95 protein-coding genes (2 of these 95 cut by a window edge) are annotated in these 115,343 nt (G+C 70.9%); 49 read left to right on the plus strand and 46 right to left on the minus strand.

What is annotated here, in order from left to right; translation table 11 throughout:
* On the minus strand, positions 1-442 hold the 5' portion of the coding sequence (locus ACIOC1_RS07730; RefSeq protein ID WP_391049284.1) for a hypothetical protein. It extends 905 nt beyond the left edge of the window; the window shows 442 of its 1,347 coding nt (coding positions 1-442); its start codon is at positions 440-442; its stop codon lies off the left edge, out of view.
* 443 nt (positions 443-885) lie between these two features.
* Between ACIOC1_RS07730 and ACIOC1_RS07735 the strand changes: the two genes are divergently transcribed.
* The 10 genes from ACIOC1_RS07735 to ACIOC1_RS07780 all read left to right on the plus strand — a co-directional run bounded on the left by ACIOC1_RS07735 (position 886) and on the right by ACIOC1_RS07780 (position 10,253).
* Positions 886-1,920 carry an ABC transporter permease gene (locus tag ACIOC1_RS07735; protein ID WP_355348251.1) on the plus strand — a complete coding sequence of 345 codons (1,035 nt, stop codon included), beginning with the start codon at positions 886-888 and terminating at the stop codon, positions 1,918-1,920.
* Positions 1,921-2,024: 104 nt separating this feature from the next.
* Positions 2,025-3,821 carry an ABC transporter substrate-binding protein gene (locus tag ACIOC1_RS07740; RefSeq protein ID WP_355348254.1) on the plus strand — a complete coding sequence of 599 codons (1,797 nt, stop codon included), beginning with the start codon at positions 2,025-2,027 and terminating at the stop codon, positions 3,819-3,821.
* A 99-nt stretch (positions 3,822-3,920) separates the two neighbouring features.
* Positions 3,921-4,898, plus strand: a complete 978-nt coding sequence (locus ACIOC1_RS07745; RefSeq protein WP_355348256.1) for an ABC transporter permease — start codon at positions 3,921-3,923, stop codon at positions 4,896-4,898.
* Between the two features lie 10 nt (positions 4,899-4,908).
* Positions 4,909-5,970 carry an oligopeptide/dipeptide ABC transporter ATP-binding protein gene (locus ACIOC1_RS07750; RefSeq protein WP_391049281.1) on the plus strand — a complete coding sequence of 354 codons (1,062 nt, stop codon included), beginning with the start codon at positions 4,909-4,911 and terminating at the stop codon, positions 5,968-5,970.
* 27 nt (positions 5,971-5,997) lie between these two features.
* Positions 5,998-7,131, plus strand: a complete 1,134-nt coding sequence (locus tag ACIOC1_RS07755; protein WP_355348258.1) for a dipeptide ABC transporter ATP-binding protein — start codon at positions 5,998-6,000, stop codon at positions 7,129-7,131.
* 217 nt (positions 7,132-7,348) lie between these two features.
* On the plus strand, positions 7,349-7,555 hold the full coding sequence (locus tag ACIOC1_RS07760; RefSeq protein ID WP_401313048.1) for a hypothetical protein: 207 nt from the start codon (positions 7,349-7,351) through the stop codon (positions 7,553-7,555).
* Positions 7,539-8,063 carry a DUF6879 family protein gene (locus tag ACIOC1_RS07765; protein WP_401852570.1) on the plus strand — a complete coding sequence of 175 codons (525 nt, stop codon included), beginning with the start codon at positions 7,539-7,541 and terminating at the stop codon, positions 8,061-8,063. Before ACIOC1_RS07760 ends, ACIOC1_RS07765 begins: the two co-directional genes overlap by 17 nt.
* Positions 8,047-8,889, plus strand: coding sequence for a helix-turn-helix domain-containing protein (locus ACIOC1_RS07770; protein WP_401313042.1), 843 nt, complete (start codon positions 8,047-8,049; stop codon positions 8,887-8,889). The genes ACIOC1_RS07765 and ACIOC1_RS07770 overlap by 17 nt, the downstream gene beginning before the upstream one ends.
* A gap of 70 nt (positions 8,890-8,959) precedes the next feature.
* On the plus strand, positions 8,960-9,415 hold the full coding sequence (locus ACIOC1_RS07775; RefSeq protein ID WP_401852572.1) for an NUDIX domain-containing protein: 456 nt from the start codon (positions 8,960-8,962) through the stop codon (positions 9,413-9,415).
* A gap of 178 nt (positions 9,416-9,593) precedes the next feature.
* Positions 9,594-10,253 carry a hypothetical protein gene (locus ACIOC1_RS07780; RefSeq protein ID WP_401852574.1) on the plus strand — a complete coding sequence of 220 codons (660 nt, stop codon included), beginning with the start codon at positions 9,594-9,596 and terminating at the stop codon, positions 10,251-10,253.
* Here the strand turns inward: ACIOC1_RS07780 and ACIOC1_RS07785 are convergent.
* Positions 10,226-10,708, minus strand: coding sequence for a peptidoglycan-binding protein (locus ACIOC1_RS07785; protein WP_401852577.1), 483 nt, complete (start codon positions 10,706-10,708; stop codon positions 10,226-10,228). The genes ACIOC1_RS07780 and ACIOC1_RS07785 overlap by 28 nt on opposite strands.
* A gap of 231 nt (positions 10,709-10,939) precedes the next feature.
* On the opposite strand from ACIOC1_RS07785, the gene ACIOC1_RS07790 reads away from it, so the two are divergent.
* From ACIOC1_RS07790 to ACIOC1_RS07820, 7 genes are all read left to right on the plus strand, one after another.
* On the plus strand, positions 10,940-12,586 hold the full coding sequence (locus tag ACIOC1_RS07790) for an ABC transporter substrate-binding protein (RefSeq protein ID WP_355348269.1): 1,647 nt from the start codon (positions 10,940-10,942) through the stop codon (positions 12,584-12,586).
* 100 nt (positions 12,587-12,686) lie between these two features.
* Positions 12,687-13,610: an ABC transporter permease gene (locus tag ACIOC1_RS07795; RefSeq protein ID WP_355348266.1), complete on the plus strand. Its 924-nt coding sequence runs from the start codon at positions 12,687-12,689 to the stop codon at positions 13,608-13,610.
* Complete coding sequence (locus tag ACIOC1_RS07800; RefSeq protein ID WP_355348263.1) at positions 13,603-14,586, plus strand: ABC transporter permease; 984 nt, start codon at positions 13,603-13,605, stop codon at positions 14,584-14,586. The genes ACIOC1_RS07795 and ACIOC1_RS07800 overlap by 8 nt, the downstream gene beginning before the upstream one ends.
* Positions 14,587-14,597: 11 nt before the next feature.
* Entirely contained in the window at positions 14,598-15,623 is a 1,026-nt protein-coding gene (locus tag ACIOC1_RS07805; RefSeq protein WP_355348260.1) for an ABC transporter ATP-binding protein, read from the plus strand.
* A gap of 10 nt (positions 15,624-15,633) precedes the next feature.
* Positions 15,634-16,686 carry an ABC transporter ATP-binding protein gene (locus ACIOC1_RS07810; RefSeq protein WP_401852792.1) on the plus strand — a complete coding sequence of 351 codons (1,053 nt, stop codon included), beginning with the start codon at positions 15,634-15,636 and terminating at the stop codon, positions 16,684-16,686.
* Between the two features lie 90 nt (positions 16,687-16,776).
* On the plus strand, positions 16,777-17,160 hold the full coding sequence (locus ACIOC1_RS07815; protein ID WP_391049273.1) for a VOC family protein: 384 nt from the start codon (positions 16,777-16,779) through the stop codon (positions 17,158-17,160).
* A gap of 28 nt (positions 17,161-17,188) precedes the next feature.
* On the plus strand, positions 17,189-17,986 hold the full coding sequence (locus ACIOC1_RS07820; protein ID WP_401852582.1) for a DUF5984 family protein: 798 nt from the start codon (positions 17,189-17,191) through the stop codon (positions 17,984-17,986).
* Between the two features lie 70 nt (positions 17,987-18,056).
* On the opposite strand, the gene ACIOC1_RS07825 is transcribed toward ACIOC1_RS07820, so the two are convergent.
* From ACIOC1_RS07825 to ACIOC1_RS07855, 7 genes are all read right to left on the minus strand, one after another.
* Positions 18,057-19,133, minus strand: a complete 1,077-nt coding sequence (locus tag ACIOC1_RS07825; RefSeq protein WP_355348275.1) for a dipeptide ABC transporter ATP-binding protein — start codon at positions 19,131-19,133, stop codon at positions 18,057-18,059.
* Positions 19,096-20,124 carry an ABC transporter ATP-binding protein gene (locus tag ACIOC1_RS07830; RefSeq protein ID WP_401852584.1) on the minus strand — a complete coding sequence of 343 codons (1,029 nt, stop codon included), beginning with the start codon at positions 20,122-20,124 and terminating at the stop codon, positions 19,096-19,098. Before ACIOC1_RS07830 ends, ACIOC1_RS07825 begins: the two co-directional genes overlap by 38 nt.
* An 11-nt stretch (positions 20,125-20,135) precedes the next feature.
* Positions 20,136-21,098 (minus strand): ABC transporter permease, encoded by a 963-nt coding sequence (locus tag ACIOC1_RS07835; RefSeq protein WP_355348360.1) that lies wholly within the window; start codon positions 21,096-21,098, stop codon positions 20,136-20,138.
* Position 21,099: 1 nt separating this feature from the next.
* A complete protein-coding gene (locus ACIOC1_RS07840; RefSeq protein ID WP_188285682.1) occupies positions 21,100-22,023 on the minus strand; it encodes an ABC transporter permease in 924 nt (307 codons plus the stop codon).
* A gap of 140 nt (positions 22,024-22,163) precedes the next feature.
* Positions 22,164-23,807 (minus strand): ABC transporter substrate-binding protein, encoded by a 1,644-nt coding sequence (locus ACIOC1_RS07845; RefSeq protein WP_391049267.1) that lies wholly within the window; start codon positions 23,805-23,807, stop codon positions 22,164-22,166.
* Between the two features lie 440 nt (positions 23,808-24,247).
* Positions 24,248-26,113, minus strand: a complete 1,866-nt coding sequence (gene typA / locus ACIOC1_RS07850) for a translational GTPase TypA (RefSeq protein ID WP_391161664.1) — start codon at positions 26,111-26,113, stop codon at positions 24,248-24,250.
* A gap of 186 nt (positions 26,114-26,299) precedes the next feature.
* Complete coding sequence (locus ACIOC1_RS07855; RefSeq protein WP_391161665.1) at positions 26,300-28,057, minus strand: ABC transporter substrate-binding protein; 1,758 nt, start codon at positions 28,055-28,057, stop codon at positions 26,300-26,302.
* A gap of 353 nt (positions 28,058-28,410) precedes the next feature.
* Between ACIOC1_RS07855 and ACIOC1_RS07860 the strand changes: the two genes are divergently transcribed.
* The 6 genes from ACIOC1_RS07860 (at position 28,411) to ACIOC1_RS07885 (ending at position 35,456) form a co-directional block, all read left to right on the plus strand.
* Complete coding sequence (locus ACIOC1_RS07860) at positions 28,411-28,698, plus strand: hypothetical protein (RefSeq protein WP_355348291.1); 288 nt, start codon at positions 28,411-28,413, stop codon at positions 28,696-28,698.
* A 94-nt stretch (positions 28,699-28,792) separates the two neighbouring features.
* A complete protein-coding gene (locus tag ACIOC1_RS07865) occupies positions 28,793-29,617 on the plus strand; it encodes a hypothetical protein (protein ID WP_355348294.1) in 825 nt (274 codons plus the stop codon).
* 1 nt (position 29,618) lies between these two features.
* Positions 29,619-31,604 (plus strand): fumarate reductase/succinate dehydrogenase flavoprotein subunit, encoded by a 1,986-nt coding sequence (locus ACIOC1_RS07870; RefSeq protein ID WP_391161666.1) that lies wholly within the window; start codon positions 29,619-29,621, stop codon positions 31,602-31,604.
* A complete protein-coding gene (locus tag ACIOC1_RS07875) occupies positions 31,601-32,368 on the plus strand; it encodes a succinate dehydrogenase/fumarate reductase iron-sulfur subunit (RefSeq protein WP_355348299.1) in 768 nt (255 codons plus the stop codon). The genes ACIOC1_RS07870 and ACIOC1_RS07875 overlap by 4 nt, the downstream gene beginning before the upstream one ends.
* A gap of 194 nt (positions 32,369-32,562) precedes the next feature.
* Positions 32,563-34,629 carry a TPM domain-containing protein gene (locus tag ACIOC1_RS07880; protein ID WP_401852588.1) on the plus strand — a complete coding sequence of 689 codons (2,067 nt, stop codon included), beginning with the start codon at positions 32,563-32,565 and terminating at the stop codon, positions 34,627-34,629.
* Positions 34,630-34,739: 110 nt separating this feature from the next.
* A complete protein-coding gene (locus tag ACIOC1_RS07885; RefSeq protein ID WP_391049258.1) occupies positions 34,740-35,456 on the plus strand; it encodes a PspA/IM30 family protein in 717 nt (238 codons plus the stop codon).
* Between the two features lie 37 nt (positions 35,457-35,493).
* Here the strand turns inward: ACIOC1_RS07885 and ACIOC1_RS07890 are convergent, their stop codons facing one another.
* From ACIOC1_RS07890 to ACIOC1_RS07925, 8 genes are all read right to left on the minus strand, one after another.
* Positions 35,494-38,037, minus strand: a complete 2,544-nt coding sequence (locus ACIOC1_RS07890) for a SpoIIE family protein phosphatase (protein ID WP_391161743.1) — start codon at positions 38,035-38,037, stop codon at positions 35,494-35,496.
* A 212-nt stretch (positions 38,038-38,249) separates the two neighbouring features.
* Entirely contained in the window at positions 38,250-40,778 is a 2,529-nt protein-coding gene (locus tag ACIOC1_RS07895; protein ID WP_401852592.1) for a SpoIIE family protein phosphatase, read from the minus strand.
* A 757-nt stretch (positions 40,779-41,535) separates the two neighbouring features.
* Positions 41,536-42,366, minus strand: a complete 831-nt coding sequence (locus ACIOC1_RS07900) for an alpha/beta fold hydrolase (RefSeq protein ID WP_401852595.1) — start codon at positions 42,364-42,366, stop codon at positions 41,536-41,538.
* A gap of 23 nt (positions 42,367-42,389) precedes the next feature.
* A complete protein-coding gene (locus ACIOC1_RS07905) occupies positions 42,390-42,782 on the minus strand; it encodes a (deoxy)nucleoside triphosphate pyrophosphohydrolase (protein WP_355348313.1) in 393 nt (130 codons plus the stop codon).
* A 93-nt stretch (positions 42,783-42,875) separates the two neighbouring features.
* Complete coding sequence (locus tag ACIOC1_RS07910; protein ID WP_355348316.1) at positions 42,876-43,070, minus strand: SPOR domain-containing protein; 195 nt, start codon at positions 43,068-43,070, stop codon at positions 42,876-42,878.
* Positions 43,071-43,074: 4 nt separating this feature from the next.
* Entirely contained in the window at positions 43,075-43,548 is a 474-nt protein-coding gene (locus ACIOC1_RS07915) for an RpiB/LacA/LacB family sugar-phosphate isomerase (protein WP_401852597.1), read from the minus strand.
* Positions 43,549-43,760: 212 nt separating this feature from the next.
* The gene (locus tag ACIOC1_RS07920) at positions 43,761-44,513 is read right to left on the minus strand and encodes a GntR family transcriptional regulator (protein WP_355348321.1); all 753 of its coding nucleotides are present in this window, start codon (positions 44,511-44,513) and stop codon (positions 43,761-43,763) included.
* A 77-nt stretch (positions 44,514-44,590) separates the two neighbouring features.
* A complete protein-coding gene (locus ACIOC1_RS07925) occupies positions 44,591-45,676 on the minus strand; it encodes a DUF4190 domain-containing protein (RefSeq protein WP_401852599.1) in 1,086 nt (361 codons plus the stop codon).
* A gap of 92 nt (positions 45,677-45,768) precedes the next feature.
* Between ACIOC1_RS07925 and ACIOC1_RS07930 the strand changes: the two genes are divergently transcribed.
* A complete protein-coding gene (locus ACIOC1_RS07930) occupies positions 45,769-47,139 on the plus strand; it encodes a glycoside hydrolase family 18 protein (protein ID WP_401852601.1) in 1,371 nt (456 codons plus the stop codon).
* Between the two features lie 148 nt (positions 47,140-47,287).
* Here ACIOC1_RS07930 and ACIOC1_RS07935 read toward each other — a convergent pair whose 3' ends face one another.
* Positions 47,288-48,241, minus strand: coding sequence for a GntR family transcriptional regulator (locus ACIOC1_RS07935; RefSeq protein ID WP_391049246.1), 954 nt, complete (start codon positions 48,239-48,241; stop codon positions 47,288-47,290).
* Positions 48,242-48,708: 467 nt separating this feature from the next.
* Here ACIOC1_RS07935 and ACIOC1_RS07940 point away from each other — a divergent pair, with 467 nt between their 5' ends.
* Positions 48,709-50,790, plus strand: coding sequence for a hypothetical protein (locus tag ACIOC1_RS07940; protein WP_401852603.1), 2,082 nt, complete (start codon positions 48,709-48,711; stop codon positions 50,788-50,790).
* A gap of 88 nt (positions 50,791-50,878) precedes the next feature.
* Complete coding sequence (locus ACIOC1_RS07945) at positions 50,879-51,769, plus strand: RICIN domain-containing protein (protein ID WP_401852606.1); 891 nt, start codon at positions 50,879-50,881, stop codon at positions 51,767-51,769.
* Positions 51,770-51,824: 55 nt separating this feature from the next.
* On the opposite strand, the gene ACIOC1_RS07950 is transcribed toward ACIOC1_RS07945, so the two are convergent.
* Both ACIOC1_RS07950 and ACIOC1_RS07955 read right to left on the minus strand, forming a co-directional pair.
* Positions 51,825-53,243, minus strand: a complete 1,419-nt coding sequence (locus tag ACIOC1_RS07950) for a hypothetical protein (protein WP_401852608.1) — start codon at positions 53,241-53,243, stop codon at positions 51,825-51,827.
* A gap of 92 nt (positions 53,244-53,335) precedes the next feature.
* Positions 53,336-56,257, minus strand: coding sequence for a hypothetical protein (locus ACIOC1_RS07955; RefSeq protein ID WP_401852610.1), 2,922 nt, complete (start codon positions 56,255-56,257; stop codon positions 53,336-53,338).
* Between the two features lie 727 nt (positions 56,258-56,984).
* Here ACIOC1_RS07955 and ACIOC1_RS07960 point away from each other — a divergent pair.
* Positions 56,985-57,728 carry a hypothetical protein gene (locus tag ACIOC1_RS07960; RefSeq protein WP_401852612.1) on the plus strand — a complete coding sequence of 248 codons (744 nt, stop codon included), beginning with the start codon at positions 56,985-56,987 and terminating at the stop codon, positions 57,726-57,728.
* 195 nt (positions 57,729-57,923) lie between these two features.
* On the opposite strand, the gene ACIOC1_RS07965 is transcribed toward ACIOC1_RS07960, so the two are convergent.
* The 6 genes from ACIOC1_RS07965 to ychF all read right to left on the minus strand — a co-directional run bounded on the left by ACIOC1_RS07965 (position 57,924) and on the right by ychF (position 69,291).
* Positions 57,924-58,250: a hypothetical protein gene (locus tag ACIOC1_RS07965; protein WP_401852615.1), complete on the minus strand. Its 327-nt coding sequence runs from the start codon at positions 58,248-58,250 to the stop codon at positions 57,924-57,926.
* 40 nt (positions 58,251-58,290) lie between these two features.
* Positions 58,291-59,349, minus strand: coding sequence for a hypothetical protein (locus ACIOC1_RS07970; protein ID WP_401852617.1), 1,059 nt, complete (start codon positions 59,347-59,349; stop codon positions 58,291-58,293).
* The gene (locus ACIOC1_RS07975; RefSeq protein ID WP_401852619.1) at positions 59,346-60,635 is read right to left on the minus strand and encodes a CHAT domain-containing protein; all 1,290 of its coding nucleotides are present in this window, start codon (positions 60,633-60,635) and stop codon (positions 59,346-59,348) included. Before ACIOC1_RS07975 ends, ACIOC1_RS07970 begins: the two co-directional genes overlap by 4 nt.
* Positions 60,636-60,676: 41 nt before the next feature.
* Complete coding sequence (locus tag ACIOC1_RS07980) at positions 60,677-66,103, minus strand: tetratricopeptide repeat protein (protein ID WP_401852622.1); 5,427 nt, start codon at positions 66,101-66,103, stop codon at positions 60,677-60,679.
* Between the two features lie 438 nt (positions 66,104-66,541).
* The gene (locus ACIOC1_RS07985) at positions 66,542-67,636 is read right to left on the minus strand and encodes a hypothetical protein (protein WP_401852625.1); all 1,095 of its coding nucleotides are present in this window, start codon (positions 67,634-67,636) and stop codon (positions 66,542-66,544) included.
* A gap of 566 nt (positions 67,637-68,202) precedes the next feature.
* The gene (gene ychF, locus ACIOC1_RS07990) at positions 68,203-69,291 is read right to left on the minus strand and encodes a redox-regulated ATPase YchF (RefSeq protein ID WP_355347978.1); all 1,089 of its coding nucleotides are present in this window, start codon (positions 69,289-69,291) and stop codon (positions 68,203-68,205) included.
* Positions 69,292-69,520: 229 nt separating this feature from the next.
* Between ychF and ACIOC1_RS07995 the strand changes: the two genes are divergently transcribed.
* Positions 69,521-70,084 carry a DUF6542 domain-containing protein gene (locus ACIOC1_RS07995; protein ID WP_401852628.1) on the plus strand — a complete coding sequence of 188 codons (564 nt, stop codon included), beginning with the start codon at positions 69,521-69,523 and terminating at the stop codon, positions 70,082-70,084.
* Here the strand turns inward: ACIOC1_RS07995 and ppgK are convergent.
* Both ppgK and ACIOC1_RS08005 read right to left on the minus strand, forming a co-directional pair.
* Complete coding sequence (ppgK, locus tag ACIOC1_RS08000; RefSeq protein WP_355347972.1) at positions 70,005-70,742, minus strand: polyphosphate--glucose phosphotransferase; 738 nt, start codon at positions 70,740-70,742, stop codon at positions 70,005-70,007. The two genes, ACIOC1_RS07995 and ppgK, sit on opposite strands and share 80 nt — an antisense overlap.
* Before the next feature lie 30 nt (positions 70,743-70,772).
* The gene (locus tag ACIOC1_RS08005) at positions 70,773-71,771 is read right to left on the minus strand and encodes a 4-hydroxy-3-methylbut-2-enyl diphosphate reductase (RefSeq protein WP_355347969.1); all 999 of its coding nucleotides are present in this window, start codon (positions 71,769-71,771) and stop codon (positions 70,773-70,775) included.
* Positions 71,772-71,859: 88 nt separating this feature from the next.
* Here ACIOC1_RS08005 and xseA point away from each other — a divergent pair, with 88 nt between their 5' ends.
* The 3 genes from xseA (at position 71,860) to ACIOC1_RS08020 (ending at position 74,180) form a co-directional block, all read left to right on the plus strand.
* The gene (gene xseA / locus ACIOC1_RS08010; protein WP_355347966.1) at positions 71,860-73,068 is read left to right on the plus strand and encodes an exodeoxyribonuclease VII large subunit; all 1,209 of its coding nucleotides are present in this window, start codon (positions 71,860-71,862) and stop codon (positions 73,066-73,068) included.
* 118 nt (positions 73,069-73,186) lie between these two features.
* Positions 73,187-73,468 carry an exodeoxyribonuclease VII small subunit gene (locus ACIOC1_RS08015; protein WP_401852633.1) on the plus strand — a complete coding sequence of 94 codons (282 nt, stop codon included), beginning with the start codon at positions 73,187-73,189 and terminating at the stop codon, positions 73,466-73,468.
* 118 nt (positions 73,469-73,586) lie between these two features.
* Positions 73,587-74,180, plus strand: a complete 594-nt coding sequence (locus tag ACIOC1_RS08020; RefSeq protein WP_391049214.1) for a malonic semialdehyde reductase — start codon at positions 73,587-73,589, stop codon at positions 74,178-74,180.
* A gap of 75 nt (positions 74,181-74,255) precedes the next feature.
* Here the strand turns inward: ACIOC1_RS08020 and ACIOC1_RS08025 are convergent, their stop codons facing one another.
* Positions 74,256-74,813, minus strand: a complete 558-nt coding sequence (locus ACIOC1_RS08025) for a DUF4245 domain-containing protein (RefSeq protein ID WP_401312960.1) — start codon at positions 74,811-74,813, stop codon at positions 74,256-74,258.
* Positions 74,814-74,977: 164 nt separating this feature from the next.
* Here ACIOC1_RS08025 and glpX point away from each other — a divergent pair, with 164 nt between their 5' ends.
* Entirely contained in the window at positions 74,978-76,009 is a 1,032-nt protein-coding gene (glpX, locus tag ACIOC1_RS08030) for a class II fructose-bisphosphatase (protein ID WP_355347954.1), read from the plus strand.
* Positions 76,010-76,147: 138 nt separating this feature from the next.
* Here the strand turns inward: glpX and ACIOC1_RS08035 are convergent, their stop codons facing one another.
* Both ACIOC1_RS08035 and ACIOC1_RS08040 read right to left on the minus strand, forming a co-directional pair.
* Positions 76,148-76,501 (minus strand): WhiB family transcriptional regulator, encoded by a 354-nt coding sequence (locus ACIOC1_RS08035; protein WP_188281299.1) that lies wholly within the window; start codon positions 76,499-76,501, stop codon positions 76,148-76,150.
* A gap of 333 nt (positions 76,502-76,834) precedes the next feature.
* Entirely contained in the window at positions 76,835-77,530 is a 696-nt protein-coding gene (locus ACIOC1_RS08040; RefSeq protein ID WP_401852637.1) for a DUF1707 domain-containing protein, read from the minus strand.
* Between the two features lie 132 nt (positions 77,531-77,662).
* Here ACIOC1_RS08040 and ACIOC1_RS08045 point away from each other — a divergent pair, with 132 nt between their 5' ends.
* From ACIOC1_RS08045 to ACIOC1_RS08115, 15 genes are all read left to right on the plus strand, one after another.
* Entirely contained in the window at positions 77,663-79,318 is a 1,656-nt protein-coding gene (locus ACIOC1_RS08045) for a FumA C-terminus/TtdB family hydratase beta subunit (protein WP_391049208.1), read from the plus strand.
* Between the two features lie 1,178 nt (positions 79,319-80,496).
* On the plus strand, positions 80,497-81,603 hold the full coding sequence (locus ACIOC1_RS08050; RefSeq protein ID WP_401852640.1) for a DUF1996 domain-containing protein: 1,107 nt from the start codon (positions 80,497-80,499) through the stop codon (positions 81,601-81,603).
* A 96-nt stretch (positions 81,604-81,699) separates the two neighbouring features.
* Entirely contained in the window at positions 81,700-83,595 is a 1,896-nt protein-coding gene (locus ACIOC1_RS08055) for an adenylyl cyclase (RefSeq protein ID WP_401852643.1), read from the plus strand.
* Positions 83,596-83,612: 17 nt separating this feature from the next.
* Positions 83,613-85,370, plus strand: a complete 1,758-nt coding sequence (locus ACIOC1_RS08060; protein WP_391049204.1) for a discoidin domain-containing protein — start codon at positions 83,613-83,615, stop codon at positions 85,368-85,370.
* 19 nt (positions 85,371-85,389) lie between these two features.
* On the plus strand, positions 85,390-85,881 hold the full coding sequence (locus ACIOC1_RS08065; RefSeq protein WP_355347938.1) for a DoxX family protein: 492 nt from the start codon (positions 85,390-85,392) through the stop codon (positions 85,879-85,881).
* Between the two features lie 133 nt (positions 85,882-86,014).
* Positions 86,015-87,400 carry a class II fumarate hydratase gene (locus ACIOC1_RS08070; RefSeq protein ID WP_401721751.1) on the plus strand — a complete coding sequence of 462 codons (1,386 nt, stop codon included), beginning with the start codon at positions 86,015-86,017 and terminating at the stop codon, positions 87,398-87,400.
* 23 nt (positions 87,401-87,423) lie between these two features.
* Complete coding sequence (locus tag ACIOC1_RS08075; protein WP_355347933.1) at positions 87,424-88,098, plus strand: DUF402 domain-containing protein; 675 nt, start codon at positions 87,424-87,426, stop codon at positions 88,096-88,098.
* A 284-nt stretch (positions 88,099-88,382) separates the two neighbouring features.
* Positions 88,383-89,057 (plus strand): class I SAM-dependent methyltransferase, encoded by a 675-nt coding sequence (locus ACIOC1_RS08080; RefSeq protein ID WP_355348005.1) that lies wholly within the window; start codon positions 88,383-88,385, stop codon positions 89,055-89,057.
* Between the two features lie 56 nt (positions 89,058-89,113).
* Positions 89,114-91,408 (plus strand): SpoIIE family protein phosphatase, encoded by a 2,295-nt coding sequence (locus ACIOC1_RS08085; protein ID WP_401721745.1) that lies wholly within the window; start codon positions 89,114-89,116, stop codon positions 91,406-91,408.
* A 460-nt stretch (positions 91,409-91,868) separates the two neighbouring features.
* Positions 91,869-93,317 carry a catalase gene (locus ACIOC1_RS08090; RefSeq protein ID WP_401852647.1) on the plus strand — a complete coding sequence of 483 codons (1,449 nt, stop codon included), beginning with the start codon at positions 91,869-91,871 and terminating at the stop codon, positions 93,315-93,317.
* A gap of 179 nt (positions 93,318-93,496) precedes the next feature.
* Positions 93,497-94,441, plus strand: coding sequence for an SPFH domain-containing protein (locus ACIOC1_RS08095; protein ID WP_355347925.1), 945 nt, complete (start codon positions 93,497-93,499; stop codon positions 94,439-94,441).
* The gene (locus ACIOC1_RS08100) at positions 94,438-94,704 is read left to right on the plus strand and encodes a hypothetical protein (RefSeq protein ID WP_355347922.1); all 267 of its coding nucleotides are present in this window, start codon (positions 94,438-94,440) and stop codon (positions 94,702-94,704) included. Before ACIOC1_RS08095 ends, ACIOC1_RS08100 begins: the two co-directional genes overlap by 4 nt.
* Positions 94,705-94,809: 105 nt before the next feature.
* Entirely contained in the window at positions 94,810-95,334 is a 525-nt protein-coding gene (locus ACIOC1_RS08105) for a PadR family transcriptional regulator (protein ID WP_355347919.1), read from the plus strand.
* Positions 95,331-96,032, plus strand: a complete 702-nt coding sequence (locus ACIOC1_RS08110; RefSeq protein ID WP_391049189.1) for an ATP-binding cassette domain-containing protein — start codon at positions 95,331-95,333, stop codon at positions 96,030-96,032. The genes ACIOC1_RS08105 and ACIOC1_RS08110 overlap by 4 nt, the downstream gene beginning before the upstream one ends.
* On the plus strand, positions 96,029-98,443 hold the full coding sequence (locus ACIOC1_RS08115) for an FtsX-like permease family protein (protein ID WP_401852651.1): 2,415 nt from the start codon (positions 96,029-96,031) through the stop codon (positions 98,441-98,443). The genes ACIOC1_RS08110 and ACIOC1_RS08115 overlap by 4 nt, the downstream gene beginning before the upstream one ends.
* A gap of 94 nt (positions 98,444-98,537) precedes the next feature.
* Here the strand turns inward: ACIOC1_RS08115 and ACIOC1_RS08120 are convergent, their stop codons facing one another.
* The 4 genes from ACIOC1_RS08120 to ACIOC1_RS08135 form a co-directional block, all read right to left on the minus strand.
* Positions 98,538-100,190 carry an AI-2E family transporter gene (locus ACIOC1_RS08120; protein WP_401852653.1) on the minus strand — a complete coding sequence of 551 codons (1,653 nt, stop codon included), beginning with the start codon at positions 100,188-100,190 and terminating at the stop codon, positions 98,538-98,540.
* Positions 100,191-100,382: 192 nt separating this feature from the next.
* Positions 100,383-101,087 carry a transglycosylase SLT domain-containing protein gene (locus ACIOC1_RS08125; RefSeq protein WP_355347907.1) on the minus strand — a complete coding sequence of 235 codons (705 nt, stop codon included), beginning with the start codon at positions 101,085-101,087 and terminating at the stop codon, positions 100,383-100,385.
* A 438-nt stretch (positions 101,088-101,525) separates the two neighbouring features.
* On the minus strand, positions 101,526-102,845 hold the full coding sequence (locus tag ACIOC1_RS08130; protein ID WP_355347904.1) for a PhoH family protein: 1,320 nt from the start codon (positions 102,843-102,845) through the stop codon (positions 101,526-101,528).
* Between the two features lie 312 nt (positions 102,846-103,157).
* Positions 103,158-103,919 carry an isoprenyl transferase gene (locus tag ACIOC1_RS08135; RefSeq protein ID WP_355347900.1) on the minus strand — a complete coding sequence of 254 codons (762 nt, stop codon included), beginning with the start codon at positions 103,917-103,919 and terminating at the stop codon, positions 103,158-103,160.
* Between the two features lie 112 nt (positions 103,920-104,031).
* Between ACIOC1_RS08135 and mgrA the strand changes: the two genes are divergently transcribed.
* Positions 104,032-105,075, plus strand: a complete 1,044-nt coding sequence (mgrA, locus tag ACIOC1_RS08140) for an L-glyceraldehyde 3-phosphate reductase (RefSeq protein ID WP_355347898.1) — start codon at positions 104,032-104,034, stop codon at positions 105,073-105,075.
* A 348-nt stretch (positions 105,076-105,423) separates the two neighbouring features.
* Here mgrA and ACIOC1_RS08145 read toward each other — a convergent pair whose 3' ends face one another.
* The gene (locus ACIOC1_RS08145; RefSeq protein ID WP_401852657.1) at positions 105,424-106,161 is read right to left on the minus strand and encodes a prepilin peptidase; all 738 of its coding nucleotides are present in this window, start codon (positions 106,159-106,161) and stop codon (positions 105,424-105,426) included.
* Positions 106,162-106,249: 88 nt separating this feature from the next.
* On the opposite strand from ACIOC1_RS08145, the gene ACIOC1_RS08150 reads away from it, so the two are divergent.
* Complete coding sequence (locus tag ACIOC1_RS08150; RefSeq protein ID WP_401852660.1) at positions 106,250-106,621, plus strand: DUF192 domain-containing protein; 372 nt, start codon at positions 106,250-106,252, stop codon at positions 106,619-106,621.
* On the opposite strand, the gene ACIOC1_RS08155 is transcribed toward ACIOC1_RS08150, so the two are convergent.
* From ACIOC1_RS08155 to ACIOC1_RS08200, 10 genes are all read right to left on the minus strand, one after another.
* Entirely contained in the window at positions 106,618-107,133 is a 516-nt protein-coding gene (locus ACIOC1_RS08155) for a hypothetical protein (protein WP_391049173.1), read from the minus strand. The two genes, ACIOC1_RS08150 and ACIOC1_RS08155, sit on opposite strands and share 4 nt — an antisense overlap.
* 544 nt (positions 107,134-107,677) lie before the next feature.
* Positions 107,678-108,298, minus strand: a complete 621-nt coding sequence (locus ACIOC1_RS08160; RefSeq protein ID WP_355347883.1) for an OmpA family protein — start codon at positions 108,296-108,298, stop codon at positions 107,678-107,680.
* An 80-nt stretch (positions 108,299-108,378) separates the two neighbouring features.
* Positions 108,379-108,966 (minus strand): hypothetical protein, encoded by a 588-nt coding sequence (locus ACIOC1_RS08165; RefSeq protein ID WP_401852662.1) that lies wholly within the window; start codon positions 108,964-108,966, stop codon positions 108,379-108,381.
* A 31-nt stretch (positions 108,967-108,997) separates the two neighbouring features.
* On the minus strand, positions 108,998-109,561 hold the full coding sequence (locus ACIOC1_RS08170; RefSeq protein ID WP_401852797.1) for a pilus assembly protein TadG-related protein: 564 nt from the start codon (positions 109,559-109,561) through the stop codon (positions 108,998-109,000).
* A 29-nt stretch (positions 109,562-109,590) separates the two neighbouring features.
* The gene (locus ACIOC1_RS08175; protein ID WP_401312917.1) at positions 109,591-109,851 is read right to left on the minus strand and encodes a hypothetical protein; all 261 of its coding nucleotides are present in this window, start codon (positions 109,849-109,851) and stop codon (positions 109,591-109,593) included.
* A 436-nt stretch (positions 109,852-110,287) separates the two neighbouring features.
* Positions 110,288-111,190, minus strand: coding sequence for a DUF5936 domain-containing protein (locus ACIOC1_RS08180; protein WP_355347874.1), 903 nt, complete (start codon positions 111,188-111,190; stop codon positions 110,288-110,290).
* Positions 111,191-111,245: 55 nt separating this feature from the next.
* Positions 111,246-112,202 (minus strand): type II secretion system F family protein, encoded by a 957-nt coding sequence (locus ACIOC1_RS08185; RefSeq protein WP_401852798.1) that lies wholly within the window; start codon positions 112,200-112,202, stop codon positions 111,246-111,248.
* Positions 112,203-112,261: 59 nt separating this feature from the next.
* Entirely contained in the window at positions 112,262-113,596 is a 1,335-nt protein-coding gene (locus ACIOC1_RS08190) for a CpaF family protein (protein WP_355347872.1), read from the minus strand.
* Positions 113,593-113,943 (minus strand): TadE/TadG family type IV pilus assembly protein, encoded by a 351-nt coding sequence (locus ACIOC1_RS08195; RefSeq protein ID WP_355347869.1) that lies wholly within the window; start codon positions 113,941-113,943, stop codon positions 113,593-113,595. Before ACIOC1_RS08195 ends, ACIOC1_RS08190 begins: the two co-directional genes overlap by 4 nt.
* 137 nt (positions 113,944-114,080) lie before the next feature.
* On the minus strand, positions 114,081-115,343 hold the 3' portion of the coding sequence (locus ACIOC1_RS08200; protein ID WP_401852666.1) for a CpaE family protein. 306 nt of this gene lie beyond the right edge of the window; 1,263 of the gene's 1,569 nt are visible here — the last part of the coding sequence; its start codon lies beyond the right edge, outside the window; it ends in the stop codon at positions 114,081-114,083.

Raw genomic sequence — 115,343 nt, forward strand, 5'->3', positions numbered from 1 at the left:
AGGCGACCGCGGTGGCCAGCGCCCGGGTGTGCATCTGCGCCCCGGCGGTCCAGTCGGACTGGAAGATCCACAGACCGGGCAACCGATATCCGAACGCGAAGACCCCGGCGGTCACGAAGGCCCACCCGGCGGCGGGCCGCGCGGACCACACCAGGGCGCCGAGCAGGACCACGAGCAGTACGCCGTCCAGCGCCGCGGTGGCCAGCAAAGCGTGCTGGTAGACGGCGTGGTCGAGGCCGAGCCAGGCCCAGAGCGTGTCGTGGAATCCGACGTGCTTGATGTCGCGGACCGTCCAGGCGATCTCCACCGCGACGAGAACCGCGCAGATCAGCGCCCCGGCGATCCGCGCTCCCGGCGCGAGTGTCCGCGGTCCGACCGGACCTGGCGGCGTGAAGCCGGACCCCTGCCCGTACGGCGACTGCTGCTGCATACCCTGCTGCATGGCCTTCTCCCCCATGGCCCAGTGTTCCCTCAGATATACCCGTGCCACTTGGGGTAGGAACAGTCGGTTCGCGAACCAGGAGGAGACTGCGGGGAGTTGACGAGCGGCCGGCCGGGGTCGCTCGCGACGCCCGGCCGGCCTACGGCACCCGCACGGCCGTACGTTGTTCAGACTGCTACGTCCGTATATCGGAGTTGCGACGGCTAAGTTGCACGCATGTTAACGCGCTTCGCCTGGATATATCCGAAATGCCCGATGTTTTGGATCACTGTCAAGCACGTACGGAGGACGATCTGCAAAATCTTCGCTCAAGATGCCAAACAACAAGCTTTCTTCCCTCCTTCCCCCCTTGACTGAAGGTTGATTCCATTGCGAAAGTCCGCTCAACCCGCGACGCACAACCCCGTCGCGTCGACCAGACTCCTGCTGCGGGGGCAATCGCGATGACGAGTTCCACATCGACCACGGTCACCGAGCCGATCGGTGACCCCGGCGACCCCGGGAAGGAGGGGGCAGCGGCCACGAAGGTGGACCCCGAGTTGGTCGGGCGGTCACCGGGCCAGCTCATGTGGCGGCGGTTCAGGCGCGACCGAACCGGTGTCATATCGGCCTATGTGGTCCTGTTCTTCTTCGCGATAGCGATCTTCGCTCCCTTGATCGCCAAGCTGTACGGCAAGAACCCGTACACTCTCTACGGGCAGAACAGTCCGGACCTGCTCAACGAGTTCGGCTACCCGGTCGCGCCCAACGGCGGTATCAGCAGCCACTTCTGGTTCGGCATCGAACCCACGCTGGGCCGCGACGTCTTCACCCAGCTCCTCTACGGCATCCGCACCTCGCTGGCGATCAGCATCGCGGTGACGATCATCGTCACCATCACCGCGATCATCCTCGGTGTGGTCGCCGGATACATGGGCGGCAAGACGGACTACTTCATCGGCCGGATCAGCGACCTGCTGATGGCGTTCCCCGCCCAGCTCTTCTTCGTCGCTTTCATGCCCGTGGTCACCGCGCTTCTGGTGTCGCCGTCCGACGCGACCCCCACCTACATCCGCGTGATCGCGCTGATCGTGGTGCAGTGGTTCCTCGGCTGGATGGGTCTGGCCCGCTTGCTGCGCGGCCAGGTGCTCACGCTTCGGGAGCGTGAGTTCATCGAGGCCGCCCGGGTCACCGGCGCCTCGCCCTGGCGCATCGTCCGCCGGGAACTGCTGCCCAACCTGGTCACCCCGATCCTGGTGCAGAGCACGCTCATGCTGCCCGGGTTCGTGACCGCCGAGGCGGGCCTGTCCTTCCTCGGTGTCGGCCTCGTGGAGCCGACCCCCGACTGGGGACGGATGTTCGCCAGAGCCGGTGAGATCTACCAGAACGACCTCACCTACATGTTCTTCCCGGGTATCGCCATGGTGATCTTCATCGTCGCGTTCAACCTGCTCGGGGACTCGGTCCGGGACGCGTTCGATCCGAAGACCGCACGCTGAGGAAGCACAGCAACAGGGGGTGGCTGCCGCCCCTCTCACCAGGAGAGCCAGGCAGCTAACAGGTAACAACGAACAGGGGTGCATTCACCGCTATGAACCTTTCCATGCGTAGAACCCGGGCTGCGTTGGTGGCGGTCGCCGCCGGTGCGCTGGTTCTCACCGCTTGCAGCAGCGGCGGCGGGGGCGGCAAGGGCGAGAACAACGACGCCAAGCAGAAGCAGGACAAGAGCAAGACCCAGCTTCAGTCGCAGATCACCTTCGGTGACGCCGCGGCCTCCACCGGACCGGCGGAGCCCATCGCGGGCGCCGAGCAGGGCGGCACACTGCACGCCCTGGAGCGCGACAGCTACACGCACCTCGACCCGGGCCAGATCTACGTCAGCAACGAGGGCCAGCTCGCCACCCTGATCCACCGTGGTCTGACCACGTACAAGCTGGACAGCAAGGGCAACTACACCGTCGTCGGCGACCTCGCCACGGACAGCGGTGTGGAGTCCGACGGCGGCAAGACCTGGACCTTCAAGCTGAAGGACGGGATCAAGTTCCAGGACGGCACGCCGATCACGGCCACGGACATCCGCTGGACCGTTGAGCGGCTGTTCGCCCCGTTCGTCACCAACGGCCCGCAGTACCTGCAGCAGTGGCTGGCCAACACCAGCGGCTCGGACTTCCGCAAGCTGCTCCCGGAGGGCCCGTACAAGGGCAAGCACCTGCCGGACAGCCTGCTGTCGACGCCGGACGACAAGACCATCGTCTTCCACTTCCCGAACCCGGAGCCCGACGCTCCGTACCTGTTCGCGATGCCGGGCTACTCGGTGGTGGACCACGCGAAGGACACCAAGGAGAAGTACGACAAGGCGCCCGTCGCGTCCGGTCCGTACATGATCAAGACCTTCGACACCGGCAAGTCCATGACCCTGGTGAAGAACCCCGCCTGGGACCCGAAGACGGACGCGGCGCGTCACCAGTACGTCGACACGTACGACATCACGTTCAACCACCAGGCCGAGGACTCCACCAAGCGCCTGATGTCGGACTCCGGTGACAACCAGACCTCGCTGAGCTTCGCGAACGCGGTCGACCCGGACGACACCCCGACCGTGGTGGGCACCCCGTCGATCTACAAGCGCACGGTGGCCGGTTACCAGCCGTTCGTGGGTGAGATCAACTTCAACATGAACAAGATCAAGGACGTCAACATCCGCAAGGCGTTGGCGCTCGCGATCCCGACCAAGCCCGTGTGGCAGGCGCTCGGTGCCTCCTACGGCGCCGAGTACGCGGGCGGCTTCATCAGCCCGACCCTCGCCGGTTACCAGAAGGCCGACCCGCTGGGCAAGGTCGCCAAGCCCGACGGTGACCCGGTGGCGGCCAAGAAGCTGCTCACGGACGCCGGCAAGGTCGGCATGAAGATCACCTACGCGTACATCAACACCACCGCCGGCCAGCAGTACTCCCTGGCGATCGCCAACACGCTGACCCAGGCGGGCTTCAACGTCCAGCGCAAGGAACTGCCGTCGGACACGTACTACGACCTGATCGGCAAGGTCGACAACCCGTACGACATCTACGCCTCCGCGTGGGGTGCCGACTGGCCGTCGACCCTGACGGTGATCCCCCCGGTCTTCGACGGCCGGACGATCGCCGACCAGGCGCCGAACTACTCGCACGTGAACGACCCGCACATCAACTCCGAGATCGACCGCATCAAGAAGATCACGGACCCGAAGGAAGCGGCTGACGCCTGGTTCCAGCTCAACACCTACATCACCACCAAGGTGATCCCCGGTGTTCCGACTGTGTACTACAAGCAGCTCCAGATCTTCGGTTCGAAGGTGGGCGGCGTTGTCTACAACAACGTCACCTCGGGCATCGACCTGACGAAGCTGTACGTCAAGAAGTAAGCACCCTCGCGGCCTTCGGTGGGGCCGGGCAGCCGCCCGGCCCCACCTGGGGTGCGATCACCCGCCCACCGCCGCCGTCCTCTGAGAGCTGCGACCGCCATGCTTCGATTCCTCGTCCGCCGGACGCTCGGCGCTCTGGTCATTCTTTTGTTCATCAGCGCCTTCACGTTCTTCCTCTTCTTCGCCATTCCGCACGACCCCGCGCTCCTTTCCTGCGGCAAGAACTGCACGCCGCAGAACATCGCGCTGATCCACCACAACCTGGGTCTCGACCACCCGGTGCCGGTCCAGTACTGGAACTACATGGTGCGGATATTCACCGGCCACAGGTTCAGTGCCGGCAACTGCCCCGCGCCCTGCCTCGGTTACTCGTTCGCCACGAGTGAGCCGGTCTGGCCGACCCTGATGAACCGCCTGCCCACGACCATCTCGCTCGCCGCGGGCGGCACCGTGGTCTTCCTGCTCGTCGGTCTCGGCTCCGGCATGCTGGCCGCCTGGAAGCGCGGCACGTTCATCGACAAGATCTTCAGCTCCGCGTCGCTGGTTCTCAGCTCGATGCAGATCTACTTCCTCGGCCCGATCGTGCTGGCCCTGCTGGTCTACAACAACCAGATCCTGGATCAGCCCAAGTACGTGCCGTTCACGCAGAATCCGCTCTCCTGGTTCAACGGACTGCTCATCCCATGGTGTGTGCTGTCGGTGATCTTCACCGCCAACTACACGCGTATGTCGCGCTCGACGATGATCGAGCAGCTACAGGAAGAACATGTACGGACCGCGCGTGCCAAGGGCATGTCGTCGGCGTACGTCTTCTTCCGGTACGCCTGGCGTGGCTCGCTGATCCCCATCGTCACGATCCTCGGTATCGACCTCGGCTCGCTGTTCGGCGGCGCGATGATCACCGAGTACACCTTCCAGCTCGCCGGGCTCGGCCGACTGGCGATCGACTCCGTGATGAAGACGGACCTGCCCATGCTCATGGGCGTGATGCTCTTCAGCGCCACCTTGATCGTCCTGTTCAACATCATCGTGGACGCCGCCTACGCGTTCATCGACCCGCGCGTGCGACTGTCCTAGGAGAACGTCAGTGACCACCATGACCAAGCCCGAGGAGGGCACGCACAAGGGCGGGTCGGACTCGTTCTTGTCCGTACGCGACCTGTACGTCCACTTCTCCACCGAGGACGGCACCGTCAAGGCCGTCGACGGTCTCTCCTTCGACCTGGAGCGCGGCCAGACGCTCGGCATCGTCGGTGAGTCCGGCTCCGGCAAGTCGGTGACGAACCTGTCGATCCTCGGGCTGCACAATCCGGCGACCACCGAGATCGCCGGGGAGATCATCCTGGACGGCCAGGAGCTGACCGGTGCGAGCAACCGCACGCTGGAGCGGCTGCGCGGCAACAAGATGGCGATGATCTTCCAGGACCCGCTGACCGCCCTGTCGCCGTACTACACGGTCGGCCGGCAGATCGCGGAGCCGTACCGGAAGCACCTGGGCGCCAGCAAGCGCGAGGGCCGGGACCGGGCGATCGAGATGCTGGAGAAGGTCGGCATCCCGCAGCCCAAGCAGCGCGTGGACGACTACCCGCACCAGTTCTCCGGCGGTATGCGGCAGCGCGCGATGATCGCGATGTCGCTGGTGTGCAACCCCGATCTGCTGATCGCCGACGAGCCGACCACCGCGCTCGACGTGACCGTGCAGGCCCAGATCCTGGACCTGCTCAAGGACCTCCAGCAGGAGTTCGGGTCCGCGATCATCCTGATCACCCACGACCTCGGTGTGGTCTCCAAGGTCGCCGACGACCTGCTCGTGATGTACGCCGGGCGCGCCGTGGAGCGCGGTTCGGTGCGGGAGATCGTCAAGGAGCCGCAGCACCCGTACACCTGGGGTCTGCTCAGCTCGATGCCGCGCCTCAGCGGCAATGTCGACGACCCGCTGACGCCGATTCCGGGCGCTCCGCCGAGCCTGCTCAGGCCGCCGACCGGCTGCCCGTTCCACCCGCGCTGCGAGTTCCCCGCGCTGGTCGGCGGCGACACCTGCGTCACGTCGCGGCCCGACCTGCCGGCTGGTCGCGGTTCCGCGTGCCATCTGACCGCGGAACAGCGGCAGTCCGTATTCATCGAGAAGATTCAGCCCCGGCTGGGCTGACCGGTCACCAGGGGCAGGCATACCACCATGAGCAACGACACCAGCGCTACCGTGACCGAAACGGTCCCGGAACAGCGCGACAAAAGGCCCGTCGGCGAGAAGCTGCTGGAGGTCAAGGACCTCACCAAGCACTTCCCGATCTACGGCGGCTTTCCGTTCAGGCGCCAAGTGGGCGCCGTCAGGGCCGTGGACGGGGTGGACCTGGAGGTCCACGCCGGCGAGAGCTTCGGCCTGGTGGGCGAGTCGGGCTGCGGCAAGTCGACGACCGGCCGGCTGATCACCCGGCTGCTGGAGCCGACCGGGGGCAGCGTGCTGTACCGGGGCCAGGAGATCGCGCACTCCTCGCGCAAGGAACTGGCGCCGATCAGGTCCGAGATCCAGATGATCTTCCAGGACCCCTACTCGTCGCTGAACCCGCGCCAGACGGTCGGCACCATCATCGGCGGCCCGATGGAGATCAACGGGATCAACCCGCCCGGCGGGCGCGAGAAGCACGTGCGCGAGCTGCTGGAGACCGTCGGTCTCAACCCGGAGCACTACAACCGCTTCCCGCACGAGTTCTCCGGCGGTCAGCGGCAGCGCATCGGCGTGGCACGGGCGCTGGCCCTCAAGCCGAAGCTGATCGTGGCGGACGAGCCGGTGTCGGCGCTCGACGTGTCGATCCAGGCCCAGGTCGTCAACCTCCTGCAGAAGGTGCAGGAGGAGATGGGCATCGCGTTCCTGTTCATCGCGCACGACCTGGCGATCGTGCGGCACTTCTCGCAGCGCGTCGCGGTGATGTACCTGGGCAAGGTCGTGGAGGTCGGCGACCGCGACTCGATCTACCTGCGCCCGCGCCACCCGTACACCCACGCGCTGCTGTCCGCGGTGCCCGAGGTGGACGTGGACCACGCGGACGACCGCGAGCGGATTCGGCTGGCCGGTGACGTGCCGTCGCCGATCAACCCGCCGTCCGGCTGCCGCTTCCGCACCCGGTGCTGGAAGGCGCAGGACAAGTGCGCGACGGACGAACCGCCGCTGATCCAGATCGACGGGAACACGGACGGGCACCTGACGGCCTGTCACTTCCCCGAAGAGCCGACGATCGCGGCGCGGGACGAGGACATCGTCCTCGACCCCGCGCTGGCCGCGATCGAGGAGGCGGCTGACAAGACCCTTTGACCCGGGCTCAGTTCAGCCTCCGCTCGGAAACGGTCCGTACCCGGACACCCCAGCACCACCCGGGTACGGACCGTCTCGCGTTGCCGGCACCCGTCACACGCTCCCGGTTTATGCAACATCGCGCATAGCAGCCTTCGCGCGTGGACGCCTCCTCGTCCGTCCCCGTAACGTCATGGGATGTCGGCCCCGACAAGGCCCATCGACAAAGGGGATCAGTATGGCGCGCGATGCCTTACAGCGGCTCACCGGCAACGGGAACGGCAACTGCAACAACGACGACTGTCCGAACGTGTACCGGACCGCTGACGGTTCCATCGTCGTTCAGGGCGACGTGTCCGACGCCTTCCAGCCTGCTGCCGGGGAGGGGCTGGTCGAGATCCCTGAGACCGTTCTGAGGGAGGCCGTACGTGCTCTTGGATGGTGACGCTTGGAAGGACCTGATGCGGGGCATCCGACGCGAGGCCTGGCGGCTGGAAACGCTGTCCGTCTACCGGTCGCCCGGCGAGGACGGAGATATTCGGGACTTCCTCGCCGGACAGCGTATTGACCCCGATACGTACTCCTCCGCCTATATGGACGGGGTGCGCGAACTCGTCGCGGAGGGCAAGCGCAAGGGGCGTGTGCATATCGTCGCGCGGCCGTTGACCGACTATCTCCGGTTTGAGTTCATGTACTACGACGTGCATGCGCGGGCCGGGGACGACATCCGAATCCTCGATGTGACGGATCGCCCCAACCCGCTGCACGGGGTGTCCGACTTCTGGATTCTGGACGGGGCCACCGTCGTGCTCATGAACTACGCACAGGACGGAACGCAGATCAGTCGCGAACTGTACGAGGGCGACCCGGCCTCGTTCGTCGAGTACCAGCGCGTCGCGGTCGCGGAGTCGGTGCCGTTCAGGGAGTACGTCGACGGTGGCCATCGACCCTGACCAGCTGGACCGGTCGGGCCGCGAACTAGCGGCCAAGCTCAGAGAGTTGCGTGTGCGAGCCGGACTCTCAGGAGTCCGGCTCGCCGCGCGCTGCAACATGTCTCAGTCGAAGGTCAGCAGGATTGAAGGAAACAAGTCTCGCCCCTCGTTGCTGGACGTGGAACAGATCCTCCGTGCCCTGGGAGCCAGCGCTGCTGTAGCGGCCGAAGTGATGGCGCTCGCGCGGATCGCGCAGACCGAGTGGCATGACAGCAGGACTCTGCGCCGCAAGGGTTTGGACAAGAAGCAGGTGCAACTAGCGGGACTGGAAACGTCGTCTGCTACATTCCGCTACTTCCTGCTGTCCATGATTACCGGCCTGTTGGCAACACCCGCGTACGTGCGAGCAAGTCTCAGAGATGCGCCGTCGGAACAGCGGTCAAAGGCTGTGGCTCTCAAGCTGGAGCGGCAGCGCGTACTGTTCGACCAGTCGAAGAATTTCACTTTCCTCATGTGTGAGCCCGCCGTGCTGTATCCGCTGATTCCTCGTGATGAGCTGGCCATGCAGATCGACCACCTTGTTTCCCTCAGCAGACAGCCGAACATCCGAATCGGCGTCATCCCTATGGGGACCTACCTGGGCCCCGGGGCGCTCAACACTTTTACCGTTTACGATGAATCGGTGGCTACAGCCGAATTGGACCTCGGAGCGATAGTTTTCCGAGACGCACGCGATGTTCAAGATCTCATCAGCAGATTCACGAGGTACGAAGAGAAGGCTCTGTTCGACGGGGACGCGCGCGGACGGCTGGCGGAGTGGGCTGAATCCTGCCGCAGTGATCTTTAGTCATTGACGCGCATAAAGAGACAGTCCTGCCAGTCCATGCGGAATACTCTGTCCTCCAGGAAGGGTGCACATGAAGCAGATCATCGCTCGAATGTGGAAGCTCATTCGCGGCCCTCTGCAATGGCGCGTTCTGTGGTTCGCGCACGCCAAATTCATGGTCGGCGTGACAGGCGTGGTGCGCAATGAGGCGGGGGAAGTCCTGCTCCTCAAGCACCGCATGTGGCCCGCTGATCGACCGTGGGGGCTGCCTACCGGCTACGCGATCAAGAGCGAAGAATTCCAGAAGACCGTCGTCCGAGAGGTCAGGGAAGAAACCGGTCTCGAGGTCGTCCCAGGCCGACTGGTCCAGGTAACCAGCGGCTACAAGCTCCGCGTGGAGATCGCCTATGAGGCACTTCACGTGGGCGGAGTTGTCAAGCTCGACAGCTTCGAGATTCTGGAGGCGAAATGGTTCAGCCCGGACGCACTCCCGGAAGGGATGCAGGAGTCCCACGTCCACCTCGTCAAGGCCGGCTCGGCGCCTTGACGAAACTCGCTCCGAACGAGTCCGTCACCGGCGAAGAGGCCATGGCCGTTCTGGTAGCCATGCGCGCCGACGCTTCCCCGCTGACGAGCGGGCACCCCGCCCACGTGTTCCGCACGCGCGCGCCAGGGCTTTCGGCGGATTTCACCACCCCGACCAGGGGTATCGGCACCTCCAGATGATGGCCGTCATCACCATGTACGGTCCCATGGAATGCCGGGACACCGAACGCTCCCCGCTGGCTCTGCTCGACCTTCTGCGCGCGTACACGCATGACTGCCTTCACTACGGATCTCGTCGCCGGTACGTGGAGGTAGCGGGCAGGCCCGTCCGGACTCAGTACGGCATCAACTACCGCCGAGCGACCGGACAGCCCTACTCGGTGGTCGACCGGCACGGAAGCCGCAACACACGGAACCTCGGAATCGTCATGGAAGGCGCCTGCGACAAGGAGGCGCGTTCCATCACCCGACAGACAGCAGAGCGGTTCGGTGTGGCGGAGCCCTTCGACATCCTCGACGCACTCGTGTTCCGCGACGTGACGGGAACGCTGTCCGAGGAAGACACCGGGCGCGCGGTCGAGGTGCACGCGAGTGAGGAACAGACTCGATACGCGGCAGCCCTCAGCGATTACGACAGGACTGTCACCCGCCGATACGTCCGCTTCCTCGCGGAGTTCGGCCTCGGAGAAGGAGACGAGCTTCACGCTCGTCTCCTTGCGGCCATCGTCACCGGCGATGTGACAGAGCTGATGACGTGGCTCGACGAGCGCCACGGTCCCGGAACCTTCACGGGCCTGTTCAGCGCTCCCGGCTACTTCGAACCCGACCCGTCGGCGTAGGGGGTCTCGATCCCGTCGTGCATGAGCCACCGTATTCGGCGCCTCCCAGGACGAGGAGGCGCCGGGTCCGCAGGCGAGACGGTGCCGCTCATCGAACCGTCGGACGCCTTGAGGGCGTTGAGGGAGGCGAAGGTCTGCGGACCCGCGACGCCGTCGACGCCGAGGCCGTACGCGGCCTGGTAGCGGCGCAGGGCCGCGTACGTACCGGGGCCGAAGGAGCCGTCCACCCCGACGTCGGTGTGGGAGGCGGAGTCGGCGGCCCAGCCCGCGATACCGATCTGGAGTTCGGTGACCGCGGCGCCGCTCGACCCCTGCTGGAGTGAGGCGGGCCAGCCGTACGCGGCGGCGGCCGGGGCGGGGCCGGCGCCCGCCAGCGCGCCGGTGCCGTAGCGCAGCAGCGTGCGGCGGTCGAGCGGGCGGGACGGGGCGGCGCGGGTGGGGCGCGCATCGCTCACGGGAGAGCTCCTTCGTGGGGCACGGACCGGACGGGCGAGCGGGCGCGGCCGCCTCCATTTTTGACGCGGACAGGTCACTTCATGCGGGCCGTGACACGGCTTTCTGGCAGGGCGTAGCGCCATGGCCAACGCATTGGACATGCCGACACGGAGTAGTAGAAGTGCGACTTTGGCTCTATTGCGGTGTCATGGGTGACTAAGTGTCATTTGTGATCCATGAGGAGGCACGCGATGCGCGGAGCCACGCGCTTGAAGTGGGCCGTCTGTGCGACGGCCGTCGCCCTGGCAGCCGCCGCCTGCGGCAGCAGCAGCAACAACAGCGGTGGGGGCGGCGGCGGCAGCGGCTCCGGCGTCGTGCGCGCTTCCTGGGGCGACCCGCAGAACCCGCTGGAGCCCGCCAACACCAATGAGGTGCAGGGCGGCAAGGTGCTCGACATGGTCTTCCGCGGCCTGAAGAAGTACGACCCGAAGACCGGCAAGGCGACCGACATGATCGCCGACTCGATCACCACCACCGACTCGCAGACCTTCGACATCAAGATCAAGTCGGACTGGACCTTCAGCAACGGCGAGAAGGTCACCTCCGACTCCTTCATCAACGCCTGGAACTACGGCGCGCTGCTGAAGAACGCCCAGATCAACGCGTACTTCTTCCAGTACATCGACGGGTACGACAAGGTCCACCCGGACACCGCGGGCGCCAAGTCCTCCGCGACCACGCTCTCCGGTCTGACCAAGGTCAGCGACACCGAGTTCAAGGTGAAGCTCAACCAGAAGTTCTCCACCTTCCCCGACACCCTCGGGTACTCGGCGTACTACCCGCTGCCGAAGGCGTTCTTCGACGACCACGCCGCCTGGCTGAAGAAGCCGATCGGCGACGGCCCGTACACCATCCAGTCGTACAGCAAGGGCTCGCAGATGAGCCTGCGCAAGTGGGACGGCTACAAGGGCCCGGACCCGGCCCAGAACGGCGGCGTCGACCTGCGGGTCTACACCGACAACAACACCGCCTACACCGACCTCCAGGCGGGCAACCTGGACCTGGTCGACGACATCCCCGCCTCGCAGCTCAAGAACGTCAAGAGCGACCTCGGCGACCGGTACATCAACCAGCCCGCCGGCATCATCCAGACCCTCGCCTTCCCGCTGTACAACTCGCGGTGGTCGTCCGCGAACTCCGCGAAGGTCCGGCAGGGCCTGTCGATGGCGATCAACCGCCAGCAGATCACCCAGCAGATCTTCCAGAACACCCGCACCCCGGCCACCGACTGGACCTCCCCGGTGCTGGGCGCGTCCGGCGGCTACAAGGCGGGCCTGTGCGGCGCCGAGTGCACGTACGACGCGGCCAAGGCCAAGCAGCTCATCCAGGAGGGCGGCGGCCTGCCGGGCGGCAGCATCACCATCGGCTACAACGCGGACACCGGCTCCCACAAGGAGTGGGTCGACGCGGTCTGCAACAGCATCAACAACGTGCTGGGCAACAACAAGGCGTGCGTCGGCAGCCCCACCGGCACCTTCGCCGACTTCCGCAACAAGATCGTCAACAAGCAGATGGACAACCCGTTCCGGTCCGGCTGGCAGATGGACTACCCGCTGATCCAGAACTTCCTCCAGCCGCTGTACTACACCAACGCGTCGTCCAACGACTCGCACTACAGCAACGCCAACTTCGACAAGCTGGTCAACCAGGCCAACGCCGAGACCGACACCGCCAAGGCCGTCGGCCTCTTCCAGGACGCCGAGCGCCAGCTCGTCAAGGACATGCCCGCGATCCCGCTGTGGTACCAGAACGGCAGCGCCGGGTACTCCGACAAGATCACCAACGTCGAGCTGAACCCGTTCAGCGTCCCGGTCTACAACGAGATCAAGGTCAAGTGACGTCCGCCGGAGGCCGCACCGGTAACCCGGTGCGGCCTCCGGCCGCTCCGCTTCCCGCCCCTCCCCGTCACTGCTCGGAAGGCCCTTCGGAAGGCACCGCATGGGACGCTATGTGATCCGGCGGCTGCTCCAGATGATCCCGGTGTTCATCGGCAGCACATTCCTGATCTTCCTCATGGTCTACGCGCTCGGCGACCCCGTCGCCGCGCTCTTCGGCGACCGCGCACCGGACCCCGCCACCGCTGCCCAGATCCGCTCGGACCTGCACCTGAACGACCCGCTGTGGAAGCAGTACCTGCTCTACATGGGGAACATCTTCCGCGGCGACTTCGGCACCGCCTTCAACGGGCAGTCCGTCACCTCCCTGATGGGCAGCGCCTTCCCGGTCACCATCCGGCTCACCATCGTCGCCATCATCTTCGAGATCATCATCGGCATCCTGCTCGGCGTGATCACCGGCATGCGGCGCGGCAAGCCGATCGACACCGGGGTGCTGCTGATGACCCTGGTCGTCATCTCGGTGCCCACGTTCGTGACCGGCTACGTGCTCCAGTACCTGTTCGGCGTGAAGCTCGGCTGGGTCAGCCCCTCGGTCTCGCCCAGCGCGCCGTTCAACGAACTGATCCTGCCGGGCCTGGTCCTCGCCCTGGTCTCGCTCGCGTACGTCACCCGGCTGACCCGTACCTCGATCGCCGAGAACACCCGCGCCGACTATCTGCGCACCGCCGTCGCCAAGGGCCTGCCACGCCGCAAGGTGATCTTCCGGCACCTGCTGCGCAACTCGCTGATCCCGGTGGTCACCTTCATCGGCACCGACATCGGCGGCCTGATGGGCGGCGCGATCGTCACCGAGCGCATCTTCAACATCCACGGCGTCGGCTTCCAGCTCTACCAGGGCATCCTGCGCAACAACTCGCCGACGGTGGTCGGCTTCGTCACGATCCTGGTGCTGGTCTTCCTGCTGGCGAATCTGCTAGTCGACCTGCTGTACGCGGTCCTGGACCCGAGGATTCGTTATGCCTGAACAGAGCAACCCGCTCGACCCCGGCCAGTCCGTCTCGGCCGCGGGCGGTGGCGGCGGCTTCGACCTGGCGGCGGAGGAGGCCGGGTCACTGGAGAAGGGGCCGGGGCCCGACGGCGGCGACCCCGCGGAGAAGCCGCGCAGCCTGTGGTCGGACGCCTGGCGCGACCTGCGGCGCAACCCCATCTTCATCATCGCCGCGCTGATCATCCTCTTCCTGGTGATCATCTCGATCTGGCCCGGACTGATCGCCACCCAGGACCCGCTGAAGGCCGACCTGTCCAAGGCCCAGCAGGGCGCGAGCCCCGGCCACCCCTTCGGCTACGACCAGCAGGGCCGCGACGTCTACACGCGCGTGGTCTACGGCGCCCGCGCCTCGGTCACCGTCGGCGTCTGCGCGACCCTGGGCGTGGTCCTCCTCGGCAGCGTCCTCGGCGGCCTCGCCGGGTTCTTCGGCGGCTGGTGGGACGCGGTCCTCTCCCGGATCAGCGACATCTTCTTCGGCATCCCGGTCATCCTCGGCGGCCTGGTCTTCCTGTCCGTGGTCACCAACAGCACCGTCTGGCCGGTCATCGGCTTCATGGTGCTGCTCGGCTGGCCGCAGATCGCCCGTATCGCCCGCGGCTCGGTGATCACCTCGCGGGAGAACGACTACGTGCAGGCCGCGCGGGCGCTGGGCGCGGGCAACTCCCGCATCCTGCTGCGGCACATCACGCCCAACGCCGTCGCGCCGGTCATCGTCGTCGGCACCATCGCGCTGGGTACGTACATCGCGCTGGAGGCGACCTTGTCCTACCTCGGCGTGGGCCTCAAACCGCCCACCGTCTCCTGGGGCATCGACATCTCCGACGCGTCCTCGCAGATCCGCAACGCGCCGCACATGCTGCTGTGGCCCGCGGGCGCGCTGAGCATCACCGTGCTGGCCTTCATCATGCTCGGCGACGCGGTGCGCGACGCCCTCGACCCCAAGCTGCGCTGAGGAGCCCGTACATGAGCACCGAGTACCTGGCCGCAGAACACACCAGCGCCCCGCCCAGCGGCAATCTGCTGGACGTCCACGATCTGCACGTCGAATTCCGTACCAGGGACGGGGTCGCCAAGGCGGTCAACGGCGTCACGTACTCGGTGGCCGAGGGCGAGACGCTGGCCGTGCTCGGCGAGTCCGGCTCCGGCAAGTCCGTGACCGCGCAGGCCATCATGGGCATCCTCGACTCGCCGCCCGGCTTCATCACCAAGGGCGAGATCGTCTTCCAGGGCAAGAACCTGCTGACGATGGTCGGCGAGGAGCGGCGCAAGGTCCGCGGCGCGAAGATGGCGATGGTCTTCCAGGACGCGCTGTCGTCCCTCAACCCCGTGCTCACCGTGGGGGAACAGCTCGGCGAGATGTTCACCACCCACCAGGGCATGTCGAAGAAGGACTCGCGGATCAAGGCCGTCGAGCTGATGGAACGGGTCCGCATCCCCGCCGCCGCCGAACGCGTCAAGCAGTACCCGCACCAGTTCTCCGGCGGTATGCGGCAGCGCGTGATGATCGCCATGGCGATGGCCCTGGAACCCGCGCTGATCATCGCCGACGAGCCGACGACCGCGCTCGACGTGACGGTGCAGGCGCAGGTGATGGATCTGCTGGCCGAACTCCAGCGGGAGTTCAACATGGGCCTGATCCTCATCACCCACGACCTGGGCGTCGTCGCGGACGTGGCCGACAAGATCGCCGTGATGTACGCGGGCCGGATCGTGGAGACCTCGCCGGTCCACGAGATCTACAAGCGGCCCGCGCACCCGTACACCAAGGGCTTGTTGCAGTCGATTCCGCGGCTGGACCAGAAGGGCCAGGAGCTGTACGCGATCAAGGGGCTGCCGCCCAACCTGCTGCACATTCCGCCCGGTTGCGCCTTCAACCCGCGCTGCCCGATGGCCCAGGACATCTGCCGCACCGATGTGCCCCCGCTGGCGAAGGTGAGCCCCGACCGGGCGAGCGCCTGCCACTTCTGGAAGGAGACGCTCGGTGAGTGAACAGCCCGTCATGCACAAGGACCCGGTCAAGGCGGCGCACGAGCCGATCCTCGAAGTACGCGACCTGGTCAAGCACTTCCCGCTGACCCAGGGCATCCTGTTCAAGAAGCAGATCGGCGCGGTCAAGGCCGTCGACGGTGTCTCCTTCGACCTCTTCCCCGGCGAGACGCTGGGCATCGTCGGCGAGTCCGGCTGCGGCAAGTCGACCGTCGCCCGGCTGCTGATGAACCTCGAAGTGCCCACGGCCGGACGCATCCTGTACAAGGGCGACGACATCACCAAGCTGTCGGGGCGGGCCCTGAAGGCCGTCCGGCGCAACATCCAGATGGTGTTCCAGGACCCGTACACCTCGCTCAACCCGCGTATGACGGTCGGCGACATCATCGGTGAGCCGTACGAGATCCACCCCGAGGTCGCGCCCAAGGGCGACCGGCGCAAGCGCGTACAGGACCTGCTCGACGTGGTCGGCCTCAACCCCGAGTACATCAACCGGTATCCGCACCAGTTCTCCGGCGGCCAGCGGCAACGCATCGGCATCGCACGGGGGTTGGCGCTGCGCCCCGAGATCATCGTGGCCGACGAGCCGGTCTCCGCGCTCGACGTGTCGGTGCAGGCCCAGGTGATCAACCTGATGGGCAATCTCCAGAAGGAGTTCAACCTCTCCTACATGTTCATCGCGCACGACCTGTCGATCGTCCGGCACATCTCCGACCGGGTCGGCGTGATGTACCTCGGCAAGATCGTCGAGATCGGCGGCGACGAGGCGATCTACGAGCACCCCACGCACCCGTACACCCAGGCCCTGCTCTCCGCCGTCCCGGTCCCGGACCCGGCCGCCCGCGAGCACCGCGAGCGGATCATCCTCTCCGGCGACGTGCCCTCCCCGGCCAACCCGCCCTCCGGCTGCCGCTTCCGCACCCGCTGCTGGAAGGCCCAGGAGCGCTGCACCCTGGAGGAGCCGCTGCTGGCGATCCCCCCGGCCTTCCGCGGCACGGCGGGCCCGGCCGAACACGACTCGGCGTGCCACTTCGCGGAGGAGAAGCAGGTCGTCCCGAACGACTGAACACCGGCCGACCACGCGTACGACGCCTCCTCGTCAGGGGAGGCGCCGAATGCGGTGGCGCCGGGCGCCGGGATCGGGAAGGCTCGGGCCATGGTCTCGGTAGTGCAGAACGTGGCGATCGACTGTGCGGACGCCTACAGCCTGGCTCTCTTCTGGAGCGGCGTCACCGGCCGTCCGCTGGATCCGGAGGACCGGCCGGGCGACCCGGAGGTCCAGGTGCTCCTCGCGGACGGCCCCCTGCTCCACTTCAACCAGGTGCCCGAGCCCAAGACGGTCAAGAACCGCGTCCACCTGTGCCTGCGGCCCGACACCACCCGCGACGAGGAGGTCGACCGCCTCCTCGCCCTCGGCGCCACCCTCCTCACCGACCGCCGCAACCCCGACGGCACCGGCTGGGCCGTCCTCACCGACCCCGAGGGCAACGAATTCTGCGTCCTGCGCAGCCAAGCCGACCGCGAGGCCGCCCACGCCTGAACGCCGCTTCCGCTGGGACACTGGAGCGGTGATCCACACCGACCGGGCGATCCGGTTCCGTTTCGAGCTGACGCCCCTGACGTCGGTCACGCCGTGGGGCCGCGAGCGGCCCGTCCTGCACTGGTTCGGGCTGACCGAGGGCTGGTACTGCGTCGACCTCGACGGCCATGAGGTGCTGCGCTACTCCGATTCCACGGTCCGGGCACTGCGGGACGACGGTGACGGCAGGCGAACGCACCCGTATGTGGACTACTACGTCGTCCGCCTGTGGGAGGACATGATCGCGCTCGTGTCGGCGGCGCTGGAGCCCGTGCCACCGGACCTGGTGGACGTCGCGGCCGACACCTCGCCCGCCTGGACATGGCGCGAAACGCCGGAGGCCGAGGCCGCGTTGGCCTGGCACAGCGCGGGCTATCTGTACACCGACTACCTGCGGATCGCCCCGCACGTCCGCTGCTGGCGCACGGTCGTCGGTGAGGAGGACACGGTGACGGTCGTCTGGGAGCATCAGGCCGACCCGGAGGGCGTGATCGAATTCGTCGGCCCGCGGTCGGGACGGGTGGCCATACCGACGAGCGAGTTCCTCGCGGCGGTCACCGAACTCGACCGGGCGCTGTTGTCCGCGATGGACCAGCGCATCAATGAACTGGAGGAGTCCGGCCCGGTGCCCGGCGTCGAAGCGGACATCGAGCAGCTGCGGCGTGAACACCGGGACCGGGCAACCTGGTTGCGGCGCGCACGGGACCGCGAGCCGGGTACGGACTGGAGCGCCGTACGGACCGGGGTGCGCACCCTCCAGGCCCCCGACACAGCCGCCCACGCCTGACGGCCACGCCTGACGCGCGCGAGAGGGGCGCCCCCCGGGGTGGGGGGCGCCCCTGTGGGGTGGGGGATCGTCAGGCGGCGCCGACGACGTCCTTTTCTTCGGCGAAGTGGCACGCCGACTCGTGGGTGGCCGGGGTGGAGCCGCCCTGGAAGCGGGCGGGGATCGCCAGCAGCGGGGTCTCCTCGGCGCAGCGGGACTCGGCCTTCCAGCAGCGGGTGCGGAAGCGGCAGCCTGAGGGCGGGTTGGCCGGGGAGGGCACGTCGCCGGAGAGGATGATCCGCTCGCGGTGCTCACGCGCGGCCGGGTCCGGGACCGGGACGGCGGAGAGCAGGGCCTGGGTGTACGGGTGGGTCGGGTGCTCGTAGATCTCGGTGTCGGTGCCGATCTCCGCCATCCGCCCGAGGTACATCACGCCGACCCGGTCGGAGATGTGCCGGACGATCGACAGGTCGTGCGCGATGAAGAGGTAGGAGAGGGTGAACTCGTCCTGGAGCTTCTCCATCAGGTTGATGACCTGGGCCTGCACCGAGACGTCGAGCGCGGAGACCGGCTCGTCGCAGATGATGATCTCCGGGTTGAGCGCCAACCCCCGTGCGATGCCGATGCGTTGCCGCTGGCCGCCGGAGAACTGGTGCGGATACCGGTTGATGTACTCGGGGTTGAGGCCGACCACGTCCAGCAGGTCCTCGACACGCTTGCGGCGCGACCCCTTGGGAGCCACCTCGGGGTGGATGTCGAAGGGCTCACCGATGATGTCGCCGACCGTCATACGGGGGTTGAGCGAGGTGTACGGGTCCTGGAACACCATCTGGATGTTGCGCCGGACGGCCTTCAGGGCCCGCCCGGTCAGCTTGGTGATGTCCTCGCCCTTGTAGAACACCTCGCCCGCGGTGGCCTGTTCGAGGTTCATCAGCAGCTTGGCGACCGTGGACTTGCCGCAGCCGGACTCGCCGACGATGCCCAGCGTCTCGCCCCGGTAGAGGTCGAAGGAGATGCCGTCGACCGCCTTGACCGCGCCGACCTGCTTCTTGAACAGGATGCCCTGCGTCAGCGGGAAGTGCTTCACCAGGTTCCGCACCTGGAGGATGGGTTCACCCCGGTTCGAGAGGTCACTCACCGAGCGTCTCCTTCCAGAAGTGGCAGGCACTGCCGCGCCCGTCGCCGATCGTGTGCAGCACGGGCACCTCGGTCCGGCAGATGTCCTGCGCCATCGGGCAGCGCGGGTTGAAGGCGCAGCCCGACGGGATACGCAGCAGGTTGGGCGGCAGCCCCTTGATCGCGTACAGCTCCTGGCCCTTCTGGTCCAGCCGGGGAATCGACTGGAGCAGGCCCTTGGTGTACGGGTGCGCCGGGTTCTTGTAGATCTCGTGGACCGGCGAGCTCTCGACGATCCGGCCCGCGTACATCACCGCGATCTTGTCGGCCACGTCGGCGACCACACCCAGGTCGTGGGTGATCAGGATCAGGCCCATGTTGAACTCCCGCTGGAGTTCGGCCAATAGATCCATCACCTGCGCCTGGACGGTGACGTCGAGCGCGGTCGTCGGCTCGTCCGCGATGATCAGGTCGGGTTCGAGGGCGAGCGCCATCGCGATCATGATGCGCTGCCGCATACCGCCGGAGAACTGGTGCGGGTAGTCGTTCACCCGGTCCTTCGCCGCCGGGATGCGCACCCGGTCCATCAGCTCGACCGCCTTGGCCTTGGCGGCCTTGCGGGACAGGCCCTGGTGCACCCGGAACATCTCGCCGAGCTGGTAGCCCACCGACAGCACCGGGTTGAGGGACGACAGCGCGTCCTGGAAGATCATCGCGATCTTCCGGCCGCGCAGCTTGCGCCGCTCCTCGCCGGACATCGTGAGCATGTCGCGGCCCTGGAACAGGATCTCGCCCTGCGGGATACGGCCGGGCGGCATGTCGAGGATGCCCATGATCGCCTGCGCGGTCACGGACTTGCCCGAGCCGGACTCGCCGAGCACGGCCAGCGTCTCCCCGGCGTTCACCGAGTAGTTGACGCCGTTCACGGCCTTGGCGACACCGTCGCGGGTGTGGAACTCGACGTGCAGGTCCCGTACTTCGAGCAGCGGAGCCGTCGGCACGCCGGGCGCCGGGGCGCTCGCGGTCTCATCGATGACAGTCAACGCCGTACCTCCTAGCGCAGCTTGGGGTCGAGGGCGTCGCGCACCGCGTCGCCGAGCATGATGAACGCCAGCACCGTCACGCTGAGCGCGCCCGCGGGCCACAGCAGCATGTGCGGCGCGTTGCGGATCTGGGTGGACGCCTGGGAGATGTCGATGCCCCAGGAGACGGCCGGCGGCTTGAGGCCCACGCCGAGGAACGACAGCGTCGCCTCCAGCGAGATGTACGTGCCCAGCGCGATCGTCGCGACCACGATGATCGGGGCGAGCGCGTTGGGCGCGATGTGCCGCAGCAGCATCCGCGCGTTGCCCGCGCCGAGTGCCCGCGCCGCCTGCACGTAGTCCTGCTGCTTGGCCGTGATGACCGAGCCGCGCGCGATACGCGCGATCTGCGGCCAGCCCAGCAGGATCATGAAGAGCGAAACGGTGGTGACGCTGCCGCCCTTGACCACGGACAGGAAGACGATGCCGCCGAGCAGGATCGGGATGCCGAAGAAGATGTCGCTGATCCGGGAGAGGATCGAGTCCCACCAGCCGCCGAAGTAACCGGCCAGGCCGCCGAGGAGCGAGCCCAGCACGGTGACGCCGAGGGTCGCGAAGATGCCGACCGACACCGAGGCGCGCGCGCCGTAGACGGTGCGGGTGTAGACGTCGCAGCCCTGCTGGTCGAAGCCGAAGGGGTGCCCGGAGGTCGCCCCGTTCTGCGACTTGGCGAGGTCGCAGGAGAGCGGGCTGCCCCCGGCGATCAGGCTGGGCCAGATCGAGATGACGACCAGGAAGAGGATCAGCAGCCCGGACACGTAGAACATCGGCTTGCGGCTGAGGTCGTGCCAGGCGTCGTTCCACAGGCTGCGCGGCTTCTCGCGCTCCGCGTCACGCGACGGCTTCGACGGCTCCCCCGGGCCGCGCGGTCCGTCCACGGGCAGCCCGGCGGGCGCTGTGGATATCGCGTTCGCGGCGCTCCGGGCGTCGGACATCTCAGACATAGCGAATCCTCGGGTCCAGGACCGCGTAAAGCAGGTCGACGAGCAGGTTGGCGGCCAGGAAGACGATCACCAGGATCGTCACGAAGCCGACGACGGTCGGCGGATTCTGCCGCAGGATGCCCTGGTAGAGCTGGTAGCCGACGCCGTGGATGTTGTAGATCCGCTCGGTGACGATGGCGCCGCCCATGAGCGCGCCGAGGTCGGTGCCGAGGAAGGTCACCACGGGTATCAGCGAGTTGCGCAGCAGGTGGACAGTGACCACCCGGCGCTTGGGCAGGCCCTTGGCCACGGCCGTGCGCAGGTAGTCCGCGCGGGAGTTCTCCGCGACGGAGGTACGGGTCAGCCGGGCCACATAGGCGAGCGAGACACCGGCCAGGACGAGTCCCGGCAGGATCAGGTCACCGATCGGGGCGCCCTCGGCGACCGCCGGATTGGCCAGGCCCCACTTCACGCCCACGAAGTACTGGAGCAGGAAGGCGGTCACGAAGGTCGGGATGGACACGACGAGCAGCGTGAACGCGAGCACGCCCGAGTCCGCGAACCGTCCGCGCCGCAGCCCGGCCAGCAGGCCGAGCCCGATGCCGACGACCGCCTCGATCGCGAAGGCGACCATGGTCAGCCGGATGGTGACCGGGAAGGCCGTGCCCATCAGCTCGGTGACCGGCTGCCCGGTGGCGGCGGTACCGAAGTTGCCGCTGAGGATCTGCCACATGTAGTGCCCGTACTGCGCGGGCAGCGAGTGGTCCAGATACAGGTCGTGCCTGATCTGGTTCGCCGTGGCGGGGTCGGGCGCCCGGTCGCCGAACATGGCGGCCACCGGGTCGCCGAGCGCGTAGACCATGACGAAGATCAAAAAGGTGGTTCCGATGAAGACCGGAACCATCTGGAGCAGTCGTCGAATGACGTAGCGCCCCATCTGTCCTCCAGGGATCGGGGCAGACGTGAGCCGGGGCTTGTGACCCCGGCCGACCTCCGCACCGCGAGCGGTTGCTGTCAGTTCCCCCCGAACGCGCGCCCGCCACGGGGTGCCATGGCGGGCGCGCTTACCGCATCAGGTCAGTTGTTGACCGTGATGTCGGTGAAGACGGGGACACTGAAGGCGTTCTCCGTCACGTTGGACACCCGGGACGACCAGCCGGCGCCACCGTTCTGGTACCAGAGCGGGATGACGGGCATGTCCTTCATCAGGATCTTCTCGGCGTCCTGGTAGAACCCGATCGCCTTGGCGGTGTCCGGCTCCGAGTTCGCCTGCTTGATCAGCGAGTCGAACTGCGGGTTGCTGTAGTGCGAGTCGTTCGAGCTGGCGCCCGTCACGTACAGGGGCGTCAGGAAGTTGTCGATCAGCGGGTAGTCCATCTGCCAGCCGGAGCGGAACGGCTGGGTCATCTCACCCTTGGTGATCTGGTTGCGGAAGTCCGCGAACGTGCCGGTGGGGGCGCCGACGCACGCCTTGTTGTTGCCCACCACGTTGTTGATGCTGTTGCAGACCGCGTCGACCCACTGCTTGTGCGAGCCGGTGTCGGCGTTGTACCCGATGGTCATGTGACCGCCGGGAATGCCGCCGCCCTCCTGGATGAGCTGCTTCGCCTTGACCGGGTCGTACGTGACCGACTCGCCGCCGACGGAGTCGCTGTAACCGCCGGCCGCGCCCAGCACCGGGGAGGTGAGGTCGGTGGCCGGGGTGCGGGTGCCCTGGAAGATCTTCTCGGTGATGGTCTTCCGGTCGATCGCCATGGACAGGCCCTGGCGGACCTTCTCCATGCCGGGGGCGCTCCACGCCTTCTGGTTCAGCGGGAAGGAGACCGTCTGGATGATGCCGGCCGGCTGGTTGAGGTAGCGGCCGCCGAGGTCCGACTTCACGTGGCTGAGCTGCTCGGCCGGAACGTCGTCCAGGACGTCCAGGTTGCCCGCCTGGAGGTCGGCGTAGGCGGTGTTGCTGTCGGTGTAGACCTTCAGCAGCACGCCCTTGTTCTTCGGCTTGCTCGGGCCCGTGTAGTTCGGGTTCGGGACCAGCTTCATGCTGGAGCCCTTGCTGTACGAGTCGATCATGTACGGGCCGTCGCCGACCGGCTTGTTCAGGTAGCCGGCGTGGTCGGTGAAGAACGACTTCGGCAGCGGCGCGAACGCCTTGTAGCCGAGGCGGTCGGGCCACGTGGAGAACTTCTGGGTGAGCTTGACGGTGAAGGTGGTGTCGTCCACGACCTTCAGACCCGACATGGTCTTCGCGGTCGGGGCGGCGCCCTCCTTGTCGGGGTGCACCGCGGCGTAGCCGTCGATGTCCGCGAAGAAGTACGCGTTGAGCTGCTTGTTCGTCAGCAGCGCGCCGTAGTTCCAGGCGTCGACGAACGAGTTGGCGGTCACCGGGGTGCCGTCGGAGAACTTCAGGCCCTGCTTGATCTTGATGGTGAAGTTCTGCTGGTCGGTCGTGGTGATCGAGTCAGCGGCCTCAAGGTTGGCCTTCCCCGTCTTGGGGTCGTACTCCTTGAGGTTCATGAAGATCATGTCCAGGACCTTGCCGCCCTGGACCTCGTTGGTGTTCGCCGGCTCCAGGGGGTTCTGGGGGTCTCCCCACCACGCCCTGACGATGCCGTCGTTGGAACCGCCGGCCTTGTTGTCCGAATCACCGGAACCGCAGGCGGTTGCCGCGAGGGCGACGACTGCCGCGCCTATGACCCACTTGGCGCTCTTGGCACCGCGCATGGGTTTGCCTCCTCAGGAGTCACTGTCGATACGTGAAAGGAAGGCCGGTCGCCGCTGACACTCCTGACACCCCTGACAGGAGAAGGGCCTGGCCTTCCGTGCTCGTGAGTCGGCGCTCCCCATCAGCGCGTGACCCATTGACCCGAGCTCAACTTCGTCCACTATCGGGCACGTTTGAGGTCGCTCGGAACAGGGTCTGGTTTCGCTTCGGTCACGATGGGCAGAGGATCCTGCTCAAAATTCGGACAATCTGGAACGTACACAGACAGGTTCGAAACGGACAGTGTGATCTTTCTTACGCCGCTGAGCGGAGATGAACGTCCGGATAACGGACAGTGCGAAAAGCCCAAAAGGGGCGCGGAGAGCGCGTGACCGGTCCCCGCCGTCCGGCGGCGGAGTCTGGTCGCGCGGCTCCCCGCGCCCCTACGGGCGCTGCGCGGTCAGCGCTTGGCCCGAGCGGCCGAGCGTCCCCGCTCCTTCTGGTCCAGGACGACCTTGCGGATGCGGACCGTCTCCGGGGTCACCTCGATGCACTCGTCCTCGCGGCAGAACTCCAGCGACTGCTCCAGCGAGAGCTTGCGCGGCGGCACCACGTTCTCGGTGTTGTCTGCGGACGCGGCGCGCATGTTGGTGAGCTTCTTCTCCTTGGTGATGTTCACGTCCATGTCGTCGGACCGCGAGTTCTCACCGATGATCATGCCCTCGTAGACCTCCGTGGTCGCCTCGACGAAGATCACGCCGCGCTCCTGGAGGTTGATCATGGCGAACGGCGTCACGACACCGGCGCGGTCGGCCACCAGGGAGCCGTTGTTACGGGTCCGCAGGTCGCCGAACCACGGCTCGTGGCCCTCGAAGATGCTGTGCGCGATGCCGGTGCCGCGGGTGTCGGTGAGGAATTCCGTACGGAAGCCGATCAGGCCGCGGGCCGGGACGACGAACTCCATGCGGACCCAGCCGGAGCCGTGGTTCGTCATGGTCTCCATGCGGCCCTTGCGGGTCGCCATGAGCTGGGTGATCGCGCCCAGGTACTCCTCGGGGCAGTCCACCGTCATCCGCTCGACCGGCTCGTGGACCTTGCCGTCGATCACCTTGGTGACCACCTGCGGCTTGCCGACGGTCAGCTCGAAGCCCTCGCGGCGCATCTGCTCGACCAGGATGGCCAGCGCCAGCTCGCCGCGGCCCTGGACCTCCCAGGCGTCGGGGCGCTCGGTGGGCAGCACGCGGAGCGAGACGTTGCCGATCAGCTCCCGGTCGAGGCGGTCCTTGACCTGGCGGGCGGTGACCTTGTGGCCCTTGCCGCCCTTGCCGACCAGCGGCGAGGTGTTCGTACCGATGGTCATCGAGATCGCGGGCTCGTCGACCGTGATGAGCGGCAGCGCGACCGGGTTCTCCAGGTCGGCCAGCGTCTCGCCGATGGTGATCTCCGGAATACCGGCCACCGCGCAGATGTCGCCGGGGCCCGCCATCTCGGCGGGCTTGCGGGTCAGCGCCTCGGTCATCAGCAGTTCGGTGATCTTGACCTGGCTGACCGAGCCGTCGCGCTTCATCCACGCGACCTGCTGGCCCTTGCGCAGCTCGCCCTCCTCCACCCGGAGCAGGGCGATACGGCCGAGGAAGTTGTCCGCGTCGAGGTTGGTGACGTGCGCCTGGAGCGGCGCGCCCTCGGTGTACGTGGGGGCCGGGACGGTGGACAGGATCGTGGAGAAGAACGGCTCCAGGCTGTCGCTGTCGGCCGGAACCGTGCCGTTCTCCGGCTTGGTCAGCGAGGCGATGCCGTCCCGCGCGCACGCGTAGACGATCGGGAACTCGATCTGGTCCTCGGTGGCGTCCAGGTCCAGGAACAGGTCGTACGTCTCGTTGACGACCTCGTCGATCCGGGAGTCGGGGCGGTCCGTCTTGTTCACGCAGAGGATGACCGGCAGGTTCGCCGACAGCGCCTTGCGGAGCACGAAACGGGTCTGCGGCAGCGGGCCCTCGGAGGCGTCCACCAGCAGCACGACCGCGTCGACCATGGACAGGCCGCGCTCCACCTCGCCGCCGAAGTCGGCGTGGCCCGGGGTGTCGATGATGTTGATCGTGATGACATCGCCACCGCCCTTGGGGTGGTACTTCACGGCGGTGTTCTTCGCGAGAATGGTGATGCCCTTCTCGCGCTCCAGGTCGTTGGAGTCCATCATCCGATCGTCGAGATGCTGGTGGGCGGCGAATGCGCCGGCCTGCTTGAGCATCGCGTCGACGAGGGTCGTCTTGCCGTGGTCGACGTGGGCGACGATGGCGACGTTACGAATATCGTGGCGCGTGGACATGCTGCGGCGCTTCTCCCGGAATCGTGGATGGACGTCGCGTTCCTCGTTGACGCGCTCGCCTGCCGGGCAAGGTCACGCCGCGGCCTTACCCCATGGTACGGGCCCCAACCCCCCTCGGCCGCCGATGGCTGGCTTCAGAGGGGATTTGGGGCCCGTAATCGCACGGTTTTCCGCGACCGCGCGCGCCTACTTGCGGAAGCCGAGGTTCTGGTAGTCGGGGGTCTGGAAGCCGAAGGCGCCCGCGTTGGCGACGGTGGTGCGCAGCGCGACCAGGCCGGGGCGCTGGTAGAGCGGGATGGAACCGGCCGCGGCCCAGATCCGGGCGTCGGCCTTGGAGGTCAGGTCGCGGGCCGCGGAGGTGTCCAGCTCGCCGCCCGCCCGGTCCAGGAGCTGGTCGATCTGGTCGGTGCCGACCCGCGTGTAGTTCTGCGCCACGGTCAGCGAGCCGTCGGGGGCGGGCACCGGCTTGGCGAAGATCGGGGTGTCGTCGGTGGCCGGGTAGGCCGTGCCGGGCCAGGAGTAGAGCGCCAGGTCGAAGTCGCCCGAGGCGATGTGGTCCTGGAAGTAGCTGTCGCCCGCGACCTTGGTGATCTCGGTGCGGATGCCGATGCCGGAGAGCATCGAGGCGATCCGGGTGCCGACGTCGTCCAGTGTCGGGGAGTCCGCCGGGAGCACGAAGCGCATGGTGAGCTGCTTGCCCGCCTTGCTGACGGCGGCTGCGGGCTCCACGACGGTGACGGCGCCGGAGGCCGCGGTACGGCCGGGGCCGCCGGCCGCCTGGTCGCCGGTCTTGGCGTTGCTGCGCGTCCAGCCCGCGTCGGCCAGCAGCGCCTGGGCCTGCTGCACGTCGTTGGTGCCGAGCGCCGAGCTGTTGTCGCGGTAGCCGTCCTGCGAGGGCAGCACCAGGTGGTTGCCGAGCGCCTCGTCGGGCAGCCCGAGCGGCTTGAGCACGGCGGTGGCGATGGCCTTGCGGTCGATGGCGCGGGCCACGGCGTGCCGGATGCGCTCGTCAGCCAGCGGTCCCGTACTGCCGTTGATGGCGAGCTGCGCGTACGCGGCGTCGGGCGCCTTCCGTACGGCCAGGCCCTTGGTCCCGGTCACGGCGGTGACCGCGCCGGGGTCGATCTCGGCCAGGTCGAGGGCGCCCGCGGCGAGCGCGGCGGGGCGCTTGTCCACCGGCACGGCGGTCAGCACGATCCGGTCGAGCTTGGCGGGCTCGCCCCACCACGCCTTGTTGCGGTCCAGCGTGACGGTGCCCTTCTTGGTGTCCACGGCCTCGACCGCGAAGGGGCCCGCGACGACCGGCAGCTTGGTGCGCACGCCGTCGTTGAAGGTGTCCGCGTCACTGGTCACCGACTTCGGGTACAGCGGGCTGAACAGCGACTTCCAGTCCGCGTACGGGCTGGCGAAGGTGACGTCGACCTGCTGGGCGTCCTTGCCCTGCCGGACGTCGGAGATCCGGTCGTAACCGGCGTTGCGGGCCGTCCAGAAGGCGCTGTTCTTGCCGTTCAGCGCCTTCCACTGGGCGACGAAGTCGGCCGCGCCGACCGCCTGGCCGTCGCTCCACTTCGCCTTGGGGTTCAGGTGGTACGTGACCACCTGGCGCGGTGACTGCGCGACGTCCGCGCTCGCCAGGAAGTCGCTGTCGGCCCGCGGGGAGCCGTGGCCGTCGAGCCGGTACATCGCCGGGAGGGTGGCTCCCGCGATCGTCAGCGTGTCGGCGTCCGCGTCCGCCTGGTACGCGTTCAGCGTGCGGGGCAGCTCATCGGTCGCCCAGCGCAGCGTGCCGCCGTCGCGGACGCCCGCGCGCGAGACGGTCGCGATGTCGGTGCCCGCCGTCCCGGCGGCGCCGCCGCCCGAGGAGCAGGCGGTCAGGGTCATGGCCGCCCCGGCGGTCAGCGCCACGGCGGCGCGCAATACGGGTGGGTTCGCGCTGCGGTTCATGGATCGGACACCTCCGGCGGCCCGGCATAGACCGGGGACATACTCATTTGGCCTGATTTCCGGGTAATCACTTCCCAGTGGAGGGGACGAGGAGCGGCTCTCCGCCCCGACACGACCGCAATGCCCCGCTCTTCCACCCGGACGGCCCCTTGGCGCGGGGGGCGGCCCATGAGGGGCGCGGGGGACTGCGCGGGGTGGCCGGGCGGGCGGCGCGCCCGGAGACCGGCGAACCGCCCCGGAGGGGAATTGGTGCACGCGTCTTCCCAACCGAAGGTGTGACGCGCGACACTTCCAGGCGCGGCAGCGTCATCAACCGCATCACCCCCGCACGGCGGAGAAGGTGAGGCATCCGTATGTCCCTGCAAGACGATCTGACGTCGGTCACCCGGCGGCTCGACGATTTGATGCGCTGCGTCGGGCGGCTGGACGAGCACGTGGGCGACAGCCTGGACATGCGCAGGGTGCGGGCCGACGCGGCCCATCTGCGGGAGAGCCTGGCTCTGCTGCACGAGGCCGTCCCGACGACCGCGGGCATCCGCAAGGTCGAGATGGTGACGATCCCGGACGCGCCGTACGACCGCGGCCTGTGGGCCGACGCGGAGGACGAGGGGCTGGGCTCGCCGCACCGGCACGCGCCGTAGCGCGCGGCACCGGCCCGCGGCGGCCGTACCACCCCCGCACCCCTCGGCGCCCGCACCCGGCGGCGTCCCCTCCCCCGTTCCTTCGGAGTCCTCCTTGGCCACCGGAACCACCCCCTCCCCCACCGCGCGCCGCGGCGTCCTGACGCCGGGGCGCGCGGCCATTTCCGAACGGCATCTGCGGACCGACCGGTGGTGGGTGCCACCGCTGGTCACCGCGCTCGGCCTGGCGGCCTTCGTCGTCTACTCGACCTGGCGGGCCTTCGCCAACAGCCACTACTACGCGGCGCCCTACGTCTCGCCGTTCTACTCGCCGTGCCTGGCGTCGAACTGCGCGGACATGAAGGGCGGCGCCAACTGGCCGCTGTTCGGCGACTGGTGGGGCCTGTCACCGGCCCTGCTGGTGCTGGTCTTCCCGCTCGGCTTCCGGCTGACCTGCTACTACTACCGCAAGGCGTACTACCGGGGCTTCTGGGCCTCGCCGCCCGCCTGCGCGGTCGCCGAACCGCACGCGAAGTACACCGGCGAGACGCGGCTGCCGCTGATCCTGCAGAACGTGCACCGCTACTTCTTCTACTTCGCGCTGCCGGTGGCGGGCATCCTCACCTACGACACGGTGCTCGGCTTCCGCGACGAGCACGACCGCTGGGGCCACATGGGTCTGGGCACGGTCGTCCTGCTCGTGAACATCATCCTGATCTGGGCGTACACGCTGTCGTGCCACTCGTGTCGGCACATCATGGGCGGCAAGCTCAGGCACTTCTCCGCGCACCCGGTGCGCTACCGCCTCTGGGGCTGGGTCGGCGTCCTCAACGGCCGTCACATGCTGCTCGCCTGGTCGTCCCTGATCAGCGTCGGCCTCACCGACCTCTACATCTATCTGGTCTCCAGCGGCGTATTCGACGATCCGAGGTTCTTCTGAGATGACACAAGTCGAACGGCACGCGTACGACGTGGTCGTGGTCGGCGCGGGCGGCGCCGGGCTGCGGGCCGCGATCGAGGCCCGGGAGCGGGGCATGCGTACCGCCGTGATCTGCAAGTCGCTGTTCGGCAAGGCCCATACGGTGATGGCCGAGGGCGGCATCGCGGCCAGCATGGGCAACGTCAACTCCGGTGACAACTGGCAGGTGCACTTCCGCGACACCATGCGCGGCGGGAAGTTCCTCAACCACTGGCGGATGGCGGAGCTGCACGCCAAGGAGGCTCCCGACCGGGTCTGGGAGCTGGAGACCTGGGGCGCGCTGTTCGACCGCACCCCCGACGGCAAGATCTCGCAGCGCAACTTCGGCGGCCACGAGTACCCGCGGCTGGCACACGTCGGCGACCGTACGGGCCTTGAGCTGATCCGCACCCTCCAGCAGAAGATCGTCTCGCTCCAGCAGGAGGACTTCGCGGAGACCGGCGACTACGAGTCGCGGCTGAAGGTCTTCCAGGAGTGCACGGTCACCCGCGTGCTCAAGCAGGACGACAAGGTCGCGGGCGTCTTCGGTTACGTGCGCGAGTCCGGGCGGCTGTTCGTGATCGACACGCCCGCGGTGGTGCTGGCGACCGGCGGCATCGGCAAGTCCTTCAAGGTGACGTCCAACTCCTGGGAGTACACCGGCGACGGGCACGCGCTGGCGCTGCTGGCCGGGGCGCCGCTGATCAACATGGAGTTCATCCAGTTCCACCCGACCGGCATGGTCTGGCCGCCGTCGGTGAAGGGCATCCTGGTCACCGAGTCGGTGCGCGGCGACGGGGGGGTGCTGCGCAACAGCGACGGCAAGCGGTTCATGTTCGACTACGTGCCGGACGTCTTCAAGGAGAAGTACGCGCAGTCCGAGGAGGAGGCCGACGGCTGGTACTCCGCCCCTGACACCCACCGCCGACCGCCGGAGCTGCTGCCCCGCGACGAGGTGGCGCGCGCGATCAACTCCGAGGTGAAGGCCGGGCGCGGCACCCCGCACGGCGGCGTCTTCCTCGATGTGTCGACGCGGCTGCCCGCCGAGGAGATCAAGCGGCGGCTGCCGTCGATGCACCACCAGTTCAAGGAGCTGGCGGACGTCGACATCACCGCGGAGCCGATGGAGGTCGGCCCGACCTGTCATTACATGATGGGCGGCGTCGACGTGGACCCGGACACCGCCGCGGCGCGCGGGGTGCCGGGGCTCTACGCGGCGGGCGAGGTCGCGGGCGGCATGCACGGCTCCAACCGGCTGGGCGGCAACTCGCTCTCCGACCTGCTGGTCTTCGGCCGCAGGGCCGGGCTGCACGCGGCGCGGTACGCGGCCTCGTTCGTCGAGGGCGCGCGTCCCGTCGTACCCGAGGAGCAGATCGACACCGCGGCGGCCGAGGCGCTGCGGCCGTTCAGCGCGGAGGACGCGGACGCGGCGGAGGCCGCCGGGGGCGCGCAGGCGGGCGGGGGCGCGCAGGCGGGCGGGGCGCGGCCCGCAGAGAACCCGTACACCCTGCACCAGGAGCTCCAGCAGGTGATGAACGACCTGGTGGGCATCATCCGGCGCGGTCCCGAGATGGAGGACGCGCTGAACCGGCTGACCGGGCTACGGGCCAGGTCGCGGCGGGCGGGCGTCGAGGGGCACCGGCAGTTCAATCCCGGCTGGCACCTGGCGATCGACCTGCGGAACATGCTGCTGGTCAGCGAGTGCGTGGCGCGTGCCGCGCTGGAGCGGACCGAGAGCCGCGGCGGCCACACCCGCGACGACCATCCGGAGATGGACCGCGCCTGGCGCAAGGTCAATCTGGTCTGCGAGCTGACCGACCCCACCGGGGGCCTGGCCGCCACCGACCCCGACCACGGCCAGATCGGTCTGCGCCGGCGCGCGACGGACCCGATCCGGGGCGACCTGCTCGACCTCTTCGACAGGGACGAGCTGCTCAAATACCTGACGGACGAGGAGCTCGACGGGTGAGTTACGAAGCGCACTTCAAGGTGTGGCGCGGTGACGCCGAGGGCGGCGAGCTGCGCGACTACCAGGTCGAGGTCAACGACGGCGAGGTCGTGCTCGACATCATCCACCGCCTCCAGGCCACCCAGGCGGGCGACCTGGCGGTCCGCTGGAACTGCAAGGCGGGCAAGTGCGGGTCGTGCAGCGCGGAGGTCAACGGACGGCCGCGGCTGATGTGCATGACCCGCATGTCGGTCTTCGCACCGGAGGAGACGATCACGGTCACCCCGATGCGGACCTTCCCCGTCGTGCGCGACCTGGTCACCGATGTCTCCTTCAACTACGACAAGGCCCGGCAGGTCCCGGCCTTCGTGCCGCCGAAGGGGGTCGCGGCCGGGGAGTACCGGATGCAGCAGGTCGACGTGGAGCGCTCGCAGGAGTTCCGCAAGTGCATCGAGTGCTTCCTGTGCCAGGACACCTGTCATGTGGTGCGCGACCACGAGGAGAACAAGACGTCGTTCGCCGGGCCGCGCTTCCTGATGCGGATCGCGGAGCTGGACATGCATCCGCTGGACGCGGCCTCCGAGGCCGGTCTGACCCGCGCCTCGTCCGCGCAGGAGGACCACGGGCTCGGCTACTGCAACATCACCAAGTGCTGCACCGAGGTGTGCCCGGAGCACATCAAGATCACCGACAACGCGCTGATCCCGCTCAAGGAGCGGGCGGTGGACCGTAAGTACGATCCGCTGATCTGGCTGGGCAACAAGATCCGCCGCCGCGGCGAGTAGCTCCCCTCTCCCCTGCCTGCCTGCCCGCCCGCCCCGCGCGGGGCGGGCAGGGGGAGCAGGCGGGCGGGGCTGGCGGGGCGGGCTGGCGGGCTGGCGGGAACGGAACTCCGAGTCGCGCTCCGGACACACCGGACATAGCCTCCGAAAAGGAGCACGCGGCAAGCGGCCGTGGCGCGGCGAAGGGCGCGGTACGCATGCGGCGACTCGCGGGAATCGTTGCGGCGCTCGGCGCCCTGATGCTGCTGTCCGGCGCGCCGTCGGCACGGGCGGACGACCCGATCACGCTGTCCAGGTCCGGCCAGATAACCGACAAGGTCGGCGCACTGGGCGACCGGCAGCCGCAGGTCGTCACGGCGCTGGACGGCCTCTACCAGAAGCAGCGCGTCCAGCTCTTCGTGGCGTACGTCCGCACCTTCTCCGGCCGCGCTCCGCAGGACTGGGCGAACGCGACCGCGACCAAGAACGGCCTGGGCCAGCGGGACGTCCTGCTGGCGGTGGCCACCCACGACCGGCAGTACGCGGTCTCCGCCGACCAGGACTCCGGCCTGACCGCGGCCCAGCTCAACGAGGTCAGCAGCCAGGCCGTCGAGCCCGCGCTGCGGCAGAACGACTGGGCGGGCGCCGCGATCGGCGCGGCCACCGGCTACGACGCGGTCCTCAGCGGCCTTCCGGTGACCGTCCCCTCGATCACCCCCGGCACCGCGGACCCGGGCGGCAGCGGGGCGCCTCCGGGCGACTCCGCGGCCGACCTGTGGATTCCGGTGGTGGCCGTCGGCGCCGCGGGCGCGGTCGGGGTGTGGGCGTTCCGCAGGAAGCGCGGCCCGCGGCAGCCCGCCCGCCCGGCGCCCGGCGAGCGCGGCTGGGGCGCCCCGCAGCCGACCCCGCTGCCCGAGCTGGACTCGCAGGCCAAGCACCTGCTGGTGGAGACCGACGATGCGGTCCGCACCAGCCAGGAGGACGTGGGCTTCGCGGCGGCGCAGTTCGGCGAGGAGGCCGCGCGGCCGTTCGCCGAGGCCGTCGAGTACGCCAAGACCGAGCTGACCGCGGCCTTCCGGCTGCGGCAGCAGCTCGACGACGCGATACCCGAGGACGACGCGACCCGCCGGCAGATGCTGGACGAGATCCTGTCCCGCTGCACCCAGGCCAACCGGCGGCTGGACGCGGAGTCCGAGGCGTTCGACCGGCTGCGCGCCCTGGAGGCGAACGCGCCGGAGGTGCTGGAGCAGGCCGAGGCGAAGGCGGCGGCGCTGCCGAGCCGGATCGACACCGCCGAGGCGTCCCTGGCGCCGCTGGCCCAGAAGTACGCGGACGCCGCGCTCGACCCGGTCACCGGCCACCCGGCGGAGGCCAGGGACCGGCTGGAGTTCGCCCACGCCAGCCTCGTACAGGCCAGGGCCGCCGTCGGCACCGACCACGGCAAGGTCGCCGTGTACGTACGGGCCGCCGAGGGCGCGCTGGACCAGGCGGTCATGCTCACCGACTCCGTCACCCGAAGGGCCCAGGAGCTGGCGGAGGCCGACGGGAAGCTGCGGGACGCACTGACCGAGGCCGACACCGACCTCGCCGAGGCCCGCGGCCTGCTCGGCGGCACCGCCGCCGGGGTCTCCACCGCCGACCTCCAGGGCAGGATCGCCCGCGCCGAGACGGTCGTGGCCGACGTACGGCAGGAGCTGGCGGCGGGGCGCTACGACCCGATCGCCGGGCTGCGCCGGGTCGAGGAGGCGGACGCGGCGCTGGACGAGGCGCTGGCCGGGGCCCGCGAGCGGGAGGTCAGCGAGCAGCGGGCGCGCGGGCTGCTGGACCAGGCGCTGCTGGGGGCGCGCAGCGAGGTGGCCGCCGCCCGCGACATGGTCACCACCAACCGCGGCGCGGTCGGCAGCCAGGCCCGTACCCGGCTCACCGAGGCGGAACGGCGGCTCCAGCAGGCCGAGGCGCTGGCCGGTTCCGACGCGGCGGGCGCGCTGGCGCACGCGCAGGAGGCGGACCGGCTGGCCCGGCAGGCGCAGGACGCGGCCCGGCGGGACGTCGGCGGGTACGGCGGGGGCTTCGGCGGGCCCGGCGGCCGGCGCTCCGGCGGCGGCATGGGCGGCGCGGTGCTCGGCGGGATCATCCTCGGCGAGATCCTCGGCGGCGGGCGCGGCCGGGGCGGCGGCGGCTTCGGCGGCGGCTTCGGCGGGGGCTTCGGGGGCGGCGGCTCGGGACCCGGCAGCTTCGGCGGCGGCCAGACCCGCGGCCGGATGGGCGGCGGCGGCCGCTTCTGAACTCCCCTGACCCTCCTTCTATCCGCCCCCTTCCTTTCCGGCCCCTACTTTCCGGCCCCTCTTTCCGGCCCTTTCTGGCCCACGGATACGGACACGCAAGGAGTACGACCATGACGAAGCAGACCGTCCTCGGCCGGGTGACCCAGCTCGCCAAGGCCAACATCAACGCCCTCCTCGACCAGGCCGAGGACCCGCAGAAGATGATGGACCAGCTCATCAGGGACTACACCACCAACATCCGCGAGGCCGAGGAGGCGGTGGCCACCACCATCGGCAATCTGCGGCTGATGGAGCAGGACCACGCCGAGGACGTCGCGGCGGCCAAGGAGTGGGGCGACAAGGCGCTGGCGGCCAGCAAGAAGGCCGACGAGCAGCGCGCCTCGGGCAACGCCGCGGAGGCCGACCGCTTCGACAACCTCGCCAAGATCGCGCTGGGCCGTCAGCTCCAGTCCGAGAAGGAGGCGCGGACGGCCGAGCCGACGATCGCCTCGCAGAACGAGATCGTGAGCAAGCTCAAGTCCGGCCTGGACTCGATGAAGGCCAAGCTGGGCGAACTCCAGGGCAAGCGCGACTCGTTGGTGGCGCGCGCGAAGTCCGCGCAGGCGCAGAACCAGATGATGGACGCGGTCAAGAACATCGACGTGCTCGACCCGACCAGCGAGCTGGGCCGCTTCGAGGACAAGGTGCGGCGCGAGGAGGCCAGGGCCAAGGGCAAGGAGGAACTGGCCGCGTCCTCGCTCGACGCGCAGTTCGAGTCGCTGGACGCGCTCGGCGACAGCGCGGAGATCGACGCGCGACTGGCCAAGCTCAAGGACCGCGCGGCCTGACCGCCGAGGGCCGTCCGCCTGCCGCGCGCGGCAGGCGCTAGAACATGCTCAGCAGTTCGTCCACCGAAGGACCGCTGGAGTGGGACTGCTCGCCGGGCAGGGCGAGTTCGAACCAGACGGTCTTGCCGCGGTGGGTACGGCGGCTGCCCCAGCTCTCGCTGAGCATGGTGACCAGTTGCAGGCCGCGCCCGCCCTCGTCGGTGTCACGGGCGCGGCGGCGGCGCGGCTGCACCAGGGCGCTGTCCCACACCTCGCACACCAGGGTGCGGTCCAGCAGCAGCCGCAGTCGTATGTCGCCGTAGCCGTGCCGCAGCGCGTTGGTGACCAGCTCGCTGACCAGCAGTTCCGTGGTGTCGACCAGGTCGCCGAGCCCCCAGCTCAGCAGTTGCTCGCGGGCCAGCTCGCGGGCCCTGGCCACCGACGTGGGGCGCGGTTCCAGCGTCCAGTCGCCGACCTGCTCCGCGGGCAGACCGCGGATTCTGGCCATCAGCAGGGCGATGTCGTCCTCGCCGTGCGCGGTGTCCAGGGTGGCCAGCACGTGGTCGCAGATGTCCTCAAGGGGTCTCGGCGGCCCGGCCAGCGAGTCCCGGAAGGCGTCGAGGCCCTCGTCCAGCGGGTGGTTGCGGGACTCCACGAGACCGTCGGTGTACAGGGCGAGCAGCGCGCCCTCGTTCAGCTCGACCTCGATCTCCTCGAACGGCTCGCCGCCGACGCCCAGCGGCACTCCCCTGGGCACTTCGAGCAGCAGCGGCGACTCGCCCGACTCCACGACGACCGGCGGCAGATGGCCCGCGTTGGCGATCGTGCAGCGCCGGGTGACCGCGTCGTAGACCACGTAGATACAGGTGGCCAGGTAGACCTCGGACAGGTCGGCGCCGCCGCGGTCCTTGGCCCGGCGGGTGCGGCCCTGGTTCGGGGAGCCGAGGCCGTTGGCCACTTCGTCCAACGCGCCCAGCACTTCGGCGGGTTCGAGGTCGAGCGCGGCCAGGGTCCGTACGGCGGTGCGCAGTTCGCCCATCGCGACGGCGGCGCGCAGGCCGCGGCCCATCACGTCGCCGACCACCAACGCGGTGCGGTGGCCCGGCAGTTCGATGACGTCGAACCAGTCGCCGCCGACCTCGGTCTCCATGCTGCCCGGCAGATAGCGGCAGGCGATGTCGAGGCCCGCGGCCTCGGGGTCGTCGGGGGGCAGCAGGCTGCGCTGGAGGATCAGCGCGCGCTCGTGCTCGCGCCGGTAGAGCCGGGCGTTGTCGATGAACACCGCGGCGCGGGCGGCCAGTTCCTCGGCGAGCATCCGGTCGCGGTCCACGAACGGCTCGCTGCCCTTGGCACGGGAGAACTGCACCAGCCCCAGTACGGTGTCGCGGGCGACCATCGGCACCACGAGCGTGGACTGCACCAGGGTGCCGCCGAGGTCGGGCCCCCCATCGCCGTCGATCACCTGCGGCTGCGCGGTGCGCAGCGCCCGCGCGCTGGCGGAGCTGAAGCGGTAGCGGTGCACGGCGCCGACCGCGACCGGGCCGTCCGCCACATCGTCGTCGTCCCCGGCCATCGCTATCGGCGCGTCCGACACGGAACTGGCGAACGCCACCCGGCGCACGTCCCCGCTGCCGTCGGTGGTGCCGGTCAGATCCTCGGCGCCGGACAGCAGGGCCTGGTAGAGGTCGACGGAGGCGATGTCGCAGAAGTGCGGGACGGCGACGTCCAGCAGTTCGCGCGCGGTGGTCTCCAGGTCGAGCGAGGTGCCGATACGGGCGCCCGCCTCGTTGAGCAGCGCGAGATTGCGGCGGGCGTGCGCGGCCTCGCGCTCGGCTCGCTGACGTCCGGTGACGTCCATCGCGAGTCCCGCGACGCCGATCGGCCGCCCGGTGCCGCTGTGCAGCCGGTACAGCGACATCGACCAGCGCCGCCGCCCCGGATCGCCGGGCACGGTGCCGACCAGCGGCATGTCCAGAACGGGCTCGCCGGTCTCCAGCACCTGGCGCAGCGCGGCGCTGAGCCGGTCGGCCTCGACGCGGGAGAGGAAGTCGTGCGGGCCGCGGCCGTGGTTCTCCTCGGCCTCACGGCCGAAGACGGTCGCGAAGCGCTCGTTGACCCGGATCAGCCGCAGGCTGGTGTCGAAGAGCACGAAGCCCATCGGCGACTGCCCGAACACCGCCTGGGAGGCGGCCAGATCGGTCTCGATCTGGCGCAGCGTGGCGACGTCGACCGCGATGCACAGCGCGCCGTGGTCGGCGGGCATCACGTAGACCTCGGCCAGGCCCTGGCCGCCGGAGGCGTCCCGGTACGGCACGAGTCCGGTCCACTCGTGGCCGTCGAGGATCTCCGCGAGGCGCTCGTGCGCGCGCTCGCGTACGTGCTCGGGCGCGAAGGCGTTCACCGGGTCGCGGCCGAGCGCGCGTTCTGCCGGTACGCCGAAGAACTGCGCGGCCCGCGCGCTCCACTGGTCGATCCGGCCGTCACCGTCGAGCGAGAACGACGCCACGCGTATGTAGTCGTAGAGCGAACCGGGCGGACTCGACTGCCAGACCGCGTCGACCGCGTCCGTGTCGTCTCGGGGCGGTACCGCCCTCGCTGGCATGTCGCTCACTCGCCCGACCCCTCCAGCTCAGCACACATGGACCGGTTGGAGCCGAGTATTCAGCATGAGGACCGTCCAGCACACGGTCTTGTCGATCACAGCATCATCTCGGCTCCTGGGGTACGGGGACCGTCCCCGGGACAGCGCGGTCACACCCCTCGCTCCCGCGTCTTCGGCATACCCGGCACAGCTCCCGTGAATCATCGCGCGCGTCACGGCAGAGCCAGTTCGAACCAGACGGTCTTTCCGAACGGTCCGTGACGCGTTCCCCAGCGCCGTGAGGCCCGTGCGACCAGTTGCAGACCACGGCCGCCCTCGTCCTCCAGGGTGGCGATCCGCTCGCGCGGCGGGTCCGGCAGCGGGTCGGAGACCTCCACCAGCAGCGAGCCGCCGCGCACCATCCGTACACCGATCGGTCCGTGCGCGTACCGCAGCGAATTGGTGACCAGCTCGCTGACCAGCAGCATCGTGACGTCGGTGAGCTGCACGAGACCCCATTCGACCAGGGTGTCACGGACCCGGCGGCGCGCCAGCCGGACGGCGCTGGGCTCGGCGGGGAACGTCCAGGAGGCGGTGGATCCGGCGGGCAGCCCGCCGAGCCTGGCCATCAGCAGCGCCACGTCGTCGGGCTCGCGGCCCGGCTGCATGATGGCGAGCACGTCGTCGCAGGAGTCCTCCAGTGAGGGCAGCGGGCGGCACAGCGTCTGGCGCAGCCGTTCCAGGCCCTCGCCGATGTCCTGGCCGCGGGTCTCCACCAGGCCGTCGGTGTAGAGCACGAGGACCGCGCCGTCGGCGACCGCCAGCTCCGTGGTCTCGAAGCGGACGCCGCCGACGCCCAGGGGGACGCCGGAGGGCAGCTCGACCAGCCGGGCCTGGCACTCGTCCGGGTGGGCGCCGGGTTCCTCGCCGCCCGGCGCCCGCGTGACGGGTTCGACCAGGACCGGCGGCAGGTGGCCCGCCTGCGCGATGGCGATCCGGCGCGTCGAGGGGTCGTAGACGGCGTAGACGGCGGTGGCCATCCAGCCCTCGGCCTGGCCCTGCGCGAGGTCGTCGCCCAGCTCGTTGACCCGGCGCAGCAGCTCGTCCGGCGGCATGTCGAGCCCGGCGAGCGTCCGTACGGCGGTACGGAGCCGGCCCATGGTGGCCGCCGCGCCCAGGCCGTGGCCCATCACGTCGCCGACGACGAAGGCGACCCGGCCCCCGGCCAGCGGGATCACGTCGAACCAGTCGCCGCCGACCTCCGCGCCGCTGCTTCCGGGCACGTACCGGAAGGCGACGCCGACGCCGGGCGGTTCCACGACGCTCTGCGGGAGCAGGCTGCGCTGGAGCATCAGGGCGCCCTCGCGCTCGCGGACGTAGAGCCGGGCGTTGTCCAGGGCGGCGCCCGCGCGGTTGGCCAGTTCCATCGCGAGGGCCAGGTCGTCGTGGTCGAACGGCTCGCGCTCGCGCGCCCTGCTGACCACCAGCAGGCCGAGGACGACGCCGCGGGCCCGCAGCGGCAGCACGAGCAGCGAGTGGACGCCGAGCGCGATGGCCGCGCGCACCTTCGGGTCGCCGGGGAAGGTGGTGGCCAGCAGCTCCTCCTCCGAACTCACCATCCTGGGCTGCCCGGTGGTCAGCACCGTGCCGAAGATCGACTTGCGGGTGAAGCGGATCGGCTGGCCGGTCAGGATCATCCGCTCGACCTCGGGCCCCCAGCGCACCGCGCCCGTGCCGAGCTGCCGCATCGGGGTGTTGTCGCCGTACGGCGCGGTCGGCAGCTCGCCGCCGTCGGCGACCTCGGCGTGCAGGATCACCCCGGAGTAGTCGCTGAAGGTCGGCACGACGGCGGCGGCCAGCGCCTCGGCGCACCGGCGGACGTCCAGCACGTTCGCGATCCGGGTGCCCACGTCGTTGAGCAGCGCCAGCCGCCGCCGGGCCCGCTCGACCTTCGCGGCGGCCTGCACGCGCTCGGTCACGTCGATGACGGTGGCGCTGATCCCCAGCACCCGCCCGGCCCGGTCGACCAGCCGGTGGTACGACAGCGAGCGGTGGCCGCGGCCGTGCGGCGCGTACGTGACCAGGTCGATCACCGGCCGCCCGGTGGCCAGGACGTCCCGCTGGAGCGCGGTGAGGTCGGCGGCCGAGCGCTCGTCCAGCACCTCCTGCACCGTGTGGCCGATGTGGTCGGCGACGGGCCTGCCGTTCATCGCCGCCAGCGCCTCGTTGAGCCGTACGTAGCGCAGGTCGCGGTCGAAGATGGCGACGCCGAGGGGTGAGGAGTCGAAGAGCGAGTCGAGGGCGGCGAGGTCGTGCTCCAGCGTCCGCAGGCGGCTCGTCTCGACCATCGAGGCCAGGACGAAGGGGCGGCCGTCGCCGTCGACCAGCAGCGAGGCGCGGGTCTCCACCTGGACGGTGTGGCCGTCGCGGTGCCGCAGCGAGAGGATGCCGTCCCAGCGGCCCCCTCGCAGCAGGTCGGCGAGGATCTGCTCGGCGGGGCTGGGGTCCGGCATCCGCGGGATCTCGTCCGGCCCGCGCCGCGGGGACTGTCCCGGCGGGCTCTCGGGCGGCCCGAACAGCCCGCCCACCCGGCGGCCCACGATGTGCTCCCCCGCCCAGCCCAGCACTTCCTGTGCCAGGGGGCTCCACAGCAGCACCCGCCCCGACGTGTCCAGCATGACGACCGCCACCCGCAGCGTGTCGAGCAGCGTCCCCGTGCTCTTTCCCCGCCCCTCACCCCACGACTCCGGATCGGGATCCATATCCGGATGATGATGCCGATGCGGCCGCCCCACCCCCGGCTCCCCCTCCCCGGCCCGGTGGCTCTCCCCCGCCGGGTGGCTCTCCCCTGCGGCGACCTGTCCGCCTGCGGCGGGAGCTTGTCCGCCTGCGGCGGGGGCTGGGCTGACCTCAGCGGGACCGCCACCGGCGGGGTCCGGGCCGCCTTCCTCGGGACCGCCTGCGGCGGGGTCCGGGGCGCGGTTCGGGGACGCCTCAGGGCCATCGCCGCCGCTGGCGCTCATGCGTCACCCCCGACCGGGTCGGGCCGGTTCCGCCCCGGCCACTGTCAGTGGGAATTATCCCTCTTACCCGATATTCCCCCAAACACCCCGATACCGCGCGGGCCACGGGGAGACGGCGTAGCGGCCGGGGTCAGCCGGGGGCGACCATGAGGCCGGGGCCAGCCGGGGGCGACCGTGAGGCCGGGGCCAGCGGGGAGCGGGCGGCGCGGCGCGGGCGCTGGAGGCGACCGGGGTCCGGGGTCGGCCGGAGCCGGGAGCGCCAGGCGCGGCGGGGGCGAAGCCAGCGGCGCGGGAAGCGCCTGGAGCGGCGCTAGCGACGGGAGCCCGAGGTCGGGAGTCGGCCGGGGCCGGCTGGAGGCCGAGGGTGGCCGGGTTGGCCAGGCGCAGGCGCCAGATGCGACCAGGGGTCGGGGTCGGTGGCACGGAAAGCCCCGGACGCGGCGGGGTCCGCGCCGGGGCAGGTGCGGCGAGGGCGGACAGGGGGCGGGCGGGGCCGTCAGGCTGGGGCTAGGGCTTGGGTGAGGGCGGCGGCCAGGGCGGCCGGGCCCTGGACGTGGGCGAGGTGGCCCTGGCCCGGAATGACGTGGACGCGGGCGCGGGGCATGGCGCCCGCGATGCGGGCGAAGGGCTCCCAGTAGGGCCCGGCGCCGTCGTTGTCGCCGCCGATCAGCAGGGTGACGGGCATGTCGAGCTTCCCGTAGGCGGCCAGGTCGGCGTGGTGCTCGTTCAGGGCGGTCAGTTCGCGCCCGAGCGGCGCGGCGAGAGGCCGCAGCACCTGCCAGGCCGGGCTCCGGCGCAGCTCCGCGACGTACTCGGCGGAGAATCCGGACACGTCCCGGTTGACGATCTCCACGGCCCGGTCCAGGTCACCGGCAGCGTCGGCCGCGCGCAGCGAGTCCAGCACCTGCGCGCCGAAGGGCCGCACCACCGGCTCGTAGAGGGTCAGGGAACGCACGCCGGAGTGCCGCGTCGCGGCCTCCAGTGCGATCAGGCCGCCGTAGCTCCAGCCGAAGAGGTCCACCCCGCCGTCGCCGCCGTGCCGCCCGGCCACCTCGTCGAGCACCCGCCGCAGATCCGCGACCTCGGTGCCGACCCCGTATCCGTCACCCAGCTCACCGCTGGGCCGTCGGCCGCGCCGGTTCAGTACGTACACCGGCCGGCCGGCCGGAAGCGCGTCCACCACCGGCTGCCACGACACGGCGTCGGCCATGACCCCGGGAACGATCAGCAGCGGCCTGCCCTCGCCCACCCGGTGGCCGAGCACCAGCACCACACCGTCGCGTTCCACCTGCACCAGCATCGAATCCCCCGTCTCGGTCGCGGACACCGAAAAACCCTACCCTCAGGCCGTCAGCCGACCAGAAGGCGTGTCGCCCACTCGACCGCCGGGCGGTCCTGGTCGAGCCAGTCGACGTCGGAGGTCTGCGCGGGGAGCAGCCAGCGCAGCTCGTCGTGGTCCTGGAGGGGGCGGGGCGTGCCGCTCACCAGGCGGGCGGTCCAGACGTGCAGGGTGAGGCCGTTGGCCAACGGCCAGGCGCCGGGGACGCGTTGAAGGGGCTCCACCGTGACGCCCAGCTCCTCGCGCAGCTCGCGCACGAGCGCGTCCGGCGGGCTCTCCCCCGCCTCGACCTTGCCGCCCGGCAGTTCCCAGCGTCCCGCCAGCGCGGGCGGCGCGGTCCGCCGCGCGGCCAGCAGCCGTCCGGCGTCGAGCACGGCCCCGCCCACCACCACACGTTCGGTCATGCGACGCAGGATACGTAAGACGGAGACCCGCGACCCGCACAGCGCGCGGCGGAAACCCGTTACGAGGACTGCACAGCGCGCGGCGCGAACCCGTTACGAGGACTGCACGGCGCGCGGCGTCAACCGCTCGATCACGTAACGCCGTTGCTGCTGGTCCCGGTTGAGGCCGGGGCCGTTCAGCGTGGCCGCGACGCGCTCGGCCTCGGCGCGGGTGGCGTAGCGCCCGACCCGGTACCGGTTGCCGCTCTCGTCCTGCCGTATGAGGAGCCATACGAGGTCGGTCGTCATCAGCTCAGGCCCCCTCAGGCGAGGTCGCGGCAGCGGAACCGGCTTCCAGGTCCGCCAGGTGCGCGACATTGTCCCGGTCGTCCGCCGCGTCGCTCGCGGCGCTGTCGAACCAGGCGTCCAGGATCTCGGCGAGTACGGCGCCGGACACCGAACGCAGGCTCAGCGCCAGCGCGTTGGCGTCGTTCCACCGGCGGGCACCCCGCGCGGTGTACGCGTCGGCGCACAACGCGGCCCGGACGCCCGGGAGTTTGTTCGCGGCGATGGACGCGCCGGTGCCGGTCCAGCAGCAGAACACCGCCTGGTCGGCCGCGCCCTCGGCCACCGCGCGGGCCGCCGCCTCCGCGCTCCAGGCCCAGTCCTTGCGGTCTCCGGGGCGCAGTGCGCCGTAGGCGAGCACCGTGTGACCACGGTGACGAAGCTCGTCGACGACCTGCCTGGCCACCGGTTCATCCATGTCCGAGGAAACGGCGATGCGCATATGCCCGACCCTACGCCCGAGGTTCACGGCGCGGGCACGGAATGACACGAAGAGGTACCGTTCCGGCCAGGTGTTCGACCAGAAGTTGACTGTAGGTCACACGTGTCCGACGCCCCCGGCGGTCACGCCGGGCGCACGCCGGAGTGGGCACCGGCGCCCGTACCGCCCGGACCATCCGTACCGCCAGGCTCCGTAAGGGAGTTGACGGCGGGTCAGCGTACCGGCAGGTGGTAGACGGCCCGGTACCGCTCCGCCGGGATGATGACGTCCGCGGTCTCCACCGGCTGCCCCGAGCAGTAGTACGTGCGCTGGATCTCGATGACGATGTGCCCCGGCACTCCGCCGAGCGCCGCCGTCTCCTCCGCGAGCCCCGGCCGGGCGCCGACCTCCTCGGCCATGTGGTCGACCACCAGGTCGATCGCCGCCATCCGCTCCACGACGCCCTGGCCGCCGACCGGCCCTTCCTCCGGCAGCAGCACCGGTGTGCGGGCGGTCAGCGCCAGCGGCTCCCAGGAGGTGGAGAGCATCGAGGGCTCACCCTCGGTGCGGAAGAGGTAGTGGGTGCGCATCACCCGGTCGCCGGGCTCGATCCGCAGCCGCTCGGCGACGGCGGGCGAGGCGTGGTCCTGGACGCTGCGCGACTCCCAGGTGCCCTTGCACCCCTCGTCCCCCTGCTCCTGCCGGAACGGGCTGGCCGTCCCGGCGGGCCGGTAGCCGCTGCGGACGATGCGCCGCGGCCTCGGCCGCTCCCGTACGTACGTGCCGGAGCCGGACCTGCCCTCCACGAAGCCCTCGGCCATCAGCACCTTGCGCGCTTCGAGCGCGACGGTGTCCGAGACCCCGTACTCGGTACGGATCCTGGCCTGCGAGGGCAGCCGCGCGTGCGGCGGGAGCGTCCCGTCGAGGATCTTGCGCCGCAGATCCTCGGCGACGCGAAGGTAGGCGGGCTGCTCACCGAAAGGCACGTGCCCCTCCCAAGGGGTTGACTGTCTGCGACAGCTTGACAACCGTCGGTGCCCGTCCGCAAGCCCTCCCCCGAGCATCACACTCCGAATCCGGAGTTGGTGCCTCCGTCCTTCACCGAGCCGGTCATCGAGCCGTGCGTGGCGCCGAAGAAGCAGGTCACCTTGTGGTCGCCGCGGCGCCAGCCGTCCGCCGGCGGCATGTAGTAGTAGACGTCGGCGCTCTTCTCCCAGGGCGTGCCGTCCGCGTAGTCGTCCGCGTAAGAGGCGCACTTCGACTCCGCGACGGCCGAGATGCGATCCGTTCCGGGGTAGCCGCCGTCGTCCGCCGCGTCGACGGTGAAGATCGCGTACGCCTCCGCGTCGTGCTCCTCGGAGCAGTCGACGACGTCCACGGTGGTGGAGCGCGCGCCGTCGCCGCCGTAGTCGCCCAGCGAACTGTCGACCGTGTTGAAGCACTGGCCGACCCTGATCCGGTCGACGCGGGTGTTGCCGTCGTCGAAGGCGCCCGCCACGCCGAGCGCGATGAAGACCGCGAGAAGCACCGTGGCGACGCCGTTGAGGATCAGGCCCGCGACGGCCAGGCCCTTGCCGCGCTCGCCGCGCTTCTTGATCTGACTGAGCGCGACCAGGCCGAAGATCACCCCGAGGACGGGGATGCAGGTGAAGCCCACCACGAGCGAGGCGATGGCCATGCCGTTGGTGTTCGCCTGCGGGTTGTACCAGCCGGCGGTCTGCGGATAGCCGGGATACGGCTGGGGACCGTACGGATTCTGCCCGCCGTACGGATTCCCGCCGTAGGGGGCCTGGCCGCCGTACGGGGCCTGAGCGCCGTGCGGACCCTGGCCGCCGTAGGGAGGCTGCCCGGAATACGGGGCCTGGCCGGGATACGGGGCCTGCCCGCCGTAGGGCGGCGCGGAGCCGGGGGGCCGCTGTCCGCTGTAGGGCGGAGGCACGGAGCCGTAGGGGCCGGGCCCGCCCGATGACGGGCCGCCGTACGTCGGCTGTCCCGGACCGCTGTACGGCGGTCCGCCCTGGTGGTCGTACGGCTTCTGCGGATACGAGGGCAGCCCGGCGTACGGCGAAGCGGGGGCGTCGTGCGGCGGCTGGGACGGGGGCGCGTCGTCGGAGGACGGCGGAGGCGGGGGCGGCGGCGGTATGTCCACTGGGGGATCCTACGGTTCTGCGCCGACGGGTTGTGAACGGGTTGTGCCGTCCCCCTTGACCCTTATTGGTCCAGACCAATACCTTCACGCGCATGCGTCGAAGAATTCTCGGCCGTATGGCCGCAACCGCAGCCACCCTCTCCCTGGTCGCCGTCCTCCCCGCCGTCACGGGCGGCTCCGCCGCCCAGGCGCACGGCCGTGACGACCACGGCTCCTCCGCCTCGTCGTACAAGAGCGTCGGCTACTTCACCCAGTGGGGCGTCTACGGACGCGACTACCAGGTGAAGAACGTCCAGACCTCGGGCACCGCGGCCAAACTCACCCACCTCAACTACGCGTTCGCCAACATCGGCGCCGACGGCAAGTGCTTCGAGGCCAACGTGGCCGGCGAGGGCGACGCCTGGGCCGACTACCAGCGCCCGCTCGACGCCGCCTCCTCGGTCGACGGCACCGCGGACACCGCCGAGCAGCCGCTGGCGGGCAACTTCAACCAGCTCCGCGAACTGAAGGCCGCCAACCCGAAGTTGAAGGTGATGATCTCGATCGGCGGCTGGGGCTGGTCGACGCACTTCTCCGACGCGGCCCGCACCGCCGCCTCGCGCAAGGCGCTCGTCGCGTCCTGCCTGGACATCTTCGTCAAGGGCAATCTGCCGCTGCTCGACGGCAAGGGCGGCCCCGGTTCGGCCGCCGGGCTCTTCGACGGCGTGGACATCGACTGGGAGTGGCCCGGCTCCTCCGGTGACGTCGACACCGTCTACCGACCCGAGGACAAGCGGAACTTCACCTCGCTCGCGGCCGAATTCCGCGGCCAGCTCGACGCGTTGGGCCGCAAGGCGCACAAGCACTACGACCTGAGCGCCTTCCTGCCCGCCGCACCGGCCAAGATCGACGCGGGCTTCGAGGTCAGGAAGATCTTCAAGTACCTCGACTTCGGCACCGTCCAGGGCTACGACTTCCACGGCCCCTACGAGGCCACCACCAACCAGCAGTCCGCGCTCAAGGCCCCGCGCAACTCGCCCGTCCCGCACGACTTCAGCGACACCCAGGCGGTCGGCGACTGGCTCAAGCGCGGCGCGCCCGCCCGGCAGCTCGTCCTCGGCGTGCCCTTCTACGGCCAGGGCTGGACCGGCGTCCCCGACGGCGGCACCGCGGGCCTCTTCCAGCCGTCCACCGGCCCCGCCCCCGCCACCTGGCAGGCGGGCAACGAGGACTACCACGCCCTCAAGGCCCTTGCCTCCTCCGGCACTTACACCGTCCACCGGGACGTGCGGAACGGCTTCGCCTGGCTCTACGACGGCACCAACTTCTGGACCTACGACGACCCGCAGGTCATCGCCCAGAAGACCGCCTACATCAAGCGGGCCCACCTGGGCGGCGCGATGGTCTGGTCCCTGGACGGCGACACGGCGGACGGCGAGCTGATCAACGCCGTTCACCAGGGTCTCGCCGCGCACCACCGGTGACCCGGACCCCCAAGTGGCCCCGCTCCACAGGTGACCCGGCGCCTCGGGTGACCCGGCGCCTCGGGTAACCCCACCCCTCACGCCCGGTGCTCCCCAGCCCTCCCTCTCCGCGGGGGAGCACCGGGCCTCCCCACGCGCGGCGGATACGTCAGCCGCGCGCGGCGGAGGCGGCGGCCCGTTTGGCGGCCAGCTTGGCCGCCTGCATGTCGCCGACGACCTGCGTCACCATCCGGACGGACGCGGCGTCCAGCACATTGCCGAACTCGACCACCTCGACCCGCTCCTCGAAGCGCGCCTTCAACTGCGGCATGTCGCTGGGGATCACGACGAGGTCGAGGTCCCCGACGTCCTCCCCCTCGTCCCCGTGCAGCACCCTGACATTGCTGATCCCGGACTGCGTCAGGGAGTCCCGGATGCTGACGGCCTGGCCGTAGGTGGAGTAACAGATGCCCACCGTGCCGCTCCTGGCGGCGGAGGCGATCCGCACCAGCGTCTGCACATGCGGCGCGGCGACGATGGCGACCACCTCGGTCGGCTCCCCGCGCCACAGCCGCCGCACCTCGGCCAGATGGAAGAACGTGGTGAGGGCGAGGTCGTCGTGCTCCTCCTCGGGCGAGAAGTCCCCGAGCACCAGGGGCTTGACCTTGAGACCGAGGTGCAGGCCGAGTTCGCTCGCGAAGTAGCCTGCCCGGTCGGCGTTGCACTCCACGAACGCGACCTTGAGGACGTCGTCCTCGGCGCGCAGGGCGAGGCTCGTCACGAGTGACTGGATCTCGACGGCGGACAGGCCGAGCGCGACGCACTCCCTGGCCGCCGCGTCCAGTACCGCCCACGCCCGGTCCCTGGCGGGCGAACTCGTACGCGCCAGGCCCGTACCGACCACGGTCGTCCCGCTGCGGCCCCGGCTCTCGACCAGGCCCAGCTCGCTCAACTCCGCGTACGCGCGGGCCACCGTGTTGCGGTTAATCTGGAGGTTGTCGGCCAGCAGCCGGGCGCTGGGAAGGGTCTGGCCGACCGCGAGATCGCCGGTCTCGATCATGAACGACACCTGGGTCACGATCTGCCGGTAGATGGGTACGTCCGAGTGACGACTCACCTGCACGTCGCTGTCCACCAGGTGCCCGGCCTTCCCCGTTGCGCATCTCAGCCAAACCACCTTATCCACGCGGGAGGCAGTCAAGCATGCCCCGTGCGCCCTCTTGTCTTCGGCTTGAATTGGCCCAACCGGCTAGGCAGAAAGCACGTCAGGCCGCCCCGCCCCGGCGGAGATCGACAGCGCCCGCACCCCGCTTCGCCTGCGCAAATGCGCTGCAACAGCACAACGGGACATATATCTCTGGCCGTCGCCCGTCCGTGTATCGATGGGTCTAACATCGACCCACCAGGGTAGGCAGTACCCCGCCGCCGAGTGACGGCCCCGGTCGCGCCGGCCTGTGGCGCCCACCCCCATCCGCGACGGGAGCGATGAGTGACCCTTCTCGTTCGAGCCCACGGCACCGGCGACCGACGCGGGGCCGGACGTCCCGGCGCCCGGGGGAACCGCACCCGCTCCCGAGGACTCATCAATAGATGATGCGCATATCCCCCACACCCCTGCCGGCCGACTCCCACGGGTACACGCTGGCGGCCCGCAGGAGAGCGGTGTTCACCGGCAGGACCGCGGAACTGCGGCTGCTGCGGGACCTGATGCTCAGCGACCGGCGCTCCTGCTTCGTGGTGTGGCTGCACGGCATGGGCGGCTTCGGCAAGAGCAGCCTGCTGCACCGGTTCGCCGACGAGGCCGAGGCGCACGGCAGGACGGTCCGCACCGTCGACATGCGCGCCACGGCCGCGACACCGGAGGCGTTCCTGGCCGCCCTCGACGCGCAAGGCCCGTCGCAGGAAGCCCAGTTGCTGCTCATCGACTCCGGTGAGGCCCTCGGGCCGCTGGAGCAGTGGCTGCGGGACGAGTTCCTGCCGCGGATGCCCTCGCACCTGTTCCTGGTGGTCGGCAGTCGGCGGCCCCCGTCGGCCGAGTGGCGGGCCGACGTGCAGTGGTGGCAGGCGCTGCGCAGTGTCGAACTGCGCGGCATGGACACCGCGGAGGCCACGAAGCTGCTGCGCAACCGGGACGTGCCGGAGGCGGACATCCCCGACATCGTGCGGGCCGCGCACGGCGTGCCGCTCGCCCTGGCGCTCTTCGCCGACGCGCGCGAACGCGCCACGGACTCCGTGGAGCCGCGCACCGCCTGGGAGTTGGCCGACTCCCCCGACCTGGTGGGCGAACTGCTGCACCTGCTGCTGCGCGAGAGTCTGTCGCCCGGTCAGGCGGAAGCGCTGCACGTCCTGGCGCTGGCCCGGGTCACCACCGAGGACCTGCTGCGGCACACGCTCGACGTGCCGTCAGCGGAGGCCGGAAAGCTCTGCGCCTGGCTGCGCGGACTCTCCTTCGTCCGCAGCACCGCCGAGGGCCTGGTCCCGCACGAGCTGGTCCGCGAGGCGCTCCTGGTCGACCTGCGCTGGCGCGACCTGTCGGCGTACGAACGGCTCTTCACCCGGCTGCACGCGCATCTGGCCGAGCAACTGGCGTGCCGCACCGGCAGCCGCTGGGCGTTCGGGGCGGGCCTGGCCTATCTGGGGCGCTCCGGCCGCTTCCCGCGGGAGACGGTCGACTGGCGCGGTACGGACCGGCTGCGGCTGCGCACGGCCCGCCCGGAGGATCTGGACGAGGTGCTGGCCGCGATCGGCAAGGAGCACGGCGACGAGGCCGCCGCTCTGGCCCGGCAGTGGTGGGACCGGCAGCCGGGCGCCTTCTGCGTCGCCGAGGACGGCCGCCGCGGCGTCACCGCCGCCCTCGTCGCGCCCTGCCTGGACCCGGGGGCCACCGGGCTGCCCGACGACCCGACGGCGCGTGCCGCGCTGGAGTACACCGCCGGCCACCGGCCGCTGCGGCGCGCCGAGCGGCTGCTGCTGGCGCGCTGGAGCACCGGCGGCGCCGCCGCCGCGGCCTTCGCGCTGACCACGCTGTGGGCGACCACACCGAACCTCGCGGTGAGCTGGACCTGCGCGGCCCCTGACCGGCCGGGTCTCGCCTCGCTGCTCGACCTGTACGGGCAGCAGCGGGTGGCACCGGCCGAAGGACCGTACGGGGAAGGACCGTACGGCGAAGGGGCTTACGGCGAAGGGATGCTGGCCTTCGTGCAGGACTGGCGCAGCGCGCCCTTCGACCGGTGGGCGGTGGATCTGCGGGTCCGGCTGCTGGCCGACGAGCCCGCGCCGGGCCCGGCGCCGGTGACCGTCACCGCGGAGGCCGCCATGCCGTGGCCGGAGTTCGCCGAAGCCGTCAAGCACGCCTACCGCAGCCTCCAGGACGCGCGGCAGCTCGCGGAGAGCTCGCTGCTCGGCACCCGGCTGGTGGCGCCGGACGGGGACGCGGCGGCGCTGCGCGAGGTGCTGACCGAGACGGTGGCGTACCTGCGCGCGCAGCCGGGACGGCGGCAGTTGGGCAACGTCCTGGAGATCACGTATCTGAGCGGGCCGCGCAGCCAGCAGGCCGCCGCGAGCCGGGCGGGACTGTCCTTCAGCACCTACCGGCGCCGCCTGTCCACCGCGCTGGCGACGGCGGCGGAAGTGCTGCGCGAGCGCGAGCTGTACGGATCGGCGCCACGGTGAGCCGCGCCCGTCCCGGCCGGCGTGAGCGGGCGGCGCGAACGCATCTGCGTACCCTGCCAGTTGGACCTTCCGCGAGTGGGGAGCGGCGTTGAGCGAGAGTGACCACGACGAGGCGAAGCGGCGGCAACGGGCGCGGTTCGTCGAGGCGTTGACGACGCACACCCGTCAGCCCGGCGAGCACTCGCGTGTGGGCAGCAGGGTCGCGGGCGCCGTGGCCGTACTGGCCCTCGTCGCGGGCGCCACGCTGGGCATGGGCGCCTGGCGCAGCCACCAGGCGGACGAGCACGACAAGAAGCGGGACCTGGCGGCCCAACGGACCGCCGCGTACAAGAACATCGCGCACTCCGCGTCGCCGTCGCCCACCCCGAAGCCGACGAAGACCGTGCCGAAGCGGACCGGGAAGCCCGTCCCGCACACCGCCTCGCCCAAGCCGCACAGGACCCCTTCCACCACACCGACGCCGAAGCGGACGGCCGGGTCGGGCGGCAAGGACCCGCGGGCGCTGACCGCGCACGACCGCAAGGTGCTGATCATGAACGCCTACAGCGGGATGTGCGTCGACATCCCCTACAACGGACCGGGCCAACTGGGCCTGGAGATCGACCAGTACCACTGCGACGGCACCGACCAGGACAACCAGTTCTGGAACATGACGGTCAAGCTCCCCGCGAGCGGTCCCGGCGGCACCGATCTCGTGCAGTTCTCCAACACGATGGACGGTCTGTGCATCGACCCGCCGGAGCGCGGGGCGCAGCCGTCGGGGACCGAGCTGTCCGAGGCGAACTGCACCGGGACGCTGGCGGACAACCAACTGTGGTGGCTCGCCCCGGCCGGGGGGGACACCGTGTGGATACGCAACTACGCGAGCAACCATCTGTGCCTGCGCGTCGAGGGCACCGACAAGAAGGCACCCTCCGCCCGGCTCGTGATCGGCTCGTGCGGCACCGACGACGACAGCCGCTGGCGGCTGCTCGGCTGACCCGGACCGTCGGCGGACGGCCGACGCACGGCCGTCCCCTGCCCGTCGGCGCCCGTCAGACGGTGAACCGCACCGCGTCCAGCCAGCGCGTCTCGTCCAGCGTGCCGCCGAAGATGTAGTTGTCGGCGGTCTGCGGGGTGTCGCAGGCCATGCTGCCCCACGGTCCGCCGCGGCTGTACGTGTTCTGGCAGACGGTGCCCGTCGCCCTGCCGACGCTGATGCCGAAGCCCGAGATGTTGGGCGCGTCCTGCCTGGCCGCGCCGAGGGTCAGATCGGCGCCGTCCTCCACGGTGACCCACGACTTGTTCACCCACCCCTTCGCCTGGAAGTAGGCGTTGGCGGAGGTGCCCTTGGTGCCGGACACGGCGATCTGGATGGCCTTGATGCTCCGCGCGTCCACCTCGGAGCCCGCCACGGACCCGTCGCAGACGGCGAGTTGCCAGCCGAAGGTCGCCACGTAGACCCGGTAGCAGATGTGGCGGCCGGGTTCGCGCGCCGCCAGCCGGAGGACCGTGGCCGAGGCGGTCCTGTCGTCGCCGGGCATCTGCGGGCCGGGGCCGAGGTACGGGGTCGTCGCCTTCCTCGTCGGTGTCGCGGTCGGCCGGGCCGTCGGGCTCGGCGGCGCGGGCGGGCGCGGCGCCACGGCCTTGGTTCTGGCCTTGGGCTTCGTCGTGGGCTTGGCGGCGGGCGACGCCGAGGACTTCTGGGGAAGGGGGATGTGCGGGACGGTCGCGGGCGGGTCGGTGATCCGCCCGGCGGTGCTGGCCGCCGTCGTCAGATGGTCGTTCTTGTGCCCGGAGCCGCTGGTCGCCCAGGCCACCAGGGGCACCGCGAGGATGACCACGCCGACCACGCCGACGGCGGCGAGCAGCGGCTTGCGGGACGGGCCGGAGGGCGGTCCCTCGGCCGGGAGCGCGGCTCCGGGGCCGGTCTCGCGGGTGAGTTCGCGGGTGGCCTTCGCGTCGGGGGTCTCGGCGGGTGTTTCGCCCGCTTCGGTGGTGGGGGCCGAGGCGGTGGTCGGGGCGGAGGCCGAGGCGGTGGTCAGGGCCGTGGTCGGGGCGGAGGCCGAGGCAAGGGTCGGGGCCGGGGCAGCGGTTGGGGCAGGGGTTGGGGCAGGGGTTGGGGTTGGGGCCGGGGTCTCCTCGGCCGATCCCTTTCCGGGCAGCGTCGGCTCCTCGGACGTACCGCCCGCCTCCGCCGTACCGCCCGCCGCGGGCTCAGGCCGCGCGGCGGCGGCTGTCACCGGAGCGGACGACGTACCCGGGCGCGAGGAGGTGTCGGGGGCCGGGGGCGCCGCCGCACCGGTGGTCCGCGGCACCGCGGGCGTCAGCGCCTCGCCCGGATCGGCCGCCACGGGACCCAGCGTGACCGCCCGGCGCACGGACGAACCGCCCCTGGAGGCAGCCGAATTCGCGCCGCCTTCGGTGGCACGGGGCGTTCCGTCGGGGTCGGGTCGGGTCTGACGGCTGCTCATGGTTCTCCTTCGGCCTGGTGGTCAGTCGGTCGTGCGGCGCGGTGTCCTGCCCTGCGTGCCGGGCGTGCGGCCCGGATGTGCGGTGCGGGCGGCTACCCGCTGCCGCCCACGGGCCCGACACAGCGCTCGGGCCACCTCCGGCCCTCCTCGGCGGGCGGACCACCGGCGAGCGCGTCCTTCAGTTCGGCGAGCGCGGTGAGGTCCCGTGGGCTCAACTCCCGTGCTCCGTCCATGTACGTGGTCGCGTGCGCGGGCAGTTCCCGCAGCAGTACGACCGAGGTCCCGGCGGGTGCGGTCCACGTCCCCAGCACGCGGAATCCGGTGCCCGGCGCGAAGACGATCTCACCGTCCGCCGCCGCCAGATCACCCACCTCGCGGCCGGTCGTCGACCAGATCGCGTAGCGCACGGCGGTGCCGCCCGCCGCCGGAATCCGGGCCAACGCCCCTATCGGCGCCGGGTCCTGGAGCAGCGCGCCCAACCTCGGCTCGGCACCGCCCGCCGCGCCGCCGCGCAGGGCCACGCCCCGGTACGACGGCAGCCGCCGCAGCCCGGACGCCACGCACCCGGCGTACGCCTGCGACCGCGCCTCGCCCGCCCGCAGGCCCCGCGCCAACTCCCGCTGGCGCAGCGGCCCTTCGTCAGCCGACAGATACGCGCGCACCGCGACCAGATCGAGCCGCGCCGCCTCCCGCTCGTCCCCGCGCAGCGCGAGCTTCCGCTCCAACAGCCCGTCCACGGCTGCCGCGTGCCCCTCCCAGCCGTCCCCCACCAGCTCGCGGAACGCCGCCCGTTGCGCGGCGGTGCTGACGTGTCCGGGCAGCACGAGGCGGGGCTCCTCCCGCCTGACGGCCAACGGGGCCGGTGGCTCGGGCCGTTCGGGCCGTTCGGGCTGAGCGACCTGAGCGACGGGTGCGGGGTCGGGCTCGGAGTCGGGGGCGGAGGCGGGGTCGGGGGCGTAGGCGGGGTCGGGGGCGTAGGCGGGGCCAGGTGAGACGACGAGTGCGCGGACGAGTGCGGAGCCCCGCAGGGGCGCGGTGATCGCGGGTGCCGACCGCGTCGGACCGGGCCCCCGGCTGTTCGTGCGGGGGCCGGGGGCGACCGTACGGCCCGCCTCGGCCGTACCGTCGGGCCGTTCACCGCCCCGCTCCCCCGGAGCGCCCGGCGCGGAACGGTCGCGCGCGGCGACATCCGTCTCCGTCGTCGGCGTGCGGACGAGCGTTCCGTCGGCGCCGCTGTCCCCGGCCGGGGACGCGCTGTCGGTGGGCACGCTCGCGGCGGCCGGACGGCGTACGGGCTCCGCACCCGGCGCCGGTGCCGGTGCCGTACCGGTCAACTCCCGCACAGCGGGCGGTCGTTCGCGGGGAGCGTCGGGCGGTACGGCCACGGGCGCGGGCGGGCCCGGGGACGCTGCCGGTGCCGGGCGGTCCGGTCCCGGGCGGTCCTGGTTCGGACGGTCCTGGTTCGGGCGGTCCTGGTTCGGGCGGTCCGGTCCCGGGCGGTCAGGTCCCGGACGGTCCTGGTTCGGGCGGGGCGGGGCCTGCCAGGGGGGCGGGGCCGGGCGGGCGGCGGTGACGTAGCGGATGCCGCGTACGCCGTGTTCCGCCGCGAGGCGGCGCAGTTCGGCCTCGCCGCTGGTGAGCCGTCCTCGCACGAGGAGGGTGGTCCTGGCGCGGGCCGTGGCGCCGAGGCCGGTGAGCAGGCGGGCCAGCGCGGTGAGCAGGGAGGCGTCCAACCGCTGTCCGGGCGCGCCGAGTTCGATGGCGCAGGTCTCGGGGTCGACGGCGGTTCCCACGAGCGGGGGGCGGGGCGTGCCCTGGGCCCACAGGGCGAGGCCGGAGCGCGTCACCGTCGCCTGCCAGCCGTCCGTGAGCCGTACGGTGCCCGGTTCTGTGCCGCCGGGGAGCCAGTCGGGCGGGAGGCTGCCGAGCAGCCGGGGCAGGGGCGTTCTGCCCCGCGCGTCGGTCGGGAGGCACGCGACGGCGGTGACGTACGGCTGCCAACTCGGTTCGCCGTCACGGCCGATCAGGGTCGGGCGGGGTACGGCGCCGGGCGGCGCGTGGTCGGCGAGCAGCGGCAGGCCCGTCAGGACGTCGACCCGGCTGTCCAGCGTGTCGGCGACCGTGTGGGCCAGACGCAGCAGGTCGGCCTGTCCGCCGGGTGCGAGGCACACGCGGGCGCGGTGTTCCGCCGGAAGCGCGGACAGGACGGCGGCGACCTCGTCGGCGGCGACGTCCTCCGCGTGCGGGGCGCCGACCAGCACGACGGCGTGCGCGGAGTCGAGCGGCACCGCGAAGCACAGGTCGTCGGGGCGCGGCCCGGGCGCGTCGGCGGGGCGGATCACCAGGCCCGCCGGAATCTGTTCGACCACGCAGCCGCCCGATGTCCGCGTGGGCACGCGGCCGACGGCCTCCTGCCAGGCCGGTGCGGGCGCGCGGGGGCCCAGCTTCCGGGGCGCCTCGCCGGGCGCGAAGCGCCACCAGCATCCCTCGGGACGGTCATCGCCCCGGACGAAGAGGCTGCCGCCGGGCGTGATGAGGACGACGCCGTCCGGCGCGAACACCTCGAAGCCCCAACCGTCGGCGATCCTGCGGGCGGTGCCGGGGCGGCCCTGCCGGTCGTCGCCCGCACCGGACAGGACGAGGCGGACGCGGCGGGTGCCCTGCGCGCGCAGCGAGTCCAGGAGGGTGACCAGGCGCGGCCAGTGGCCGCCGCCGTTGCCCTGCCCCGCGCCCTCCGAGCCGACCATGACGGTGACGATGTCCGCCTCGGCGCCGAAGGTGTGGGCCACTTCGGCCAGGACGGCCATCGGGAAGGAGTCGTCGTCCACCGAGCGGACCAGGAGGACGCCGTCGATGTCCTCGACGAGGGGGGCGGGGACGGACTCCGCCGCACCGGCGCCGCGGCTCGTACCGGCCTTAGCGCTCGTACGGGTCGCGCCGCCCGTACCGCTCGCGCCGCCCGTACCGCTCGCGCCGCCGCCCTTGCGGGACAGGCGGGAGGCCCAACGGCTCATGCCTGGCCCTCCCCGTGGTCCCCGTACCGTGCCGTCGTGCGCGACGGCGACCCCGGCCGTCCCGCGCCCTGCTGGCTCATCACTGTCCTCGTTCGGTGAGTCGTTCCCGGCCGGTCACGCGAGCCTGCGTGCGCCGGCGGGTCTCCGCGGTCCGGGCGGATGCGTCCTCATCTCGCGCCACGAGAGACCGGCCCGCGCGGTGTCAGCGCGGGAGCGACGGGACAACGATGTCCGTCACCTCGCGCCGTACCGGACGCGTACCGCTCGCGGACGTGTGGGAGACACTCCACCACCTGCCCTCCCCTGCCCAATCCCGGCCGACCGGAACGACGTTGCTCGGCGGCCGGTGTACTGCCTATCCCTGTGGAGCGATAATTGGCCCTATTGGTTGGGTCATTCAGGCATCCAGATATATCAGACCCCAATGGCACCACGGTGTCGGACCGGCCAACGCCGCGTGGCCGCCCACCGTATGACCCGGCCGGGAGCACGGCGGCCGACCGCGACCGACGGCCCGGCCGGCCTTCCGGCCCTTCTCCCGCCTGCCCCTCCGCACGCTCAGCACGGGGCCCGATCGTGCTCAGACGGTGACCAACCCGTGCTCAGCCACGGGGAATCGGGGATCGCCGTCAGTAACATCGCGTCCCGTCCCCCGCCTCCCGCACCCGAGTGCCGTCCCCGGCTCCCGTGACCGTCCACAGGAGAGGTCCGTGTCAGCGGCATTGCCATGCCTATTGACCTGTTTGGCGAGAAGTTAATTCGCTCCGTCCCGGCCGAGGAGCAGTTCACGTATCCCGTGAGCGTCGTTCTCTCGCTGCACCGCGAGCGGACCCCGGCCCTGCTGCGCGCCCTGCGCACCCACCACGTTCTGCCCGCGCTGTGCCACCCCTGGGGCTCGGAATCCGCCTACCGCACGCTGCTGCGCAGGGCCGGGACCCCCCTCACCGTGCTGGACGTCCCGAGCCCGCGCGGGACCGGCGATCTGGGCCAGCGCGTCCACGCCCTCAGCCACCTGTCGTCCGTGGTGGTGCTGGTGCCCGACCGTACGGACTCCGCTGATCTGCTGCTGGCCGGCGCCGCCAACGTCATCCCGCGGGACACGGACCCCCGTGAACTGGCCGGCCGCATCCTCGCCGAACGGCGCTGGCTCGACACCAGGTCCTCGCCCCGCCGGCCGCCGGACGCACCGCGCCACGGATCGCCGCGCCCCCATCGCGGCACCCAGCAGGTCCTGTTCGACATCCTCCGCACCACCGCGCACCCCTGGTGCTGCCACGACCTGTGCCTCCTGCTCGGCGCGGCCGACGAGCCGATGACCCGCCGCGCCTTGCAGGCCCGGATCGTACGGCTCAACGAGCGGTTGGCGCCTGACGGCATATCAGTCGACTGCGCCTCCCAGTGGGGCCGCACCACCTTCAGGGGCCTCACCGCCGAACCGCCAAGAGCGGAAGCCCCATTGAGGCCCGCATGAGGCCCTGACGTCGTGGCCCAGGCGGGCAAGGACGATCCCTCCCTGCGTAATCTCGCGGGTTACGCCTTCCTCGGCGGGGTCTTCTTCCTCGTCTCCGCACTGCGCCTCAAGCGCGCGGGCTCTGCCGCCTGAACGCCCCTGGCCGGGCTGCGCGTTGGCGCTCCCGCCCGCTTTCCTGACGACGCGTCGTCGTGGCTACGCGTCGTCGTGCCGTGCGGCCAGGATTCCGATCAGCCGCGCCCGTTCGGCCCCGGTCGCCCCCGGCAGCGTGATGCGGTCCCCGCCGACCTCCCACACGACCGTCGTGTCCGGCCGTTGCCGCGCCAGCCAGCCGCTGACCGCCGTGATCAACGTCGTCAGCACTCCCCCCGACGCCGCCAGCGTGATCACCAGCGCCGCCCACGAATGCGCGTCCCCCTTCGCCCCCTCCGGCGCCGCCTCGCCCCGCGGGCGCACCTCCCGTACCCCGTCCTCGTCCCCCGCCAGAAGCTCCGCCCTCAACCCCCGCGCGGCCCACTCCACTTCCCCGCCATCCGCTCCGTCCCCCGGCCCACCGGCCGAGTCACCGCGAGTGCGAAGCGAGCGAAAGCAGCAGATGCGAGGACTCCGGATGCTGGAAGTCCGAGTGCGCCCCGGCGGGCGACAGCCGGGTCCCCCAACCACCCCGGTAGAGCCATCCCGCGTCCACGTTCACGATGCGGTGGTCGAGATCGTCCAGCCGGTACGCGGTACGCGTCGTCCGCAGCCGGATCGAGGACTGCGGTACGGGCGTCCTGCCGACGCCCGAGTGGCCGATCCCCGACGCCCCTTCCGCCCGTAGATGCCAGAAGCCCGTCGCCCGGTCCCAGCGGGAGTGGGTGAGGACCAGCGGACCCCGCAAGGGCGCGCCAGCCCGGCCGGGGGCAGGGAACAGCGAGGTGAAGGAGTCGGTGAACGCGTCGCGCGGCGCGGCCATCTGGAAGATCAGCATGCTGTCGACGGTGAAGGGCCGCCGCGGATCGGCGGCGGCGCTCCAGCCGAGCACGCGTGGCCGCGCGGGCCGTTCCGTCGCCCATTGCACGGCCTCGCACAGGAACCGGCCGCCCAACGAGTGCCCGACGAGATGCAGGTACTGCCCGTACCGGTTGGCCATCACCGCGGGGTCCGCGGGGTCGGCCCTGTGCGTGTCGAGGTAGCCGAGGAGGTGGGAGAGCACATAGGGCGCGTGGCCCGTCCCGGCCGCGCTCATGGCGTGCGCCCGGTCCCGGACCGCCAGGAATCCGCCGAGCGAGATACGGCTGGACGAGGGCCAGCGCACGACGACGACCCAGGGCCGGTAGCCGTCACCGAACCCGGGGTACATCCGTCCGCGCGCCGCCCGCAGAGTGATCGCCTGCCGTACGAGGGCCGCCGCGGACCGCGACGCCGCCTCGGGAGCCGTCTGCCACCCGTGCGCGTACACGTAGATATCGGTGGCGCGCTCCGGAATGCGCAGGTTCTGGGCCAGGTATTCGCCGACGCGGTTGGTCGGCACGGGCGTACTGGTGCCGGGGACCAGGAGCCTGCCGCGGTCGTCGAGGTCGATCGCCCGTACGGCGACGTCGGGGCCCGCGCCCCGGCCGCGCTTCTTCGTCTGTATCACGCCGCCTTCCTCAGGCTGCTGTCGATGCCGCAGTGCAGCGAGTAGACGAGGGCCAGCGGGTTGTGGAACTCGGTGGCGAAACGGCGGACCAAGGCCAACGCGATCTCGCCCGCGGTGTGTTCGCCGGTCAGATAGAGCTCGAGGAAGGCGTACGCGTACTCGGTGGCGAAGAGCTGCGGCACTTCGATCTGGGGTCCCAGCACGCCGATCGCACCCATGCCCACGAACGCCTTGCCGAGGTGCTCCAGTTCCGTACTGCCCGCCGCCTGCCCGGTGTGGCAGGCGTTGAGCAGGATGAACGGCGTGAAGCGCCCCTCGCCCCGCTCGTAGCGCCGCCGTTTGTGCCTCAGCAAGGACGCGTCGATGTCGGCCTGGTCGGACAGCCTGACCACGAGGTGGGGCTGGGACGAACCGTTGGCCACGAAGTGCCCGTGGCACCAGAAATAGATGACCTCGTCGTCCAGCACGGGCGAGCCGAGATCCCGCAGGAAGTCGTCGGACCGGGTGCACACGGTGAGTTCGGTCTGCTCGTCGAGCAGCTTGTGGACCTCGCGTGCCCGGCCGACGGATTCCAGCAGGGTGTCGGTGTTGATCCGGGTGACGGGCCGTGGGCCCTTCCGCTGCCACTCGTTCTGCGGTGCCACGTGGTTCTCGCCGGTCTGTTCCACCTGGTGCCGGTGGCCGAGGAACGCGTTCCACGAACTGTCGCCCTCCAGCTCGGGATCGGTGGCCATCATCGTCCACGGCAGATGGACGTCGGAGTGGAACGTGACGCGCAGGGACTCGGCGCCGCCGAGCTTCCCGAGCAGGAAGTCCCGAACCGCGGTCAGTTCGTGGCCGGGTCCGTCGAGCAGGTCCACGAGGAGTTCGTGGCCCTCCCCGACCAGGAACCGGGTGAGTTCTCCGGCGACTTGGGTGAGCTGGGAGAGGTCGGCCTCCTCCGTCAGGGGAAAGCTGCCGAGCGGGGCCGTCTCCTCGTCGGGCGACTCGTAGTTGATCAACCGGTCGCGCCACAACGAGCGCAGTCGGGCACCCGCGTTGACCGCCATGGTGGCGCTGGTCGACAGGCGCGCCGAATGGATGCCCGCGTTGGGCGTCCGCTCCTTCGGCGCGAGGACGGTGATGTGCAACTCGTCGGACCGCTCGCGGTGGAGCGAGACCACGAGGTCCAGCGGTGTCGCCGCGGGCGCGCCCTGCCGCTGCTCACCGGCACGCGGCGGTAGCACGGAATAGTGCCACGACGGATCGTCCAGTACGTCGACATCGGCGTCTTGAGGAAATGGCATCGGTCTCTTCCTGCTGTACCTGTACCTGTGGAGCGGCGTCTCTACGAAGCGTCCGGAACGTCGAAGCTCGCCTCGACCTCCTGGAGTACGACCCCGTATTCGCGGTCGTACACGGTGAATCGGATGCGGTGCACTCCGGGCTCCACCGCCGTGAAGTCGAAACGCGGGGGTTCGGATCCCGGTGAGTACTCCGCCGTCGCGGGACTGACGTATGCCTGCGTCTTGGCGGAGAGCACGAGGAGCAGGGTCGGCGGGGTCGGCGCGAGATCCTCGGTCGCCGCGGCATCGCCCGAATCGTGTTCGCCCGCATCGCGCTCGTCCGCCTCGGCCTCGGTGTCCGTGCCGCCCGTACGCTCCAGGCGCCATTCGATGGAAGCCGTCCGGCCTACGCGCGGCTCGGTGAGGATTCTGACCCTCGGCACCCAGTCGCGGCTGGCGCGAGCGAAGCGGCGGCGGAGCACGGCCAGTCCGGGATGCTCACGTCCGAGCACCTTCTCCCACGCGCGGAGGATGTCGGCGAATTCGCTTCTCGGTACCTCGTCGCCGCGTTGGACCCGGGCGAGGGCCAATTCGCCGCGGGTTTCCAGGGTGGCCGGGTGGTGGGGCCCGAACACCTCCTCGCGACCGGCGCGGACGCCTTCCAGCAGTTCGACGGCGGCGGCCCAGTCGCCCGACTCGCCAAGGGCCCGGGCCACGTTCTCGGCCAGTGCGGGATATCCGTCGCGCGGCCGGTGCGCCGCGGTGACCACGGTGGTGACGAAGTCACCGCGTTCGTCCGACGACCGGTGGGCGCGGCCCAGCTCCCTGACGCTCTCGGGGTGCCCCGGTATCCACAGGCGTGCCCGGTCCGCGAAGAGCTCCTCGTACGCGGCCACCGCCCGCTCGGGCTCGCCCGCCTGGAGGAGCGCGTAGGCCAGGTCGGCGCGGGAGCTGAGCACCAGCGGATGGTCGGGGCCCACCCTGCGAAGGCGTTCTTCCACCAGGCGCTCACAGGTCTCGACGGCCCGGTCGGGCAGACCGGTCTCCGTGTGAACGAGCGCGAGTCTGCTCAGGGCACGCAGCGTGGCCCGATGGGACGGCCCTTGGACGCGGCGGAAGTCCTCGGCGATGTCGGCCAGTTGACGGATCGCCTCGGCAACGTCGCCGTTGTCGCGGTGGGCGAAGGCGAGATCCGTGCGACATCCGAGGACGGTCTCGTGGTCGGGGCCATTGATGTCGGTGAGGGTCCTGATCAACTCCCCCAGTTCGGAGATCACTTCCTCGTACCGGCCCCGCAGCCGGTCCACCCGGGCGAGGCTCCGCCGGTTGTCGAGGACGTCCTGGTGCCGCTCGCCCTGCACGGCGACCCGGTCGGCGATCAGCCGGCGCAGGTGCTCCGCGGATATCGCGTACTCCCCCGCATCCTGGTACACGAAGGCGATCCGCTCGCGGACGCCGAACGTACCGACGTGGCCGTCGCCGTACAGCCGCGTGCGGTCCGCCACCAGCGCTTCCAGCACCCGGATCGCCTGGTGGTGAGCCCCCGCGTCCCACAGGGCTCCGGACAAGTGGTAGCGCATGCCGAGGACTTCGGAGTGGTCGGGGCCGAGGACTCGCTGATAGTCCATCAGCAGCGCTCTGACGTCGACGATCGCGCGGCGGTAGTCGAGCGCCGCCTGGTGATCGTACGCGAGGTGCTTGCGCGCGACGAGCGTCGCGTGGTGGTCGGGGCCCTGGATGCGTGTGCGGTCCTCGACCAGTCGGGTGTCCCACTCGACGGCCGACCGGTGTTCTGCTGACCAGCGCAGGACACGCGCCATGTCCTCACGGGCCTCCAGGGTGTCGACGTGCTCCGCGCCCTGAAGTCGCGTCCGGTCCGCCAGCAGGCTTTCGCACTGCTCCTTCGCCTGCTCGTAGTTCTGCGCGAACAGGTGGGTGAAGGCCCACCACATACGGGCGTTGAGGGTCTCGCCGTGGTCGGGTCCCTGGACGCGGAGGCGAGCGGCCACCGCGTCCTCGTAACAGGCCAGGGACCTGGAGTAGTCCTCTGCGATCCGCAGCGTCGAGGCCACGTCCTCCCTGGCGGCCAGTGTCGCCAGGTGGTCGGGCCCCTGGACGCGTATCCGGTCGGCGAGCAGGGCCTCCAAATCGGCGAGAGCCCTTCTGAGGTCGCCCGCGTCGCGACGGACGACGGCGAGGCTCCTGCGCGCGTCCAGCACCTCGGGGTCGTCGACGCCGTCGGCCCGCGTACGTATGCGGATCGACTGTTCGTAGAGCTCGATCGCCCGCGGGTGGTAGCCGGCGGCGCGGCAGGACTCGGCCAGATTCTCACGGGTGCCAAGGACTGACGGGTGCTGCTCGCCCTGGACCCGTATCCGGTCGGCGAGCAGGGCCTCGAAAGCGGGGATCGCCCGCTCGTGGTCGCCGAGGAGCTTGCGGGTGAGGGCCAGACCTTCGGCCGCCCGGAGGGTGTCGACGTGGTCCGGTCCCAGGACTCGGGTGCGTGCGGCCGTCAGTTCCTCGAAGACCGTGGTCGCCTGTGCCCAGTCCCCCGCCACCCACAGCGCGTAGCCGAGCGAGGCCCGCGCGGACAGTGCCTTAGGGTGGTCGGCCGGTCGAAGGCGAGTCCACGTCTCGACCAACTCCGTTGCCAGGCGCACCGCTTCGGTGTGGTCCTTCGCGGCTCTGCGGCTGTCGCGCAGGGCTTCTTTGGCGCTGAGGGCATCGGGGTGGTCGGGGCCGAGCGTGCGGGCCTGTTCCTCGGCAAGCGCCTCGAAGTCCGCGGCGGCACCCGCGTAGTCCCGTGCCGCGCTGCGGGCGAAGCCGAGCGAGGAGCGGGACAGAAGGACATCGCGGTGATGTGCTCCGAGAACCGCTGTCTCATCGGAGACCAACTGCTCGTACTCGGCTACGGCTTGGCGGTGATCCCCTGAGAGGCTGTGCAGATAGGCGAGGTTCGCGCGGCTGGCGAAGGAGTTGGGGTGGCGCGGCCCGAGCACCCGCTTGTGGTCGGCCACCAGCGCGGTGCCGGTCTCGACGGCGGTGCGGAAGTCACCGACATCGCAGTACGCACGCGACAGCCAGAGCCGCGTGAGCAGGGTCGCGAGGTGGTCCCCGCTTCTGATCCGGGTCTCGTCCGCGACGAGCCGTTCCAGATCTCGGACCGCCTGCCGGCTGTCCCCCGCCAGGTTCCTGGTGTTCGCCAGCGACCTTCGGGCCTGGAGCGTCCGCGTATGGTTCTCGCCCCTGACCCGGGCGAACTTCTCGACGAGTTCCCTGTAGAGCTCCACGGCCCTCGGGTAGTCGCGCGCCGTCGAGTGGACGTAGGCGAGATCGTCCACCGCTTCGAGGGCGTCGGGGTGGTCGGGCCCCAGCACTCTGACGCAGTCGGTCACCAGCTTCTCGGCGTCTGCCTTCGCCGCGTGCGCGCCGTACGCCTCGACCAGGGCGTACAGCAGGTCGCTGCGGCTCTGCAGCGTGTCGGGGTGGTCCGCGCCCTGCGTGGCGGCCCGGTCGCCGGCCACCTCCGTCCACAGTTCGAGCGCCTTGACGTCGTCACCCGCCGCCGCGTAGGCGTCGGCCAGCCACCCTCTGCTGGTCAGCGTGTCCGGGTGGTGGATGCCGAGGACGCGCCGACGGTCGGCGACCGCTTGGGCGTACGTCGACAGCGCGGTGTCGTGGTGGCCCGCCTGGAGGTGGGCGTACGCGAGGTTGTTGCGGCTGGCGAGAGTGTCCGGGTGGCTGTCGCCGAGGACCCGGGTGCGGTCCCTGACCACGGCCTCGAAGTCGCGGACCGCCTCGGTGTACAGACCGGCGCGCTGGCGCGCGTAGGCGAGGGCGTTACGGCTCGACAGCGTGGCGGGGTCGTCCTCCCCGAGCTCTTCGGTCCGCTGGAGGGTGACCACGGCGTACTCCTCGACCGCGCGCAGCGTGTCGCCCGCCTTGCGATAGGCGTACGCCAGTCCGTCGCGCGAGGCCAACGTGGCCGCGTGGAGCGGCCCTTGCCGCCGTGACCGCGCCTCCCACACCTCTCGGCGCAGCCGTACGCCCTCCTCGGGGTCGCCGACCTTGCTGTGGGTCACCGCCAAGTCGTCTTTGCTGTCCAGCGTTTCGGCCGCCTCGGCGCCCAGCAGGCGGGTCTGGCCGTCGACCACGGCCGTCAGCAGCGGCAGCGCGAGGACGCGGTGCTCGCGTGCGACGAGTACATGTACGGCGCGGCGGTAGAGGGCGATGACCTCCAGGGTCGGTTCGTCCGAGGGTTCAGTGGACGCGAGGGCCTGGATGTGAGGGAGGTTGGCAGCCCAGAGGCGGCTGTCGTCTTCTTGAACTGGGGTGGGGAGGTCTTGCGGGGCTTCGGTCGCGGCTTCGATTCGGGCCGCTTCGATTCGGGCGGCTTCGGCGATGCTCCGGGCCAGGACGTGCTTCGCGCGGGCGCGGTGAACGGCGCCGTCGGATTCGGCGCGCAGCATCGTACGCAGCAGGCGGTGCACGGTGATGGTGCCGTCCCCCGGGGTCACCAGAGCGTAGGCGGAGAGCACGTTCAGCGCTTCGCGTACGTCGTGTCCTTCGTCTTCGAGCGACCGCAGCATGTCGGTGGACAGCGGCTCCGGCCCGTACCAGGCCAGCAGTTTCAGCAGGTCGACCGCGAACTCCCGCTTGCGACGGATCGCCGGGAGGCTCATCCGCCAGATCCGGCGGATGATGTCGGCCGCGGGCTCGTCCACGGCGCCCGCTTCCCACAGGGCATCGGGCGTCTGTCCGAGCCGCGTGCGGTACTCCGCGAACCCCAGCCCGGTCTGGTGCAGATATGCCCCCACCTGCGCGAGGGCCAGCGGCAGCCGTCCCAGGTCGGCGGCGAGCAGCCGCGCCTGGTTCCGTTCCGCGCTGCCCGCGCCGCCGTACGGAAGAGCGCCCTGGCAGAGCAGTTCGGCCGCCGAATCCGGGTCGAGGACGTCGAGGCGGATCGCCCGCGCCGCGGAGTGCCACCCGGAGGCCCTGCGGGTGGTGACCAGTTGATGCCCGTGCCCGAGCAGGCGGCTGATCCGAGGGTTGAGGTCCACGGGGTTCTCCGCGTTGTCGTAGACCACCAGCCAACGGTCGTGGTGGTGGCACAGCCACCTCAGCGCCCACTCCGTACGGACCTTGGGCTCGGCGGTCAGCGCCCACGACGGGTGCAGGAATCCGGCCAAGTCCCCGAAGGCCGCGTCGATCTGTTCCTCGGACTCGGCCGACACCCACCAGATCACCCGGTAGTCCGCGCCGGAGCTCCTGGCGTAGTCCAGCGCGAGCGAGGTCTTGCCGACACCTCCGAGCGCGCGCAGTGTGTCCGCCTGGCAGACGACACCGACGCCTTCGGTCAACGCCTCTCGTATCGCGGCGAGTTCTCGACCGCGTCCGACCAACTCGCGTATCGCCGTGCGGGGAAGGTTGGTCAGCGGCTTCTCGGGAAGCACGCGGACGATGGCGTCCTGTGCCTCCTGCGGAACCACGGTGGCGCGCTGCTCCGTATGCGGATTGCCCCCTTGGTGATCAGCCTGGGAGGCACTCCCGCCCTCGAAGCCGCCCTGGCCTCTGCCTCGCAGGGCAGGCCACGCGCCGATCTCCCCGACCATGTCCATCTCAGCGGGTACGCCTGAACTCTAACCAGGACGTTAACCAGGCTTCCGACACCGAACCCACCACGTTTCCCCCCTGCGCCCCAAGGTCGTGCCCCGTGAGCTGATACAGCCTCAACTGTACGGTTTCGCAAGGGCTGTTGTCAGGCGAGCGGCCAGGATCAGACCAAGGGACCTGACCGGCTCCCACCGGACTCGGCCCGGTGCCGGGGACACGTACTTCCCGTGCGGGGACACCGATGCCTTCACGCTCATCGCCGTGCTGCCCTTCTGGCGAAATCCGCCCGCCGGCTTCCCGATCGGCGAGCCTGGTCAGAAGAGACGGGCCCGCACCGGCCGGGTGAGGTGGTCGAGGATCCGGCGCAGCCACGGGCTGCGGACGGCCGGCAGCCGGACGAGGGCGTACTCGAAAGCGTTCTGGTCGATCCGGAAGGGCGTGCCGGGGTGGGGCGCGAGCGGTTCGTCGCGCAGGACACCGTCGGGCAGGACGCCGGACGCGATGAGGGGCAGGGGGGCCGGTTCGGGAAGGGCCAGGGAGAGCCAGACGCCGAACGGCAGGGGCACGCACTGAGCGGAGGCGTCCGGGCTCCAGATCTCCCCCGTCTGCGGGTGGGTGGGGACGAAGAGGATGTCGGCGTCCGCGCCGGACAGTCCCGGTCCCGCGAAGTCGGCGCGCAGGGCAGCCGGGCCTGCGGGAAGCAGTGTGTCGAGGGCACGTTGGAACACGTCCCTGGCCAGGCCGTTCGGGAGTGCCACGGTGCGACCGCCCGAGGCCACCAGCAGGTGGGCGAGTGCACGGCCGGCCGCCGCCTCCCACTGGGGGTTCCACGACCACCGGTGATACAGCCCACTCGATGATCCCCACCCGGTGATCGGTACGACCGGCGGCGTACTCCGCCCGTGCGCCGCCAGTTCCCCCCAGGACAGCGGTACGGCGTCCTTGCCGTCGACGCGCACCCGCCGCACAGCGTCCGGAGCGAGCCACACCGCCTGCCAGAGCGAGCAGTCGTCGATCCGGATCGCCACGGGCAGGCCGCACACCTCGCACACCATGTTGGGCCCGTCGCCCCCGGCGAGGCCGCAGCAGGCGCTCCCGTTCTTCTCCGGGACCAGCAGGGTGCCGCGGACGTCTCCGGGTGCGATGACGACCGCGCCGGGTACCCCGTAGGACAGCTCGGTGACCGGCGCGTAGACGCCCCGGGCCGCCGCCTCGTCCGGATCGATCTCCTCCCACCCCCGCCACGGCTGCCCGCTGGGCTCCGGGTCCACCGCGAACGTGCCCTGCGCCATGAGCACCGGGAGCTGCACCGCGTTCCCGGACTTCTGATACGCGTGGACCGGCAGCTCGACCTGCGACACCGGCGCGGTCAGCTCACCGCCACATCCCGCACACGCGAAAACGAACAACCGTCCTCCCCCCTGCAAAACAGCCGCATCGTCGCATGACAGCGGCGATCGCCCCACCGGTTTTCCGCGCCGCTACGGCCGCCATGCGGTGATGCTCAGCCGGCCCGACAGCACAAGCGGCCTACGGGAGGCGGGAGGGGATAACCTTTTCGGCCTCAGCCGAGCCGTTGCAGGCGAAGGGCACGCGGTGCGCGAGGACGTCCCGGATGCCGCGCTGCAACGCGCCGCCCCGGGCCGCTGGAGCCCTCTGCGCCGCGACTGGGGAACCAAGGTGGCCAAAAGACTTTTGCCAGGCGCGCCGCTGGTTGGGGTGGAGGGTGAATGAACCTCTGAATTTCATCGGGTTCACCTGCTGCATGGTGTCCATGGCGGTCATACGGGCGGCGTGGCCGCGTTCTCCCGAGTGGGTACCTCCGCTTGCCTCAGTGGCGATTGGCTACGCCTGCTGGTTGGCGTATCGCCTACTGAGAAGGAGGACGAGATGTCGGTGCTCCTGCGGATTCGGTGCGGGCCCTGAGGCCGCGCACCTCCTCCGCCGCAGTTCAGACGGCCCTCCGCGCAAGCGGCTACACGTTAAAGCGGAATTCGACCACGTCGCCGTCCTGCATCACGTATTCCTTGCCCTCCATGCGGGCTTTGCCCTTGGCGCGGGCTTCGGCCACGGAGCCGGTGGAGACGAGGTCGGCGAAGGAGATGACCTCGGCTTTGATGAAGCCCTTTTGGAAGTCGGTGTGGATGACGCCGGCGGCCTCGGGAGCGGTGGCGCCGCGCTTGATGGTCCAGGCGCGGGATTCCTTGGGGCCGGCGGTGAGGTAGGTCTGGAGGCCGAGGGTCTCGAAGCCGACGCGGGCGAGGGTGGCGAGGCCGGGCTCCTCCTGGCCGACGGACTGGAGGAGTTCGAGGGCTTCGGCGTCGTCGAGCTCGACGAGGTCGGACTCGAGCTTGGCGTCGAGGAAGATCGCCTCGGCGGGGGCCACGAGGGCGCGCTGCTCGTTCTTGAAGTCCTCGTCGGCCAGCTCGTCCTCGTCGACGTTGAAGACGTAGAGGAACGGCTTGGTGGTGAGCAGGTGCAGCTCGTGGAGGAGGGTGCCCTGCTCGGTGCCCTTGGTGATGCCGCGCGAGAAGAGGGTGTCACCCGCGGCCAGGATCTCCTGGGCGGCCTCGGCGGCGGCGAGGACCGCGGCCTTCTCCTTCTGGAGGCGGGCCTCCTTGGTGAGGCGCGGGATCGCCTTCTCGACGGACTGGAGGTCGGCGAGGATCAGCTCGGTGTTGATCGTCTCGATGTCGTCCTTGGGCGAGACGCGGCCGTCGACGTGCACCACGTTGTCGTCCTTGAAGGCCCGGATGACCTGGCAGATCGCGTCGGACTCGCGGATGTTCGCGAGGAATTTGTTGCCCAGGCCCTCGCCCTCGGAGGCGCCGCGGACGATGCCCGCGATGTCCACGAAGTCGACGGTGGCGGGCAGCACCCGCGCCGACCCGAAGATCTCCGCGAGCGTGCCGAGGCGGGCGTCGGGGACGCCCACGACTCCGACGTTCGGCTCGATCGTGGCGAACGGGTAGTTGGCCGCCAGCACGTCGTTCTTGGTCAGGGCGTTGAAGAGCGTCGACTTGCCGACATTCGGCAGACCGACGATTCCGATGGAGAGCGACACGTGGAGACTTCCCGGAGCGGTGGGCTGGTGGGTGTTCGGACGGCCACCAGTCTACGGGCCGCCGCCGTACCGCCCGGCCGCCCGTCGAACACCGGCCCGAGGACGTCACCGCACCCGGTACGGGGACCGCTCCGAGGACGCGCGCGCCAAAAAGCCCCGCCCCGCCCCGGAGGGGCAAAGCGCGTGTCCCGCCGTGCGATCACCCGACTGCCGTGCCTACTGTAAGTAGGTGGACCAACACAGTGCGCGTTCAGGTGCCGCTCCGGGACCCGGCGGAGAGGCCACAGTCGGGGTGTACCGCGCCCCGCGCCCCCGGCAGGCCGTCATGGCCACCGCGGTACGGCAGACCGTCCACCGGCTGCGTACCGCCCAGCGGCCCAGGCCACGGCTGACCGGCCTCGGCACCGGGCTGCTGACCACCGCCGTGACGGTCGCGGGCGGCGGGATCGACGTCCTGCTCTTCGACGGCCCCGGCGTCTTCTTCGGCCTGGTCTTCGTCGCGGTGTCCGTGGCGGCGGCGGTGTACGTACGCCCGTACGACCTGGTGGCGGCCCCGGTGGCGGCGCCGATCGCCTTCGCCGTGGGCATCGCGCTGACCGCCGACAGCGGGGGCGGCGGCCTGGCCGGTCATCTGCTCGGCGTCTTCACCGGGCTGGCGCTGATGACCGGCTGGCTCTACGCCGGGACGGTGCTGGCCGCCGCGATCGTCGGGATCAGAGCTTTGCGGCTGCCATCGCGGCGCCGACGATCCCCGCGTTGTTCTGCAGTTCAGCGGGAACGATCTCGGCGCTGATCCCCTTCACCAGGGGCAGGAACTTCTCCGACTTGCGGCTGACGCCGCCGCCGATCACGAACAGGTCGGGCGAGAAGAGCATCTCCACGTGCGCCAGGTACTTCTGGAGCCGGTGCGCCCAGTGCTCCCAGCTCAGGTCCTCGTCCTCGCGGGCCTTGACCGACGCCTTCTTCTCCGCGTCGTGCCCGTGCAGCTCCAGGTGGCCCAGTTCCGTGTTGGGCACCAGATTGCCGTCCACGAACAGGGCGCTGCCGATGCCGGTGCCCAGCGTCAGCATGATGACCGTGCCGCCCCGGCCGCGGCCCGCGCCGAACGTCATCTCCGCGACACCCGCCGCGTCCGCGTCGTTGAGCACCACCACGGGCAGGCCGAGGCGGTCGCCGAGCATCCCGCGCGCGTCCAGGCCGACCCAGCCGCCGTCCACGTTGGCCGCCGTACGGGTGGTGCCGTCCACCACCACCCCGGGGAAGGTCACGCCGACCGGGCCCGACCAGCCGAAGTGCTCGATGACCTGGTGCACCCCGTCGATCACCGACTCCGGAGTCGCGGGCTGAGGGGTGTCGATCTTGTAGCGATCGTCCGACAGGGCGCCCTGGTCCAGATCGACCGGAGCGCCCTTGATTCCCGTACCACCGATGTCCACACCGAACATATTCATGGCCCCCAGGTTAGAGGTGACGGGAAAAAGTCACCTCTTGGCGGATTCCCCGGCGGCGGCCTCGGCACGCAGATCGCGGCGCAGTTCCTTGGGCAGCGAGAACTGGATGGACTCCTCGGCGGAGGTCACCACCTGCACATCGGCGTAGCCGCGCTCGGCCAGCCAGTCCAGGACGCCGTCGACCAGGATCTCCGGGACGGACGCGCCGGAGGTGACGCCGACGGTGGTGACGCCGTCCAGCCACGCCTCGTCGCACTCCTCGGCGAAGTCGACCAGGTACGACGCGCCGGCGCCGGACTGGAGGGCGACCTCGACCAGCCGGATGGAGTTGGAGGAGTTGCGCGAGCCGACCACGATCAGCAGGTCGGCGTCGGCGGCGATCTGCTTGACCGCGACCTGGCGGTTCTGCGTGGCGTAGCAGATGTCGTCGCTGGGCGGCGAGAGCAGGTTGGGGAAGCGCTCCTTGAGCGCGTCCACGGTTTCCATCGTCTCGTCCACCGACAGGGTGGTCTGGGAGAGCCAGACGACCTTGGACTCGTCGCGGACCGTGACCTTGGCGGCATCGGCGGGGCCGTCGACCAGGTGCATGTGGTCGGGCGCCTCGCCCATCGTGCCGACGACCTCTTCGTGGCCGTCGTGGCCGATCAGCAGGATGTCGTAGTCGTCCTTGGAGTAGCGGACGGCTTCCTTGTGGACCTTGGTCACCAGCGGGCAGGTCGCGTCGATCGAGGCGAGGCTGCGCTGGGCGGCCTCCTCGTGGACGACGGGGGCCACGCCGTGCGCGGAGAAGATCACGATGGCGTTCTCGGGCACCTCGTCCGTCTCGTCGACGAAGATCGCGCCCTTCTTCTCCAGCGTCTGGACCACGTATTTGTTGTGCACGATCTGCTTGCGCACGTAGACCGGGGCGCCGTACTGCTCCAGCGCCTTCTCGACGGTGATCACGGCCCGGTCCACGCCCGCGCAGTACCCGCGGGGGGCGGCGAGGAGGACGCGGCGGGGGCTCGTAGCGGCAGTCATGGGGTCCATCGTACGGGGGCGCTGATCGCACGCGCGGGGGCGTACGGGGGTGCGGCCGTTCGGCGGCGGTGTCGGTCACGCCCACTACGCTGCGGGCATGGCTCTGAACACCTCGGCGCAGACGCCGATCCCCGTCGGTGAGGTGTCGCGGCTGATCGGCGGCTGGATCGACCGGCTGGGCGCGGTGTGGGTGGAGGGGCAGATCACCCAGTTGTCGCGGCGGCCGGGCGCGGGCGTGGTGTTCATGACGCTGCGCGACCCCTCGCACGACGTGTCGATCACGGTGACGTGCTTCCGCGGTGTCTTCGAGCAGGTCGCGGACGTGGTCGGCGAGGGCGCGCGGGTGGTGATGCACGCCAAGCCCGAGTGGTACGGGCCGCGCGGCCAGCTCTCGCTGCGCGCGGTGGAGATCCGCCCGGTCGGGGTGGGTGAACTGCTGGCGCGCCTGGAGCAGTTGAAGAAGACGCTGGCGGCCGAGGGGCTCTTCGCGCTGGACCGCAAGCGGCCCATACCGTTTCTGCCGCAGCTCATCGGCCTGGTGACCGGCCGCGCCTCGGCGGCCGAGCGGGACGTGCGGGAGAACGCGCGGCTGCGCTGGCCCGCCGTCCGCTTCGAGGTGCGCAATGTGCCGGTGCAGGGCGCGAGCGCGGTGCCGCGGGTGATCGAGGCGGTACGGGAGCTGGACGCGCGTCCGGATGTCGACGTGATCGTCGTGGCGCGCGGCGGCGGCAGCGTCGAGGACCTGCTGCCGTTCTCCGACGAGGAGCTGGTCCGCGCGGTCGCGGCCTGCCGGACCCCGGTGGTCTCGGCGATCGGCCACGAGCCGGACTCGCCGCTGCTCGACCTGGTCGCCGACCTGCGGGCGTCCACCCCGACCGACGCGGCCAAGCGGATCGTGCCGGATGTGCGCGAGGAGCTGGCGCGCGTCCAGTTGGTACGGGACCGGGCGCTGCGGGTGATGCGCGGGCTGCTGGACCGGGAGGAGCGCGGCCTGGAGGCGGCGCTGAGCCGTCCGTCGATGGCGGCGCCGTACGGGATGATCGACGGCCGCGCGGCGGAGGTGGCCGACCGGGTGGACCGGGCCCGCCGTACGCTGCGCCATCTGCTGGAGCGCGCCGACGCGGATCTCTCGCACACCCTGGCGCGGGTGGTCGCGCTGTCCCCGGCCGCGACGCTGCGCCGCGGGTACGCGGTGCTCCAGCGCGAGGACGGCTCGGTGGTACGGGACCCGGCGGAGGTGGCCCCGGACGACGCGCTGCGGGCGCGGGTGGCCGAGGGCGACTTCACGGTGCGCGTCACGGAGTGATGCCGGGGTGGGCGTGGGCGGCGCGCGCTGATGTCGTCGTCACGCGGTTCGGTGTCGCGCGCTGATGTCGGTGTGCGCTTCGCCTGACCTGTCCCACCCCGCGCCTAGGCTTGCCCCCATGGCAGACACGGCAGACACCACCGATACGGCGGACCGGGAGAGCGGTAGCGCGGCCCTCGGGTACGAGCAGGCGCGCGACGAGCTGGTGGACGTCGTACGGCGGCTGGAAGCGGGCGGCGCGACCTTGGAGGAATCCCTGGCCCTGTGGGAGCGGGGCGAGGAGCTGGCCAAGGTCTGCCGCCGCTGGCTGGAGGGCGCGCGGGCCCGGCTGGACGCGGCGCTGGCGGCGGAGGAGGACGACGAGGAGGCGGAAGGGGTCACGGGGGCCGCACAGGAGTGACAGGGGTCACACTTGCCCCAGGGAATGGTTGAACGTTCACCCAGGTTGGTCGGAGTGTTCCGACGCGCCGCCCCCCGGCGCGCCCCCCTCGCACGACCGAAAGACCTGAGGATCCCGCATGACTCTCGTGCTCGACACCGCCGCCCAGGACCTGCTCTTCCGTGAGGCCCGCACCGCCAACACGTTCACCGACGAGCCGGTGACCGACGAGCAGGTCCAGGCCATCTACGACCTGGTGAAGTACGCGCCGACCGCGTTCAACCAGCAGCCGCTGCGCGTCGTCCTGGCCCGTACCGAAGAGGGGCGCGAGCGCCTGGTGCGGCACATGAGCGAGGGCAACAAGGCGAAGACGTCGACCGCGCCGCTGGTGGCGATCCTGGCCGCGGACAACGAGTTCCACGAGGAGCTGCCCACCCTGCTCCCGGTCTTCCCGCAGGCCAAGGACGTGATCTTCGCCGAGCGCCCGGTCCGCGAGCAGTCCGCCGCGCTGAACGCCGCGCTCCAGGTCGGCTACTTCATCATCGGCGTCCGCGCCGCCGGTCTGGCCGCCGGCCCGATGACCGGCTTCGACGCCGACGGCATCAACAAGGAGTTCTTCGCGGACGGCGAGCACTCGGTGCTGGCCGTGGTCAACATAGGCAAGCCGGGCGAGGCCGCCTGGTACGACCGCAACCCGCGCCTGTCGTACGAGCAGGTCGTGACGACCGTCTGATCCGTACGACGGACCGACGTATGTCCGTATGACCGGACACCTGGTCACACGTACGTCCGTATGACCGGCTACCGATTACTGGCCGCCGCGCTCCTTCAGCGCGGCGGCCATCGTCGTCAGCTCCGCGTCCTTGCCGGTGCCCAGTACCACCGTGGTGACGCCCTGCTCCTTGCGGACCAGCGCGTTGTACTTCGGCCCCGCGTAGCGCTCCCAGACCAGGCCGCCCGCGGTGACCGTACGGCCGCCGTCGCGGTGCGCGCCGAAGGTGACGTCCTTGATGTACGGCTCGGCCGCGGCGTTGCTCTGCTCGACGGCGACGTACTGGTCCTCGGGGTCGACGAAGCCGATGTGCCAGGTCACCGCCTGCGGGTCGGCCGCGCTGTAGGTGACCGAGGTGGCCCGCCAGGTCGCGGGCAGCCCCTCGGGCCCCGCCACCTTGTACGGCGCGTCGCGCCGCGCCTGGCCGAGCTCCACCGAGAAGGTGACCGGCTTGGTCGGGTCGGCCTTCGAGTCGTGCGGGATGAACACATAGATGAGGGCGGCGACGGCGCCGATCACCGCCATCGACAGCACCAGGTCCCGCACGGTCTTGTTGCCACGTTTGTCTGCTGCCACCCGACCATCGTCCCCCATGCCGGGAACGGCCCCGGACGCCGGGGTCCGCACCCTCCGCGGGCCCCGGCCCGCACCGGGCACCAGGCGCTCATGTGACGTGCACCCTGCTCATATTCGCGCCGAACCGATAGGGTCGGAACACCCTCATATTCCGGCCGTCCTCGTACAGAAAGGTGCGCGTGATGACCGAACAGCATTTGCCGCCCCAGCTCGAAGTGAGCCCGGAGGCCCCTGACCGCAACCTGGCACTGGAACTCGTACGCGTCACCGAGGCCGCCGCGATGGCGGCCGGACGCTGGGTCGGCAGGGGCGACAAGAACGGGGCCGACGGCGCCGCGGTGAACGCGATGCGCACCCTCGTCCACACCGTCTCGATGAACGGCGTCGTCGTCATCGGCGAGGGCGAGAAGGACGAGGCGCCGATGCTCTACAACGGCGAGCGGATCGGTGACGGCACCGGGCCCGAGTGCGATGTCGCCGTCGACCCGGTGGACGGCACCACGCTGACCGCCAAGGGCATGCCGAACGCGGTGGCGGTGCTCGCCGTCGCCGACCGCGGCACCATGTTCGACCCCTCGGCCGTCTTCTACATGGACAAGCTGGTGGTCGGCCCCGAGGCCGCCGAGTACGTCGACATCACCGCGCCGCCCGCGGTCAATGTGCGCCGGGTCGCCAAGGCCAAGGGCAGCGCGCCCGAGGACGTCACCGTCGTGGTGCTCGACCGGCCGCGGCACGACGGCATCGTGAAGGAGATCCGCGAGACCGGCGCCCGGATCAAGTTCATCGCCGACGGCGACGTGGCGGGCGCAATCATGGCGGTGCGCGAGGGCACCGGCGTGGACATGCTGCTGGGCATCGGGGGCACGCCCGAGGGCATCATCGCGGCCTGCGCGATCACCTGCCTCGGCGGCACGATCCAGGGCAGGCTGTGGCCCAAGGACGACGCCGAGCGGCGCCGGGCGCTGGACGCCGGGCACGACCTGGACCGGATTCTGCACACCAAGGACCTGGTCAGCGGCGAGAACGTCTTCTTCGTCGCCACCGGGATCACCGACGGCGAACTGCTGCGCGGGGTGCGGTACCGCGCGGAGACCGCCACCACCTCGTCGCTGGTGATGCGCTCCAAGTCCGGCACGATCCGGCAGATCGACTCCACGCACCGGCTGTCCAAGCTGCGGGCGTACAGCGCGATCGACTTCGACCGGGCGCGCTGAGGCCCGCTCCCCGCCTTCGGTACGTCCTTCGGTACGTCGGCTGCCGCCTGCCGCGGCGCACTCGGGCCCCGTATTCCCGGATGCGGCGCGGCGGGCGGCGCCCGGCCGACGAAACTCCTGAGCCGCTGAGCCGTACGGTCAGCCCGCGGCGGCGATCTGCGGGTCGGGGCGCTGGAGTTCGACCTCGCGACGGCGGCGGCGGGCCAGCACCACGCGGCGCTCGGCGGCGGTCATGCCGCCCCACACCCCGTACGGTTCCGGCTGGAGCAGGGCGTGTTCACGGCATTCGAGCATCACCGGGCAGCGCGCGCACACGCGTTTGGCCGCCTCCTCCCGGGACAGACGAGCGGCAGTGGGCTCCTTCGACGGGGCGAAGAACAGCCCCGCCTCGTCACTGCGGCAGGCGGCCTCCGAGTGCCAGGGCCCGCCCAGATCCCGCGGATGACCGGGCGGGTAGGCGGTGTCCGTGACGGGCTCGATCGGTTGAAGCACGGGATACTCCTGACGACGGCTCGGCGATTGCCACCCTGGCGCGTCACCGACCACTCCCCCGGCGGGCGCGGATCTCAACGGCGGCAGTGCGGCGGCGTGCTCGAACCCCTACCCGCTGTACGCGACTTCATGCGCACCGTGTTCGCCCGGCGCGAGAGCCCCGCAAGCCTGTGACCTGCGGATGGCGGAAACACGCACGATGCTTGGCGCACTTACGCACCATCAATCACAGCCGTTACGGAGTCGGGGGGCGTGAAACCGCCGCTGCCCGCTCACCCGTGCCCGAGGCCGCCTCACCCCGGCGCCGGAGGCTCCCCCGACCGGTCCCGCGCCTCAGCTCTCGAGGTTCTTATTCGTCCAGTCCTTGACCTTCTTGCCGCGCTTGGCCTTCGCCTCGACGCCGCCCCAGAAGGCGAAGCCGTCGATGCGGACCACCGGCGCGTCGGCGTCCGGCGCCTCGAACGCCTTGACGTCGGAGCCGCCCATGATGCCGACGACCCCGCCGCCGCGCAGCGTCACGTTCTCCGGCAGCTTGACGCTGATGCCGCCCATGATCGCGGTGCAGTGGATGACCAGTTCGGGCGAGGTGAACGTGGCCTCGGTGAGGTCGATCTCGACGCCGCCCATGATCGCGACCGCGGTGATCCGGTGGCCGACGCGCCAGCGGCCCTTGCGCTCGGCCCCGCCGAGGATGCCGACCAGGTTCGGGTTCTCGCCGCTGGGGTCGGGGGCGTAGTGGTAACCGCCGCGGGCCGCGGGGGCGGGCGCCGGTGCGCTGGTCCTGCCCACCGGCAGATCCCGTACCAGCGGCTCCAGTTCGCCCATCGTCTTGGCCGCGTAGACCTGGTCGAGCCGCTCGGAGTGCTCCGACGAGTCCAGACGGCCCTCGGCCAGGGCCTCGCGCAGGATGTCGGCGATCCGGTCCCGGTCCGCGTCCGACGCCCGCAGGTCCGCTTCCGCGGTGGGCTTGCCCGTACGCACCGGCTGGGGCTGCTCTTGCGCGCGTTTCTGGAGCTGCGATTCGTCCACGTCCCTACGGTACACAGACGCGATAGATCGCGACTACCCCGAAGTACCCCCTAGGGGTCCGGCCCGCCCGGCCGTTCGGGGGCGTTCTAGAATCGGGAGGCCGCAGCGCCGCCGCCGAGTGAGGAATGCCCCATGCCTGAGTTCGCCTACACGGATCTGCTTCCCCTCGGCGAGGACCCCACCACGTACCGCCTGCTCACCGCCGAGGGTGTCAGCACCTTCGAGGCGGACGGGCGTACGTTCCTCACGGTCGATCCGGAGGCGCTGCGACTGCTCGCGGCCGAGGCGATGCACGACATCTCCCACTACCTGCGCCCGACCCACCTCGCGCAGCTCCGCCGCATCCTGGACGACCCGCAGGCGAGCCCCAACGACAAATTCGTCGCGCTCGACCTGCTGAAGAACGCGAACATCGCGGCGGCCGGCGTGCTCCCGATGTGCCAGGACACCGGTACGGCGATCGTCATGGGCAAGCGCGGCCAGCAGGTCCTCACCGCGGGCGGTGACGAGGAAGCGCTGTCGCGCGGGATCTACGACGCGTACACCAAGCTCAATCTGCGCTACTCGCAGATGGCCCCGCTGACGATGTGGGACGAGAAGAACACCGGCTCCAACCTGCCCGCGCAGATCGAGCTGTACGCGACGGACGGCGGCGCGTACAAGTTCCTCTTCATGGCCAAGGGCGGTGGCAGCGCCAACAAGTCCTTCCTCTACCAGGAGACGAAGGCGGTGCTGAACGAGGCGTCGATGATGAAGTTCCTTGAGGAGAAGATCCGTTCGCTGGGTACGGCGGCCTGTCCGCCGTACCACCTGGCGATCGTGGTGGGCGGGACCAGCGCCGAATTCGCCCTGAAGACGGCCAAGTACGCGTCCGCGCACTACCTGGACGAGCTGCCCGCCGAGGGCTCGGCGGCCGGACACGGCTTCCGGGACAAGGAGTTGGAGCAGAAGGTCTTCGAGCTGACGCAGAGGATCGGGATCGGGGCGCAGTTCGGCGGGAAGTACTTCTGCCACGACGTGCGGGTGGTGCGGCTGCCGCGGCACGGCGCGTCGTGCCCGGTCGCCATCGCGGTGTCCTGCTCGGCGGACCGGCAGGCGCTGGCGAAGATCACCGCAGAGGGTGTCTTCCTGGAGCAGTTGGAGACGGACCCGGCGCGTTTCCTGCCGGAGACCACCGACGAGCACCTGGACGACGACGTCGTACGCGTCGACCTCAACCGGCCGATGGACGAGATCCGCGCCGAGCTGACCAAGTACCCCGTGAAGACCCGGCTTTCGCTGTCCGGGCCGCTGGTCGTGGCCCGCGACATCGCGCACGCCAAGATCAAGGAGCGGCTGGACGCGGGCGAGGAGATGCCGCAGTACCTGCGCGACCACGCCGTCTACTACGCGGGCCCGGCCAAGACGCCCGAGGGGTACGCCTCGGGCTCCTTCGGGCCGACCACCGCGGGCCGGATGGACGCCTACGTCGAGCAGTTCCAGGCCGCGGGCGGCTCCTTCGTGATGCTCGCCAAGGGCAACCGCAGCAAGCAGGTCACCGACGCGTGCGCCGCCCACGGCGGCTTCTACCTCGGCTCCATCGGCGGCCCCGCCGCCCGCCTCGCCCAGGACTGCATCAAGCGGGTCGACGTCCTCGAATACGCCGAACTCGGCATGGAAGCCGTCTGGAAGATCGAGGTCGAGGACTTCCCCGCCTTCGTCGTCGTCGACGACAAGGGCAACGACTTCTTCCAAGACCCTTCCCCCTCCCCCACCTTCACCACCATCCCCCGCCGCCAAGGCGCCTGACCCCTGCGGGAAGCTCACCGCCTACGGCTCTGCCGCCCCGCCGGGGGGCCGCGCCGCGTGGGGGCGGTAGCCGCGGGCGCGTGCGGCACGGGAACGGGCGGGTACCGCCCTGCGGGGCGGTGGCGGCACGGGTGCGTGCTGTCGCCGCCGCGGGGGGGCGGGCGCGCGCCATTGGGTAGCCGCGGCGGCGGCAGGCGCGGACGCGCACGGCGCGGGCACGGGCGGGTACCGCCCTGCGGGGCGGTGGCGGCACGAGAGCCGCGACGGCACCAGCGCGGCACGGGTGCACCACGGGGCGGCAACGACCGCATGCTCGCGCACGGTAGTGGGCACGCACTTGCCCTGCGGGGTGGGGCCGCAACTCCGCAGACTCGGGAGCGGCGACGGCGACATACGCGGGCGCGAGCGCGCACTGCACGCGGGCTGGGCGATGGTGCCCGCAGGAGCAGCGGCAGACGCGGACGCGGGAACGGCAGCAGGTAGCCCGGGCAGCGCGCAACATCAACGGGACGGCATGCGACACCGTCCGCGCTGCGGGGCAGGCTCGGCAGCTGACCGCCCGACGCCGGTCGCCCGGCATGCGTCCGGGGCGCGGCGCTGAACCGGGCGAAGGCCCCGCCCGATGGGGCGCGGCACCGCGCCGGAGCCCTGCCGGTTACCCAACGGCCGGGGGTGACACCCCAGCGTCCACGCCGCAGGCCCGGCGGGGCGACCGCCGCGTATGCCAGCGCACGGCGGCGCGGCACCACCCGCCCGTGCCGAAGGGGCGGCCCGGCGGGGGGCCGCTGATTACGCCAGCACGCAGCGCCCGGGCGGCGGGGCCGGCCGAGAACCGCACGGCGGCGGGGCACCACCCGCCCGTGCCCAAGGGGCGGCCCGGCGGGGGGACCGCTGACTACGCCAGCGCGTGGTACCGGGGGTTGGTATAGGCCAAGGGCAGGGGGTGGACCTTCACGAAATCCGCAAGAAGTGGAGGGCTTGCAGGCCAGGGTGGTCGGGGGGTGGCGGAATGCCCGGCTCGCGCAGCGGGGCCGATTCATCAACCGTTGACATGTCCTTAGCGGGAGCGGAACATTCCGTACCTGGGAGAGCGCTCTCCCAACTGACGGCCCGTCATGACGCCTGCCGCCACGTCGTGCCGTCAGCCCCCCATGCGCACCATCAAGCAGGAGGTCTCCATGGCACGGAGGACCAGAAGGATCCCGGGGCTGCTCATAGCCCTGTCACTCGCCGCTACCGGCCTCGGTATCGGCGGGGTCGCGATGACGACCGGAAACGCTTCCGCCAGCACACCGGCCGCCGCGGACCACGCGGCCGACCACGCCGGGATGCCCGGCATGGCGATGCCGCTGACCGGCAACGGACTGGCGTCCGGCGACGACCCGGACGGCGACGGCTACATCATGGCGAACCCGCCGGTCACCGGCGTGACGCCGTCGACGTACGAGCCGCCGCACGCGTACTTCCACGAGTTCCAGGCCCAGTGTGCCCCCACGCACACGGCGCCGGACGACCCGATCGTCTTCCCCGGCCAGCCGGGGGCGTCGCACGACCACACCTTCATGGGCAACACCAGCACGAACGGCAACTCCACGACGGCCTCGCTGGAGACCGGTAACACGGTGTGTCTGGCGCCCGGCGACAAGTCGGCGTACTGGATGCCGAGTCTGTTCAAGGGCACCCAGAAGATCCTGCCGGTCGGCACGCAGACGATCTACTACAAGTCGTCCGTGAACGACTACACCAGCGTCCGCCCCTTCCCCAAGGGCCTGCGCTTCGTGGTCGGCAGCCCGAGCCAGACGCAGGACGAGTTCCAGCACCTCAAGGGCACCGTCGAGGGCTGGGAGTGCGGGACCAGCTACCACAACTGGAACATCCCGGTGAGCTGCCCCAACACGCCTGACACGCAGCTCAACATCCGTCTCCAGGCGCCGAGTTGCTGGGACGGCATCCACCTGGACGTGCCGGACCACAAGAGTCACATGGCCTACCCGGTCGCCGGCGGCGCCAACCAGAACGTCTGCCCGGCCGACCACCCGGTCGCCCTGCCGATGATCGAGTTCAAGATGGCCTGGCCGGTGAACGGCGACATGTCGCAGGTCCACCTCTCCAGTGGCCAGGGCTTCTCCTTCCACTACGACTTCTTCAACGACTGGGACGCCGCGACCCTCAACGCGCTGGTCACCCACTGCATCAACGGTGGACTCCAGTGCGACGCCCGCGGTTACGACCAGTCGCAGCCTCAGAAGGGCGCGGCTCTGAACCAGAACTACCAACTGCCGTAAGCCCGGACACCGCGCTCTCCCGCGCGGGCCGGGCTTTACCCGACCCCGTGGGAGAGCGCTCTCCGGAAACCTGTCCCCCCAACACACAGGTGATCTATGAACAGCCCCGCACTTCCCCCCTCTCAACCCCCCACAAGCAGCACAAGCAGCACGACCGGCACACCCGGCTCACCGGTGACATCCGTCTTCTCCCGGCGCGCGGCCCTCGGCGCGCTGGCGGCCCTCGCGGCCACCCCGGTACTGGCGGGCCGCGCCTCGGCGGCCACCGCGGCCACCGCGTCCGGCGCGAACGGTACGAAGGCCGGTTCGACGGCCGGTACGACGGCCGGTCCGCGCGCCGCCGCCGCGGACCCCGACTTCGGCCCCAACGTCCTGGTCTTCGACCCCTCGATGCCGATCGCCGACATCCAGGCGAAGGTCTCGGACGTCTTCCGCCGCCAGGAGTCCAACCAGTTCGGCACCGACCGCTTCGCGCTCTTCTTCAAGCCGGGCACGTACGAAGGACTCGACGTCAACGTCGGCTTCTACACCCACGTCGCCGGGCTCGGCCTGTCCCCCGACGACGTCGACATCCACGGCCTGGTGCACGTCGAGGCCGACTGGATGCAGGGCAACGCCACCCAGAACTTCTGGCGCAGCGCCGAGAATCTGTCGGTCACCCCGACCGGCGGCTCCAACCGCTGGGCGGTCTCGCAGGCCGCCCCGCTGCGCCGCGTGCACATCCGCGGCGAGGTCCCGCTGTGGAACGGCTACGACGGCTGGTCCAGCGGCGGCTTCATGGCCGACTGCAAGGTGGACGGCCGGGTCGTGTCCGGCTCCCAGCAGCAGTGGCTGACCCGGAACAGCGCGCTCGGCGAATGGGCCGGTTCCGTATGGAACATGGTCTTCGTCGGCGTGGACGGCGCACCGCCGCAGAACTTCCCCGACCCCTCCCACACGGTGGTCGACAGCGCCCCGGTGATCCGGGAGAAGCCCTTCTTGTACGTGGACGGGTCCGGCGCGTACCAGGTGTTCGTGCCCGCGCTGCACAGCAACGCCCGCGGGGTGACCTGGAACGGCGGCGCGCAGGGCGAGTCGATCCCGCTGACCGACTTCTACATCACGAAGCCGGGCGACTCGGCGGCCACGATCAACTCCGCGCTGGCGCAGGGCAAGCACCTGCTGGTCACACCGGGCGTGTACGCCCTCGACCAGACCGTGGAGGTGACGCGGGCGGGCACGGTCGTGCTGGGCCTGGGCATCGCCACGCTGCTGCCGGACAACGGCATCACCGCGCTGTCCGTCGCCGACGTCGACGGTGTGAAGATCTCCGGGCTGCTGATCGACGCGGGCGCCACGAATTCCGCGGTGCTGGTCCGCGTCGGACCGCGGGGCGCCGACGGCGGCCACGCGGGCGACCCGACGCTCCTCCAGGACGTGTTCGTGCGGATCGGCGGCGCGCAGGCCGGCAAGGCCACCGTCAGCGTCGAGATCAACAGCTCCGACGTGATCGGCGACAACCTGTGGCTGTGGCGGGCCGACCACGGCAGCGGTGTCGGCTGGGACGTCAACACCAGCGACACCGGCCTGGTCGTCAACGGCGCGCGCGTCACGATGTACGGCCTGTTCGTGGAGCACCACCAGAAGACCGAGGTGCTCTGGAACGGCGACGCCGGACGGACGTACTTCTTCCAGAACGAGATGCCGTACGACCCGCCCAACCAGGCGGCCTGGATGGACGGTTCGCGGCACGGCTACGCCGCCTACCAGGTGGCGGACTCGGTCTCCTCGCACGAGGCGTGGGGGCTGGGCAGCTACTGCCTGTTCCTCGCGGACCCCAGCGTCGTCGCCGACAGCGCCCTGCTGGTGCCGAACACGTCCGGGGTGCGGCTGCACGACATGGTCACCGTCTCGCTCGGCAACGACGGGACGATCAGCCATGTCGTCAACGAGACCGGAGACCCGGTGAACAACACCAACTCCGGTATCTCCTACCTGGTGAGCTACCCGTGACCCCCTCGGAGGACGAGATGCGCGCACATGTGATCAGGAGGACGGCCAGGCGCGGCCTGGCGCCCCTCGCGGTGGCGGCACTGGTCGCGGCGGGTCTCGCCGTCGTGCAGGCCCCGGCCGCGCAGGCGGCGGGCAGCGTGGTCAAGGTGACCGGCTCGCAGGGCAATTGGCAGCTCACCGTGGACGGCGCCCCGTACACCGTGAAGGGTCTGACGTGGGGTCCGCAGCCCTCGCAGGCGGCGGCGGACCTGCCGGACGTGGCACGGATGGGCGTCAACACGATCCGTACGTGGGGTACGGACGCGAGCAGCGCGCCGCTGTTCGACGCGGCGGCGGCCAACGGCATCAAGGTGATCGCCGGTTTCTGGCTCCAGCCGGGCGGCGGTCCCGGCTCGGGCGGCTGTGTCGACTACCTGACGGACACCACGTACAAGAACAACATGCTCGCGGAGTTCCCGAAGTGGGTGAACACCTACAAGGACAACCCGGGCGTGCTGATGTGGGACGTCGGCAACGAGTCGGTGCTGGGGCTCCAGAACTGCTACAGCGGTGACCAGTTGGAGCAGGAGCGCAACGCGTACACCTCCTTCGTCAACGACCTCTCGAAAGCGGTGCACGCGGCCGACCCGAACCACCCGGTGACGTCGACCGACGCGTGGACGGGCGCGTGGCCGTACTACAAGCGCAACACCCCGGACCTGGACCTGCTGGCGGTCAACTCCTACAAGGACGTCTGCAACGTCAAGTCGGCGTGGGAGAGCGGCGGTTACGACAAGCCGTACATCATCACCGAGGGCGGCCCGGCCGGTTCGTGGGAGGTGCCGAACGACGCGAACGGTGTGGCGGACGAGCCCACCGACCAGCAGAAGGCGGACGGTTACACCAACGCATGGAACTGCGTGGCCGGCCACCCCGGTGTGGCGCTGGGCGCCACGCTCTTCCACTACGGCAACGAGGACGACTTCGGCGGCATCTGGTTCAACCTGGTGCCCGACGGCCTGAAGCGGCCCTCGTACTACGCGGTCAAGCGCGCGTACGGCGGGAACACCTCGGGTGACAACCAGCCGCCGCTGGTGACCGACATGACGGTGGACAACGCCACTTCGGGTGTGCCCGCGGGCGGCACGGTGACGATCACCACCTCGACCTCCGACCCGGAGAACGACCCGATCACGTACCAGGTGCTGTTCAGCAGCATCTACATCGACAACAACGGCTCGCTCACCCCGGCCGCGACCACGCAGAACGGCGGCACGCTGACGGCGAAGGCGCCGGAGAAGGTCGGCGTGTACGAGGCGTACGTCCGCGCCACCGACAACCACGGCAACGTCAGCTACGGCTCCAAGTCGGTGCGGATCGTGCCGCCGAAGCCGAACGGTACGAATGTCGCGCTCAACAAGCCCGCGACGGCCTCCACGTACCAGACCGACCCGACCGGCGGCTGCCCGTGCACCCCGTCGAACGCGGTGGACGGCAACGCCGGGACCCGCTGGGCGAGCGACTGGAGCGACCCGCAGTGGATCCAGGTCGACCTGGGCGCCACCACCGCCTTCCACCACGTCCAGCTCTCCTGGGAGTCGGCGTACGCCAAGGCGTACGACATCCAGACCTCCGACGACGGGCAGAACTGGACGACGGTGAAGTCCGTGACCGACGGCAACGGTGACATCGACGACCTCGACGTCTCCGGCACCGGTCGCTATGTGCGCCTGACGGGCACGCAGCGCGGCACGGCCTACGGGTACTCGCTCTACGAATTCGGCGTCTACAACTAAGCGGAGAGGAGGTGCGCTCATGTCGGACACCGTTACCGGTACGGGTTCGGACTCCCGCATCGACCGGGCCCAGCCGTACGCGCTCAGCCTGTTCCGTATCGTCGTCGGGCTCCTGTTCACCTGCCACGGTGTGGCGTCGCTCTTCGGCGTGCTCGGCACGGCCGAGCTGTCGGCGGGCCGGTGGCCGGGGTGGTACGCGGCGCTGATCCAGCTCGTCGGCGGTGTGCTGGTGCTGTTCGGGCTGGCGACCAGGCCGGCCGCGCTGATCGGCTCGGGGTCGATGGCGTTCGCGTACTTCGACGTCCATCAGCACCGGGGGCTGCTGCCGATCGAGAACGGCGGTGAGGCGGCGGTCTTCTTCTGCTGGACGCTGCTGCTGATCGTCTTCTCGGGGCCGGGCGCCCTGGCGCTGGACCGGCTGCTCGCGGACCGCAGGTCGGCCGCGCGGGCGGCGCTCGACGCGCAGGAGGCGCAGGACGGGGGGAACGGCCGGCTGGCCATGCCCGCCTGAGGCTCCGCGCGGATCTCACGCGGCCTCGCCCGGCTTCACGCGGGCTCGCCCGGCTGCGCGCGGATTCGGCCGATCTCACCACGGGGAGACAGTGCCCGGGAACACCCAGGTGTTCCCGGGCACTGTTATAGGCATGAGCGAATACCGGATCGAGCACGACTCGATGGGCGAGGTACGGGTGCCCGCCGAGGCGAAGTGGCGGGCGCAGACGCAGCGCGCGGTGGAGAACTTCCCGATCTCGGGGCAGCGGATCGAGCGGGCGCACATCGCTGCGCTTGCCCGGATCAAGGCCGCCGCCGCGAAGGTCAACGCGGAGCTGGGCGTCCTGGACAAGGACACCGCCGAGGCGATCCAGGAGGCCGCCGCCGAGGTCGCCGAGGGCCGCTGGGACGAGCACTTCCCGGTGGACGTCTTCCAGACCGGTTCCGGCACCTCGTCCAACATGAACGCCAACGAGGTGATCGCCACCCTGGCCACCGAGCGCCTGGGCCGCGACGTCCACCCCAACGACCACGTCAACGCCTCGCAGTCGTCCAACGACGTCTTCCCGTCCTCCATCCACATCGCGGCGACGGCGGCGGTGACCGGCGACCTGATTCCGGCGCTCACCCGTCTGGCGGAGTCCCTGGAGGCGAAGGCGGCGGAGTTCGCGACCGTCGTGAAGGCGGGCCGCACGCACCTGATGGACGCCACGCCGGTCACGCTGGGCCAGGAGTTCGGCGGCTACGCGGCGCAGGTGCGGTACGGGATCGAGCGGCTGCGGTCCTCGCTGCCGCGGCTGGCGGAGCTGCCGCTGGGCGGCACGGCGGTGGGCACCGGCATCAACACCCCGGCGGGCTTCCCGGCCGCGGTGATCGCGGAGGTGGCGCGCGCGACCGGGCTGCCATTGACCGAGGCCCGCGACCACTTCGAGGCGCAGGGCGCCAGGGACGGCATCGTGGAGACCTCGGGGCAGCTGCGGACGATCGCGGTCGGCCTCACCAAGATCGCCAACGACCTGCGGTGGATGTCCTCGGGGCCGCGTACCGGGCTGTCCGAGATCGCGCTGCCCGACCTTCAGCCCGGCTCGTCGATCATGCCGGGCAAGGTCAATCCGGTCGTCCCGGAGGCGGTGCTGATGGTGGCGGCGCAGGTGACGGGCAATGACACGGCCATCTCGGTGGCGGGCGCGGCGGGCAACTTCGAGCTGAACGTGATGCTGCCGGTGATCGCCCGCAACGTCCTGGAGTCGGTCCGGCTGCTCGCCAACGTCACGCGGCTGCTGGCGGACCGCACGGTGGACGGGATCACGGCGAATGTCGAGCGGGCCCGCGAGTACGCCGAGTCCTCGCCTTCGGTCGTCACTCCGCTGAACCGTTACATCGGGTACGAGGAGGCCGCGAAGGTCGCGAAGAAGGCGCTGGCGCAGCGGAAGACGATCCGCGAGGTGGTGATCGAGTCCGGTTACGTCGAACGCGGCCTGCTGTCCGAAACGCAGCTCGACGAGGCGCTGGACGTTCTGCGTATGACGCATCCGTAACAGTGCTTCCGTAAACTCTGTTCATGACAGCCGAAGCCGATCTCTCGACCCGCGCCGGGGAGCGCCACTTCTGGACGCCCGGCGCGCAGGTGCTGTGGCGTTACCGGGGGAACGGCACGGACGCGGTGCACATCTGCCGTCCGGTGACCGTGGTGCGCGACGACGCGGAGCTGCTCGCGGTGTGGATGGCGCCCGGTACGGCGTGCGTGAAGCCGGTGCTGGCGGACGGGACCCCGGTGCACCGGGAGCCGCTGGCGAGCCGGTACGTGAAGCCGCGGGTGGCGCGGGTCGAGCCGTGGTGGGGCGCCGGGGTGCTGAAGCTGGCGCGGCCGGGCGAGCCGTGGTCGGTGTGGCTGTTCTGGGAGCCCGGGTGGCGGTTCAAATGCTGGTATGTGAACCTTGAGGAACCTCGTCGGCGCTGGTCGGGAGGGGTGGACTCGGAGGATCACTTCCTCGACATCTCGGTCCACCCGGACCGCTCCTGGCGCTGGCTGGACGAGGACGAGTTCGCGCAGGCGCAGGCGGACGGGCTGATGCCGGCGGAGCTGGCGGCGCGTGTGCGGCGGGCCGGTGAGCGCGCGGCGGGGGTGGTCAGGGCCTGGGGTCCGCCGTTCCGTGACGGCTGGGAGGACTGGCGGCCCGACCCGGCGTGGCCGGTGCCCGCGCTGCCGCCGGACTGGGACCGGCCGCCGTCGTAGAAGCGGCGGGCCGGGCCGGGGGTACGGCCGCGGTGCGTACGGTAGGGGGCGTAAGCGGGCGTAAGCCGTGGGGGGCGGGAGTGAACCTCCGAGCCCCTTGTTGCGTCCCTGACCCCCAACCGTAGGATCGTGCTCCGGAACACTGCGCAATTGCCGATCGCGGCCTAGAGTTTGACGCTACGTCACAGCGACGCGAACACAGCCATTCGTACAGCCATTCAGCAGCAGCCATCCAGCAGCAGTCAGGGAGGCCCGGAACGGTGGGAACCGGCGGCTACGAGCACATGGGGATCCCCCCTGCCGACGATCACGAGGATCAGGGCAGGGACCGTACCGGCCAGGCCGAGGCGTTCGACGCGATCGGCGACCGGTACGACGAAGCGTTCCCGCACAAGGACGGGCAGGTCAGGGCCGGTGAATGGCTCGTCGAGACCCTGCCCGCCGGTGCCCGTGTGCTGGACCTCGGCTGCGGTACGGGACTGCCGACCGCGCGCCAGTTCACCGACGCGGGGCTGCGGGTGACGGGCGTGGACCTGTCGGCCGGAATGCTCGCGCAGGCACGGGTGAACGTGCCCGCGGCCGACTTCGTCCAGGCCGACTTCGCCGACCTCACCGAGGGCGGGCCGCTGGCGCCGGGAAGTTTCGCGGCGGTCGCCGCGTTCTTCTCGCTGCTCATGCTGCCCAAGGACGAGATCCCCGGCACCTTGCGGGCGCTCCACGGCCTGTTGGAGCCCGGCGGCCTGCTCGCCGTGTCGATGGTGGAAGCCGATCTGGACAATGTGCCGATTCCGTTCCTCGGTCACACCATCCGGGTATCCGGTTATCTAAGGGATGAACTGCGCCATGTCGTGGTGGACGCGGGCTTCGAGGTGATCAAGGAGGATTCGTACGCCTACGCACCGGCGAGCACCGACGTGCCGCCGGAGGAGCAGATCTTCCTCTCCTGCCGACGCGCCTGACCAGGCCCGACCCGCCGCGGCCAGCGCGTGGCGCACAGACGGATGGAACGACTCGCGTGACCACGGACCCGCCCCGTACGCCCAGGAACCACGCCGCGACCCCACCGGACCCGCGTGGCGGCTTCGCCGTACCCGAGACGCCTTCGGGGCCGAGTACCGCTGCGGGCCTCGGCTCGGCCACGGGCCACCACGAGCTGCCCCGCGCCGCCCGCGACTTCGAGTCGGCGCGCGGCCTGGCCTCGGCGGCCTCCGCCACACCCCCGCGCCCCGGTGGGGCCCGCCCGCACGACGAGAACGAGCCGGAGGGCAGGCCGGCCGAGCGCCCCGGCGCCGACCACCCGGCGGCCGAGCGCCCCGCCACCGACCGCCCCGGCGCGGACCGGCCCTCGGCCATACCCGGCGGATCCGCCCCCGAGACCCCGCGCGGACCCTCGCGCGCCGTGGAGCCGCACCTGCCGCCGCTGCCGCCCATCCCGACGCACGGCTCCGGCTGGACGGCGCCGCCGGAGGGCGAGTCGCTGGCGTCGTTCGTCAGCACTCCGCCGCGCGGCACACCGCTGGAAGCGGCGGGACACCCCGGCGACGAGGATTCTGTGGGGATGCGCATCCCGATGCCCGTGCAGACCGGTCCCGAGGCCGACCGGCTGCGATACGTGGGCGCCGCGACCCGGCGGATCGCCCGCGGGCTCGACCTCGACGAGATCCTGCTCGGCCTGTGCCGCTCGGCGGTGCCCGCCTTCGCCGACGCGATCCTGGTCTATCTGCGCGACCCGCTGCCGGTCGGCGACGAGCGGCCGTCCGGGCCGCTGCGGCTGCGGCTGCGGCGCGCCGACGGCGGCCTGGAGGAGCCCGCGGACCCGCTGGCGACCGCGACCGCCCCGGTCGGCGCGGCGCCGCTGCTGCCCGCCCTGGAGTCGTCGTACGGCGGCGCCGCCGAGTCCATCGCGGTGCTGCTCGACGGGCCGCTGGCGGAAGTGCTGCGCGGCGTACGGCCGGTCTTCGCCGACTCCCCGCGCGCCGCCGACGCGCTCGCCGAACTCCTCGGCCGCCCCGACCACAGCGACGCGCCGCTGCCGGGCATGCCGACCGGGCGCCGCGCCCTGCTGGCACCGCTGCGCGGCCGTCGCCGGGTGATCGGCGCCGCGGTGCTCCTGCGGCGCGCGGACCGTACGCCCTTCGAGGCGGACGACCTGCTGGTGGCCGCCCAGCTCGCCACGCACACCGCGCTCGGCGTCGACAAGGCCGTGCTCTACGGCCGCGAGGCGTACATCGCGGACGCCCTCCAGCGCGAGATGCTGCCGGACTCGCTGCCGCAGCCGACCGGCGTCCAGCTCGCCAGCAGATACCTTCCGGCGGCCGAGTCCGCGCGCGTCGGCGGCGACTGGTACGACGCGATCCCGCTGCCCGGCAGCCGGGTGGCGCTCGTCGTCGGCGACGTCATGGGCCACTCCATGACCTCAGCGGCGATCATGGGCCAGCTCCGTACCACCGTCCAGACCCTGGCCGGGCTCGACCTGGCGCCCCAGGAAGTCCTCTACCACCTGGACGAACAGGCCCAGCGGCTCGGCCAGGACCGCATGGCGACCTGCGTCTACGCCGTCTACGACCCGATCGCCCACCGGCTGGTGGTCGCCAACGCGGGCCACCCGCCGCCGGTGCTGCTGCACGCCGACGGTCTCGCCGAGGTGCTGCGCGTGCCGCCCGGCGCGCCGATCGGCGTCGGCGGGGTGCCCTTCGAGGCCGTGGAGCTGCCCGCCCCCGCCGGGGCGACCCTGCTGCTCTACACCGACGGCCTGGTCGAGTCCCGCAGCCGTGACGTGTGGGGCGGCATCGAGCTGCTGCGCGAACGGCTGCACGACGCCGCCAGCGTGGTCTCGCCGCCGCCGCTGGAGCCGCTGTGCGACGAGGTGCTGGAGATCCTCGGCCCCGGCGACCGCGACGACGACATCGCCCTGCTCGCCGCGCGCTTCGACGGCATCTCGCCCAGCGACGTCGCCTACTGGTTCCTGGAGCCGCACCCCCAGACGCCCGGCCGCGCCCGCCGCCTGATCCGCCAGGCCCTGCGCCGCTGGGACCTCGAGGACCAGTCCGACGCCGCCGAACTCCTGGTCAGCGAGATCGTCACCAACGCCGTGCGCTACGCCGAGCGCCCCATCACCCTGCGCCTCCTGCGCACCGACGTCCTGCGCTGCGAAGTCGGTGACGACGCGCCTCTTCTGCCGCGCATGCGCCACGCCGCCCCGGAGGAGGAAGGTGGCCGCGGCCTCTACCTCGTCAACCGCATGGCCCAACGCTGGGGCGCCACCCGCTTGGGCGCGGGCAAGGTGGTGTGGTTCGAGCTCCCGATCTAGGGCCGTACGGGGGTACGGGGGTGGGGGTGCCGTCTTGGGTGGGGTTGCCGTGGGGGGTGAACGCCCGCGGCACCCTCTTGCGTCGGCTCAGCGTGGCGGCGGACCGTGCGTGGGAGCCGTCTTTCCCATGCTCACCGTCCTTCCCCTTTTTTTGCCGCCCTCTCGCCTCCGGCGGCTTAGATCCGGTGTCGACGGTCCTCTTCGACGGTCGCTCGTTCCTCGCTCCCTGCTCATCGTCGCTTTCGACACCGGCGCCGCCTTCGGCTCGCTGGCTACCGGCGAACCCACCTGCGCAGCGGTGCCGTAGGGGCGCAGCCCCTCGCGCGAACGCAGCCCGGTGACTCGGCCACCAGCGTGACCAAGGGTCACCGCATGGTGGCTCAGCGTGCCGACAGGCATATTCGGTGGGAAGGTGGGGAGCAGCGAGGTCATACGACTCCCGAGCGTGAGGACACTCTCGATGAGCACCCCGTACACCACCAACAACGCCGGTATCCCGGTCGAGAGCGACGAGCACTCGCTGACCGTGGGGGCCGACGGGCCGATCCTGCTGCAGGATCACTACCTGATCGAGAAGATGGCCCAGTTCAACCGGGAGCGGGTCCCCGAGCGGGTGGTGCACGCCAAGGGCAGCGGGGCGTACGGCCGGTTCGAAGTGACCAACGACGTCAGCCAGTTCACCCGCGCCGACCTGTTCCAGCCGGGCAAGCGCACGCAGATGCTGGCGCGGTTCTCGACGGTCGCGGGTGAGCAGGGCAGCCCGGACACGTGGCGGGACCCGCGCGGCTTCGCGCTGAAGTTCTACACCGAGCACGGCAATTACGACCTGGTCGGCAACAACACCCCGGTGTTCTTCGTGCGCGACACGATCAAGTTCCAGGACTTCATCAGGTCGCAGAAGCGCCGCCCGGACAACGGGCTGCGCGACAACGACATGCAGTGGGACTTCTGGACGCTCTCGCCGGAGTCCGCGCACCAGGTGACGTGGCTGATGGGCGACCGCGGCATCCCCAAGTCGTACCGGCACATGAACGGCTACGGCTCGCACACGTACATGTGGGTCAACGGCGGCGGCACGAAGTTCTGGGTGAAGTACCACTTCAAGACCGACCAGGGCATCGACTTCCTCACCCAGGCGGACGCCGACACCCTCGCGGGCCAGAACGCCGACTACCACCGGCAGGACCTGTGGGAGGCCATCGACCGCGGCGACCACCCGTCGTGGACGCTGTATGTGCAGGTCATGCCGTTCGAGGACGCGGCGGACTACCGCTTCAACCCGTTCGACCTGACGAAGGTGTGGCCGCACGGCGACTACCCGCTGATCGAGGTCGGCCGGATGACGCTGGACCACAACCCCGAGGACTACTTCGTCCACATCGAGCAGGCGGCGTTCGAGCCCTCGAACATGGTGCCGGGCATCGGCCCGTCCCCGGACAAGATGCTGCTCGGCCGCCTGTTCTCGTACCCGGACACGCACCGGTACCGGATCGGCCCCAACTACGCCCAGCTCCCGCCGAACCGCCCGCACTCGCCGGTCAACTCCTATGCCAAGGACGGCCCGATGCGGTACGAGCCGTCGAACGCGGGGGCGCCGTACGCGCCCAACTCGTACGGCGGACCGGCCGCTTCGCCGCAGGCGTACGGCGAGGTCACCGGCTGGCGGGCGGCGGGCGAGATGGTGCGCGAGGCGTACGCGCTGCACGCGGAGGACGACGACTTCGGGCAGGCGGGCACGATGGTGCGCGAGGTGCTGGACGACGCGGCGCGCGCCCGGCTGGTGTCGAACGTGGCGGGCCACCTCAGCGACGGGGTGAGCACGCCGGTGCTGGAGCGGGCGCTGACGTACTGGCGCAATGTCGACCAGTCGCTGGGCGACCGGATCGCCGGTGAGGTCAAGACCGGCTGACGCCCACCGAAGCGCAGCCCCGAGGCACGTGATCATGTCCCGTGCCCCGGGGCTGCATCGTGTCCGGGGGCGGGTCAGGTGCGGGTCCGGTGCGGGTTCGAGGCTTTGCCAAGGTTTGGGTTTCCCGAAAATGTGATATCTCTTTGATAGACACTTTTTCGGAGGAACGGGGACCCGCCATGTCGGACCAGAAACCACAGCTCGCCGTCGACGCACCGGACATGCCCGCGCCGCGGGTGCAGGAGCGACGGGCGGTGGGCATGCCCGGTCTGCCCTTTCTGCTGCTCGCGCTGGTGGTGGTGGCCGGTGGTGTGGCGCTGATCGTCGCGGGCGCGGTGCACGCCAAGGACCACCCCGGCGCCCTCGCGACCACGCTGATCGTCGCGGGCGCGGTGGTCGTCCTCTGCGCGTTCATCACCCTGTTCGGCCTCACCCAGGTCGCGCCGGGCTCGGCGCGGGTGTGCCAGCTCTTCGGGCGCTACCAGGGCACCATCCGGCAGGACGGCCTGCGCTGGGTGAACCCCTTCACCAGCCGCCGCAAGATCTCCACCCGGCTGCGCAACCACGAGACCTCGACGCTGAAGGTCAACGACGCGTACGGCAACCCGATCGAACTGGCCGCGGTCGTGGTCTGGCAGGTCAGGGACACCGCGCAGGCGACCTTCGAGGTCGACAACTACGTCCAGTTCGTGAGCATCCAGACCGACACCGCCGTCCGGCACATCGCGACCAACTACCCGTACGACGCCCACGACGGCCAGTCGATCTCGCTGCGCGGCAACTCCGAGGACATCACCGAGCGGCTGTCCGCCGAGATCGCCGCCCGCGTCGAGTCGGCCGGTGTGAAGATCATCGAATCCCGCTTCACACACCTCGCCTACGCGCCCGAGATCGCCTCCGCGATGCTTCAGCGGCAGCAGGCCGGGGCCATCGTGGCCGCCCGGCAGACGATCGTGGACGGCGCGGTCGGCATGGTCGAGTCGGCGCTGTCCCGGATCGCCGAGCAGGGGATCGTCGAACTGGACGAGGAGCGCAAGGCGTCCATGGTCAGCAATCTGCTGGTCGTGCTCTGCGGTGACCGCGCCGCGCAGCCGGTCCTGAACACGGGCACCCTCTACCAGTGACCTCCTCCGCGCCCGACGACGGGCCCGACGGGGCGGGCGGCGGGGAGACCGCCGCCCGCCCCGTACGCAAGCAGGTGCTGCTGCGGCTCGACCCCGCCGTTCACGACGCCCTCGCGTCCTGGGCGGCGGCGGAGCTGCGCAGCACCAACGCGCAGATCGAGTTCCTGCTGCGCCGCGCCCTCGCCGAGGCGGGCCGCCTGCCCAGCGCGACCCGCCCCCTCCCCCGCCGCGGCCGGCCCCCGAAGCCGTCGGCCGGTACGTAGGCCCCGCCCGCCACCGGCCCCCTCCCGACACCACCGCACGGCGGCGGAAGGCAGCGCTCCGATGCGTATACATGGTGTGTATACCCGTGGTGTACAGTGCTCCGCATGTCAATTGGGCACACCCTGCTCGGACTCCTGGAGTCCGGCCCGCGCCACGGCTACGACCTCAAGCGCGCATTCGATGAACGGTTCGGACACGACCGCCCGCTGGCCTATGGGCAGGTCTACTCGACGATGGCCAGGCTGCTGAAGAACGGCCTGGTCGAGGTGGACGGCATAGAGCCGGGCGGCGGCCCCGAGCGCAAGCGGTACGCGATCACCGAAGCGGGGATCACGGACGTCGAGACGTGGCTGACGCAGCCGGAGAAGCCGGAGCCGTACCTCCAGACCACGCTGTACACGAAGGTCGTGCTGGCGCTGCTGACCGGCCGCCCGGCCGCCGACCTGCTCGACACCCAGCGCGCCGAGCACCTGCGGCTGATGCGCGACCTCACCCGCCGCAAGTCGGCGGGCGACCTGGCGGACCAGCTCATCTGCGACCACGCCCTGTTCCATCTGGAGGCGGATCTGCGGTGGCTGGAGCTGACCGCCGCCCGTCTCGACCAGCTCGCCGCGGAGGTGGCCAAATGAACGCGTCGACCGAGCCCCGACCCGAGCCGCTGCTGGTGGCCGCGGGACTGCGCAAGGCGTACGGCCCGACCCCGGCGCTGGACGGCGCCGACTTCAGCATCAGGCCCGGCGAGGTCGTCGCGGTCATGGGCCCCTCGGGGTCGGGCAAGTCGACCCTGCTGCACTGCCTGGCCGGCATCGTGAAGGCCGACTCCGGCCAGGTGCGCTACCGGGGACGCGACCTGTCGGCCATGTCGGACGGTGAGCGCAGCGCGCTGCGCCGCGCCGACTTCGGCTTCGTCTTCCAGTTCGGCCAGCTCGTACCCGAGCTGACCTGCCTGGAGAACGTGGCGATGCCGATGCGGCTCGGCGGCGCCAAGCGCAGGCCGGCCGAGCAGCAGGCGGCGCAGTGGCTGGAGCGCCTGGAGGTCGCCGACATCGCCGACAAGCGGCCCGGCGAGGTCTCCGGCGGCCAGGGCCAGCGCGTCGCGGTGGCGCGCGCGCTGGTCGGCGGCCCGCGGGTCGTCTTCGCCGACGAGCCGACCGGCGCGCTGGACTCGCTCAACGGCGAGCGGGTGATGCGGCTGCTGACCGACGCCGCGCACGACACCCGCGCCGCCGTCGTCCTGGTCACCCACGAAGCGCGGGTGGCCGCCTACTCCGACCGGGAGATCGTCGTGCGGGACGGGAAGTCGCGCGACATGGAGCGGGTGTCATGAACAGCCGCGAACCTCACGGCACCGGGGCACCGGACCAGCCGGCCGGCGTGCGGACCTGGGCGCGCGACCTCGCGCTCGGCGCGCGTTTCGCGGCGGGCGGCGGACGCGAGGGCTGGACCCGTACGGTGCTGACCGCCGTCGGCGTCGGGCTCGGCGTGGCGCTGCTGCTGCTCGCCGCCGCCGTACCGGCCATGCTGGACACGCGGGAGCAGAAGCGGGTGGCCCGCGACACCTCCTCCGCCACGTTCATCGCCAAGCCGTCCGACCGCTCGCTCCTGGTGGCCGACGTCAGGACCGTCTACCGGGACTCGCAGATCGGCGGCTCGCTGCTCCAGGCCGAGGGGGCCAAGGCGCCCTCGCCGCCCGGCGTCGCCCATCTGCCGGGCGCCGGGGAGATGGTGGTCTCCCCCGCGCTGCGCAAGCTGCTGGACTCCACGCCGCTGCTGCGCGAGCGCATCCCGTACAAGATCACCGGCACCGTCGGGGAAGCCGGGCTGATGGGCCCGAGCGAGCTGCTGTACTACGCGGGCAGCGATCAGCTCACCGCCCGTGACGAGAACTACGGGCACGGCAACGCCACGCGGGTCACCTCGTACGGCTACCACGCCCCGTCCGAGGCGATGAGCCCGGTGCTGACGCTGCTGCTGGTCGTCATGCTGGTGGTGCTGCTGCTGCCGGTCGCGGTCTTCGTCGGCGCGGCGGTACGGCTGGGCGGCGAGCGGCGGGACCGGCGGCTGGCGGCGATGCGGCTGGTCGGCGCGGACATCCGGATGACCCGCAGAATCGCCGCGGGGGAAGCCCTGTTGGGGTCGCTGTTCGGGCTGGTGCTGGGCGCGGTGTTCTTCTTCACCGGTCGGCAGCTGGCCTCGCACTTCACGATCCACGACATCAGCGCCTTCCCCGCCGACATGACGCCGAACGCGGCGCTCACCACGCTGATCGTGCTGGCGGTCCCGGTGGCGGCCGTCGCCGTGACCCTGGTCAGCCTGCGCGGCACGGCGATCGAACCGCTCGGCGTGGTCCGCCAGGGGCTCGGCCGGCGCCGCACCCTGTGGTGGCGGCTGCTGGTGCCGCTGGTCGGAATCGGCCTGCTGGTCCCGCTGTTCGGTTCGGTCAACGGCAGCGACGCGCATGTGAACGAGTACCAGACCGCGGCGGGCGCGGTGCTGCTGCTGTTCGGTGTCACCACGGTGCTGCCGTGGGTCGTGGAGGCCGTCGTCGGACGGCTGCGCGGCGGGCCGGTCGCCTGGCAACTGGCCACCCGCAGGCTCCAGTTGAACAGCAACGGATCGGCGCGGATGGTCAGCGGCGTCACGGTCGCGGTCGCCGGGGCCATCGCGCTCCAGATGCTCTTCGCGGGCGTCAACGACAGCTTCGTGCACTCCACGGGCGCCGACACGTCCCGTATCCAGGCCACCGTCAGCGCGCCGACCGCCGACGCGCGGCAGGCGGTCGACTACACCGCGAAGGTCCGGGCGACGCCCGGCGTGGCGCGGGCGTACGGCTTCATCGACACGCGGGCCACGCAGCCGGACGCCAGCAAGCTCGGCCCCGACGCCGAGACCGCCTACATCCCGCTGCTGGTCGCCGACTGCGACACGCTGCGGCAGATGGCGGACATCGGCTCCTGCGGGGCGGGCAGCGTCTACATCGTGCCCAACAACGAGCAGTGGGGCGCGTCGTCCAACGCGGACCTGGCCAAGTACGCCAAGCCCGGCAAGCGCCTCGACCTCAACACCGGCGCCCTGCCGTACACCGGCGCTCCGCGGCTGTGGACGGTCCCGTCCGACGCCCGTTCGGTCACGGCGCGGACCGACCCGCGCGGTCAGACCAACTGGGGCGTCCTGCTGACCCCCGAGGCCGTCGACCAGTCGAAGCTGGCCGATCCCACGGCCGTCGTCATGGTCAACCTCGACGCGGGCAAGCGGGACGCGGTGGAGTACCTGCGCAACACCGGGGCCGCGCTCGGCCCGACGGTCACCGTCTCGGCCGTGAGCGACAGCACCACGCAGACGCAGTACGGCCAGTTGCGGCGCGGCCTGTTCGTGGGCGCGGCCATCACCATGGCGCTGATCGGCGCCAGCCTGCTGGTCACGATGCTGGAGCAGCTCCGCGACCGCAAGAAGCTGCTCGCCGTCCTGGTCGCCTTCGGCACCCGGCGCACCGCCCTGGCCTGGTCGGTGCTGTGGCAGACGGCCATTCCGATGGCGCTCGGCCTGGTCCTCGCCTGTGTCGGCGGGCTCGGGCTCGGCGCCGCGCTCCTGGCGATGGTCGGCCGTACGTTCCACGTCGACTGGGCGATCGTCGCCCAGATGTCGGCGATCGGCGCGTCCGTCGTCCTGGCCGTCACCCTCCTCAGCCTGCCGCCGCTGTGGCGGCTGATGCGGCCGGACGGTCTGCGGACCGAATAGGCCGAAGGGCGAAGGGCGAACGACGCGACCGCCCCCGCGTCCGGAGGGGGGACGCGGGGGCGGTCGGAGGCGGGGGGCGGTCGCGGGGGCGCTGTTAGGCGGACGCGCCCTCGTGAGTGTGGTCGTCCTCGTGGGAGGGGTCCCGGTCGTCCGGGCCGGGACCGTTCGGGCCGGGGCCCTCAGGACCGGAACCCTCGGGACCGGAGCCCTCGGGACCGGAGCCCTCGGGGCCGGAGCCCCCGGGACCGGAGCCCCCGGGGCCGGGGCCGTCCGGTGTCGGGCCGCCCGAGGCCGGGGCCTCCGGGTCCGCCGGGGGCTGACGGGTGGTGACCGGGGCGATCTCGTAGGCCGTCGCGCCGTGCGGACCGGCTGCGGCCGCCGCCCGCTCCTTGGTGTGGGCCCTGAGGTAGCCGACCACCGTGTTGCCGACCGCGACCAGCGGCACGGCGACGACGGCGCCGCCGATGCCCGCGATCATCGAACCGGCGGCGACGGACAGGACGACGGCCAGCGGGTGGACGCGGACGGCGCGGCCGAGGATGAAGGGCTGGAGGATGTGCCCCTCGATCTGCTGGACGGCGAGCACGACGACCAGCACCATCAGCGCGGTGAACGGCCCCTGGGTGACCAGGGCCACGACGACCGCGATGAAGCCGGAGGCGACGGCGCCGACCAGCGGCACGAAGGACGACAGGAAGATGACCACGGCCAGCGGCACGGCCATCGGCACGCCGAGGAAGAAGATGCCGACGCCGATGAAGATGGCGTCGATGAGGGCGACTATCACCGTGCCGCGCACGTACAGGGTGAGGGTGCGCCAGGCGCGCGGACCGGCGCCGGCCAGCCCGTCCCTGGCCGCGTCGGGGAACAGCTTGAGGAACCAGTTCCAGATGTTCGGCCCGTCGTAGAGCAGGAACAGCGTGCTGAACATCGCCAGCAGTATGCCGGTGAGCAGTTCGACGATGACGGTGACGCCCTGGAGCCCGGCGTCGGTCAGCGCCTTGGTGTTGGAGCCGATCGCTTCCTGGAGGTTCTTGGCGACCTGGTTGATCTGGTCGTCGGTGACGTGGAAGGGGCTGTTGAGCAGCCACTTCTTCACCTCGTTGACGCCGTCCTGGAGGCTGGTCGACAGATTGCTGATGTTGTCCATCACCTGCCAGACCACGAACCAGCCGACCAGGCCCATGATGACGAAGCCGCCGACGAAGACCATGGCCGTCGCCACCCCGCGCGGCACACCGCGCCGCTTGAGGCGGGCGACGAACGGCTGGAGCAGCGCGGTGATCAGCAGGCCGGCGGTGAAGGCCAGCACCACGAGCTGTACGGCGCCGATCACCCGCATCAGCACCCAGACGGTGCCCGCGAGCACCAGCAGCCGCCAGCCGACCTCGGCGCCGACGCGCATGCTCCACGGCACGGCCGACACCGGATCGGGCTGCGGCGCGCGCGGCGCGGGCACGACGACGACGGGCGGGGGCGCGACGGCCCCGCCTCCCGCACCGGCGGCCTTCGCCGTACGCTTTCCGCCGCCCGGTTCGGAGGCCGCGTCGGGCGTGTCGGCCTCCCGGTCCGCACCGGCGGAGGGGTCGGTGGCGGGAGCGGCGTCCGAGGAGTCGCGGCGCGGGTCCTCGATCGCGGCGCCGACGCCGCGGCTCGCGTTCACCGCCGCCTGGCGTTCGTCGATCCGTCCGGCGATATTGGCCAGCCCGGAGGCCAGTACGGCGCTCCAGTGGCGCTTGTCCGGCATTGCTCTCCCCTGACCCCGTCGACCATCTGTGGAACTGCTGAGAATGACGATGTTATTCGCGAGGAGGGTTGCCTCCCACATCCTCCCCGCGCCTACCCCGTTCCGGGACACGCACAAGCCCCCGGCCCTGAGGGCTCGGGGGCTTGCGGAGAGATACCGCGCACTGCCGCCTGACGGCTGGGCGCCGTCGGCTCAGTAGTAGTTGTGACTCTGCCAGAACGACCATGCGCCGCAGGGGCTGCCGTACCGGCTGTTCATGTAGTTGAGGCCCCACTTTATCTGCGTGGCCGGATTGGTCCGCCAGTCCGAGGCGACCGAGGCCATCTTCGAACCGGGGTTGGACTGAACCAGGCCGTACGCCCCGGAGGAGGGGTTGGTCGCCGTGTAGTTCCAGCCGCTCTCGCGGGAGACGATGTTGGAGAAGCACGCGAACTGGTCGCCGCCGACGATGGTCTGCGCCATCGCCTTGACCTGCGCCACCGTGTACGAGGCCGTGACGGGGAACGTGGCACGTGAGTCGCCACCGCCCCGGCTGGCGGCCTCTTCGAGCTTGCGCTGCTTCTCCTTGGCAGCCGCCTCGTCCGCCGCCTTCTTCTTGGCGGCGGCGTCCTTGGCCGCCTGGACGCGGGCGGTCTGCTCAGCGGACTGCCGGGCCGTGGCATCGGCGGCGTCCGACTGCGCCTGCACCTGCTCGGTCAGCGAAGCCTGCTGAATCTGCTGCCCAGCGGGAATGTCCGCAAGGAGGGTCGTCGTGCCGGCTGCTTCGACAGGCTCGGAAGAGCCCTGGTCGGCGCCCGACGCGACGCCTACGACGGCGCCCACAGTGGTGACCGCAGTGGCCGAAGCCACCGCGAGTCCCCGGACCGAGATCCGGCTCACACGGTTTCCTTCCAGCATCGCCCGATGGGTGACCTCACGGACGAAATCGTGCCCCTGGCACGGTCCCCTTCCTGCCGGTCCGCCAATACGGGCCGGTCGGTCACGGGGGCACTGGCCCGGTGCGAACTCCCGGAGGAGTCCCGCGTGGTGCTCGGGCGGCTCATGGCGGTCGATGTGGATTTGTGTGGAGCTGCTCTTCCCACGCCCCTGAGGGTGTAGGAGTGCCATAAGCGGGGCCTGACAGCCTCACACCCTGCCGTACGCGGACGCCGCGCGGCAATTTCCGGTTGAGTGGCAAAGCTCACACGCTGCGGAGGAGGGTAAATCCGAGCGGCGGACCCCGTAAAACGCTAGGCTGCTGCGCCCTTCACGCCGGGCGCAGCAGCCTCAACTCACGCTATCACTCAGTAAATCCGGACACTTCAGGCCCCCCGCCATTCGGGGGCCGTGCCCCGGTCAGGCCCCGCCGTCCTCCAGCATCTCGGTGACGAGAGCGGCGATCGGCGACCGCTCGGAGCGGTTGAGGGTGATGTGGGCGAACAGCGGATGGCCCTTCAGCTTCTCCACCACCGCCACGACACCGTCGTAACGGCCCACCCGGAGGTTGTCGCGCTGCGCCACGTCGTGGGTGAGGACCACCCGCGATCCGGCGCCGATCCGCGACAGGACGGTCAGCAGGACGTTCCGCTCCAGCGACTGGGCCTCGTCGACGATCACGAAGGCGTCGTGCAGCGAACGGCCCCTGATGTGGGTCAGCGGCAGCACTTCCAGCATGCCGCGCGCCACGACCTCCTCGATGACCTCCTTGGACGTCACGGCCGACAGCGTGTCGAAGACGGCCTGAGCCCAGGGGCTCATCTTCTCCGCCTCGCTGCCGGGCAGGTAGCCCAGCTCCTGGCCGCCGACCGCGTACAGCGGCCGGAAGACCATCACCTTGCGGTGCTGACGGCGCTCCAGGACGGCTTCGAGGCCCGCGCACAGGGCCAGCGCGGACTTGCCGGTACCCGCGCGCCCGCCCATCGACACGATGCCGACGTCGGGGTCGAGCAGCAGATCGAGCGCGATCCGCTGTTCCGCGCTGCGGCCGTGGATGCCGAACGCCTCGCGGTCGCCGCGCACCAGCCGCACCCGGCCGTCCTCGGTGACCCGGCCCAGCGCCTTGCCGCGCTCGGACTGGAGCACCAGGCCGGTGTGCACCGGCAGCTCGGCCGCTTCGGGCAGCGCGATGGACTCCTCCGCGAAGAGGGTGTCCACCTCGTCCGCCCCGACCAGCAGTTCCTCCATTCCCGTCCAGCCCGAGGTGATCGCCAGCTCGGCCCGGTACTCCTCGGCCAGCAGGCCGACGGAGGACGCCTTCACCCGCAGCGGCAGATCCTTGGAGACGACGGTGACGTCGTACCCCTCGGCCTGCAGATTGCGGGCGACCGCCAGAATGCGCGAGTCGTTGTCACCGAGCCGGAATCCGGCGGGGAGCACCCCGGGATCCGAGTGGTTGAGCTCGACACGCAGCGTGCCACCGACGTCACCGATCGGAATCGGTGCGTCCAGACGGCCGTAGCGGATCCGGAACTCATCCAGCAGCCGCAACGCCTGGCGGGCGAAGTAGCCGAGTTCCGGGTGGTGGCGCTTGGCTTCCAACTCCGTCACCACGACGACCGGCAGCACAACCTCGTGCTCGTCGAAGCGGGCGATGGCATTGGGGTCTGCGAGCAGCACGCTGGTGTCGAGTACGTACGTGCGCCGGTCGTTGTCACGGCGATTCTTGCTGGTCACCACGTGTGGACGAACCCCCTCGGGAGAGGTCGAACTGCGGTACCGGCAACCATGGGCCGGATGCCGGTCTCCCAGTGATATGCCCTGGAAAACCGTTGCCCATGCGAATGCATATGACAGTCATCCGACGGTCATCGCCCGGTCACCGACCGCTCACCGGCCATTACGCGGGAGAAACCGGCCTCCGCACGCCGTCGTCGAGCCCTCGCGGCACCGGATTCAGGCCGCCCCCACGCCCCCCGTACGGCCCACACCGCGCCCCGCGCGGCAGGGGCTTCACGGGGTCTTCCGTACCGGCGCGCCGGTACGGAGTCGTCAGGTGCCGTAGCGCCGGTGCCTGGCCGCGTAGTCGCGCAGCGCCCGCAGGAAGTCCACCTTGCGGAAGGCGGGCCAGAAGACCTCGCAGAAGTAGTACTCCGAGTGGGCGCTCTGCCAGAGCATGAAGCCGGACAGCCGCTGCTCCCCCGAGGTGCGGATCACCAGATCCGGGTCGGGCTGGCCGCGCGTGTAGAGGTGCTCCGAGATGTGCTCGACGTCCAGGATCTCGGCCAGGTCCTCGATGGTGGTGCCGCGCCCCGCGTGCTCGTGCAGCAGCGACCGTACGGCGTCGGCGATCTCCTGCCGGCCGCCGTAGCCCACCGCCACGTTCACCAGCAGGCCGCCGAGCGCGTGCGTCTCCTGCTCGGCCTCCTTGAGCACCGACTGGGTGTGCGCGGGCAGCAGGTCCATGGTGCCCACGTGGTGCACGCGCCAGCGGCCGGTCGCGGCCAGTTCACGCACCGCGTCCTCGATGATGCCCAGCAGCGGCACCAACTGGTCGGCGGGGCGGTCCAGATTGTCGGTGGACAGCAGCCACAGCGTGACCACCTCGACACCGGTCTCCTCGCACCAGCCGAGCATTTCGGAGATCTTGTCGGCCCCGGCCCTGTGCCCCTGCTCGGGGCTGCCGCCGGACGCCTTGGCCCAGCGCCGGTTGCCGTCAAGGATCACGCCGATGTGCTTGGGGCCCTGCGCCACGTCCAGCCGGCGTTCCACCCTGCGGGAGTACAGCCCGTACACCAGGTCGCGCAGATTCATCGCACACCAGCCCCTCCTGGGCCTGTCGCCCGGCGGCCACACTACTGCGCACAAGGGCTCGCGGACGAACCGGGGAGGCGGGGCCGACACCCCCGCGTGATAAGCAGAGACCGTGAATATTCGTTCCCTTTACCGCGCCTCCGACGAGCGCTACGACTCGATGGAGTACCGCAGGACCGGCCGCAGCGGCCTCAAGCTCCCCGCCGTCTCCCTGGGTCTGTGGCACAACTTCGGCGACGACCGCACCCTGGACTCCCAGCGCGCCATCCTGCGCCGCGCGTTCGACCTCGGCGTCACGCACTTCGACCTCGCCAACAACTACGGCCCGCCGTACGGCGCCGCCGAGGCCAACTTCGGCACCCTCTTCGCCCAGGACTTCCGGCCCTACCGCGACGAACTGGTCATCTCCACCAAGGCGGGCTACGACATGTGGCCGGGACCGTACGGGGAATGGGGCTCGCGCAAGTACCTGCTGTCCTCCCTCGACCAGTCCCTGTCCCGCATGGGCCTCGACTACGTCGACATCTTCTACTCCCACCGCTTCGACCCCGACACGCCCCTCGAAGAGACGATGGGCGCGCTGGCGACCGCCGTCCAGCAGGGCAAGGCGCTCTACGTCGGCATCTCCTCGTACGGTCCCGACCGTACGCGGGAGGCCGCGCGCATCCTGCGCGAGCTGGGGGTGCCCGCGCTGATCCACCAGCCCTCGTACTCCATGATCAACCGGTGGATCGAGGACGAGGGTCTGCTGGACGTCCTGGAGGAGGAGGGCATGGGCTGCATCGGCTTCGTGCCGCTCGCCCAGGGGCTGCTGACCGACCGTTACCTCGGCGGCATCCCCGAGGGCTCGCGGGCCGCCCAGGGCAAGTCCCTCAACCCCGGCCTCGTCAACGACGAGACCATCGGCCGGCTGCGCGCCCTCAACGACATCGCCGCCGCGCGCGGCCAGTCGCTCGCCCAGCTCGCCCTGTCCTGGGTCCTGCGCGACCCCCGCGTCACCTCCGCCCTCATCGGCGCCTCCTCCGTCGCCCAGCTCGAGGCCAACGTCGCCGCCGTCGGCGCCGCCCCCCTCACCGCCGAGGAGCTCTCCTCCATCGACGCGCACGCGGTGGAGCCGGAGGGGGTCAACCTCTGGTCGGTCAGCAGCGAGGCCTAGCCTGCGGCTCGCTTCCGTTTAAAGGGGGTGCCCCCTTTCGCCCCTCACCGGGCGGAGGGGGGCACCCCCTTTCTTTCGGGGCTCGGGCCCCGGGCCCGCGGCTGCGCCGGGCGGTACGCCGCGTTTTCAGGGGCGCGGGGAACTGCGCGGCCGGCCACGGCGATGGCTGCGGGTCACCACCGGGCCCGGAGGGGCAGTTCGGTGGTCTCCCGACCATTGGGCAGGTGGGGGCTGAGCGCGCAGTTCCCCGCGCCCCTGAAAAGCCTGGCCTTGCGCAGGGCGAGCGCGCAGTTCCCCGCGCCCCTGGGGGGGGGCATCGTCTTGCGGAGGGCGGGGTCTGAGGGGGGCTCAGGGGGTGAGCAGGAGGGCGGTGAGGGTGCCGAGGAGCATGAAGGGCCCGAACGGCAGTGGGGTCTTGCGGGTGGCGCGCCGAGTGGCGATGAGGGCGAGGCCGATGACGGCGCCGAGGGCGAAGCCGAGAAACGTGCCGGTGAAGACGGTGGGCCAGCCGTACCAGCCGAGGGCTAGGCCGAGGGTGGGGGCGAGTTTGACGTCGCCGAAGCCCATGCCGGCGGGGTTGATGAGGAAGAGGAGCAGGTAGACGAAGCCGACGGCGAGGGCGCCGAACAGGGCGCGCGGCCAGGAGCCCCGGTGATCGGGGAGCAGGGCGGCGAGACCGAGCAGCGCGGCGGTGCCGAGGAAGGCGGGGAAGGTGAGGACGTCCGGGAGCCGGAAGACCTTGAGGTCGACGCGGCCGAGGACGAGGCCGAGCGGCACCAGCAGGAGCCAGACGACGAGTTCGGGGTGGGCGCCCACCCTGGCGGCCAGTCCGGCGCAGGCGAGCGCGCACGCGAGGGCGAGGACGACGGCGGGCCCGTAGGAGCCGTAGGAGCCGCGCTCGGCGCAGCGCGGGCAGCGCGCCGGTCCGAGCCAGCCGCGTATGCCCTCGGGCAGCGGGTGACCCTCGGGGCAGTGCGCCGCCCACGGCTCACCTGAGGGGACGGCCAACCGGTAGGCGGCGCGCGGCAGCGACAGGCCGCTGACGATTCCCCACACGGCGGCGGCCACGATCGGATAGACATGCACCGGGCCGACCGTACACGGCCGCCGCGGACCCGTAACGGGGCCCGTACCGCGTCACCTGCCGCCTGATCGAGCACCCCGGGGAGTGGCCATGCGCCGACGTTGGCGAGACGGTGACGGCACGCTGCGGACGCCCGACGCCGAGGTGCCGCTGCGGGTCGCCGCGTCGTACCGGGCGCGGACCCGCGGGCTGCTCGGCCTGGACGGGATCGAGGGCGCCCTGCTGCTGACCCCGGCCTCCAGCGTGCACACCGTACGGATGCGGTTTCCGATCGACGTCGCCTATCTGGACCGCCGGCTGCGCGTCCTGGCCGTGCGTACGATGCCGCCCGGCCGCGTCGGCCGCCCCCGGCTGCTGGCCCGGCACGTCCTGGAGGCGGAGGCGGGCGCACTGGCGCGGTGGGGGGTGCGCAAGGGGGTCCGGCTGGAGGCGGACGTGGGCGAGCGGCCGGACAGGCCCTAGCGGTTCGGGTCGGTGGCGAATTCAATGCTGTTGATGATCCGGCGCAGCAGCATCGGGTCGGCCGCGCCGTCGGCCGTCCAGGCGCGGACGGTGACCGGGTGGCCCTCGTAGTCGTGCAGGCGGACCTCGACGCGGGCGGCGGGGCGGCCGTCGGGGGCGGCCTGGACGTAGCTGAGGACCTGGCCGGGCTGGCCGTCGAAGTCCAGCGACTCCTTGCGGGCGGTGGCGAGGGCGGTGGCCGTCGCCTTGTCGGGGGGACCGCCGGCGCCCGGATTGGCGCTGACGGCGACCTCGGCGTCCGTACGGCCGTCAGGGCCGCGCAGCACCGCCCCGCCGCGCACGTCCTGCCAGGTCTTGGGGACCGCGACCGCCAGCGGGTCGGCCCGCAGATAGCGCCAGCCGTCCGGGGCTCCGGCGCCGACCGAGCAGGCGGAGAGGGTGGCCAGGACCAGGCAGGTCAGGGCGGCGCCGGTGAGCGAATACCGGCGGCTTTTCGCCGTTTTGTTCCGCATGCGGGCAATCTACGATGCGGCGGCCCGCATCTCCTTGATAGGCATGCGGAATGCCCGCGACCTCTTCCGCCCGTTCCACCCACGAGATCGGCCGCCTCCGCGACCTGCCCACCGACGACTCGCTGTGCCGCTGGGCGGCGCAGGACCTGAGCGCGGGCCGGGCCTTCGTCCGCGGCGCGGCGGTCGCGGTGGCGGCGCCGAACCTGTCGCTGCTCGACCGGCTCGCGGGCCGTTCACGGCACCGCCGCGCTGATCGTCGACGACTCCAACGCCCCGGCGCTGCGGCTCTACCGCGGCTTGGGGCTGGCCTACCGGCCGCTGCGGGCGGCGGGGGTGGAGACGGGCTGAGGGGGGCGTTCGCGGGGGCCCTGCGGGCGGGCTATGGGGGCCGCGCGCGTGCGGTGCCAGGTGCGGTGCGGGCGCGAGCGCGGGTGCGGGTGCGGGTGCGGGAAAAGAAAAACGGGCCGGTTCGCAGGGGGGGGAGAGCGAACCGGCCCGAGGGGGGGAGTTACACCGTACCGCGTCAGAGCGACCGCTCAGCACGTTACGCGGCAGGTGGCGTGAAAGTGATCTCGACGCGGCGATTCTGACTCCGTCCGGTTTCGGACGAATTGTCGGCAATTGGGTAGTCCTCGCCGTACCCACGGACCTGAAACGTGTGGGACGGGTCACCGGCGCTGCCCATTTCCGTTGCCAGGACTTGGTAAACGGCGTCGGCGCGTTGCTTCGAGAGCACCATGCCGTGCTCGGAGCTGCCGAGATTGTCCGTGAACCCGAACACCCGGATGGGTGACGTCACATGGCGTGCGGTGATGTCGTCCGCGATGGCCTGGATCCGCGAGGTCGCCGTGGGCGACAGCACGGCGCTGTCCTTCTTGAACAGCACCTCCGACTGGAGCGCGTAGGTGACCGTCGAGTTCGACGTCTCCTGCCGCTGCTCCGGCTGGCTCGCCTTCGTCGACGACTCGTCCGTCACGGACACGATGTCCAGCACCTTCGCCGGCGCCAGCGTCGAGCCCTCCGGCAGCCTGAGTCCTGGCGAGGTCGGGTCGATCCGCACGGGGGCCGTCGGCGTGCTGTCACCGGCCGTGGGCGGCGGATTCGTGTCGGCCACGGCCGCGGTCCCCCCGGCCACCGTCCCGGCGGCCAGCACGAGCACGATCACCACACCCGCGGACAGGGCGGCCCGCTGACCTCCGGCGCGGGATGCCGCCCCGGGCGGCGACGCGTTGCGCTTCATCGTCCTCACCCCTCCGAGATCGTGATCTTCGCGGGCGGCATCGTCGGCAGCTCGAACGACACTTGGGTGGTGGCTTCCGGCGGGGCGGGGAACTGCGCGAAGAAGGGGCGGGATTCCTTGGGCTGGATGCTGACGAGACCCATCGTGCACAGGCAGCGGCCGTCGGTGTCCCGCAGCACGTAGTAGCGCTTCTTGCCCGCCTCGTCGACAAGGACGGCGCCGGCCACGGAAGCGCCGGAGTGGGACAGCGCGGTCTCCGACCCCACCCACAGGTTGGCGGTGAACCCGGAAGTGCCGTTGTTGGTGACGACACCCTCCACGGTCACGAATCCACCGGAGTCCCGGGTCGCCGAGTTGATGGTCACCACCATGTCCTTCTCGCCCTTGATCTGAGCCAGAACCTCGGTGGGAGTCGCGGAAGGCGTGTCGTCGCCGCCTCCGCTGCTGCCGCTTGTCTTCGGCGCGCCGGCCGACGTGGACGGCTTGTCACCGCCCTTGTCGCCACCGCCGCCTCCGCCACCGCATCCGGCCAGCGTGATGGCGGCACCGGCGGCGAACGCCACCGCAATCGTCGCCCTGCGCCCGTATCGCATCGTTCCCCGTTCCCTCATCGCTCGGCCGCCGTCACTTGCTCAAGTGGACGGTGTAGAAGGTCGACAGGTCCAGCACGAAGCCGCCCGCCGTCGGATCGACCGTCACATGGTCGCCGTTGCAGATGAATCCGATCGCGTTGCCGTCCTTGTCGCCAAGTCCGCAGCGCGGTTCGACCACCGCGGTGGCGGTGGCCTTGGCGTGCTTGGCCTCGGTGCCGTCGATCACGGAGGTGCCCACCGTGCCCAACGTCGTGACCGAGACGGTGTATCCCTGGAGCCCCGACGCCCGGCCGCAGCCGTCCGGGGCGTCCACGGCGGCGTTGTTCTCTCCGGCGTAGGCAGAAGCGGCGGCACACGCCTCCGCGTCGTGCTGACCCAAATTCTGCAGAAGCAGACCGAGTTGGACCAGGTCACCGGACCGCAGTGCGCTCAGGAAGGCGTCGTGAGCCGCGTCGCGATCCGCACGGGCGGCGGCGAGAGCCGCCGAATCCGCCGCTGTCTGTGCGGAATTGCGGACGACAGCGGCCTGACCCACAGCGAAGAACGCGAAGCCGAGGAAGAACAGCGCGGCCATGGCGACGATGTAGATCCCCAGCGTCTGACCACGGTCGTCGCCGAGGACGCCTACTTGCCGTTTCCACCGACGATCTTGTCGATCATGCCGGTGATCCCGTTCTTGACGGCGTTTCCGATGTCCGTCGTCCCCGCCAGCACTCCGATGATCACCGCGATCACCACCGCGATCCCGAGATACTCGAACGACGTCTGACCCCTGTCGGCCGACCCGTCCGCCGACCGGTCGGCGATCCGGGCCGCGAGTCTGTCCGTGCGGTCGCGCAGCCAGATCTCGGTGTCCGTGTAGCGCCGGACTACCCACCTGTTCATCATCGTTCGCCCCATTCTTCGTCACCTGACGGATGCGTGCGACGGCCGCGTTCCACCTGTCGGGGTAGGTGTCCACGGCGCACCGCCTCTCGCTGGTCGTGTTGCCGTCCGCAGCGGATCGGTTCTGATTGCAGGTGCAAATATGGTTGCGAATGCAAAGGTACACCCGAACCTCGGACATCCGCAGCCCGTTCTGCGCCAATTGGCGCTTACAGCATGCCGGTTGATCACACTGTGTGGCCAGCGGATCACGGTAATCGCCAGGTCATCAACCGCTCATCTCCGGTCATCGGCCGCCATCTCCGCTCATCGTCACCGGTCACGCGCCCGCCGCGTCCGGCGGCCACGACCGTCATCCGCCCGGTCGTCCGCGCCGACACCCGACCCGGCGCCCGCCCCATCACCCGACCCGACGTACGAACCGTCACCCGCCCCGTCATCCGCCGCTGCCGAAGGTGTCGCCGAACTGGATGTGGGAGCCCATGATCGTGCCGGTGATCAGCAGGATCATGGTCGCCGGGACGAGGATGGTGGTGATGACGCCGGTGGCGCGCGGGACCATGCGGGCGGCGCGGCGGCGGGCGTTCTGGGCCTCGGTGCGGCGCATGTCGTTGGCGATCTGGAGGAGGGTGCGGGCGATCGGGGCGCCCAGTTCCTCGCCCTGCTGGAGGGCGGTGACGAACTGGCCGACCTGGTCGCTGCGGTTGCGCCTGCGGAGCTGGTCGAAGGCGTCGCGGCGGCTGACGCCGACGTCCATCTGACGCAGGGCGACCCGGATCTCGTCCGACCAGGGGCCCTGGTACACGGCGTTGACACGCTCCAGGGCCTGGCGGAAGCCGAGGCCAGCGCTGACGACGACGGCGAGGACGTCGAGGAAGTCGGGGAGGGTGCGTTCGATGTCGTCGCGGCGGCGGCGGACGGCCAGCCAGATGCCGAGGTCGGCCCACCACCAGGCGTACGCGGCGAGCAACAGGGCCAGGATCCAGTGCCCTTGGACGAGCAGCAGCAGGGCCGCGAAGCCGCCGAGGCCGCCGTAGACGGCGCGGCGGGCGGCGTAGCGCTCGACGGTGAGGCCGTGCGGGTGGCCCGCGTGGTCGATCCGGGCGCGCATTTTGGCGATCCGGGCCGGGCCCATCATCCGCATCACCATCGGCGCCCAGCGGATGCCGATCCGGTCGATGGCGTTGCCGGTACGGGTCGTCCGGGTCCTTCCGACTTCCAGCGCGAGGGCCAGGTCGTCGGGGAGCTTCACGTCGGCGCGCAGGAGTGCGACGGCGTGGACGACGCCGACGACGCCCGCGGCGACGACCGCCGCCAGGACGAGGCCGATCAGGAGCATCGGGAATTCCCTCCGGTCACCGGCCGGTTGCCGCGTGAGGTGTGCACGGTCGCGGTCATACGTCGATCCTCGACATCCGGCGGATCAGCGCGAAGCCGACCACGTACAGGCCCAGCGCGACCAGGACGCAGATCCGGCCGACGGTGGAGCCGGTCATGGCGCTGAGCGAGCCCGGCATGATCTGGTTGAGGAGCAGCAGGGAGCCGATGCCGATGACCGGGACCGCGTAGGCGGTGACGGTGACCTGGGACATCTGGGTGCGGATCTCGCGCCGGGTCTCCTTGCGCTCCTCCAGGGTGACCGTGAGGTTGCGCAGCGACTCGACGACGGAGCCGCCCGCGCGGCTGGAGAGCACCAGCGTGGAGACCAGCACGACCAACTCGCGGCTGGGCAGCCGCTGTTGCAGCTCGGCCAGCGCGTCCTCGATGGAGTGGCCCACCGCCATCGCGTCCGCGACCTGCTTCAGCTCCTCGCCCGCGGGCGCGTCCAGCTCCTCCGCCGCCATGGAGACGGCGGTGCGCAGGGCGAGCCCGGCCTGGGTGGCGTTGGCCAGGACGCGTGCGAGTTCGGGGAGTTGGGCGATGAAGCGCTCGGTACGGACGCGGCGGCGCCACTCCAGGAAGCTGTACGCGGACCAGCCCGCGATGAGTGCGGCTATCGGCCCGAAGAAGGGGGCGAGGACCGCCGCGGCGAGCACCCATGCGACGAGGACGACGCCGACCGCGGCAGCGGTGAACTGACCTGGCGTCAAGTTGGCCCCGGTGGCGGCCAGTCGGGCCGCGAGGCGCTGGCCCCAGGCGTAGCGGCGTACGCGGCGGTCGAGTCCGGCGAAGGCCGATTCGCGGGGGCCGCCGCCGAAGTCGCCGGCGAGCCGGTCGACGAGCGCGGCCCGGTCGGCCCTGCCGCCGCGCCAGGCGTGGCCGCCCCACACGGCCAGTGCGAGGGCGAGCACGCTGACGCCGAGGACGAGCAGCGGGTACGGTCCCGAGGCGAATCCGGGGCTCGCTGCCAGGTGTGGGTGACCGCTGCCGGGCGGGGCCGCGACCGCCGTCAACTCTTGCGGAACGGCGGTCACTTCGCCTCCCTGCTGTCGAGTTCGAGTTCGCTCGCGCCGATGCCGAAGGCGGCGGGTACGTGTTCCCCGGACAGGTAGAGCCGCTCGGCGATCTCGCGCGGGACGGGCCGGTGTTCGTACCAGCCGCGGACGATGCGGTCGACGCCGAGTGGTTCCGCGCGGAAGCGGGTCGCGGAGGTGAGGCGGAAGACGTCACGGCCGCGGGAGGACAGGACGGCGATCTCGCCGATCCTGCGGGTGCCGTCGATGTGGCGGTTGAGCTGGACGAGGACGTCCACGGCGCTGTTGATCTGGTCGCGCAGCGCCTCGAAGGGGATCTTGACCTCGCTCATCGACGCGAGCGTCTGGAGCCTGAGCACCGCGTCCTCGGCGGAGTTGGCGTGCACGGTGGCCAGTGAGCCGTCGTGTCCTGTGGACATCGCCTGGAGCATGTCGAGGGTCTCGCCGCCGCGGACCTCACCGACGATGATCCGGTCGGGGCGCATCCGCAGGGAGTTGCGTACGAGGTCGCGAATCGTGATCCGGCCCTCGCCCTCGACGTTGGGCGGGCGCGACTCCAGCCGGATCACATGCTCCTGCTGGAGCTGGAGTTCGGCCGCGTCCTCGACCGTGATGATCCGCTCGCCGTCGGGGATCAGCCCGGACAACGCGTTGAGCAGCGTGGTCTTGCCCGAGCCCGTACCGCCGCTGACGATGATGTTGCACTTCGCGCGCACGAACGACGAGAGCAGCAACAGCATGTGCTCGTCCAGCGTCCCGAGAGCGATCAGCTCCTGGAGCGTGTACGCGCGCGGGAAGCGGCGGATGGTGAGCGTGGGCCCGGTCAGCGACAGCGGCGGGATGATGACGTTGACGCGCTCGCCCGACGGCAGCCGGGCGTCGACCATCGGATTCGACTCGTCCACACGGCGGTTGACCGTGGAGACGATCCGCTCGATGGTCTGGAGGAGCTGTTCCGCCGACGAGAAGCGGGCGGCGACCGCCTCGACCCGGCCGCCGCGCTCGACGTAGATCTTGTCGGGGCCGTTGACCATGATCTCGGTGACGGTGGGGTCTTCGAGCAGCGGTTCCAGGATGCCGAGGCCGAGCGCCTCGTCCACCACGCGGCGGATCAGCGCGGCGCGTTCCGCCGTGGACAGCACCGGGCCCTCGCGGCTGATGATGTGGCCGAGCACCCGTTCCAGCCGGGCCCTGCGCTCGCCCGGCGCGAGCGCCGACATCTCCGCGAGGTCGATCTCCTGGAGCAGTTTCGCGCGGTAGACGGCCACCATGTGGCCTTCCTGCGTCTGCGGGGTCGCCTCTTCGACGGCGAGGCGGGCACGGAGGCTCATCGTGTCGTGTCCTCCTTCGGCATGGTGGCGGAGCGCTTCACGGGGTCGAAGAAACTGACGCCCGGCAGGACGGACGGGACCTTCACCGTGGCCTGCGCGGTCACGGTCGTCGTGTCGGACGTCGTGAACCGGATCGTCGCGGTCAGCCAGTCGCTCACCGCCGCCTGGCCGGCCTGCTGGCCGGCCGCCTCTCCCCCGTTCGGGCCCGCCTGCGCGGCGGTCCTGGCCGCCGTACGGGCCGCCGTGCCGGCCTGTTCGCCGCAGTACGCGACGAGGCCGAGTTGGATGCCCGCGAGGGCGATCAGGAGCAGGAACGGGAGCATTCCGAGGTATTCGAGCGATGCCACTCCCCGGTCCCGGGCGGGCCCGCGGTGCCTCTCGGGGGCGCCGCCCCCGAACCCGCGCCGGGAGGGCCCCGAAGGGGCGCGGGGAACCGCGCGCACGGCGGAGGTACGGGCTGCGGGAGCCCGGCGGCGGGAGCGCTTCATCGCTTGGCCGTTTCGTCCAGCGTCTTCGCGTGGCCCGAGATGGGGACGAAGTCGCCGATGCCGGGGATGAGGAGGGGCATTTTGAGGGTGACGGTCGCCGAGACGGTGCCGTCCGCGCGGCTGACCGAGGTGTCGCCTGGCCCCCACGCGCTGGGAAGGTCGCTGCTCGCGGCGGCGGAGGCGTCGGAACCCACCGCCGCGGCCCGGGCCGCCTGATCGGCGGCGTTGCCCGCGAGCGTGAAGGTGTAACCGGCCAGCACCGCCTGCCAGATGAGCAGCAGGGTGATGAGGATGATCGGCGTCATGCCGAGGGTTTCGAGGGTGACCTGGCCCCGGTCGCCGCGTTCGGACCGCTCGCGGCGCTGCTTCTTCCCGCGTGCGGCGGGCAGCGTCGCGCCGCTGACCAAACCCAACTCCCCTGCCAGTGCCCAGATTCCGGCCTTGACGGTGGAGCGGGCGTCGAGGTCCTGGAGGCGGCCGGCGTCGATGACGGCCTGGAGTTCGCGGAATCCGGCGGGGATGACGGAGGTCGCCATGCGGGTGCCGGTGATGCGGCCGATCAGCGACGGCTGGATCTCGGTGCCGCGGGTGTGGCGGTTGACGACGGCGGTGGTGTCCTGGGGCTTGCGGATCTGGAGCCGGTCCCACATGCGGACCATGCGCTTGGCTGCGCGCACGGCGATGACGTCGGGCGTGAGCACGAGGACGGCGGCGTCGGCGACCTCGACGGCGACGGCGTTGGCGCTGGTCATCTGGGTGCCGCAGTCCACGACGACGACTTCGTAGCGCTGCCGGAGCGCGGCGAGGACGAGGCGGGCCGAGCGGTCGGTGACGTCCTCGCCGCGTTCGCCGTCGGCGGGGGCGAGCAGCAGGGCGGGGCCGGACTCGTGGACGTACATGGCGTCGTGCAGGACCCGGGAGGAGACGTCCGCGATGTCGGCGAGGTCGGCGATGGAGCGGCGGAACTGGACGTCGAGGTAGGACGCGATGTCGCCGCCCTGGAGGTCGAGGTCGACCAGGGCGGTGGAGCGGCCCGACGCGTGCGCGGCGAGGGCGAGTTGGACGGCGGTGACGGTGGTCCCGACGCCGCCCTTGGCCCCGGCGACGGCGATGAGGGTGCCGCCCGCGACGGCGGGCAGGGCGCGCTGCGGGCCGAGGTGTCTGCGGACGCCGGCCGACCAGGTGGCGGCGGCTTCGACGCGGGCACCCAACTCGTCGTAGGAGAGCGGGAATCCGACGACGCCTCGGGCGCCGGAGTC

The organism is Streptomyces sp. NPDC088197, assembly GCF_044741185.1.
Taxonomy (GTDB): Bacteria; Actinomycetota; Actinomycetes; order Streptomycetales; family Streptomycetaceae; genus Actinacidiphila.

Coding starts and splice junctions, on each gene's coding strand:
- ACIOC1_RS08055 (WP_401852643.1), top strand. CDS start 81,700: ATGAACAGCCCCGCACTTCCCCCCTCTCAACCCCCCACAAGCAGCACA.
- ACIOC1_RS07755 (WP_355348258.1), top strand. CDS start 5,998: ATGAGCAACGACACCAGCGCTACCGTGACCGAAACGGTCCCGGAACAG.
- ACIOC1_RS08180 (WP_355347874.1), bottom strand. CDS start 111,190: ATGCTCCTGATCGGCCTCGTCCTGGCGGCGGTCGTCGCCGCGGGCGTC.
- ppgK (WP_355347972.1), bottom strand. CDS start 70,742: ATGAATATGTTCGGTGTGGACATCGGTGGTACGGGAATCAAGGGCGCT.
- ACIOC1_RS07845 (WP_391049267.1), bottom strand. CDS start 23,807: ATGCGCGGTGCCAAGAGCGCCAAGTGGGTCATAGGCGCGGCAGTCGTC.
- ACIOC1_RS08090 (WP_401852647.1), top strand. CDS start 91,869: ATGAGCACCCCGTACACCACCAACAACGCCGGTATCCCGGTCGAGAGC.
- ACIOC1_RS07930 (WP_401852601.1), top strand. CDS start 45,769: ATGCGTCGAAGAATTCTCGGCCGTATGGCCGCAACCGCAGCCACCCTC.
- ACIOC1_RS07760 (WP_401313048.1), top strand. CDS start 7,349: ATGGCGCGCGATGCCTTACAGCGGCTCACCGGCAACGGGAACGGCAAC.
- ACIOC1_RS08190 (WP_355347872.1), bottom strand. CDS start 113,596: ATGAGCCTCCGTGCCCGCCTCGCCGTCGAAGAGGCGACCCCGCAGACG.
- ACIOC1_RS08165 (WP_401852662.1), bottom strand. CDS start 108,966: ATGCGATACGGGCGCAGGGCGACGATTGCGGTGGCGTTCGCCGCCGGT.
- ACIOC1_RS07950 (WP_401852608.1), bottom strand. CDS start 53,243: ATGAGCAGCCGTCAGACCCGACCCGACCCCGACGGAACGCCCCGTGCC.
- ACIOC1_RS07975 (WP_401852619.1), bottom strand. CDS start 60,635: ATGCCATTTCCTCAAGACGCCGATGTCGACGTACTGGACGATCCGTCG.
- ACIOC1_RS08095 (WP_355347925.1), top strand. CDS start 93,497: ATGTCGGACCAGAAACCACAGCTCGCCGTCGACGCACCGGACATGCCC.
- ACIOC1_RS07905 (WP_355348313.1), bottom strand. CDS start 42,782: ATGACCGAACGTGTGGTGGTGGGCGGGGCCGTGCTCGACGCCGGACGG.
- ACIOC1_RS08075 (WP_355347933.1), top strand. CDS start 87,424: ATGACAGCCGAAGCCGATCTCTCGACCCGCGCCGGGGAGCGCCACTTC.
- ACIOC1_RS08015 (WP_401852633.1), top strand. CDS start 73,187: ATGGCAGACACGGCAGACACCACCGATACGGCGGACCGGGAGAGCGGT.
- ACIOC1_RS08155 (WP_391049173.1), bottom strand. CDS start 107,133: ATGCGGAACAAAACGGCGAAAAGCCGCCGGTATTCGCTCACCGGCGCC.
- ACIOC1_RS07955 (WP_401852610.1), bottom strand. CDS start 56,257: ATGAGCCGTTGGGCCTCCCGCCTGTCCCGCAAGGGCGGCGGCGCGAGC.
- ACIOC1_RS07790 (WP_355348269.1), top strand. CDS start 10,940: ATGCGCGGAGCCACGCGCTTGAAGTGGGCCGTCTGTGCGACGGCCGTC.
- ACIOC1_RS07940 (WP_401852603.1), top strand. CDS start 48,709: ATGATGCGCATATCCCCCACACCCCTGCCGGCCGACTCCCACGGGTAC.
- ACIOC1_RS07895 (WP_401852592.1), bottom strand. CDS start 40,778: ATGGATCCCGATCCGGAGTCGTGGGGTGAGGGGCGGGGAAAGAGCACG.
- ACIOC1_RS07855 (WP_391161665.1), bottom strand. CDS start 28,057: ATGAACCGCAGCGCGAACCCACCCGTATTGCGCGCCGCCGTGGCGCTG.
- ACIOC1_RS08050 (WP_401852640.1), top strand. CDS start 80,497: ATGGCACGGAGGACCAGAAGGATCCCGGGGCTGCTCATAGCCCTGTCA.
- ACIOC1_RS07870 (WP_391161666.1), top strand. CDS start 29,619: ATGACACAAGTCGAACGGCACGCGTACGACGTGGTCGTGGTCGGCGCG.
- xseA (WP_355347966.1), top strand. CDS start 71,860: ATGGCTCTGAACACCTCGGCGCAGACGCCGATCCCCGTCGGTGAGGTG.
- ACIOC1_RS08025 (WP_401312960.1), bottom strand. CDS start 74,813: ATGGGGGACGATGGTCGGGTGGCAGCAGACAAACGTGGCAACAAGACC.
- ACIOC1_RS08150 (WP_401852660.1), top strand. CDS start 106,250: ATGCGCCGACGTTGGCGAGACGGTGACGGCACGCTGCGGACGCCCGAC.
- ACIOC1_RS08070 (WP_401721751.1), top strand. CDS start 86,015: ATGAGCGAATACCGGATCGAGCACGACTCGATGGGCGAGGTACGGGTG.
- ACIOC1_RS07960 (WP_401852612.1), top strand. CDS start 56,985: ATGCCTATTGACCTGTTTGGCGAGAAGTTAATTCGCTCCGTCCCGGCC.
- ACIOC1_RS07805 (WP_355348260.1), top strand. CDS start 14,598: ATGAGCACCGAGTACCTGGCCGCAGAACACACCAGCGCCCCGCCCAGC.
- ACIOC1_RS08005 (WP_355347969.1), bottom strand. CDS start 71,771: ATGGACCCCATGACTGCCGCTACGAGCCCCCGCCGCGTCCTCCTCGCC.
- ACIOC1_RS07910 (WP_355348316.1), bottom strand. CDS start 43,070: ATGACGACCGACCTCGTATGGCTCCTCATACGGCAGGACGAGAGCGGC.
- ACIOC1_RS07735 (WP_355348251.1), top strand. CDS start 886: ATGACGAGTTCCACATCGACCACGGTCACCGAGCCGATCGGTGACCCC.
- ACIOC1_RS07780 (WP_401852574.1), top strand. CDS start 9,594: ATGGCCGTCATCACCATGTACGGTCCCATGGAATGCCGGGACACCGAA.
- ACIOC1_RS08020 (WP_391049214.1), top strand. CDS start 73,587: ATGACTCTCGTGCTCGACACCGCCGCCCAGGACCTGCTCTTCCGTGAG.
- ACIOC1_RS07815 (WP_391049273.1), top strand. CDS start 16,777: ATGGTCTCGGTAGTGCAGAACGTGGCGATCGACTGTGCGGACGCCTAC.
- ACIOC1_RS07840 (WP_188285682.1), bottom strand. CDS start 22,023: ATGGGGCGCTACGTCATTCGACGACTGCTCCAGATGGTTCCGGTCTTC.
- ACIOC1_RS08065 (WP_355347938.1), top strand. CDS start 85,390: ATGTCGGACACCGTTACCGGTACGGGTTCGGACTCCCGCATCGACCGG.
- ACIOC1_RS08125 (WP_355347907.1), bottom strand. CDS start 101,087: ATGCTGGAAGGAAACCGTGTGAGCCGGATCTCGGTCCGGGGACTCGCG.
- ACIOC1_RS08120 (WP_401852653.1), bottom strand. CDS start 100,190: ATGCCGGACAAGCGCCACTGGAGCGCCGTACTGGCCTCCGGGCTGGCC.
- ACIOC1_RS07810 (WP_401852792.1), top strand. CDS start 15,634: ATGCACAAGGACCCGGTCAAGGCGGCGCACGAGCCGATCCTCGAAGTA.
- ACIOC1_RS07740 (WP_355348254.1), top strand. CDS start 2,025: ATGCGTAGAACCCGGGCTGCGTTGGTGGCGGTCGCCGCCGGTGCGCTG.
- ACIOC1_RS08110 (WP_391049189.1), top strand. CDS start 95,331: ATGAACGCGTCGACCGAGCCCCGACCCGAGCCGCTGCTGGTGGCCGCG.
- ACIOC1_RS07800 (WP_355348263.1), top strand. CDS start 13,603: ATGCCTGAACAGAGCAACCCGCTCGACCCCGGCCAGTCCGTCTCGGCC.
- ACIOC1_RS07835 (WP_355348360.1), bottom strand. CDS start 21,098: ATGTCCGACGCCCGGAGCGCCGCGAACGCGATATCCACAGCGCCCGCC.
- glpX (WP_355347954.1), top strand. CDS start 74,978: ATGACCGAACAGCATTTGCCGCCCCAGCTCGAAGTGAGCCCGGAGGCC.
- ACIOC1_RS08175 (WP_401312917.1), bottom strand. CDS start 109,851: ATGAACAGGTGGGTAGTCCGGCGCTACACGGACACCGAGATCTGGCTG.
- ACIOC1_RS08115 (WP_401852651.1), top strand. CDS start 96,029: ATGAACAGCCGCGAACCTCACGGCACCGGGGCACCGGACCAGCCGGCC.
- ACIOC1_RS07880 (WP_401852588.1), top strand. CDS start 32,563: ATGCGGCGACTCGCGGGAATCGTTGCGGCGCTCGGCGCCCTGATGCTG.
- ACIOC1_RS07885 (WP_391049258.1), top strand. CDS start 34,740: ATGACGAAGCAGACCGTCCTCGGCCGGGTGACCCAGCTCGCCAAGGCC.
- ACIOC1_RS08060 (WP_391049204.1), top strand. CDS start 83,613: ATGCGCGCACATGTGATCAGGAGGACGGCCAGGCGCGGCCTGGCGCCC.
- ACIOC1_RS08045 (WP_391049208.1), top strand. CDS start 77,663: ATGCCTGAGTTCGCCTACACGGATCTGCTTCCCCTCGGCGAGGACCCC.
- ACIOC1_RS08105 (WP_355347919.1), top strand. CDS start 94,810: ATGTCAATTGGGCACACCCTGCTCGGACTCCTGGAGTCCGGCCCGCGC.
- ACIOC1_RS07745 (WP_355348256.1), top strand. CDS start 3,921: ATGCTTCGATTCCTCGTCCGCCGGACGCTCGGCGCTCTGGTCATTCTT.
- typA (WP_391161664.1), bottom strand. CDS start 26,113: ATGTCCACGCGCCACGATATTCGTAACGTCGCCATCGTCGCCCACGTC.
- ACIOC1_RS08080 (WP_355348005.1), top strand. CDS start 88,383: ATGGGGATCCCCCCTGCCGACGATCACGAGGATCAGGGCAGGGACCGT.
- ACIOC1_RS08135 (WP_355347900.1), bottom strand. CDS start 103,919: ATGAATCTGCGCGACCTGGTGTACGGGCTGTACTCCCGCAGGGTGGAA.
- ACIOC1_RS07915 (WP_401852597.1), bottom strand. CDS start 43,548: ATGCGCATCGCCGTTTCCTCGGACATGGATGAACCGGTGGCCAGGCAG.
- ACIOC1_RS07795 (WP_355348266.1), top strand. CDS start 12,687: ATGGGACGCTATGTGATCCGGCGGCTGCTCCAGATGATCCCGGTGTTC.
- ACIOC1_RS07775 (WP_401852572.1), top strand. CDS start 8,960: ATGAAGCAGATCATCGCTCGAATGTGGAAGCTCATTCGCGGCCCTCTG.
- ACIOC1_RS07890 (WP_391161743.1), bottom strand. CDS start 38,037: ATGCCAGCGAGGGCGGTACCGCCCCGAGACGACACGGACGCGGTCGAC.
- ACIOC1_RS07860 (WP_355348291.1), top strand. CDS start 28,411: ATGTCCCTGCAAGACGATCTGACGTCGGTCACCCGGCGGCTCGACGAT.